Consider the following 114,245-nt stretch of genomic DNA (forward strand, 5'->3'; position numbering starts at 1 on the left):
CCTCGCGCCGAGATCCGCCGAACTCCGCACGATCCTCGATGTGTCGGCCCCGCCGCCTTTCACCGGGGCGGGCAGGATCACATGGAAGCCCCGGTTGCCGACGGCCGATCCGTCGGCGTGGACCGAGACCACCGCGTCGGCCTTCGCCTCGTTCCCGATCCGGGCCCGTTCGTCGATGCACGGGCCGAACGGCCGGTCCGCGTCGTGGGTCAGCCGGACGCGGGCTCCGTCGGCCTCCAGCAGCGTGCGCAGCCGGTGGGACACGTCGAGGGTGAACCGCGCCTCCGCGTATCCGTCGTCGGTGGCCGTGCCGGTCGTGTCGCACTCCTTGCGGCCGGTGCCGATGTCGACCTGCTCGCTGATCTCCCGGGCGTGATCCCGGTTGCGCGGGTTGTGCCCCGGGTCGATCACCACGGTCCGGCCGCTCAGCGGACCCCTCGGCGCCGGCTCGGCGGAGGCGGATCCGGACGGCTCCGGCCGCTGCTCTCCGGCCGGCGTGGGGGCCGTCGAGGAGGCGGTGTCCGCGCCGGGCCGGGGCGGGGCCGCACCGGCCCCGCCGGCTTCCGGGCCGCCACCGCATCCGGCGGCGGTCAGACATACGGCGGCCAGCGCGGCGGCCACGGTCAGCGGCCGGGCGCGGCGGACGGGGGGAGGGCTGTCGTCGTACGGCACGCGGCGATGCTACCCACCCGGCTGCCCGGACGGCTCAGATCCCGGCCCCCGTGCGCCGCAGCACGCGCAGCGAGTCCGTCACCGACACCTCGGCGAACGCCCCGGAGGCCAGGGCCCGCTGATGGACCCGGTACGGGGCCTGGCCGCCGTCGGCCGGGTCGGGGAACACGTCGTGGATCACCAGCAGCCCGCCCTCGACGACGTGCGGGGCCCAGCCCTCGTAGTCGGCGTTCGCGTGCTCGTCGGTGTGCCCGCCGTCGATGAAGACGAGCCCGAGCGGTCCGGCCCACACGGCGGCGACCTGCGGGGAGCGCCCGACGAGCGCCACCACGTGGTCCTCCAGACCGGCCCGGCGCAGGGTGCGGCGGAACGTCGGCAGGGTGTCCATCAGCCCGACCTCCGGGTCCACCACGCTCGGGTCGTGGTACTCCCAGCCGGGCTGCTGCTCCTCACTGCCCCGGTGGTGGTCGACGGTGAGCGCGCTCACCCCGGCGGTCCGCGCCGCGTCCGCGAGCAGGATGGCGGACCGCCCGCAGTACGTGCCCACCTCCAGCAGCGGCAGCCCGAGCGCACCGGCCTCGGTGGCGGCGGCGTGGAGGGTGAGGCCCTCGTGCACCGGCATGAACCCCTTGGCGGCCTCGAACGAGGCGAGGATCTCCGGCCCGGGTCCGGCGGCGGACGCGGAAGCGGAAGCGGCGGCGGACTCGGCGGTCACGGGGTTCCTCCAGGTGGGGCGGGTGCTCAGGGGCCTGTCGACGGCGACCCATCGTGCCGTACGTGCCGGCCGACGGCCTCGGCGGGGGCCGGGGCGGCGGCCGGGGCGGCGGCGGGCCCGGCGTCGGCGCTGCTCGCCAGGAGCACCGGGTGCGCGGAGGGCCGCCGCGCGGGCAGGAACGCCGCCAGCACCAGGCCGATGAGCACCGCGCCCGTGGCGATCAGGAACGAGATCCGGAACCCCTCCATGGACGGCACCTGGGCCGAGCCCATCGTCACGGAGGTGTTGGCCAGCACCATGCCGATGACGGCGCTCGACACCGAGGTGCCGATGGACCGCATCAGGGTGTTGAGGCCGTTGGCCGCGCCGGTCTCCGACGGGTCGACGGCTCCGATGATCAGGGCGGGCAGCGAGGAGTAGGCGAGGCCGATCCCGGCGCCCAGCACCACCGCGATCAGCACGGTCTGCCAGGCGGCACTGAGCAGCCCGAGTCCGGCCCCGTAACCGATCGCGATGACCAGCATGCCGAGCATCAGCGTGACCTTGGGGCCGCGGCGGGCCGAGATCCGGGCGTAGAGCGGGGCGACGAACATCATCGTCAGGCCCAGCGGGGCCACGCAGAGGCCGGCGACCACCATGGACTGCCCGAGGCCGTAGCCGGTGGACGTGGGCAGCTGGAGCAGTTGCGGCAGGACCAGGGAGACCGCGTAGAAGGCGACCCCGACCATGATCGAGGCGAGGTTGGTGAGCAGTACCTCGCGGCGGGCGGTGGTGCGCAGATCGACGAGCGGCGCCGGGGTGCGCAGTTCGAACAGGCCCCACAGCACCAGGGTGGCCACGGACGCGGCGAGCAGCCCGAGGGTCGGGGCCGAGGTCCAGCCCCAGTCGCCGCCCTTGGTGACCGGCAGCAGGAGGAGGACCAGTCCGAGCGAGAGCCCGAGGGCGCCGACGACGTCGAAGGTGCCGGGTGCGCGCAGCGGCGGCTCGGGGACGAGCCGGTAGGTGAGCGCCATCGCGAGCACGCCCAGCCCGGCCGACCCGAGGAACAGCGCGTGCCAGTCGGCGTACTGGGCGACCAGCGCGGCGGCCGGCAGCGCGAGACCGCCGCCCACCCCGATCGAGGAGCTCATCAGCGCCATCGCGGAGCCGAGCTTCTCGCGCGGCAGTTCGTCGCGCATGATGCCGATGCCGAGCGGGATGGCGCCCATGGCGAAGCCCTGGAGCGCGCGGCCGGTGATCATGACGATCAGGTCGTCGGTGGACGCGCAGACCAGCGAGCCGGCCACCATGACGGCGAGCGAGGCGAGCAGCATCCGCCGCTTGCCGTACAGGTCGCCGAGCCGCCCCATGATCGGGGTCGAGACGGCGCCCGCGAGCAGGGTGGCGGTCATGACCCAGGTGGCGTTGGCCGGGTCGGTGCTCAGCAGGACCGGCAGGTCCTTGATGACCGGGACGAGCAGGGTCTGCATGACCGCGACGGTGATACCCGCGAAGGCGAGGACCGGAACGATGGGACCGGAGCGCGCTTTCGGCGGCTCGGGGAGGTCCCCGGTGTGCGGTATCTGTTCCGTCCGTCGCATACGTGGGGCCTCCGGGCAGCCTCGATCACCCGGGCTCCCCCCAAGTGTGTGCATGGTGAACACTTCCGGGCGGTCCGCTATTCCGGTCCCGATCCGGTCGTCTCCGCCTCGCTGCCCGGCCCGTACCTCGCGACCACGCTCACCTCCGCCGTGCTGCACCGCGCGGTGGCCGCCGGGTCCGGGGCGCTGGGCGGCCCGCTCCGGGAACTCGCGGCGGGGGGCCGCACCGCCGCCCTCGCCCTCGCGCCCGGCACCCTCACCGCCACCCCGGACCGGGGCGGCCACCGGCTGGACGGCGCCGCCCCGCCGGTCCTCTCCGCCGACGCGGCCGAACTGCTCCTGCTGCCCGCCGCCACGCCCCACGGCGAGCGCTGGTTCCTCGTGGACGCCGGGGCGAAGGGGCTCCTCGTGCGTCCGCACCGCAGCGTCGACCCGACCCGCCCCACCGCCGGGGTGCGCGCCGATGCCGTCCACGTACCGGCCCGCCGGGCGGTGGCGGTGGACGACCCGGCGCTCGTCGGCGACCTGGCCGCCGTGCTCCTGGCCGCCGACGCCTGTGGAACCGCCGCCCGGAGCCTCGACACCGCCGTCGCGCACGCCGCCGTACGCGAGCAGTTCGGGCGGCCCGTCGGAGCGTTCCAGGCGGTCAAGCACCTCTGCGCCGACATGCTCGTCCGCCTCGAACAGGCCCGCGCCCTCACCTGGGACGCCGCCCGCGCCGCCGGCGCATGTGCCCCTGCCGCCGGCGAGCCCGACGCGGCGGGTTCCGGCGGCGGACCCGGCCGCTCCGGCGGCCGGGGTGCCCGGACGCGCGGGCTCGCCGCCGCGCTGGCCGCCGCCACCGCGCCCGAGGCCGCGTACACCTGCGCCAAGGACGCCATCCAGGTCCTCGGCGGCATCGGCTTCACCTGGGAACACGACGCCCACCTCCAGTTGCGCCGGGCCGTCCTCGCCCGCCAGCTCCTCGGCTCCGCCGACACGCACCGGCTGCGCGCCGCCCGCCTCGCCGAGGGCGGAGCCCGCCGCGAACTCGCCCTGGAACTCCCCGCCGACGCGGCCCGCCACCGCGCCGAGGCCCGCCCCCGCCTCGCCGCCGCCCGAGGGCTGGCGCCGGCCGAGGCCCGCCACGTCCTCGCCGCCACCGGCTACGCCGCCCCGCACCTCCCCGCCCCGTACGGGCTGGGCGCCGGCCCCGTACAACAGCTGGCGATCCAGCGGGAGTCGAGGGAACAGGGCATCCGGCTCAGCGACCTGTCCATCGCCACCTGGGTGGTGCCGTCCCTGCTCGCGTACGGCACCGAGGAGCAGCGCGAGCGCTATCTGCCGGCCACCCTGCGCGGCGACCTCCAGTGGTGCCAGCTGTTCTCCGAGCCCGAGGCCGGGTCCGACCTCGCCGCGCTGCGCACCCGCGCCGTCCGGACCGAGGAGGGGTGGCGGATCACCGGGCAGAAGGTCTGGACGAGTGCCGCCCGCACCGCCGACCACGGCATCCTGCTGGCGCGCACCGACCCGGACGCCCGCAGGCACCGCGGGCTCACCTACTTCCTGGTCGACATGAAGAACACCGAAGGCATCGACATCCGCCCGCTGAAGGAGATCACCGGCGAAGCCCTCTTCAGCGAGGCGTCCTTCGCCTCCGGCAGCTGCATCGACGCGGTGGGGGCTCCGATGTCCCGGTCCGCCGCCCGGCAGGTGTACGCGGCCTCCGGCCTCGGCCCGGACGATCTCGACGTCATCGAGCTGCACGACTGCTTCTCCGTCAACGAGCTCCTCACCTACGAGGCGCTGGGCCTGTGCGGTGAGGGGGAGTCCGGCGAGCTCGTCGAGTCCGGGGCGACCACCTACGGCGGGCGGTGGGTCGTGAACCCGTCCGGCGGGCTGATCTCCAAGGGCCATCCGCTGGGCGCCACCGGGCTCGCCCAGGCCGCCGAGCTGACCTGGCAACTGCGCGGTGAGGCCGGGGCCCGCCAGGTCCCCGGCGCACGAACGGCGCTCGCCCACAACATCGGCCTGGGCGGCGCGGCGGTGGTCACCCTGCTGCGTCGCGGCTGAGACGCCGGGAGGCGCGGGGCCGGGGGCGGGGGCGCGCGGGGCGTAAAGCTGGGGGCTCGGGGCCCGATGCCCCGACCCGGGACCCGACGCCCCGACCCGGGACCCGACGCCCCGACCCGGGGCCCCGTCCCGGGACCGAGATCCCGACCGATACCCGATGTACGGGCCGCTCGCCGCCTGGGACCATGACCTTCATGCCTGACGTCTCCGCGCCCGTCTCCGCCCCGTCGAACACCTCCCGAATACGGCCCAGCACCTGGGCCGTCGTGCTCGCCGCCTGTACCGGCCAGTTCCTCGTCGTCCTCGACGTCTCCGTCGTCAACGTGGCCCTGCCCTCCATGCGGGCCGACCTCGGGCTGAGCGCCGGGGGCCTCCAGTGGGTCGTCAACGCCTACTCGATCGCGTTCGCCGGGTTCATGCTCCTGGGCGGGCGGGCCGCCGACATCTACGGGCGCAAGCTGATGTTCCTCGTCGGGCTCGGCCTCTTCACCGCCGCCTCCCTCGCCGGCGGCCTCGCCCAGGAAGGCTGGCAGCTCCTCGCCGCCCGCGCCGCACAGGGCCTCGGGGCCGCCGTCCTCGCCCCGGCCACCCTCACCATTCTCACGGCGGCCGTGCCCGAGGGCCCGGCCCGGACGAAGGCGATCGGTACCTGGATGGCCGTCGGTGCGGGTGGCGGTGCGGCCGGCGGGCTCATCGGCGGGGTCCTCACCGACACCCTGTCCTGGCGCTGGGTCCTCCTGATCAACGTGCCCATCGGGGCCCTCGTCCTGGTCGCCGCCGCCCTGCGGATCACCGAGGGCCGCGCGGGCGACCGCCGCCGGATCGACTTCCTGGGCGCGGTCCTCGTCACCGGGGGCCTCGCCGCCGTCGCGTACGGCGTCGTCCAGACCGAGGCCGAGGGCTGGACGGCCGAGGCCACCCTCGTGCCGCTGCTCTCCGGCGTCGCGCTGCTGGCGGCCTTCGTACTGGTCGAGGCGCGGACCGCCGTCCCGCTCATCCCGCTGCGCGTGTTCTCCGTACGGGCTGTGTCCTCGGCCAACGTGTCGATGCTCCTCATGGGGTCGGCGACCTTCTCCATGTGGTACTTCATGACCGTGTACGCCCAGAACGTCCTGGGCTACACGCCGTTGTGGGCCGGTCTCGCGCTGATGCCGACCTCGGCCGCCGTCATCATCGGCTCCAAGCTCGCCCCCCGCCTCATGGTGCGCACCGGGGCGAAGACACTCGCCGTCGCCGGCGTCCTGATCACGGCCGCGGGCTTCGGCTGGCAGTCCACGATGGGCGTGGAGGGCTCCTACCTCACCGCGATCTGTCTGCCCGGCATCCTGATGATGGCCGGGGCCGGCCTCGCCTCCACCCCGCTCGCCACCCTCGCCACCTCCGGCGCGGACCCGGGCGACGCCGGACTCGTCTCGGGCCTGGTCAACACCTCCCGCACGATGGGCGGTGCGCTGGGCCTCGCGGTGCTCTCCACGGTCGCCGCGGCGCGCACCGCGGGATCCGGAGACGCCGCCGAGATCACCGCCGGATACGCGCTCGCCTTCCGCACGGCGAGCGGGGTGCTGCTGGCCGGAGTGATCGTGATGCTGCTCTGGCTGCCGAACCACCGCACGCCGAGGCCCGCCGCGTAGCCGGCGGGCCGGAGGAGCACGGACCGCACGGGCCCGGCCCCGCGCGGTCGGGCCGGTCCTCGGAAAGGCCGCCGCCGATCACCGATCTGACGTGATGTCAGTCTTCCCGACTTCCGTGGCCTGCGTTATACATGGGTCATCGGCTAGAACGCGTTCTAGAAGGGGCGCGCGCCCTGCCGGTCACCGCACGACCTCGGTGCGGCCTACGGTGCGGACGGCCGTGCCGGGGTCTTCCCGCCACCAAGGACCATCAAGGAGCGGCTCCGTCATGCCCATTGACGCCCGGGCGGCACTCGCCGCCGAACCCCGCCGAGCCGAGATCGGCTGGGACCGCAAGGACGTCCAGCTCTACCACCTGGGTCTCGGCGCGGGCAGCCCCGCCACCGACCCCGACGAACTGCGCTACACCCTGGAGTCCCGGCTCCAGGTCCTGCCGAGCTTCGCCACCGTGGCGGGTGCGGGCACGGCCGCGTTCGGCGGCATGGGCGCGCAGGGGGTCGGCGTGGACCTGGCCGCAGTCCTGCACGGCGGGCAGACCGTACGCGTCCACCGCCCGATCCCGGTCACCGGCCGCGCCGTGCAGACCTCGAAGGTCGCGGCGGTGTACGACAAGGGCAAGGCCGCCCTCATCGTGCTGCGTACCGAGGCGGCCGACGGCGACGGGCCGCTGTGGACCAGTGACGCCCAGATCTTCGTACGGGGGGAGGGCGGCTTCGGAGGCGAGCGCGGGCCTCCGACCGGCTCCCTCCGCCTGACCGGGCTCCCGATCACACGGTCGAGCGGCCCGTCCGAGAGGACCAGGCGCTGCTCTACCGGCTCTCGGGGGACTGGAACCCGCTCCACGCCGACCCCGCCTTCGCGAAGCTGGCCGGCTTCGACCGGCCGATCCTGCACGGGCTGTGCACGTACGGCATGACCCTGAAGGCCGTCACCGACACCCTGCTGGACGGCGACGTCTCCCGGATCACCGCCTACCGCACCCGTTTCGCCGGAGTGGTCTTCCCCGGCGAGACCCTCCGCATCCGGATGTGGGCCGGGGGCGGCCGCGTCCAGGTGACGGTCGCCGCCGCCGAGCGGGACGACGCGCCGGTCCTCGCCGACACGGTCGTCGAACACTCCTGAACACTCCTGAGCATTCCTGAACACAGCAGCATCCTGATGTAGACGACGATGTGAGGGGAGCCGTACCCATGCGCGCAGCCGTACTGCACGAGACAGGCCAGGAGAAGCTCGAAGTCCTCGACGACGTCGAGGCGGTGGGCTTCGGCCCCGGAAAGGTCAGGCTCCGCATCCGCGCCACCGGTCTCTGCCACTCCGACGTCTCCGCGATGAGCGGCGTCCTTCCGCAGCCCGCCCCCTTCATCCCCGGTCACGAGGGTGCGGGCGAGGTCGTCGACATCGGCGACGGGGTGACCGGGCTGAGCGCCGGCGACCGGGTCCTCGTCTGCTGGCTGCCCGCCTGCGGCGCCTGCCCCTCCTGCAAGCGCGGCCAGACCCAGCTGTGCCTCGCCGGCTTCATGAACGCGGGAACCCCGAACTTCAAGCGCCCCGGCGGCGACCTCTTCGGCTTCGCCGGCACCGGGACCTTCACCGAGGAGGTCGTCGTCGGCGCGGGCTGCGCGGTGCCGATCCCCGACGACGTGCCGTTCGAGATCGCCGCCCTGATCGGCTGCGGGGTCACCACCGGCCTGGGCGCGGCGATCAACACCGCGATGGTGGAGGCCGGTTCGTCGGTCGCGGTGATCGGCTGTGGCGGCGTCGGCATCTCCACGATCCAGGGCGCCCGGGTCCGGGGGGCGGCCCAGATCATCGCCGTCGACCCGGTCGCCTCCCGCCGCGAGGCGGCCCTCCGCTTCGGCGCGACGGAGGCCGTCGCCCCCGACGGACTGGCCGACGCCAAGCAGCGGATCACCGGAGGAGAGGGCTTCGACTACGTCTTCGAGGTCGTCGGCAAGTCCGCCACCGCCCGCACCGCCTACGAGAACACCCGCCGCGGCGGCACCCTGTGCGTCGTGGGGGCCGGGGCCGTGGACGACACCTTCCAGGTCAACATGTTCGAGCTGTTCTTCGACGAGAAGCGCATCCTGCCGTCCATGTACGGCGGCGGGGACGTCCTGCGGTCCTACGGACGGGCCATCGCGCTCTGGCGGGCGGGCCGCATCGACCTGGAGTCGATGATCACCCACCGGGTGCGGCTGGACGGGGTCAACGACGCCCTGGACCAGATGCGTACGGGAGAGTCGCTGCGCACCTGCATCGAGATCTGAACCCGGCCGCCCACCCACGATGTTGAGGAATCCGATGGCACTTCCCCTCCCGCTGGACGGGCTGTCCGCGATCGTCACCGGCGCGGGTCGCGGCCTCGGCCGGGCCGAAGCCCTCGAACTGGCCCGCCTCGGCGCGGCCGTCGTCGTCAACGACTACGGGCAGCCGGGCCGCGACGGCTCCGGCGAGGCGTCCGCCGCCCCCGCGGAGGAGGTCGCCGCCGAAGTCCTCGGTCTGCAACGCCGGTAGCGCGGGGAGCGCACCGCAAGCGACCGAGGGCGCCCGGACGGCCCGGACGGGCGGGAGGGCCCGGCCCGGCGTGTCCGCCGGTCCGGGCCCTCCCGTCGTGCTGTCGTGCGTCTGCCGCGCGGCTCAGGCCGCCCTGGACTCCGCTTCGGCCGGCCGGCGGTGGCGACCGTGCGGCTGCACCGACGTGTTCTCCGCCGACGCACCCCCTCGGTGCCTTCCGGAACCACCGGTGCCGGCTCCCTCGTCCGCCCCCGTCGGGCGCTGCTGGGTCGTGTGGGTTCGCGCTTCGGACATGTGGGAAGTCACCCCGTTGTGTTCGCTTACTTGTGTCGCACCTACGTGTTGCGCAAGCCCCGCCACCGCCATCCGACGCGGTCACCGTCGGTACCCGCCCGGCACGGCCGCGTAGCCCGGACCCCGAGTTTAGTCAGGTGGAGCGGCCCGGTGCAGAGGCGCCTGCCCCAACGGAACGGGCTTACACACAGCAGGAGCGGCGACGGCGGCGGACGGTTCCGTTCCGCCCTCCCCGCCCCGCGTGCGGCCGGTCACGGAAGAGGGTTCCACATCCGCCGGGGCGTCCAGCATCGCCACGCCGCAGGGCGTCGCCCCGTTCGCGTACGGCAGGCGCAGCACCCCGTCCCGGGTCCAGTACCCGGCCCCCGGCGCCCAGCCCAGCGGAGCCGCGAACTGGTGCAGCCGCCGGTTTGCCGGGCGCCAGACGCCCACCCAGCTGCCCGCCGCCCCGTCGATCCGCAGCGCCACCGCACAGCTCTCCGGCATCAGCATCTGGCCCGGCTGCACCGCGAACGGCGTGACCGCCGCGTCCGCGAGGCGCAGACACTCCGGAAACCTGACCGGCAGACAGCTCCCCAGCACTCCCCAGCCCAGCCGGTCGTGGCCCGGGGCGTCGGAGCGGAGCAGCAGCAGCCCGCTGTCGGCGTCCGCGAGCAGCAGCCGGTCATCGCTCTCCGGCGCGATCTGGAGCAGCGGCGTCACCTCGCCCCGCCGGCCCAGGTCGACGGAGACCGCCTTGACCGGCCCGCCCCCCGGCGCCTGCCGGTCCAGCGCCAGCATCCGGCCCGCCCGGTCCAGCCACACCCCGCCCGAGCAGCGACCGGCAATCCGCGCGACCTCCTCGGGGCCGCTCGCTCCCCCCGCCACCAGCCAGAGCGACGCGTGATCCGCGCCGGCCGCCAGGGCGTACACGGACCGGCCGTCCGGCGACGGCGGCAGCAGCGTCGCCTCCGGGCACGCGACCGTGCCCAGCAGGAGTTCGCCGGTGCCCGGCCCCGTCGGGTAGAGCAGCGAGAACATCTGCCGGTCCGCCACCCGCCGCCGGATCAGCACCCGCCCGTCGGCGAGCGGGGCCACCTGGGCATCCGGCTCCTCGGGCTGGTCGAGTGGGAGGGGCACCGCGTACGGCTCCGGCCCGTCCAGCGTCCACCGCTCCGGGTACCAGGCGCGCTCGTCCGGCGGCCCGGGAGTCGCGGTCAGCCGGGCGGCATAGGCCCCGTCCGCGGTGAGCGTGAGGCCGCCGGGAAGCGGCGCGTCGCTGCATGGTGTCCCCGGGCCGCTCGCGGCGGGCGACACCCGGGCGGCCCCGCCCGCGGTGAGTCCGGGCAGGACGGCGTCGCCGGACCCCGCCGGTTCGGGTTCCGCTCCGGGCCCTGTCGTTCCGGGTTCCGTTCCGGGTTCCGCCGTCGTGGCGGCCCCGGCGGATCCGCCCTCGATGGCACAGGCAGTCATGGACTCGTCACCTCCGGCTACGAAAGCTAGTTTTCGCACTTCCAGCCGAACAACACGAGCCACCTCTCTTCACACATAAGGGTGGCGATGCCCGGATTTTCCTGAAGTGGAGGGGGTGGGTGTGCTGGTGGAGGTGGGCCTGTCTATGGTTAGGCGGCCCTAACCAAGAATCCGTGCCTTCTGTGCACGTACGTGGACACCTGGAGCAAGCGATGTCGCTTCGACCCCGCGGTACCGCCGCAGTAGCTTTGGCCGTGGCGGCCGCCCTCGCCCTGTCTGCCTGCGGGGGCGGTGGCGGCGGGGACGAGGACGCGGCGAAGTCCGACGCGGGCGGCGACAAGAAGGCCGCCGTCGCCACGGGCGGCAAGGACTTCGCGGACGCGGCGAAGAAGACGGCGGCGTACGGTACGGACGCCGCGGCCGGTGAGTTCCCCCGTACGGTCACCCACGCCATGGGGAAGACCGAGATCGAGTCCGCGCCCGAGCGTGTGGTCGTGCTGGACGTCGGCGAGCTCGACAACGTCGTGTCGCTGGGTCTGAAGCCGGTCGGCTACGCCCCCAGCGAGGGCGACGCGGCCCTCCCCTCGTACCTGGAGAAGGACGCGGGCGAGCCGAAGAGCGTCGGCACGATCAACAGCCTCAACCTGGAAGCCATCGCGGGCCTGAAGCCGGACCTGATCCTCGGCAGCCAGCTCCGCGCCGCGGACAAGTACGAGGAGCTGTCCAAGATCGCCCCCACCGTCTTCTCCATCCGGCCGGGCTTCACCTGGAAGGAGAACTACCTCCTCAACGCTCAGGCGCTGGACCGCACCGCGCAGGCGGAGTCGGCGCTCGACGCGTACAAGGAGAAGGCGCGCACGCTGGGCGAGGACATCGGCCCCGACAAGCCGACCGTCTCGATGGTCCGCTACATGCCCGACCGCCTCCGGCTCTACGCCAAGGCGTCGTTCATCGGCACGATCCTCGAAGACGTCGGTCTGCCGCGTCCTGAGAACCAGCAGATCGACGACCTCGCCGCCGAGATCAGCCCGGAGCGGATCGACGAGGCGGACGCCGACTGGATCTTCACCGGCGTCTACGGCGACCCGAAGGCCACCCAGCGCGACACCACCCGGTCCAACCCGCTGTGGAAGAACCTGAAGGCCGTCAAGGAGGGCCGGGCCAAGGACGTATCCGACGAGACCTGGTACCTGGGTCTCGGCGTCACGTCGGCCGGCCTGGTCCTCGACGACCTCCGCGCCGACCTGGTGAAGTGACGACCCCCGCGCCGGCCCCCGTTCCGGCCCGGTGAAGTGACGACCCCCGTTCCGGCCTCCGTGCCGGGCCGGTGGGGCATCGACCCCGGGCCGGTGAGGCGGTGGCCTCCGCGCCGGTCCGGTGACGTGACGATCGGTGTCCGGCCGCCGGTCCTGGTGTACAGGTCCGGCGGCCAGGGGCGACGGGCCACGCCGGACAGGTAGCCTTTCCCCCGTGCCCCGTCTGTCTGAAGTCATCGCCGCCCTCGATACCCTCTGGCCCCCCGAGCGGGCCGAGGGATGGGACGCGGTCGGGACGGTCTGCGGCGATCCGGACGCAAAGGTCGACCGGGTGCTGTTCGCCGTCGACCCGGTCCGCGAGATCGCGGACGAGGCCCTGGAGCTCGGCGCCCAGCTGATCGTCACCCACCACCCGCTCTATCTGCGCGGGACGACGACGGTCGCCGCCGACACCTCCAAGGGCCGGATCGTCCACACCCTCATCAAGCACGACATCGCGCTCCACGTCGCGCACACCAACGCCGACACCGCGGACCCCGGCGTCTCCGACGCCCTGGCCGGCGCCCTCGACCTGCGGATCACCGGCCCTCTCGTGCCGGACCCCACCGACCCCGGCGGCCGGCGCGGACTCGGCCGGATCTGCGAGCTGGACCACCCCGAGACCCTGGCCGCCTTCGCCGCCCGGGCCGCGGCCCGGCTCCCCGCCACCGCACAGGGCATCCGGACGGCCGGCGACCCGGAGGCGCTCGTGCGCACCGTCGCCGTCAGCGGAGGCTCCGGCGACAGCCTCTTCGACGCCGTGCGCGCCGCGGGCGTCGACGCCTTCCTCACCGCCGACCTGCGCCACCACCCGGCGTCCGAGGCAGTGCGGCACTCGCCGCTCGGCCTCGTCGACGCCGCGCACTGGGCCACCGAATGGCCCTGGTGCGAGCAGGCGGCGGCCCAGCTCGACGCGCTTTCCGACCGCCACGGATGGGACCTGCGGGTCCATGTCTCGAAGCAGGTCACCGACCCCTGGACCACCCACCATTCCTCTGGAGCCCCCAACTGAACGCCGCGCCCGCCGACCAGATCCGACTTCTCGACGTCCAGGCCCTCGACCTCCGTCTCGCCCAGCTCTCCCACAAGCGCGACTCGCTGCCGGAGCACGCCGAGATCGAGCAGCTCAGCAGCGACCTCGCCCAGCTGCGCGACCTGCTGGTCGCCTCCACCACCGAGGAGAGCGACACCACCCGCGAGCAGACCAAGGCCGAGCAGGACGTCGACCAGGTGCGCCAGCGCGCCGTCCGCGACCAGCAGCGCCTGGACTCCGGCGCGGTCTCCTCGCCCAAGGACCTGGAGAGCCTCCAGCGCGAGCTGACCTCGCTCGCCAAGCGCCAGGGCGACCTGGAGGACGTCGTCCTGGAGATCATGGAGCGCCGCGAGGGCGCCCAGGAGCGGGTGGCCGAGCTGACCGAGCGGGTCGCCGCCGTCCAGGCCAAGGTCGACGACGCCATCGCCCGCCGCGACGCCGCGACCGCCGAACTGGACGCCGAGGCCGCCACGGTGACCAAGGACCGCCAGGTCGTCGCCGACGTCATCCCCGCCGACCTGATGAAGCTGTACGACAAGCTCCGCGCCCAGCAGGGCGGCGTCGGCGCCGCCCGCCTCTACCAGCGCCGCTGCGAGGGCTGCCGCCTGGAGCTGAACATCACCGAGGTCAATGACGTGAAGGCCGCGTCCCCCGACACGGTGCTGCGCTGCGAGAACTGCCACCGCATCCTGGTCCGCACCTCGGAGTCGGGCCTGTAATGAGCACCGCTCGCCACCTCGTGGTCGAGGCCGACGGCGGCTCCCGGGGCAACCCGGGGCCCGCCGGATACGGTGCCGTCGTCATCGATCCGGCCACCGGCGAGCCCCTCGCCGAGGCAGCCGAGTACATCGGCGTCGCGACGAACAACGTCGCCGAGTACCGGGGCCTGATCGCCGGACTGACGGCCGCGAAGGCGCTGTACCCGGACGCGGGCGACGCCTTGCGGGTCCACGTCCGGATGGACTCCAAGCTGGTGGTCGAGCAGATGTCGGGGCGCTGGAAGATCAAGCACCCCGACATGAAGCCGTTGGCGGCCCGTGCCGCCGCGGTGCTGCCGCCGTCCTGCGTGACGTACGAGTGGATTCCCCGCGCGGAGAACAAGCACGCGGACCGGCTCGCCAACGAGGCGATGGACGCGGGCCGCGACGGCCGGCAGTGGGAGGCGTCCGGCTCGACGGCCGCCCTGGACGCCCCGGCCCGCACCGTGAGCAGCCCGCCTCCCGGCCAGGGCCCCCCGGGCGACCAGGCGGCGGGAGCGGCCAGGGCCCGTGCCGCCCTCGCGGCCGCGCGCGGCGCGGCCACCCCGGTGGCCGACACGCTTTTTCCGGTCCCGGAGGCCGGGGTGCCGGACACCACGGTCCCGGCCCCGCCGACGCCCGTGGAGCCGCCCGGCACCCCGCAGGGGACGCCCGGAGGCCGTACGGAGACGGCCGGCGCAGGTCCGGAGTCGGCTGAGGCCCGCCCGGAGGCGGCCGGCGTCCCCCGGGCCGGCTGGGGCTCGGGCCCCGACCTGGGCCCGCCCGCCACGCTGATCCTGCTCCGGCACGGCGAGACCGCCCTCACACCCGAGAAGCGGTTCTCCGGCAGCGGCGGCACCGACCCCGAGCTGTCCGCCACCGGCCGCGGCCAGGCCGAACGGGCCGCCGAGTACTTCGCCGCCCTGGGCGCCGTCCAGGAGATCGTCAGTTCGCCCTTGCGCCGCTGCCGTGAGACCGCCGCAGCCGTCGCCGCCCGCCTCGGCCTGGACGTGCGGATCGACGAGGGCCTGCGCGAGACGGACTTCGGCGCCTGGGAGGGGCTGACCTTCGGGGAGGTACGGGAACGGTACGGCGACGATCTCACCGCCTGGCTGGCCTCCACGGACACCGCCCCGACCGGCGGCGGTGAGAGCTTCGCGGAGGTGGCCGAGCGGGTGGCGGCCGCCCGGGACTCGGTCATCACCCGGTACGCGGGCCGCACGGTCCTGCTCGTCACCCACGTGACCCCGATCAAGACGCTCGTCCGGCTCGCCCTGGGGGCCCCGCCCGAGGCGGTGTTCAGGATGGAGCTGTCGGCGGCCTCGATCTCCACGGTCGCCTACTACGGGGACGGCAACGCCTCCGTGCGCCTGCTCAACGACACCTCTCACCTGCGCTGAGGGCCGACCCGTAATCCCCGGCGGACGGGCCCGCGTCGACGACGCTTCCCGCTCCTGGTCGTCCGTCCCCGCGCGATCAGGAGGCGAGCGTCGCGGCCTCGGCCGCCAGGCGGGCCACCCGGTCCCAGTCCTTCGCCGCCACCGCGTCGCCCGGGACCATCCAGCTGCCGCCGACGCAGCCGACGTTGGGCAGCGCGAGATACGACGGTGCGGAGGCGAGCGAGATGCCGCCGGTCGGACAGAACCTGGCCTGGGGGAGCGGCGCGGACAGGGCCTTCAGATAGGCCGTGCCGCCCGCCGCCTCGGCCGGGAAGAACTTCATCTCGCGCACCCCGCGCTCCAGCAGAGCCACCACCTCGGAAGTGGTCGAGACACCCGGCAGGAACGGCACTCCGGACGCCTTCATCGCGTCGAGCAGCGCGTCCGTCCACCCCGGACTGACCAGGAACCGGGCCCCGGCGTCGACGGTGTCCCGTACGTGCCGCGGCGAGAGCACCGTGCCCGCGCCGACCACCGCGCCCGGGACCTCCGCGGCCATGGCCCGGATCGACTCCAGCGCGGCCGGCGTCCGCAGCGTCACCTCGATGGCGGGGAGCCCGCCCGCCACCAGCGCCCGCGCCAGCGGCACCGCGTCGGCGGCGTCGTGCAGGACGACGACGGGGACGACGGGTGCGAGATCCAGCACGGAGGCGTCGGACGGGAGGGAAGGAACGGCAGAGGAGGTCATGAGGCCATCCTGCCGGGAGCAAGGCGCGATCTGCAACGACCGTTGCATGAGGCGCAACGCGATGCTTCCGGGTCACCGTGTGTGGGGGCGCCGCTCCCGAGCCGCCGCGCCGCGCCGCTTCCGGGGCAGTGCGGGCTCCCGAGCCGCCTCGCTCCCGGGGCAGTGCGGGCCGCTGCTTCCGGAGCCCGTCAGTGGATCTCGGTCACCACCACGTCCAGCGACCACGGCCGCCCCGCCCGCGCGGGGGCCTCGGCCTCGACGACGTACCCGAGGTCCCGCAACGCCTCCACCAACTGCGCCGGGCCCTGGGGCCGCGCGTCCGCCAGCAGCAGGTCACGCACCAGCCGGCCCTTGGTCGCCTTGTTGAAGTGGCTCACCACGGACCGCTTCTCCACCCCGTCCACCAGCCGGGAGTGCAGCACCCGCACGCTCGCCGTGCGCGCGGCTACCTCGCCCCGCGGCTTCCACGCCGCCGTGTACGCGGCGGACCGCAGGTCCAGGACGAGCCCGTCCCCGGCGGCCTCGGGCAGCACGGTTTCCATCGGGGCCCGCCAGTATGCGCCGAGCGCTCCGAGACCGGGGAGCTTCACCCCCATCGAGCAGCGGTACGGCGGGATCCGGTCGCCGATCCGGACCGCGCCCCACAGTCCGGAGAAGACCAGCAGGGAGGTGGCCGCCCGCTGCCGCGCGGCCGCCTCCAACGAGGCCAGGCCGAGGGCGTCGTAGAGCACGCCGGTGTACAGCTCCCCGGCCGGACGGGTCCCCGCGGTGCACAGCTCGGCGTTCTTGCCGACCTCGCCCCGCAGCCCCACGCTCAGACCCAGGACCTCGCGGGCCTTCTCCTCGTCCGCCCGGCACAGCTCCACCAGCTCCTCCAGCACCGCCGCGCGGGCCGGGGCGAGCCCGGGAAGCGACAGCGACTCCGGCTTCAGCGAAGCCCCGCGCCCCGAGGCGGCCTTTCCTTCGGAGGGCGGCAACAGCACGAGCACGGCGGTTCTCCTTCGTACGTACGGCACAAGCACGGACCCGGACGGCGTGCGGGCCCCCCGGGTCCTCGGCAAGGGTACGGCGACGGGCCCGCGCCGCTCCCCGTACGGCACGGGCCCCGCGCCGCTCCCCTCGTACGGCGACGGCCCCGCGCTCCCCGCACGGCGACGGCCGGGCCCCGCACGCCGGGCCGCGGCGGGTCCGCCCGGGCGGATGCCGCCCCGGATGCCGCCCGCCCGCGTCCGGCCTACGCTCGGTCCATGCCCCGCCGCCACCTGCGTATGACCGGCGCAGCCGACTGCTCGCTCGGGGCCGCCCTGCGGGCGCTGCGCACCGAACTGGACCTGCCCGGCGCCTTCCCGCCCGAGGCGCTGGCGGAGGCGGCTGAGGGCGCGCGGGCCCCGGACCTGTCGGCCCACGAGGACGCCACGGACCTGCCGTTCCTCACCATCGATCCGCCCGCCTCCACGGACCTCGACCAGGCGATGCACCTGGAGCGCCGCCCCCACGGCTTCCGGGTGCACTACGCCATCGCGGACATCGCCGCGTATCTCCGGCCGGGCGGCGCGCTCGACGCCGAGGCCCACCGCCGCGCCACCACCCTCTACTTCCCCGACGACCGCATCCCCCTCCACCCCACCGTCCTGTCCGAAGGCGCCGCCAGCCTCCTCCCCGGCGCGACCCGCCCGGCCGCGCTGTGGCGGATCGACCTGGACGGCGACGGGCTTACCGTCGCCGCCGGCGTACGCCGGGCCCTGGTCCGCAGCCGCGCGAAACTCGACTACGCGGGCGTCCAGCGGCGGATCGACGCGGGCACCGCCGAGGAACCCCTCGCCCTGCTCCGGGACATCGGGCGGCTGCGCGAGGAACAGGAGCTGGCCCGGGGCGGCATCTCGCTCGACCTCCCCGAACAGGAGATCGTCCAACGGGACGGCTCCTACGGCCTCGCCTACCGCGCCCCGCTCCCCGCCGAGAGCTGGAACGCCCAGCTCTCCCTGCTCACCGGCATGGCCGCCGCCCGCCTCATGGCCGACACCGGGACCGGCATCCTGCGCACCCTGCCGATCGCTCCGGACGGAGCCGTCGCCCGGCTGCGGCGCTCCGCCCACGCCCTGCGCGTCGACTGGCCGCACCACGTGCCGTACGCCGAGGTCGTCCGCTCCCTCGACCCGGAGAAGGGCAACCACGCGGCGTTCCTCCTGGAGTGCACCACCCTGCTGCGCGGGGCGGGCTACACCGCCTTCGCCGACGGCGAACTCCCCGAGCCCGCCGTGCACGCGGCGGTCGCCGACCTCTACACGCACTGCACCGCACCGCTGCGCCGCCTGGTCGACCGGTACGCGTCCGAGCTCTGCCTCGCCGCGACCGCCGGCAAGGGACCCCCCGAGTGGGTACGGGAAGCGCTCCCCGCCCTCCCGAAGGAGATGGCGGAGGGCACGCGCCGCGCGGGCACCGTGGAGCGGGCCTCCGTCGACCTGGTCGAGGCGGCGTTGCTGGAGGGGCGCGTGGGCGAGCTCTTCGACGCGTACGTCGTCGACGTCGAGGACCGTGACCCCTCCGCCGGCACCGTCCACCTCCGAGAACCGGCGATCGTCGGCCGGATCGAGGGCGGCACGGCCCCGCTGCCGCTGGGGGAGCGGCTGCGGGTCCGGCTCACCCGGGCAGGCCCGGCATCGAAGGCGGTGCTGTTCGCTCCGGTCCGGGAGGAGACGGCGACGCCCGCCCGGGAGCCGTGAGCGCGGCGACCGCCGCCCGCGGGTCGTCGGCGTGGAAGCGAAGCGTCCTGGCGCTCCCGCGCCGGCCGAGCGGACGCACGAACTCGTGGGCGGAGCCTCCAGGAGCGCGGCCAGGACCTGCCGCCGCTCGTGGATCTCCCGCTCCTGGCGTGCCAGATCGGCGTCCAGCTCCCCGAGCACCTCCGCCAGCTCCCGCCCCGCGTCATCGGAGAGCACGTCCCGCACCTCGTCCAGGGAGAGCCCGATCTCCGTGAGCCGCCGGATGCGGGCCGGCAGTACGGCATCGCGGACGGTGTACGCCCGATAGCCGTTGGCCCGCCGGGCGGGCTCGGGCAGGAGGCCGATGTGGTGGTAGTGCCGGACGGTCCGGGAGGTGACTCCCACGAGCGCGGCGATCTCTCCGAGACGCGTGCGGCCAGTAGAAACGTTGACGCCGCGACAAGGTCAAGCTCCGGGCCCGCCGGGCGGCGACCGGGGCCGAGGGACCGGCAGGGCCGTCCGCCCGTACCCGGTAGGATGGTGATCACGGCAGACGAGCCGGGCGGACGGCCGCGTGAGGATCCTTCGGGACCCTCCCGAGGAACGTCCGGGCTCCACAGGGCAGGGTGGTGGCTAACGGCCACCCGGGGTGACCCGCGGGACAGTGCCACAGAAAACAGACCGCCCGGGACTTCGGTCGCGGGTAAGGGTGAAACGGTGGTGTAAGAGACCACCAGCGCCTGAGGTGACTCAGGCGGCTAGGTAAACCCCACCCGGAGCAAGGTCAAAAGGGGGAGCCCCGGCAACGGGACGCCCCTGCGTGAACGTTCGAGGGCTGCTCGCCCGAGTTCACGGGTAGACCGCACGAGGCCGGCAGCAATGCCGGCCCTAGATGGATGGCCGTCTCCCCGGCCGCCGCGAGGCGACCGGGAGACAGAACCCGGCGTACAGCCCGACTCGTCTGCCGGCACACGCCAAGGGCGTCCAGGCGTCTCACTCGTTCGGAGGCCCTTCCGCAGTCGGCGGCCCGGCCGGCCAGCGGTCGGTCAGTTCCTCCGCGTACACCTGGGAGAGCGGCTGCGGCCCCACGTACTGCTGGCAGTTGCACTGGCCGGCCTCGTAGCGCAGCGGCTTCTTGTTCTCGTCCCAGGCCGTCGGCACCTCGACCTGTTCGTGGCACCGGCCGCGCTTGTCGTGCTTGGCGAGATGGTGGGTGCACCCGCACACCGGCTCCGGCGGTTTGTGCGCGGTCTCGATCGCGAGCCGCTCCTGCTTCGCCGCCTCCAGCAGCTCCAGCTTCCGCTCGTGCCTGTTGCGCAGAGCGGTACGCGCGGTGTCGGCGGCCCAGGCGAAACCGCCGGTCCAGAAAATGATGAGCAGCCACCAGATCCAGTGCATCGAAGCGCTCCTCCCCCTGTGCCCCTGGCCGTTTCTCCGCCGGGCCGCACCGCAGTAGTAGATCAGCAATCGTGGACGGCCCTCAAGGCCGCCACGTCCTCCGCCACCCGGCGATCGACCGTATTTCGCCTGCGCACGGGACCCTCCGCGTGGTCTGCTGTCCGTGATCATCGTTCCGGGCCCGCACGGACTGGGCACCGGCCCTGAAGTGTGGAGTGATGCGGGTGGCGGAGAACGTGTACGCGGACGGGAGTACGGCACCGGGCGCGATACGGATACGCCGGGCGACGGCCGAGGACGCGGAGGCGGTGACGCGGGTCTTCCTGGACTCCCGGGCCGCCGCCATGCCGTATCTGCCCCGGGTTCACAGCGACGCGGACACTCTCGCGTGGATCACCCATGTCGTGCTGCCCACCAGCACCGCGGTGTGGGTGGCCGAAGAGGCGGGCGGCGCCCTGCTGGGGTTCGCCGTGCTCGCCGGGGACGACGAGCTGGACCACCTCTACCTGCGGCCCGGCTCGCTGCGGCAGGGGATCGGGAGCCGCCTGCTGGCGGAGGTGCGCGGAGCGGTCGACGGGCCGCTGAACCTGTACGTGTTCCAGCGCAACGCCGCCGCCCGCGCCTTCTACGAGCGGCACGGGTTCACCGCCGTCGCGTTCGACGACGGCGCCCGCAACGAGGAGATGGAGCCGGACGTGCTGTATCGCTGGGTGGCTGGGGAGGGCTCGCCGGTCGAGTCGGTCCGAGGAGGCTGACGCGGGGGCCCATGACGGTGCCCTTCTCGCCGTCGAGGGTGGCCGGGGGAGCCGCCGCATGACGCGTCGCGTCCGCGTCGAAGCGGTCGGGGGCGCATCTGACCCGCCGCCTCCCGGCGGCGGGTCAGATGACCGGCGGACGGCCCAGCCGCGTCATCTGCCACACCGTCGACCAGCGCATCGGGCGCCGCTCGCCGCACGGGGTCCGTACGCCCTCCGCGAAGCCGCCGGCCCAGGCGCGCAGCCCCTTCGCGTCGCGGGTGCGCGCGAGGGTGAGCAGGGTCCAGGTGCCGAGGTAGGCGGGGACCAGGGGGAGGGGCAGGTTGCGGCGGGCCAGCCAGACGCGGTTGCGGGCCGTCATCCGGTAGTAGACCGCGTGCCGGGCCGGGGACGTCTTGGGGTGCTGGAGCAGCAGCTCGGGCTCGTACAGCACCTTCCAGCCCGCGTCGAGGGCGCGCCAGGCGAGGTCGGTCTCCTCGTGGGTGAAGAAGAACTCGGCGGGCCACGGGCCCGTCTGCTCCAGCATCTTCATGGAGAACGCGTGGCCGCCGCCGAGGAAGGCCGTGACCGGGCCGCCGCGCATCGGGTCGCCCGCCCGCAGCCGGGGCACGTGCCGCCGCTGGGTCTCGCCGTGCTCGTCGGCGATCCGGAAGCCGACGATGCCGAGCCGGTCGTCGGCCGCGAAGTGGTCCCGTACCCGGCGGAAGACGTCCTTGTCGACCAGTAGCCCGTCGTCGTCGAGCTCGATCACCACGTCCACATCGCCGATCTCGGCGAGCCTGCGCAGACCGGCGTTCCGGCCGCCGGGGCAGCCGAGGTTCTCCGGCAGCTCGATGGTGGTCACCCCGCCGTCGAGGTCCTCCAGACCGGGGAACGCCGTGAAGTCCGGCAGTGTCGCGCCGTTGCCGATGATCACGAGCCGGGTGGGCCGGACGTCCTGCATGGCGACCGACGCCAGCAGCGCCTCGACCGCCTGCGGGCGGTCCCCCATGGTCACGATGGAAACGCCGATGCGTGGTGCGGACAAGATCGGTACTCCTGGGCTCGGCTGCCGTGCGGCTGCTGGTCGGCTGCGATGCCCGCGATCGTAACGCCTCGCTGTTCAGTTCGCCGTCGCCGCCCGGCCATCCGCACGCCGGCCGGCGTTCAGCGGGGCGCACGCGGCCCCGTCCGTCGCCGTTCCCGCGCCGCGTCCGTTCCCGTACCGCCTCCGGTCCCGCGCCCTGTCCGGTCCGGCACCGCTCTCGGTCCCGCACCGCTCGCGGCCTCGGAGTCCGCTTCCGGAGCCCGGCCCACTGGGGGCCCGGTCCCGGCCCCGGTCGCGCCCCGGCTCACGTGTCCGCCGCCGTCCGCTTCCCTTCCGCCAGGAAGTACCCGGCGAGCAGTGCGCCGGCCAGGACGAGGGCGGAGTTCACGAGGATGGCGGTGGAGACGCCGGACAGTACCGCGTCCGGTCCGCTCGCGGCTCCCGTCCGGGCGGTGACGATCGCGCTCATCACCGGAATGCCGAGGGCGATGCCGACCTGCTGGGTCATCGTCGCCAGCCCGGTGGCCCGTCCCTGCTCAGCGTCGGGCAGGCCCGAGGTGGCCGTGACCATGAAGCCGACGATCATCAGCATGTTGCCCACGCCGCCGACGAAGGTCGCCGCCAGCAGAAGCCAGATCCAGGTGCCGGACGTGCCGAGCGCAACGAGGGAGACGGTGGCGACGGCCTGGACGGCCCCGCCCAGCACGATGGCGCGCCGGTTGCCGAACCGGCCCACCGCGCGCCCGCCGAGCACCCCGCCGATGACGGTGCCGACGCCCAGCACGCCGAACGCCAGGCCGGTGGCCAGCGGGGAGTAGCCGAGGACTTCCTGGAGGTACAGGGTGAGCAGGAACACCAGCGAGGTTTCGGTGGCGAAGGCGATCAGCCCGGCGGTGTTGCCCCAGACGACACTCCGCCGCTTCAGGATGTGCGTCGGGACGAGCGGTGCGGCGGCCCGCTGCTCGATGCGGACGAAGGCGATCAGGAGGGTCGAGCCGGCGGCCAGGGCGGCCAGCGTGGTGGGGGCGGTCCAGCCGGTCTCGCCGGCCTGGGTGAGCCCGAGGACGAGCAGCAGCAGCCCGCCGGTGACGGTGACCGCGCCGGGCACGTCCAGCCGGGGCCGCCGTTCCGGCCGGGAATCGGTGATGACGGACGGGGCCAGAATCACGACCAGGGCGGCGACCGGTACGTTGATGAAGAAGGCCCAGCGCCAGGAGAGCAGGTCCGTCAGGAGGCCGCCGAGGATGGCTCCGGCGGTGAATCCGGCCGACATCAGGGCGCCGTTGAGCCCCAGCGCCCGTTCGCGCGACGGGCCCTCCGCGAAGGCGGTGGTCAGCAGCGCGAGTCCGGCGGGGGTGACGGCCGCGGTGGCCAGGCCCTGGAGCACCCGGGCGGTGAGCAGGACCTCGGGCGAGGTGGCGAGGCCGCCGAGCGCGGAGGAGAGTCCGAGGACGGCCATGCCGCCGATGAACAGGTTCTTGCGGCCGACGAGGTCGGCGACGCGGCCGAAGAGCAGCGTGAATCCGGCCGCGGCGAGTGCGAAGGACGTGGCGATCCACTGGAGGTGGGCGAGGGAGAAGCCGAGCCCCTCCCCGACGACGGGCAGGGCCACGTTCAGGATCGAGAAGTCCACCGCGATCATGAACTGGGAACCGAGCAACAAGGCCAGGACGAGCCTCTGGCGGCTCGTCATGCGCGGGCCGGGAGTGCCGTGGCCGGCGACGGCCGGGCCGGCCGGCCCGCCGGGTGTGGCGGCCGTGGACGAGGGGGCCGAGGGGGTGGTGGGCATGGCAGGGGTGCCTTCCTGAGTGCGGAATGACTTAACGGTCCTGTGGTCCCGTTAAGATGGCGTCACCGTAGCAGGGGAAGGATTGCTAATGGAACAGGAGTCCCGTTATGACGTCTGAAGGTGTCGACGCCGACGGTGTGGAGCCGGGCACCGTGCGCCCCGGCGGCCGTACCGCCCGGGTACGGGAGGCCGTGCTGCGTGCGGCCGGGGACGCACTGGTCGAGCACGGCTTCGACGGCCTCGACCTGGCCGACGTCGCCCGGCGGGCCGGGGTCGGCAAGACGACCGTCTACCGGCGCTGGTCCGCTCCGGCCGGGCTGGTGGCCGATCTGCTCTCGGACATGGCGGAGCGGTCGCTGCCGCGCGCGGACACCGGCTCGCTGGCCGGAGACCTCCGGGCCAACGCCCGCCTCGTGGTCCGTACGCTGACCGATCCCCGGCAGGGGCCCCTCTTCGCGGCCGTCATCGCCGCCGCCACCTGCGACCGCCGGACCGCCGATGCCCTGCACCGCTTCTACGCGGTGCGGATCGGGGAGTGGTCCGGCTGTGTCGGGGCGGCCGTCGATCGCGGCGAACTGCCCGCGGGCACGGACCCGGGCGAGGTGGTCGCCGCGGTGTCGGCGCCCCTGTACTACCGGCTGCTGGCCAGCGGCGCCCCGCTCGACGAGGAGGCGGCCGACCGGGCCGCCGCCGCCGCCGTCGCCGCCGCGCGCGAAGGGGCGTACGTGCGGTGAGGGGCGCGGAAATCCCTTGGCGGGTGACCGGCTTCGTGGTATCCGACGGGGCCTCGTTAAAGTGCTGGAATGATATTCGGTAAAGCCGGGTTCGGGGGCGCCGTCGCGGACTTCGAGGCCGCGGTGACGGCGCACGACGCCAAACGGTCCGGCAAGGCGTTCGTCCGGTTGCAGGAGACCTTCGGCGAGGCCAGGGAGCCGGAACTGCTGGACGGCGGGCCCAGGCTCGCCGCCGTGCTGGAGCAGGTGCCGCCCGGCCCGCGGGCCGTCGTCGCCGTCCTCGTCGGGGCCTGCGTCGAGCGCGGCGCGGACGCCGAGCGCTGCGCCCCGGGGGTGCTGGCCGGGCTGCGGACGGCCCTGGAGCAGGCGCAGGCGTTCTCCGAGGCGTGGGCCGCGACCGGCGGCGGCGCGTTTCCCGCCCCAAAGGGCCATGAGCCCGGCCCGGAGCTCGTCGCGCGGGCCGGTTTCGACGCCGCCGTCGGCTGGTCGACGCTTCCCCAGTGGGAGATGGCCGCCGTCGCGATGCTGAACCACCCCGGCGTCCGGCGGGCGGCCGGCTCCCGGGGCGAGGCGCTGCGACTGCTCGGTGCGGTGGAGCGGGCCTCCGGCATGGAGCTGAAGTCCCTCGACCACGCCCTCCTGGTGCTGGACGACGAACCGCTCGTCGCCCTCCACCGGGCGAGCGGCACCGGCTACCTCCTGCGGATCTCCGGCATCGGGGACAACTTCCAGCTGCACACCCTGCTCGCCGACGCGCTCATCGGCGGCGGCCATGTGGAGGGCCGTGCGCCGTCGCCGCAGGAGGCGGCCGTCTGCCGGGAGACTCCCGGGCAGGTGGACACCGTGGGCTCCTTCGACCTGGTGGCCCCGGACGGCGAGCAGATCGGGAACGAGGGCGCGCCCGCCGACATTCCCGTGGTCGACGGCGTCCGGCTGCTGGTCCTGGACGAGCCGTCCTGCCGGCGGTCCTGGCCCGCGGGCCGGTTCCTCCCCGGCATGCGCGGTGACGTCCTGCTGGAGCGCACCCTCGATCCGGAGGAGGCGGAACGCTGGTACGCCCACGTCTCCTCGGCGCGCGACGCCACCCGCTGAAAGGCCGTCCTCCCGCGTTTCGCGCCCCGCTCTCGTCCTCCGTGGCCTCTGCGGTCCTCCGGCGTCTGCGGCGCTCCGCCGTCTGCTGCTCCTCCGGCCCTCCGGCCTCTTCGCGCCCAGGGCCTTCCCGCGCTCTCTTCCGGGAGGCCGTGGGGGGCTCAGGTGCGCCTCAGCCGATCCGGGCGCCCGTCCCGCTGACCCGGATCCGGGCGTCGCCCGCGCGCAGCTCGACGGTGAGCGTGCCGGGGCGGCCCATGTCGGCCCCCTGGTGGAGGGTCAGCACGGCCGTCTCCGGTACGAGCCCCAGCTCACGCGCGTACGCGCCGAAGGCCGCCGCCGCCGCGCCCGTCGCCGGGTCCTCGACGACCCCGCCCACCGGGAACGGGTCGCGGACGTGGAACACCTCCGGTCCCTCCCGCCACACCAGTTGCAGGGTGGTCAGCCGCAGCCGGTGCATCAGCGCTTCGAGCCGCGCGAAGTCGTAGTCCAGGTCCGCCAGCCGCGCGCGGGAGGCGGCGGCCAGCACCAGGTGCCGGGCCCCGGCGTAGGCGGTCCGGGGCGGCAGGGCCGGGTCGAGATCGGCGGCCGGCCAGTCCAGGGCCGCCAGCGCCTCCGCCAGGTCCGAGGCGGCGACCTGCTCGACGTGCGGCGCCACGCTGGTCAGGGTGGCGCGGAGTTCGCCGCCCTCCCGTGAGACGGTGACCGGCACCCGGCCCGCGAGCGTGGCGAACTCCAGATCGCCGGGCCCGTCCCGTTCGGCCAGGGCGAGTGCCGTGGCGACGGTGGCGTGGCCGCAGAAGGGCACCTCGGCCTTGGGGCTGAAGTAGCGGATCGTGTACGCGCCTTCGTCGGTCCGCCCGGTCAGGAACGCCGACTCGCTGTAGCCCAGTTCCGCCGCGACGGCGAGCATCCCCGCCTCGTCAAGCCCGGAGGCGTCGAGGACGACGCCCGCGGGGTTTCCCCCCGCGGGGTCGGCGGAGAAGGCGGTGTAGCGCAGGACCTGGGTCCCGGGATCAGGTGTCATGCAGCATTCCAACTGTGCCGCCGCGCCCGTCATTCCCGATCGTCCCACGGCGAGTGCCGAGGACCGCGACGAGAACGCCCCGGGCGCCCCGGCAGCGGGCAGTGACCGCGATGAGTACCCCTTCCGTTCGACCGCCCAAGGCGCCGCCCGCCACCTCTACGAAGGCGACGAGTACGAGAACGACTCCTCCGTCCGCTACGTCGATCCGGCAGAGAACCAGGAGGCAGGCCACCGCCTGGGCGCCCGGTACCGGACCGACCGGATCCTCGACTGGGAAGCCTTCACCGTCACCATCGGCGACTGACATCCCGCCGACCTGACCGGCTTTCCGCGGCGTTCCGGTGAAGGCGTAATCGGATGTGATCATCCGATCGGCACGCGCTTGCCCGGTCCTCACGGAGGACACCCGCAAACCCCGCAGGAGGCGACGAGTTCGGCCACCCGTGGTCGTGTGCGGTCAGCCCCGTCCGACGTACGGCATGTTCGTCGCCAGGACCGTGGCGAACTGGACGTTCGCCTCCAACGGCAGTTCCGCCATGTGCAGCACCGTCCGCGCCACGTCGGACGCCGCCATCACCGGCTCCACCGCCAGTTCCCCGTTGGCCTGCGGGATTCCCGTCCGCATCCGCTCGGTCATCTCCGTCGCCGCGTTGCCGATGTCGATCTGTCCGCAGGCGATCCGGTAGGGGCGGCCGTCCAGCGACAGCGACTTCGTCAGCCCGGTCATCGCGTGCTTGGTCGCGGTGTACGCGATCGAGTGCGGGCGGGGCGCGTGGGCGGAGATCGAGCCGTTGTTGATGATCCGACCACCCTGCGGGTCCTGCTCCTTCATCAGCCGGTACGCCGCCTGCGCGCACAGGAACGCGCCCGTGAGGTTCACGTCCACCACCGCCCGCCAGTCCTCGACGGAGAGGTCCTCCACCGGCACGCCGCCGGGGCCGAACGTGCCCGCGTTGTTGAACAGCAGGTCCAGCCGTCCGAAGCGGGCCCGCACGGCGGCGAAGAGCGCGCCGACCTCCTCGGGGTCGCCGACGTCCGCGGTGACGCACAGCGCCTCCGGGGCCCCGGCGGCGGCCGCCGTCTCCGCCAGCGGCTCCGCCCGCCGGCCCGCGAGCGCGAGCGACCAGCCCGCGCTCGCGAGGGCGAGCGCGACGGCCCGCCCGATCCCTGATCCCGCACCCGTCACGACGGCGGCCTTCCGGCCTGTCTGCTCAGTGTTCATGGCCCGGCAGCGTACGGGAGGGGCCGGCGGGCCGGGCACGCGGTGCTCATCGACCCGCCATGCGGATGTTGTGCACGCGACAACGGTGCGTCGTCGCGCGCGACTGCCATGAAGACAGACAGCATCCGGGCAAAAGGAGGGGCATATGACATCCGCGCAGACCATCATGACGCCCGATCAGGACACCCGGGCGGCCGAGCTCCGCACCGCCGCCCGGTTACTGGAACCGGGTGTGGGCCGCAGGCGCTTCCTGACCACCACCGGAGCCGCCGCCGCGCTGGCGTTCGCGGTGAACCTGCCCGCCGCCGGCACGGCGAGCGCCGCCGAACTCGACGCCCGGCGGATCGCCGAGGACCCCTTCACCCTCGGCGTCGCCTCCGGCGACCCGCACCCCGAGTCCGTCCTGATCTGGACCCGGCTCGCCCCCCGCCCCTTCGAACCGGGCGGCGGACTGCCGCGCGGCCGGGTCGAGGTGCGCTGGGAGGTGGCCCGCGACGAGCGTTTCCGCCGCGTCGAACGGCGCGGAACGGTCACCGCCCACCCCGAGTTCGCCCACAGCGTCCGCGCCGAGGTCCAGGGCCTCGACTCCGGACGGGTGTACTACTACCGCTTCCGCACCGGCAGCTGGACCAGCCCGGCCGGCCGCACCCGCACCGCCCCCGCCGCCGGGGCCCGCGTCGCCTCCCTGACCCTGGCCGCCGTCTCCTGCCAGGCGTACCACGACGGGTACTTCACCGCCCACCGCCACCTCGCCGCCGAGGACGTCGACGTCGTGTTCCACCTCGGCGACTACCTCTACGAGTACGCCGTCTCCGCGACCGGCGGGGCCCGCGCCTACACCGACCGGGAGCTCCCCGCGCACTTCAACCGGGAGACGGTCACCCTGGAGGACTACCGGCTGCGCTACGCCCTCTACAAGTCCGACCCGGACCTGCGCGCCGCCCACGCCGCCCACCCCTTCGTCGTCACCTGGGACGACCACGAGACCGAGAACAACTACGCGGGCGGCACCCCCGAGAACGACGTGCCGCCCGAGGAGTTCCTGCTGCGCCGCGCCGCCGCCTACCGCGCGTACTGGGAGAACCAGCCGCTGCGCACCCCGCAGCGCCCCACCGGACCCGACATGCGGCTCTACCGCCGCCTGGCGTTCGGGCGCCTCGCCCAGTTCGACATCCTCGACACCCGCCAGTACCGCAGCGACCAGGCGTACGGCGACGGGTGGCGCACCCCGGGGCCCGAGTCCGAGGACCCCGCGCGCACCATGACCGGGGCCGCCCAGGAGCGCTGGCTGCTCGACGGCTGGCAGGCGTCGGACGCCACCTGGAACGTCGTCCCGCAGCAGGTGGCCTTCGCCCAGCGGCGCAATGTGCCCACCGACGCCTTCAAGCTGTCCATGGACTCATGGGACGGCTACCCGGCCTCCCGGCAGCGGGTGCTGGCCGGGGCCGAGGCCGCCGGCGTGGACAACCTGATGGTCCTCACCGGCGACGTCCACGTCTCCTACGCCTTCGACCTGAAGAAGGACTTCGACGACCCCTCCTCCCGCACCGTCGGCACGGAGATCGTCACCACCTCCGTCAGCAGCGGCAAGGACGGCGCGGACCGGCCCGCCAACTGGGACAACCAGACCCGCGCCAACCCGCACCTCAAGCACTACAACGGGCGGCGCGGCTACGCCCTCGTCACTCTCGGGGCGACGGAGGCCCGCGCCGACTTCCGTACGGTGGCGGCCGTCACGGTTCCGGACGCGCCGCTCGCCACGGCGGCCTCCTTCGTCACCGAGGCCGGAAACCCCGGACTCACGCCCGTCTAGCGCGGCGCAGGCGTCAGCGGTCCGCCGGGTAGCGGACGCCGATGCGGTCCCGTACCGCGTCGAGCGTCCGCATCACCGCGAGCGAACCCTCCAGCGGGACGAGCGGGGACTCGCTCTCGCCCGCCCGCACGGCGCGCATCACCTCGGCGGCCTCGTACTGCATGCCCGAGAGCCCCTGCGGCCCCGGGCCCGAGGTGATCGTCTCCGGTTCCCGGCCCGCCCGCCGCAGGACGGCGTGGTCCGGGTGGAAGAAGTCCCGGGGGATGTCGATCCGCCCGGCGGTACCGATCACGGTGGCCGCCGTCGGATGGTGGCCGACGATCGAGCACGAGAGCAGCGCCGTCGCGCCGGAGTCCCAGCCCAGCAGCATCCCCGTGTTCAGGTCGACGCCCTCCGGCGACAGCAGCGCGTCCGCCCGCACCCGGTCCGGTTCGCCCAGCAGCAGCTGAGCGAACGACACCGGATAGACCCCGAGGTCCAGCAGCGCCCCGCCGCCCAGGTCCGGATCGCGCAGCCGGTGACCGGGAGCGATGTCACCCGCGAAGCCGAAGTCCGCCTGAACGGTGCGGATCTCACCGATCGCCCCGTCCCGGACCAGCTCGGTGAGTCGGCGCACCACCGGGTTGAGATAGGTCCACATGGCCTCCATCAGGAAGAGGCCGCGGTCCCGGGCGAGCGCCACCAGCTCCTTCGCCTCCCGGCTGTTGAGTGTGAACGCCTTCTCGCACAGCACGTGCTTTCCGGCCCGCAGCGCCAGCCCGGCCGCCGCGTGGTGCGCCGAGTGCGGGGTGGCCACGTACACCACGTCCACCGTGTCGTCGGCGACCAGCTCCGCCCAGCTGCCGTAGGCCCGCCCGATCCCGTGCCGTTCGGCGAAGGCCCGCGCCGAGGACTCCGTCCGCGAGGCCACCGCCACCACCTCGGCGCCGGGAAGCCCCTGTACGTCCGCCGTGAACGTCGCGGCTATGCCGCCCGTCGCCAGAACACCCCAGCGCACCGTCTCACCCATTGCCCGCCACCCCAGTCCGCCCGAAAAAGGTATCGACCACTCCGGCCGAGCTGAGAGCATAGATGCGGATTCAACGATGTGGAGAAGAGAATGCCGGACAGCGGCGGCAGCCGGGCCCAGCGCGCACACATACCCACCACCGGAGCCGGGACGGGGACCGAGGCCGAGGACCGGCCGATCCCGCACGGGGACGCGGGCGCCCTCTCCGTCGACCCGGCCGCCGGGCAGGTCACCGCCCCCGCCGGCCTCCCCGGCCCGGCGGCGAAGGCCGCCCGGCGCACCGGGCTCCTGGTCACCCTGGTCCTCGGCGGACTCACCGCCCTGCCGCCGCTGTCCATGGACATGTACCTCCCGGCGCTCCCCGCCGTCACCGACTCCCTGAGCGCCCCCGCCGCCACCGTCCAGCTCACCCTGACCGCGTGCCTGGCCGGCATGGCACTCGGCCAGCTCGTCGTCGGACCGATGAGCGACCGCTGGGGCCGCCGGAAGCCGCTGCTCCTCGGCATGGTCGTCTACGTCCTCGCCACCGCGATCTGCGCCTTGGCCCCCACCGCCGAACTCCTCATCGGCTTCCGCCTCCTCCAGGGACTCGCGGGCGCGGCCGGCATCGTGATCGCGCGGGCCGTCGTGCGCGACCTCTACGACGGCGTGGAGATGGCCCGGTTCTTCTCCACCCTGATGCTGATCTCCGGCGTCGCCCCGGTCATCGCGCCGGTGATCGGCGGGCAGGTCCTGCGGATCACCGACTGGCGGGGCATCTTCGCCGTGCTGACCGTCGTCGGCATCGCGCTCACCCTGGTCGTGGCCAAGTGGCTGCACGAGACGCTGCCGCCCGCCGACCGCCACACCGGCGGCGTCGCCGACGCCCTGCGCACCATGCGCGGACTGCTCGCCGACCGGGTCTTCACCGGCTACATGGTCGCGGGCGGCCTCGCCTTCGCCGTCCTGTTCGCCTACATCTCCGCCTCCCCGTTCGTCGTGCAGGAGATCTACGGGGCCTCGCCGCAGACCTTCAGCCTGCTCTTCGGGCTCAACTCGATCGGCCTGATCACCGTCGGGCAGATCAACGGCAAGCTGCTCGTGGGCCGGGTCAGCCTCGACAAGGTGCTCGGCTTCGGCCTCGCGGTGATCGTGCTGGCCGCCGTCGCGCTGCTGCTCATGACGACCGGCGTCTTCGGCGAGGTCGGCCTCCTGCCGGTCGCCGCCGGGCTCTTCGTGCTGATGTCGGCGATGGGTCTGGCGATGCCGAACACCAACGCCCAGGCCCTGATGCGCACCAAGCACGCGGCGGGCTCCGCCTCCGCGCTGCTCGGCACGTCCTCGTTCCTCATCGGCGCCGTCGCCTCCCCGCTGGTCGGCATCGCGGGGGAGGACACGGCCGTCCCGATGGCTCTCGTCCAGGTGGTCTGCGCCCTGGCGGCGGTGGCCTGCTTCCTGCTCCTGTGCCGCCCCTGGCAGCGTGCGGGACGCGAGGCCGGCGGCCTCTGAGCCGGACCCGCCGCCCGCCGCCGGTTCAGCGGGCGCGCGGGTAGCCGATCAGACGCGTGCGGTCCTTCCGGTCGGTCCACCGGAACACCCCGACCCCTGTCGTCTCCGTCTCCGGGAGCCGCACGTCGCGCGCGAGCCGGTCGGTGGTCCAGCCGGCGAAGTCCATCGAGACCGGGAGCCCGCCGCCGGACAGCGCCTCCAGGGCGTCGCGAGCGTTCTCGGCCCCGTACGCGATGCCGTCGTCCGTCACCGTGGCCAGCGTCAGACGGGCGGCGCCGTCCTCGTCCTCGAAGCAGTGGCCCTTCTTCGCCGCCAGGTCGAAGGCCAGGTTCCCGGCGATCAGGTAGTCGCCCGAAGGGGAGAGGACCGCCTGCGGGTGGTGCCCGGGCTTTATGGCGGGCTTGTGGCACTCCACGGACGTGAGCACCTCGCCGGTCGCCGCGTCGTGCACCGCCCACAGCTCGTGGGTCGTCGCGCGCCCGGTCTTCCTGGCGGGCGTCCACTTCGCCAGCACCTGCGCCGGGGTCACCGACGTCACCACGCCGCTGCCCCGGTCGGCGCCCTTGGGCGCGACGTTCCGGCTGAACCAGCCGCCGCGCACCCAGAACTCCCGCGCTCCGCCCAGCAGCAGCCCCTCGGCGGCCTGGCCGTGCACCTCGGTGAGCTGTTCGCAGGCCCCACAGCCCTTGGGGTATTCCAGCTCGTCCGCGCTCAGTTCGGAGACCTCACCGGTGACCGGGTCGACCAGGGTGCTGTTCGCCTCCGCGTCGCTGATCACGATGTCCGGTCCGGTCGTATGGACGTCCGGGGCCCCCGACCACGGCACCTCGACGCGCCGCCGGTTGCCGTTCGTGACGTCGTACAGATCGAGCGACAGGAAGGTGCTCGCCGGTGACAGCCCGTCGCCGGCCTTCCCGTAGGACCAGGTCACGAAGAACTGCCGGTCGCCCTTGGTCACCGTGGCGAGCTTGGGGTAGTTCAGCGTGTCCGGCGGCCGCCAGGCCCGGCCCCGCCAGCCCAGCTCGCCGGTGGCGGTGTCGACCGTGCGCAGCCGGTAGCGGTTCGCGTCGGGCCGCTCCAGATAGGCCAGCAGGCCCGTCGCGTGGGAGACGGCGACGTCGGGGGAGGCGCCGATGATCTCCCAGCCCCGGTCCGTCGTGTACTGCGGCGGGACGGTCAGCCGGGTCACCGGACCCGCTCCCGGCAGCACCGGCCTCGCCGTCCCGGGGGCCGCGCCGTCCCGCGTGCCGCCGTCGCCGGGACCGCCGCCGCAGGTGGCCAGCAGCAGGAGCAGGGCGAGGAAGACCACCCCGCCGACCAGGGCCAGCCGCACGATCTTCTGTCTCATGGCTCCCCCGCTGGGCCTGCCCTGGTGATCCGGTGCCGTCCACGCGCGGGTCAGCGTAGCAACAGCCCCGAGACGCAGTGGAGTTCGTTCGATTCCCGTTCCGTACCGGTCACGGGAGCCCGCCGCGCGGTCCCGAGCGGCCTCCCCGTGCCCCGCCGTCCGGGCCGAGCGGAATGCGTCCTGCGGGGCGTCGCCGCCCTACAATTCGGCGGTGAACGTCACTCTCCCCACCGCACAGTCCCTGCGCGCGGCACTGGCCGGGCTGCTCGACGGCCTGCCGCCCAAGCAGGCCGCGCAGGCCGTCGACCGGCTGATCGCCAGCTACCGCGGGGAGACCCCCACCGACGCCCCGATCCTGCGGGACCGTTCCGACGTCGTCGCGTACGCCGCGTACCGGATGCCCGCCACGTTCGAAGCCGTACGGTCCGCCCTCGACGCCCTGGTGGAAGCCGCGCCCGACTGGACGCCCGCCACCCACACCGACGTCGGCGGCGGCACGGGCGCGGCGAGCTGGGCGGTGGCCGGAGCCTGGGAGGGCCCGCGGACCACCGTCCTCGACTGGGCCGAACCGGCCCTCGCGCTCGGCCGCGAACTGGCCGAGGCGTCCGGAGCGCCGGGTCTGCGTGACGCCCGCTGGGAGAAGGCGCGGATCGGGGCCGCGCTGGAACTGGCCCCGGTGGACCTGGTCACCGTCAGCTACGTCCTCAAGGAGCTGACCGCCGGGGCCAGGGCCGAGCTCGTCGACGCCGCGGCGTCGGCCGGGCAGGCGGTGGTGATCGTGGAGCCCGGCACTCCCGACGGATACGCCCGCATCATCGAGGCGCGCGACCGGCTGGTCGCCGCCGGGCTGCGCGTCGCGGCCCCCTGCCCGCACAGCGACGCCTGCCCGATCGCCCCCGGGACCGACTGGTGCCACTTCTCGGCCCGGGTCAGCCGCTCCTCGCTGCACCGGCAGGTCAAGGGTGGTTCGCTGAGCCACGAGGACGAGAAGTTCGCCTACGTCGTCGCCACCCGCTTCCCCACCGCTCCGGCTGCCGCCCGGGTCATCCGCAGGCCGCAGATCCGCAAGGGGCAGGTGCTGCTGGAGCTGTGCACCCGCGACGACGGCCTGGCCCGCTCCACGGTCACCAAGCGCCACGGCGGGCTGTACCGGGCGGCCAGGGACGTCGCCTGGGGCGATCCCTGGCCGCCGGAGAGCACGGACTGACGAAGCCGGACCCCGCGAGCCCGGCACGGGCCGGGCGACAGGCCCTAACCCCGCAGCTCCTGGGTGCAGCACTTCACACTGCCGCCGCCCTTGAGCAGCTCGCCCAGGTCCATCGGGACCGGCTCGAAGCCCCGGTCCCGCAGCGGGTCCAGGAGCCCCGTCGCCCCCTGCGGCAGCAGGACGTGGCGGCCGTCGCTGACCGAGTTGAGGCCGAACGCCGCGGCGTCCGCCTCGCGGGCGAGCAGCGCGTCCGGGAACAGCCGGCGCAGCACCGCCCGGCTGCCGGGGGAGAAGGCGTCCGGGTAGTACATGATCTCGTCGGCCGCCGCGTCCAGCACGCACAGCGCGGTGTCCAGGTGGTAGTAGCGCGGGTCCACCAGATCGAGCCCGACCACCGGCAGCCCGAAGAACTCCTGGGCCTCGGCGTGCGAGAGCGGGCTGGAGCGGAAGCCGCGCCCGGCCAGCAGATACGAGGCGGTGACGGCGAAGTCCCCCTCACCCTCGTTCACGTGCTCCGGCTCATGGACCTCGGTGAAGCCGTTCTCCCGGAACCAGTCCCGGTGGGCTCCGGCCTCCTCGAACCGCTCCCGGTAGGCGAACAGCGCGCCGAGCACCCGGCCGCCGATCACCGTGGCGCCGTTGGCGGCGAAGACCATGTCGGGCAGGTCGGGGCGGGGAGTGAGCAGCTCGACTGTGTGGCCGAGGGCGCGGTAGCGGTCGCGCAGGTCCTCCCACTGGGTCTGGGCCAGCGGCAGGTCGACGGGTTTTGACGGGTCCATCCACGGGTTGATGGAGTAGGTGACCCGGAAATGCGCCGGGGCGCACATCAGGTAGCGACGAGGGGTGGCGTCACGGTTCAACTCGGGCTCCTCGCGAACGGCGGTCTGGGGCCGCGGAACGGTGGGACGCGCACGGTCTGTGCGTGAGCCCATGGTGCGCCGTAAGCGCCGTATCCGCAGTGATCCGATCGGGTGGTTCACCGGACCGTCCGGCCGCGGACACCGGCGGGACGCCCGGTCGGCCGGGGCAGCCCGCCGCGAGGCGTCAGGGAAGACCACAAGACGATACGTTTCGGATCGCGGCGTTAGATTGGCCGCATGGCACCCACCAAGGCACCCGACTCCAGCCGACGCAACGACCGCTCCCGCCGCGCGATCCACGATGCCGCCCTCGCCCTCGTCGGAGAGGTCGGCTACCGGCGCACGACGATCGAGGGCATCGCCGCCCGCGCCGGGGTCGGCAAGCAGACCATCTACCGCTGGTGGCCCTCCAAGGCCGCCGTGCTGATGGAAGCCTTCCTGGACCTGGCGGCCCGGGCCGCCGAGGAGGCGGGCCCGCAGGCGGGCGGCGCCGAGTACGGCATCCCCGACACCGGGGACCTGGCCGCCGACCTCAAGCTCGTCCTGCGCGCCACGGTCGACGAGCTGAACGACCCGCTGATGGAGGCCCCCACCCGGGCCCTGACCGCCGAGGGCATCGTCGACGCCGAACTGGGCGCCGAATTCGTCGAGAAGCTGCTCGACCCGCAGCTCGCGTTGTACGTCACACGCCTGCGGGCCGCGCAGGAGTCCGGGCACCTGCGCGCGGACGCCGACCCGCGTATCGCGCTGGAGCTCCTGATCGCGCCACTCACCCACCGCTGGCTGCTCCGGACCCTCCCGCTCACCCACGCGTACGCCGACGCGATCGTCGACTACGCCCTCGGCGGCCTCGCCCCGCGGCCTTGACGGACCGGCGGCGAGGGGTGGAACGTATCCGGTATGGGGTGATATCGGGCGTGATGGTGCTCACTCGGCGCAGTGGTGGACGGCCTCGCTGGTGAACTCTGGCCACCCGAACCGCAGGATGGTGCGACGATGGAGAGGCAACACTGAGGTGAACTGCTGAGGTGAGGGGATAGATGGGCGCCGATTCCGGCCGTTTCCGCGGCACAGAGAGCAGGATCTCCCAGTGGCTGCGGCGACGTCCCAAATCACCGGGGGCCGAGGCGCAGGAGACGGCCAGAGCGGCCCTGCTCCTGGCGGTCGCCGACGCGGGGATGCCCATCGCCCCCGCTGCCCACCCCCTCGGTTACCGATGTTCGTGCGAGCGCATCGGCTGCCCCACCCCCGCCCGGCACCCCATCTCCTTCGCCTGGCAGACGCAGTCGACCACCGACCGCGCCCAGATCGAGCGCTGGGCCGCCGGCCAGCCGCTCGCCAACTTCATCACTGCGACCGGCATGGTCCACGATGTGCTGGACGTCCCGCTCACCGCCGGCCGAAATGCTCTGGAGCGTCTCCTCGACGCGGGCATCGACGTCGGCCCGGTCGCCCAGTCCGGCGAGGACCGGATGCTCTTCTTCACCGCCACCCGCGGCACCCCCGAGGACGAGGACGAGTGGTGGCCCTGCGAGCTGGACTGCCACCCGGAGACCATGGACGCCCACCCGGGCCTGCGCTGGCACTGCCGGGGCAGCTACGTCCTGCTGCCGCCCGCCCGGCTCCCCGGTGAGCTGGACGTCCGCTGGGTGCGCGGCCCCGAGCACGAGCTGCCGGACCCGCTGACCTTGCTGGAGACGCTCACGGACGCCTGTGCGCGGTACGCGGGCAGCGCCGAGCAGAGTGAGCTGGACCACGACTCGATCGCCTGGCCGCTGAGCCGCTGAGCCGCCGACCCGCGTTCGAGCGCTCGACCGTCGTTCCATCGCCCGGCTGCCCGACCGGCCGCCGGGCCGTGTGCCGCCGGGCCGGCTCGGCGGCGCACGCCGCTATTCGCCCTTCGCCGCGACCAGGCCCGGCAGCCGGTTCAGCATCCGCACCTTGCCGCCGGAGCCCGCGTCGGAGCCGGAGCCGGCCCCCGTGGCGCGCGGCGGGACGTACACCAGCTGGCTGGAGACCCGCTCCTTGGTGAGGCTGCTGTTCACCTCGCCGGTGAGCAGCGCCTTGACGTCCGCGTTGACCTCGGGCCGCAGCCCCTTCGCCGCGGTCTGCCGCTCGAAGTGCTTGCTGCTGAAGAAGACCAGTGCCCCGCCGTCCTCGGTGCGCAGCCCGAACGGTGCGAACGTCCTGCCCGTCAGCGGCTGGTCGACGTACTGGTACGAGAACCCCGCCCGCCGGGTGGCGCGGCGCGTCTCGCGCCAGCCCGAGGTCGCCGTGGAGGGCGTGAACACGTCCGGCGCACCGCTCTGCAGGTAGCCGGTGTACGAGGCGCTCAGGTCCGCGGGCGCCACGGCCAGCGTGTCGTCCCGCGGCTCCACCGGTGTGGCGAGACCGTCCCCGTCCAGGGCGAACTCCGGTACCCGGGACGGCGGGACCACCGCGAGATACGACGCCTTCCACAGCGCGTCGGGGCCCGACCGCACGAACACCACCAGCCAGCGGGTGTCCTGCTTCCCGCCGTCCTCGTCCCGGTTGGAGTCGGTGTCCGCCAGGAACCAGCGCGGCCAGCCCGCCTTCTTGGGAATGACGTACGTCGCGTCGTCCAGCACCAGCGGCTTGTGCGCTTTGTTGCCGTCGGGGTTGTACGTCCGCCGCGCCTTCAGCCCGGCCTGGTTGATCGCGCCGAGCGAACCCGTCACCCGGTCCGCGTCCAGCGCCGGATCGAACGCCTTGTCCGCCGCGTTGTAGGCGTCGGTGAAGTCCTTGAGCGCCCGCGCGGCCTCCGACTGCTTCGCCCCGGGCAGCACTTCGAGCTCCCCGTGCACCGTCACACAGCCGCTCGCCGTCACGCACAGCACGGTCGCCGTCGCGAGCCCCGCCATCAGCCGGCCCAGCCCAGGGTGTCTCGTCATCCGCTGCTTCCGCGCCTTCTGATCCGTCGCCCGCACTGACCGTCGAAACCCTACCGGGGCGGCGGGCCGCGTGCGGGCGGGGACCGGATACGGCGTCCACACCGCGACCCGGCGGGGGAGCGGGGAGGCCGCCTCACGGCCGGCGTACCGGCACGATCAGCGGCCTGCCCGTACGCGGATGGGGGAAGACCTCCACCGGCTGCCGGTAGACCTCGCCGAGCAGTTCGCCGCTGAACACCTCGTCCGGCGGACCCAGTTCCGCGATCCGCCCCTCGTGCAGGACGGCGGCCCGGTCCGCGTACGCCGCGGCGAGGCCGAGGTCGTGCAGCACGACCACCACCGCGTCCCCGGCGGCGGCCCGCTCCCGGCAGATCCGCAGCACCAGTTCCTGGTGGCGCAGGTCCAGTGCGGCGGTCGGCTCGTCCAGCAGCATCAGCGGGGCCCGCTGCGCCAGCACCCGGGCCAGCGCCACCCGGGCCCTCTCGCCGCCCGACAACGCGGAGAAGGGGCGGGCCGCGAACCGGCCCACCTCCGTGGCGGCCATCGCCGCGGCCACCGCCGCGTCGTCCTCGTCCTCCCGCTCCGTACCGGCCCAGGGCGCCCGCCCCATCCGTACGACGTCCTCCACCGGGAAGGGGAAGGACAGCGCGGCGGACTGCGGCAGCACCGAGCGGCGCAGCGCCAGATCCGGCGCGGACCACGCGGTGGCCGGACGCCCGTCGATCCGCACCTCGCCGCTTGCGGCGGGCAGATCGGCGGCCAGCGCGGCCAGCAGCGTCGACTTGCCCGCGCCGTTCGGCCCGACCAGGGCCACCACCTCGCCCGCGTGCGCCGTCAGGCCGGCGGAGTCCAGCACCTGCCGCTGCCCCAGCCGGACGGACAGCCCGACGGCCTCCACGGCGGGGGAGCCGACGGCGAGGGGGGCAGGCAGCTCCCGGGCGCGTCCCGTGAACAGGTCCCTCAGCGTTCTCATGCCCAACCACCTTGCTTGCGACGGGTCCTGCGCAGCAGCCAGAAGAAGAACGGGCTGCCGAACAGCGCGGTCAGCACCCCGAGCGGCAGTTCGGCGGGGGCCGCCACCGTACGGGCGGCGAGGTCGCCCGCCACCAGGACGAGGGCGCCGCCGAGCGCGCTGCCCGGGACGAGGAAACGATGGCCGGGGCCGTTCGCCATCCGCAGGAGATGCGGGACGAGCAGCCCGACGAAGGAGATGATCCCGGCCACGGCGACGGCGGCGGCCGTCAGCAGTGCCACCACCAGCACGAGCACGATCCGCAGCCGCTCCACGTCCACGCCCAGATGCCGGGCGGGCCGCTCGCCGAGGGCCAGCAGGTCCAGCCCGCGGGCGTGGAACGGGGCGATGAGCAGCCCGGCCAGCGCGCACGGCAGCACGGCGAGCACCTTGGGCCAGGTGGCCTGGGAGAGGGAACCGAGCTGCCAGAAGGTGATCTGGGTGATCTGCGCGTTGTCCGCGAAGAAGATGAACAGTCCGATCAGCGCGCCCGCGAAGGCGTTGACGGCGATGCCCGTCAGGATCAGCGTCACCACCTCGGTCCGGCCGCCGGACCGGGAGAGCGTGTAGACGAGCAGCACGGTGACCAGACCCGCGACGAACGCGCAGACCGTGACGGTCCAGTTGCCGAAGAAGCTCAGGCCGAGCGCGATCGACGCGACCGCGCCCACCGCCGCGCCCGCCGAGATGCCGATCACGCCGGGCTCGGCGAGCGGATTGCCGAACACGCCCTGCATCAGCGCGCCCGCACAGCCGAGGGACGCGCCGACGAGCAGTGCGAGGACGACCCGGGGGAGCCGTACGTTCCACAGGACGCTCTCACCGACCCGGTCCAACTCCTGGCCGCCGAGCCCGGCCCGGTGCTGCACGGAGGACAGGACGTCACCGAGGGGGATGGAGTAGGCGCCGATCGCGGCGGACAGCAGACAGCCGGCGAGCAGGGCGAGGGAGAGCGCCAGGGTGAGTACGAACGCCCTGCCCCGGGCGGACCCGGGGGAGACCGCCGCTGCCTTCCCGCCCGCGGAGCCGTTCCCGGGGCCGCTCGCGGGCGCGCCCGCGCTCGCCGCCGCAGGGCCCCCGGTGCGTTCCTCGTAGGAGGCGGTCACCGGTCCCGGCCGCCCTTCGCGTAGAGCTGCTCGACGATGTCGGCGAGCACCCGGTCGGTGCGCGGCCCGTAGTTCAGCAGCACCCCGTCGTCGATCGAGACGATCCGGCGGTCCATCCCGGCCGGGGTCTCCGCGATGCCGGGGATCTTCACCAGCCCTTCCACGCCGTCGACCGAGGCGAGCCCCTTGCTCATCACGAGGATCGCGTCCGGCGCGGCCTTCGCGAGCGCCTCGCTGGTGATGGGGGTGAAGTCCTTGTCCAGGCCCGACTCCTTCCCGGCGTCGACCGCGCCCGCGGCCTCCAGCAGCGAACCGGCCCCGGACTCCGCGCCGCCCAGCAGGTAGACGGAGGCCGAACCGCGCAGGTAGAGGAAGGCGACCCGGGGCTTCTCGCCGTCCGCGCGGCCCGGGAGGGACTTCTGTACGGCGGTGATCCGCGCCTCGGTGCGCGCTTTCAGCTCCGCGCCCGCGGCCGGTACGCCGAGGGCCTCGGCGACCGTGTCGATGCGGCGGCCGACGTCGGCGAGCTCCTTGGCGGGTTCGACGACGAGCAGCGGGATGCCCGCGTCGCGGATCTGGTCGACCGCCTCGGCCGGCCCGGTGCTGGTCTCGGCGAGGACGATCGTCGGCCTCAGCGAGAGCACGCTCTCCGCCGAGACGTCGTGGGCCCGGGTCACCACGGGGAGTTCTGCGGCCTGTTCGAAGGTGGCGGTGATGTCCCGGGCGACGACCCGCTCGCCGAAGCCGAGAGTGAAGACGATCTCGCTGAGGGACCCGGTCAGCGGCACGATCCGGTCGGTGGAGCCGATCGTGACCTCCGTGCCGTCCGCCGAGCCGACCGTGACCGGCAGCTTCGGCGCGGGCGGGGCGGCCAGCGGCTCGATCCGGTCGGCGTCGACGGTGCTCGCGGACGGTTTCGGCGCGGAGTCCCCGCCGCCGCAGCCGGTGAGGACCAGGGCGAAGGCCACGGCGGCGCCGAGGGCGGCGACGGCCCTGGCCGGGCGACGGCGGACCGCCCGTCCGGTGTCTAGGCCCTCGGGGCCCTCGGCCGCCCCGGGGGCGAAGTCCTGCGAGATGCGCACTGGGCACCGTCCTGTCGTTCTGCGGGGTGCGGCCGGCCGTTCGCGGGCAACGGCGTGACCGGAGGGGTTCCGACTCGGGCTGGATGTAGCTTAGGTTAGCCTCACCTAACTATCCAGTTCTCGGAGGGTTCCCTCATGCCGCCGTCCAGATCCGTCCGCGTGCTCGTCATCGCGCTCCTCGCGGGACTGCTGGGGGCCCTGCTCCCCGCCGTCACCGCGCACGCGGCGAGCCGCACGGTGCAGGGCGGCCGGCTGGACTGGAGTATCAAGTCCTCCTTCCAGAGTTACGTCACCGGGCCCATAGCCCAGGGCAGTTGGAGCCTGACCGGGGGCGCGGCCACGGTCGGCGGCAGCCAGTTCCGCTTCCACTCGGCGACCGGCTCCTACGATCCCGACACCGGGGCGCTCAACTCCGGATTCTCCGGCGGTGTGCACTTCAGCGGCCATCAGAAGGCCGACGGCGGCAGCGAACTTGACCTCACGATCAGCCGGCCCACCGTCAGGATCAGCGGCGGCAGGGGCACGCTCCACGCGGACATGGTCAGCAAGGAGCGGGAGACCGGCAGGGTGTCCCGCCGCTCCCAGGTGCCGCTGGCCTCGCTCGGCCTCGGCGGGATCGACATGAAGGGCGGTTCCACCCCCGTCGCCCTCACCGGCGTCCCCGCCACGCTGACCGAGCTGGGGGCCTCCGCCTTCGCCGGCTACTACACCGCGGGCACCCCGCTCGACCCGGTCAGCCTCTCCGTCGACACCACGGGCGCGGTCACCGAGCCGAAGCCGTCCGCCCCGGACGAGAGGAGGGGCGAGGGGAAGAAGGAGAGCGAGGAGGCGCGGGAGGCCGGGAAGAAGGCGGGCCGCTTCGAGGACGCCGCCGTCGACTGGGGCGTACGCCGCACGTTCCGCGAGTACGTCACCGGCTCCATCGGCCAGGGCGCGTGGACGCTCGCCGGCGGCGCCCAGGACGGCGGGGCCCTGTTCCGCTTCCCGCGGGGCAAGGGGACGTACGACGCGGAGAAGCGGACGCTGGACGCGGACTTCAGCGGCAGCGTCCGCTTCACCGGCGCCCAGGGCCTCGACCTGAAGTTCGCCGGGGTCACCGTCACCGTCGCCCGCGGCGAGGGCTCCCTGTCGGCGGACGTGACCCGCGAGGGCGCCACCCGCGAGGACGTCCCGCTCATCACCTTCCCCGCGAAGACCCTCGTGCCCAGGGGTGGCCTCGCCGTCCTCACCGAGGCCCCCGCCACCCTCACCGCGGAGGGAGCCGAGGCGTTCGGCTCCCTGTACAGGGCGGGCACCGCGATGGACCCCGTCTCTCTCGCGGTGGCCGTCGACGACAAGGCCCGGCTGCCCGCGCTGCCGGACCTCGGCAGCGAGCCGGCAGCGGCTGCCGAGCCCACGCCGGAGGCCGGGGAGCAGCCTTCCGCCGCACCGGCGGCCTCGTCCTCCGGTTCCGGTCCGAGCGCGGGCGGCTACCTCGCCGGCGGCGGCGTGCTGCTGCTTCTCGCGGTCACCGCGGGGTTCTTCGCCCTGCGCCGCCGCTCGGCGCGACCGGCCACCGGGGCCGCCGCCCCCGGCTCTCCCGAGGCTTCCTGACCCCGGGCGCCCCATGAGCGCCTGGTGAACCGTCACACCCTCCCCCTCCCCGCTTCTCTTCCACCCCCGTTCGCTAGGAGACCTACCGACATGGCAGCAACCCGCCGCCCCATAGCCCTTGCCGCGGCCGTCGCCACGGCCACCGCCCTCGGCGCGGCCCTCGCCCTTCCGGCCCTCGCGGCCGACGGCTCCTCCGCCCGGACGGCCCCCGTGGCCGGCGCGCCGAAGCTGGACCTGACCGACGGCACGCTCGACTGGGGCTTCAAGGAGTCCTTCCGCAAGTACCTCGCCTCCCCGTTCGCGCACGGCAGGATCACCGTCTCCGACGGCGCGAAGCAGGCGGAGAACAACGGCGCGTTCACGTTCGTCAACGGCAAGGGCGGCTACGACCCGAGCCCCGGCTCCCACGCCACCGCCACCGCGTTCGACGGCTCCGTCAACTTCTACGCCCACGAAGGCGTCCTGGACATCACGCTGTCCGATGTCAAGCTCTCCACCAAGGGCACGGGCGGCGCCATCACCGCGGACGTGAAGACGCCGGAGGGCACCACGGACGACGTGGACATCGCCGCGCTCGACCTGTCGGCCGTGAAGCCCGGGCAGGGCGACGGCGGCGCGATGGTCTTCGAGGACATCCCCGCCACGCTGACGAAGGCGGGCTCGGAGGCGTTCAACGGCCAGTACAAGGAGGGCGACGTCCTCGACCCGGCCACCCTCTCGGTGAAGGCGGCGGTGCCTCCCACGGGCGAGCCGACCGGAGAGCCCACGGGGGAGCCGACCGGTCGGCCCACGGGCGAGCCGACCGGGCCCACGGGCCGGCCCACCGGTCAGCCCCCGGGGGAGCCGACCGGTCAGCCCACGGGCCGGCCCACCGGGCCGACCGGCCGGCCCGGCACCGAGGCGTCGTCGTCCGCCTCCGAGACCGCCGCGCCCGTCAGCGGACCGGTCGTGGACGGCACCCTCGACTGGGGCGTCAAGGAGCGGTTCCGCTCCTATGTCGTCGGCCCCATCGCGCACGGCAAGGTCGAGACCGGTGAGGGCGCCGCCTCCGCCGCCGACGGCTACCGCTTCACCGAGGCCACCGGCCACCTCGACGCCGAGAAGAACACGCTGAACGCCGCCTTCACGGGCAAGGTGCGCTTCCTCGGCCACGAGACCAAGGGCGAGTACGCCCTCGACCTGGCCCTCAGCAACCTGAAGGTCGACATCGAGGGCACCTCGGGCACGCTTCTCGCCGACGTCTCCTCCAAGGACCGGAAGACCGGGAAGGTCAGCGAGTTCACCGGCCTGGCCATCGGCGACCTGAAGGTGCCTTCCGGCGCGCTGGCCGCCAAGGGCGGCATCGTCCACCTCAAGGGCGTCCCGGCGACGCTCACCGAGGGCGGCTCGAAGGCGTTCGCCGGCATGTACGAGAAGGGCGACGAACTCGACGCCCTGAGCATCGCGGTCTCGCTCGACGAGGACGCCCGGCTTCCGGGCGGCTCCACCACCGGCTCCGGCTCCTCCACCGGCTCCACCGGCGGTTCCGCGGCGGGTGGCTCCACCACCGGCGGCGGCACGGTCGGCGGCTCCACCGGCGGTTCGGTCGGCGGTTCGGTCGGCGGCGCCGGCGCCCTGGCCTCCACCGGCTCCGACATCCCGACCGGTGCCCTGATCGCCGCTTCCGGCGTCGTCGTGGCGGCCGGCGCCGGCGTCGTGATCGCGGCGCGCCGTCGCCGTGACGCCACCGCCTGACCCACCCGCCCCGCGCCCCGCGCTTCCCCCCGGGGCCGTACCGGCAGCACCGCCGGTACGGCCCCGGGGGCGTACCCGCTCGGTTCCCGCCGCGCCGCCGGGCAGTGCTTGAATGCCCCCGTGAGCGACTACGACGTACCCCCGGGCATCGACGTCCTGCGGGTGTTCTGCGGACCCGACGGCCGGCACGGCAACGCCCTCGGCGTCGTACGCGACGGACGCGGCCACCCCGACGACACCTCCCGCCAGCGGCTGACCCGCGAACTCGGCTTCAGCGAGACCGTGTTCGTCGACGACCCGGAGCGCGGTCGGGTGGACATCCACACCCCCGGGCTCCGGCTGCCCTTCGCCGGGCACCCGCTGGTGGGCACCGCCTGGCTGCTGGACCTGGAGGTCCTGGAGCTGGCTGTCGGGGACGTGTTCGCGCGCCAGGACGGGGAGTTCACCTGGATCACCGCCCGCCCCGAGTGGGTCCCGCCGCGCACGCTCCAGCGGTACGCGAGTGCCGCCGAGGTCGAGGCGCTGCCGGGACCGCCGCCCGGCGAGGGGTGGCTCTACGCGTGGGCCTGGGAGGACGAGGCGGCCGGGCGGGTGCGCGCGCGGGCCTTCCCGAGGCGCGGGGACGGGGTGGTCGAGGACGAGGCGACGGGCGCGGCGGCGCTGCTGCTCAGCGCGCGACTCGGCCGGGCCCTGAACATCACGCAGGGACGCGGCTCCCAGATTCTCACCGCGCCCGCGCCGGACGGCACGGTGGAGGTCGGGGGCCGCGTCCTGCTGGACGTACGGGGCCGACCCCGGACGGGGCCGACGCCGTTGGCTCGTGCGCGGGTGCTCAGGCGCTGAGCGGGAAGACCTCGCCCAGTTCGCGGAAGACCGCGGTGTTCAGCGCGAAGGCCCTCTTGCACTCCTCGACGACGCGCTGCTTCTCCAGGTCGTCCGCGTTCACCGCGTCCAGCAGCTCGCGGTAGCCCCGCTTGAAGGCGGCCGGGTTGGTGATCTCCTCGAAGACGTAGAACCGCACGCCGTCGCCCTTGCGCTCGAAGCCCCAGGTCTTCTCCGCCTTGTCGCGGATGATCTGACCGCCCGAGAGGTCGCCGAGGTAGCGCGTGTAGTGGTGGGCGACGTAACCGGCGGGCCAGCTGCGCGCGCACTCCGCGACCCGGGCCGCGTACGCCGCGGTGGCGGGCAGTGGCCGGAGGCCCTCGCGCCAGTCGCTCCCGCGCAGGTGCGCCAGGTCGCGCTCCAGCTCGGTGGAGCGCATCAGTTCGGGCTGTATGAACGGGCCCGCGACCGGGTCGCCGCGCAGGGCCTCCGCGCCGTCCTCCAGCGCCCGGTACACGAACCACAGCTGTTCGGTGTAGCGCGTGTACGCGTCCACCCCGAGCCGCCCGCCGAGCAGGTCGCTCATGAAGGACGAAGTCTCGGCCTCCGTGTGCTGCTCGTGCGACGCGGTGCGGATGAGCGTCGAGAAGGGAGTGGCGGTGGCGGTTGCGTCCAAGGCGGGCCTCCGGGGACCGAGGGGGACGGGACGTCCTGAAAGAGACGGACATGCCGGCGGGCGGCCGCGTAGTGGTACGGCGGTGCGCGCCGACACGCCCGATCCTCCTACTTAGGTTTACCTAAGTCAACCGGTTCCCGACTGTCTGTCGGTAAAAAGTCGTGCGCGACGTACCCGAAGGGTGCCGCTATGGCCGTTTCCGGGTGACTTACGGGAGGGTGAGGATCTCCGCCCCGGTCTCCGTGACCACCAGCGTGTGCTCGAACTGGGCCGTCCGCTTCCGGTCCTTCGTCACCACGGTCCAGCCGTCCTCCCACAGGTCGTACTCGTGGGTGCCCAGCGTCAGCATCGGCTCGATGGTGAACGTCATGCCCGGCTGCATCACCGTGGTGGCGTGCGGGCTGTCGTAGTGCGGGATGATCAGGCCGGAGTGGAACGAGGTGTTGATCCCGTGCCCGGTGAAGTCGCGCACGACCCCGTAGCCGAACCGCTTCGCGTACGACTCGATGACCCGGCCGATCACATTGATCTGGCGTCCGGGCCGGACCGCCTTGATGGCGCGGTTCAGTGACTCCCGGGTGCGCTCGACCAGCAGCCGGGACTCCTCGTCCACGTCGCCGCAGAGGTAGGTGGCGTTGTTGTCGCCGTGCACCCCGTTGATGTAGGCGGTGACGTCCAGGTTCACGATGTCGCCGTCGCGCAGCACGGTGGAGTCGGGGATGCCGTGGCAGATGACTTCGTTGAGCGAGCTGCACAGCGACTTCGGGAAGCCCCGGTAGCCGAGCGTCGAGGGGTACGCGCCGTGATCGACCATGAAGTCGTGCGCGACCCGGTCGAGCTGGTCCGTGGTGACCCCCGGGGCGATGTGCTTGGCGGCCTCCTCCATCGCCTGCGCGGCGATACGGCCCGCGACGCGCATCCGCTCCACGGTATCGGCGTCCTGCACCTCCGGGCCGGTGTACGGCGTCGGAGCCGGCTTCCCCACGTACTCGGGACGCCGGATGTTTCCGGGTACGGAACGGACGGGAGTGATCTCCCCTGGTACGAGAAGCGACTGGCCAGACATGCCAGCGAGTCTAACCAGCGCCCCCGGGGCACCATGGCAGGGAGGAAAGGAGCCGTCGATGGCCCTGTTCAAGAAGCGCACGGTCGGCAAACCGGGCGAATGGTACTACTGCCTGGAGCACAAGAAGGTCGAGGAAGGACCGGAGTGCCCGGCGCAGAACCGGTTCGGCCCCTACCCCTCCCGCGAGGCGGCGCAGCACGCGATGGACATCGCGCGCGAGCGGAATCTGGAGTGGGACACCGACCCCAGATGGCACGACGAGGACAAGGGGCCTTCAGGCCCTTCCCGGGACGACCCGGGCCCGTCCGGCGGCAACCCGCGCCCGTCCCGCGATTGAGGACGCCCTCTCCGCCCTATCCGGCCCCATCTGCGCTTACGGAACAGGTGCGGGCGCGGGGCGGGGGCCGGGGCTCCGGGAGCCCGGCCACCGGCCGGGCGCACGGCTCACGTCTGCTCCCGGGCCTCCCGCCTGCGCACCGCGTCCTCGTCCGTCTCGGAGTCGTACCGCACCAGCTTCGGCAGCGCGGCGGTCAGCAGCGCCACCGAGGCCACGCACGCCACCCCGCCCGTCCAGATCGCCGACCGGGTGCCCGTCCAGCCGGCCATCGCCCCGGCCCGCACCTGGCCCAGCTGCGGGCCGACGCTGTACGAGAGCACCTCGATGCCCGCTAGCCGGCCCCGCAGCTCCTCCGGGATCGTCTGGTTCCAGATCGTCGCCCGCCCCAGTCCGCTCAGCATGTCGCCCGCCCCCGCCACGGCCAGGCAGAGCAGCACCGCCCACACGCTGGAGAACCAGCCCGCCGCCGCGATGGCCAGCCCCCACGCCGTCGCACCGAACACCACGAACAGCCCGTGCCTGCGCACCCGTGACGTCCAGCCACTGGTCAGCCCCAGCGCCAGCGAGCCGACCGAGCCCGCCGCGTACATCAGGCCCAGGGACCACTCGGCGTCCAGGTCGTCCGCCAGGAACGGGAAGATCGTGTTCGGGAAGGCGAAGAACATCGCCGCCATGTCGATCGCGTACGTCCCCAGCAGCACCGGCCGGCTCCAGGCGTACCGCGCCCCCTCGACGATCCCGCGAAGCGACGGCTTCTGCGCGTCACCGGCGGGCGGCGCGGGCGACAGCCGCAGACAGAGCACCACGGAGACGGCGAACGTGCACACCGTCACCCCGTACGCCGTGCCGTGACCGGCGTACGCCACCACCAGACCGGCCAGCGCCGGGCCCGCGATGGCCCCGATCTGCCAGCGCAGCGAGTTCAGCGCGGCCGCCGCCGTCTGCTGCGCGTGCGGCACGATCCGGGCCATCAGCGAGTCCAGCGCGGGCCGCTGGAGCCCGGCGAGCGCGGACACCCCGCCGGCCACCACGTACAGCGGCCACAGCAACGGCTCCGGGAGCAGTGCGTTCACCAGCAGGATCGCGGCGAGCACGCCGAGCCCCGCCTCGGTGAGCAGGATGACCCGGCGGCGGTCCACCGAGTCCGCCAGCGCCCCGCCGTACAGCCCGAAGACCACCAGCGGCACCAGCTCCACCGCGCCCATCGCCCCGACCGCGAGCGGCGAACCCGTGAGGTCCTTGATCTGGAGCGGCAGCGCGATGAGCGCCATGAAGCTGCCGAAGTAGGTGATCAGCCCCTGGACCCACAGCAGCCGGAAGTCCGCCGAGGAACGCCACGGCGCGAGGTCCGGCAGCAGGGCGCGGATTCTGGAGGGCGGTGGCGCGGAGGGGGAGGGCGACGGAGGCGCTGAGGTCACGAAGAGCCATGATCGGCACTCCGGGGCGCCCCGGGCAACCCGATTTCCCCGCGCCGGGGGCCGATTCCCGGGAGCTACCTGGCAGTAGGGTCGGCTCATGACTACACAGGACAACGGCAGCGCGCCCAAGCCCCCCGCCAAGGACCCCTGGGACCTCCCCGACGTCTCCGGCAGAAGCGTCGGCGTGCTCGGCGGGACCGGCCCGCAGGGGCGCGGCCTCGCCTACCGGCTCGCCCGCGCCGGACAGCGCGTCACTCTCGGCTCCCGGGACGCGGCCCGCGCCGAGCAGGCCGCGGCCGAGCTGGGCTTCGGCGTCGAGGGCGCGGACAACGCGGAGTGCGCCCGGCGCAGCGACATCGTGATCGTCGCCGTGCCGTGGGACGGCCACGCCGAGACGCTGAGGTCCCTGCGCGAGGAACTCACGGGCAAGCTCGTGATCGACTGCGTCAACCCGCTCGGCTTCGACAAGAAGGGCGCCTACGCCCTCAAGCCCGAGGAGGGCAGCGCCGCCGAACAGGCCGCCGCCCTGCTGCCGGACTCCCGGGTCACGGCCGCCTTCCACCACCTCTCGGCCGTGCTGCTCCAGGACGAGTCCATCGAGGAGATCGACACCGACGTGCTGGTCCTGGGCGAGGCGCGGGCCGACACGGACGTGGTGCAGGCCCTGGCCGGCCGGATCCCCGGGATGCGCGGCATCTTCGCGGGCCGGCTGCGCAACGCCCACCAGGTCGAGTCGCTGGTCGCCAACCTGATCTCGGTCAACCGCCGCTACAAGGCCCACGCCGGGCTGCGCACCACCGACGTCTGAGCGCGCCCCGCCCCCGGGACACCTCCCCGGGACGGGGCACAACGGGGCATGGGGGACACTGGACGGGACCGCGACCCGTTTCCGACAGGAGTCGACCCCCATGCCCCGCATCGCTCTCTACGCCCTCGTCGTCTGCGTCCTCGCCGTCGTGGCGGCCGTGGTCTCCTTCGTCCAGGGCAGCCTGCTCGGGATCGTCTGGGTGCTCATCGCGGGGCTGTCGTCGAACATGACCTGGTTCTACGTCCGCCGGCACCGGCTGACCGCCGCAGGCACCGCCGGCACCGGCTGACCGCCGCAGGGGGCCGGCTCCTGCCCTCCCCTCACGCCTTCCGGCCGGACCTCCGGCCCCCGCTTCCCCCTCGCCGGTCCGCCGATCGTGTCGAGCGCCCCTCCGCGCGGCGCGTCCGCCGGGCCCCGGCGCCGCGGAGCGCCGACGATGGGACGGACCCGTCGGCCGTCCGGCGTCGGCGTGTGCGACGAGGGAGACCCGGTGTCAGAGGCGAGGAACAGGTCCGTGGCCACGGTCCGGACGGACGACCGGGGCATGCTGGGCGAAGTGCGCGACGCGGTGACCACCCGGTCGGCGCTCGTCATGCTGGGAGTCCTGCTGCTGCAACTGGGCTTCGCCCTGTCCTACATGGGAGCGTTCCACGCCCCCGAGCCCCGTGGGGTTCCGGTCACCGTGGTCGCACCGCCCGCCGTCGAACGCACCCTGATGGCGCGGCTCGACGCCCTGCCGGAGGACCCCCTCGACGTCACCGCCGCCGAGGACCGGGCCGAGGCCCGGGCGCGGCTGCTCGACCGGCGCACCGACGCCGCCCTCGTCGTGGACCCGGCCGGCCGCACCGACACCCTGCTCGTCGCCTCGGCGGGAGGGCCGTCCGCCTCCACGGCGGCCACCGAGATCCTGCGCGAGGTCTCCCGCGCGCAGAACCGCACGCTCGTGGTGCGGGACGTCCGGCCGCCGGACGCGGGGGACTCCCGGGGGCTCTCCTCCTTCTACCTCGTGCTCAGCTGGACGATCGGCGGCTACCTCGCCGCGTCCGCCCTCAACATGGCGGCCGGCTCTAAGCGCCCGACCCTGCTCCGCACCCTGATCAGGCTGACGGCGATGCTGCCGTACGCCTTCGTCTCGGGCATCGGCGGCGCGATCATCGTCGGCCCGGTGCTCGACTGCCTTCCGGGGGCGTTCTGGGAACTCGTCGGCATCGGCACCCTGGTGGTGTTCGCCTCCGGTGCCGTCGGCGTCGCCCTCCAGTCCCTGGCGGGCACGATCGGCCTCGGCCTGACCATTGCGATCTTCACGGTGCTGGGCAACCCCAGCTCCGGCGGGGTGTACCCGGCCTCGCTGCTGCCGCCGTTCTGGAGCGCGATCGGACAGGCCCTGCCCCCGGGCGCCGGAACGACGGTGGTGCGCAACACCGTCTACTTCGACGGCAACGCCACCGCCGGTGCGCTGTGGGTGCTCGGGGCCTGGGCCTTCGGCGGTATCGCCGTCGCGGTGCTGTCCGCCGCCCTGCGGCACCGGGGGCGCACGCCCCGCACGGCGGCGGCGCCCGTCACGTGAGCGCGCAGCCCGGGTCCTGTTCGTCGAAGAGGCCCCGCCAGAAGCGGTAGGCGTCGTAGCCGCAGTACCGCTGGAACTCCTCGACGCCGAGTCCGCCCAGCAGGGTGTGGACCCCGTCGAAGAAGACGATGTTCACACCGGGGATCCACAGGACGGCGAACACCGCGAGCAGCCCGAACGGCGCGATCGGCTCCACCTGGCGCCTGACCCGGTACGAGAGCCAGGGCTCGATCACCCCGTAACCGTCCAGCCCCGGGATCGGCAGGAAGTTCAAGATCGCCGCCGTCACCTGGAGCATCGCCAGGAACGCCAGGGCGTACTGGAAGGCGCGGGGCACCCCGTCGAGCGCGTCCAGCCAGAACGGGGCCGTGCACACGACCGCGAACGCCACGTTCGTCAGCGGGCCCGCCGCCGAGATCAGGCTGTGCCTCCACCGGCCGCGGATCCGGCCGCGCTCGATGTACACAGCGCCGCCGGGCAGCCCGATCCCGCCCATGATCACGAAGAGCACCGGCAGCACGATGCTGAGCAGCGCGTGCGTGTACTTCAGCGGATTGAGCGTCAGATATCCCTTGGACCCGACCGAGAGGTCACCGCTGTGCAGCGCCGTACGGGCGTGCGCGTACTCGTGCAGGCAGAGCGAGACGACCCAGGCCCCGGTGACGAACACGAAGACCGCGAAGCCGGTGGCGTCCGCGAAACCGGTCCACACCGCCCAGCCCGCGACCGCGGTGACAGCGGCGATGCCGAGGAAGACCGGGCTGATCCTCCGGTCGCCGCGGGTTGCTGCGGTGGTCATCGGCACTCGACTCCTGGACTGGGGCTGGAGGGCTGGGGCGGGGCGAAGAAGTCCGGGTCGACGGACCGGAGGCATCCGGGTCGACAGGGCGGGAACGTCCGGGACCGGCGACGGAGTTCCGCCCTGTCGACACCGCGCCCCGCTCCGTCGCGGACAATGGGCTCGTGCGCTACTGCATCCTCGGTACCACCCGGGCACTTCGCGACGACGGCACGGCCGTCGCCCTCGGCGGGGCGCGGCTGCGCGCCCTGCTCACCGTTCTCGCGCTGGACCCCGGCCGGACCGTCCCGGCCGGGGTCCTCGTGGACGAGGTGTGGGCCGGCGACCCGCCCACCGACGCGACCGGTGCCCTCCAGGCCCTGGTCGGGCGGCTGCGGCGGGCCCTGGGCCGTAGTGCCGTCGAGTCCGTGGCGGGCGGCTACCGCCTCGCCGCCCCGCCGGACGCCGTGGACCTGCACCGCTTCGAGCGCCTGACGGGAGAGGGCGGCCGGGCCCTGGAGGACGGCGACGCCTCGCGCGCCCTCGCCGCCCTGGACGAGGCCCTCGCGCTGTGGAACGGGCCCGCGCTCGCCGATCTGCCCGACCGTACGGCCACGGCGTCCCGCTGGGAGGCCCGCAGACTCGACGCGCGGCGGTCCGGGCTCGCCGCCCTCCTCGTCCTCGGGAGAGCGGGGGAGGCCCTGCCGGAGCTGGCCGCGCTCTGCGACGCCCACCCGCTCGACGAACCACTCCAGGTCCTGCGCATCACGGCCCTGCGGGACGCCGGGCGCCCCGCCGAGGCGCTGGCCGCCTACGAGAGGGTCCGCCGGATGCTCGACGACCGGCTCGGCACCGCCCCCGGCCCGGCGCTGCGCACCCTGCACGCCGAACTCCTCCGCCGGGTACCGGCCGCGCCGCCTGCCGCGGAGCCCGCGGCGGGCGCAGCTCCCGGCGAGCCGTCCGCCGCCGCCACTCCGTCCGCCGCCGGCACGGGCCCCCTCCCGGCGGCACCGTTCCCGTCCGCGCCCGGGAACCTCCGCGCCCGGCTCACCAGCTTCGTGGGACGCGGGAGCGACATCGCCGCGCTGCGCGAGGACCTGACGCGGAGCCGGCTCGTCACCCTGCTCGGCCCCGGCGGCGCCGGAAAGACCCGGCTGTCCCAGGAGACCGCGGAAGCAGCCGCCGAGAGCTGGCCCGACGGCGTCTGGCTCGCCGAGCTGGCCCCCGTCGACGACCCGGACGCCGTGCCCGCAGCCGTCCTGACCGCACTCGGCGCCCGGGAGACCGTGCTGCGCGGAGCCGGGGCCGAGGAGCTGCGGGCCGCCGACCGCGGGGCCCACGACCCCCTCCTCCGGCTCACCGAGCACTGCGCCCCGCGCCGGATGCTCCTCCTGCTGGACAACTGCGAGCACGTCATCGGGGCAGCGGCCGCCCTCACCGACCGTCTGCTGTCCCACTGCCCGCAGCTCACCGTCCTCGCCACCAGCCGCGAACCCCTCGGCGTACCGGGCGAGTTCGTCCGCCCGGTGGATCCGCTGCCCGGCCCGATGGCGCTGCGCCTGCTCGCCGAACGCGGGGCCGCCGCCCGGCCCGGCTTCCGCACCGACGCGGACGAGGGCACGGCGGCCGCCTGCGCCGAGATCTGCCGCCGTCTGGACGGGCTGCCCCTCGCCATCGAACTGGCCGCCGCCCGGCTGCGGATGCTCACCCCGCGGCAGATCGCCGACCGGCTGGACGACCGCTTCCGCCTCCTCACCAACGGCAGCCGGACCGTGCTGCCCCGGCAGCAGACCCTGCGCGCCGTCGTCGACTGGTCCTGGGACCTCCTCGACGCCGCCGAACGCGCCGTACTGCGCCGGCTCTCCGTCTTCGCCGGAGGCTGCCCCCTCGCCGCCGCCGAGGAGGTCTGCGCGCTCCCCGCCCCCGACGACGGCGTCGCCGTCGGCTCCCGGGACGTCGCCGCCCTGCTCGGCTCCCTGGTCGACAAGTCCCTCGTCGTCGCCGCGCCCGGCGACGACGAGGAGATGCGCTACCGGCTGCTGGAAACCGTCGGCGAGTACGCGGCCGAACGCCTGGAGGAGGCGGGCGAGCGGGACGCCGTCGAGCGGCGCCACCTGGTCCACTACCGCGAACTGGCCCGCATCACCGGACCGCGGGTGCGCGGCGCCGGACAACGGGACGCCATCGCGGTCCTCCAGCGCGAGTACGAGAACCTGCGCACCGCGCTCCGCCACGCCGTCGCCGCCCGGGACGAGCAGGAGGCGCTGTGCATGGTGCTGTCGTTGTCCTGGTACTGGATGCTGCGCGACCTGCGCGCGGACGCCCGCCAGTGGGCCGGGGCCGCCGCCTCGCTCGGCCCCGACCCGTTCGCCCCGCCCGGCGTCCGGGCCCCCTCCCTGCCGGAGAGGACCACGGACCGGCCGCCGCCGTGGGTGAGCGACCAGGTGGCGGAGGCGCGGCGCGGGGTGGGACTGATCGAACTGGCCAGCGCGGACCACACGATGGAGGAGTGGAGCGTCGAGGAAGGCCAGGCGCGGCTGCGGATCATCGCCCGCTCCTACCGTGCGGGCCAGCCGCAGACCTGCCGCGCGCCCGGTTCGCTCTGGATGTTCGCGGTCCTGCTCTCCGGTGAGACCGACGGCCTGCGCGAGCTGATGGACGAGACGGTCCGGGCCTCCCGGAAGTACAGCTACGAGTGGGAGCTCGGCGCCACGCTCCAGATGCGGTCGAAAATCCTGGCCAACCGCCCCGAACGGGCGGACGAAGCCCTGGCCGACGCCGACGAGAGTCTGGAGATCTTCGTCCGGCTCGGAGACGACTGGGGCGCCGCGGAATCGCTCGCGTCCCGGGGCGAGGTGAACGAGCAGAGGGGCCGGTTCGCCGAGGCCGCCGAGGACTACCTGGCAGCGGTGGGTTACGCCCGGGCGCTCGGCGCCGAGGTGCAGGCGGCGGTCCTGCGCGCCCGGTACGCCGGAGTCCTCGCCGATCTGGACCGCTTCGACGAGGCGGAGGCCATTCTCCGGGAGATCATCGGCAACGGGCGGTTCGCCGGCCACGAGGCGGTGCCGGTCGCCCGGCTGCACCTGGGGTTCCTGCTCGGGCGCCAGGGCCGGGTCGACGAGGCGCGGGAGCAGATGACGCTGCTGCGCGCCGAGTTCAGCTCCCACATGGTCGCGGGCTTCGACGGCTTCGTGCTCGGAGTGCTGGCCTGGCTGGACAACCTCGACGGAGCGTACGCCTCCGCCCTGGGGAGGGGACTGGCCGCGCTGAGCCGCTCCCAGGACCGGCTGTCGACGATGATCGCCCCGCACATGGCGTCCATGCAGCTGATGGTCATCGCCCGCGCCCTCGCCGGACTCGACGGCGCCGGGGCTCCGGAGGCCGCCGCCCGGCTGCTCGGCCTCCAGAAGGCGCTGCTGCCCCCGAAGCACGTGCCGACCGTGATGGAGAACCACTACCGGGAGACCGCCGAACAGGCGGTCCGGGCCCGGATCGGTACGGACGCGTACACGGCGGCGTACGAGGAGGGCGGCGGCCTCACGATGGAGGAGGCCGCCGCCCTGGCACAGACGTTCCGGCGGGCGGACCCGTCGGCGTAACGCCCGGTGCTCAGGCTTTCCTGCGGAACTTGGACACCGCCAGCGGGGCCATCACCAGCGTGATGCCCGCAGCCCAGGCGAGCGTCACCCAGACCGCGTCGGCGACCGGGCCGCCCATCATCAGGCCCCGCACCGCGTCCGCGAGATTGGACAGCGGGTTGTAGTCCGTGAAGGTCTGGAGCCACCCCGGCATGGTCTGGGGCGGGGCGAAGATGGAGGAACCGAACTGCAGCGGCATCAGCACCAGCATTCCCATTCCCTGGACCGCCTGGGCCGTCTTCATGCTCAGCCCCAGCACGATGAAGATCCACATGATGGCGGCGCTGAACAGCGCCGACAGCGCGACCGCCGTGAGGAGGCCGGCCACGGACGTGCCCAGCTCCATGCCGAGGGCGAAGCCCATGACGAGCAGGATGACCGTGGCGACCATCATCCGGCCCAGCTCGACCACGATCTTGGCGATGAGCACCGAGGACCGGGCGATCGGCATCGTACGGAACCGGTCCATGACGCCCTTGCGGAAGTCGTCGTTGACCCCGGTGCCGACGGCCATGGCGATGTTCATGCCCATCATCGCCATCAGCCCGGGTATCAGGTAGTTCAGGTAGTCCTGCCGGTCCCCGCCGAGGCTCCCGCCGACCGAGCCGCCGAAGACGTAGACGAACAGCAGCGTGAAGATGACCGGCATCAGGAGGACGTCGAACATCGACTCGGGGTCCTTCTTGATCTGGAGCAGATTGCGCCGCACCAGAGCCCCGATGTGCCGCAGGTTCGCCCGCAGCCCGATCCGGCCCTCCTCGTCCCGCGCCGTGACGGGAGCGGTCCCGACGGGGGCGGGGGTCAGTGTCGTCGTGCTCATGCGGCGACCTCCTGGGCAGCCTGGTCGGAGAGGGGGGCGGCCTTGTCGCCGGTGATCGCGAGGAACACCTCGTCGAGGCTGGGCAGCGCGGTGGAGACATGGGCGAGGGAGAACCCCCGGACGCCCAGCAGCCCGATGACCGCGGTCAGCTGCTCGTCGCTGAGGATCGGCACGTACAGCAGCCCCTCGTCCGGCACGGCCTGCGCCCCGGCCACGCCGTCCAGCCCGGCCTCCCGGATCGCCTGCGCCATCGCGGCCAGCTCCGCCGGGTCCGAGGGCCGGATCTGGAGGGTGCGTCCGCCGACCTTCGCCTTCAGCTCGTCCACCCCGCCCCGGGCGATGATCTTCCCGCGGTCGATCACGGTCAGCTCCTTGGCGAGCTGCTCCGCCTCCTCCATGTACTGGGTGGTCAGCAGGACGGTCGCGCCCTCGGCGACCATCCGCTGCACCTCGTCCCAGACCTCGTTGCGGGTCCGGGGGTCGAGCCCGGTCGTCGGCTCGTCCAGGAAGAGCACCGAGGGGTTGCCGATCATCGAGGCGGCGAGGTCGAGCCGGCGGCGCATCCCGCCGGAGTACTCCATGCAGGCCCGCTTGGCGGCCTCGGTGAGCGAGAACCGCTCCAGCAGTTCGTCGGCGCGGGCCCGCGCCCGCTTGCGGGGCAGGTCGAGCAGCCGCCCGATCATGTAGAGGTTCTCCCAGCCGGAGAGCTTCTCGTCGACCGAGGCGTACTGCCCGGTGAGGCCGATGACGCGGCGCAGCTGACGGGGCTGCCTCACCACGTCGTGGCCCGCGACGACCGCGCGGCCGGCGTCCGGGGTGATCAGAGTGGACAGGCAGCGTACGAGAGTGGTCTTGCCGGCGCCGTTGGGGCCGAGCACACCGAGGACGGTGCCCTCGCGGACGTCGAGGTCCACGCCGTCCAGCGCCTTGGTCTCGCCGTAGTGCTTGACCAGCCCCCGCACCTCGACGGCGTTCGGGCCGCTGCCGGGGTTCTTGTCGATTCGTTCCATGCCCACCATCAGACCAGCACCCACCGACAACTCGCCGACAGGCGGCCGACAGCCCGCCGACGGTGGATGTCGGCAGGCTGCCGGTGGTGCGGGAAGGGGCCGGAGCGTGCGGTGCGGACCGGCCAGCGCGTCAACGTCGGGCGCGCCGCGGCGGTGACCGGCGGAGGCGCTGCCACGCCGGCCGGGGGAGCCGTGCTCCCCCGGCCGGCGGCAGCGAGTGCCCGGGGGTCAGTGGAACGTGTGCTCCGGCGCCGGGAACGTCCCGCCGACGACCTCGTCCGCGAACTCCTTCGCCGCGTCGCCGAGGACCTGGCGCAGGTTCGCGTACTGCTTGGTGAAGCGCGGCACCTTGCCGCCGGTCAGCCCGACCATGTCCGTGTAGACGAGCACCTGAGCGTCGGTCGCGGAACCGGCGCCGATGCCGACGGTCGGGATGTGCAGTGTGCGGGTGACCTCGGCGGCCAGCTCGGCGGGCACCAGCTCCAGCACGACCGCGAACGCGCCCGCGTCCTGGACGGCCTTGGCGTCGCGCAGCAACTGCTGGGCGGCCTCCTCGCCGCGCCCCTGGACCCGGTAGCCCATCGCGTTGACCGACTGCGGGGTCAGCCCGATGTGGCCCATGACCGGGATGCCGGCCTCGACCAGCAGCCGTATCTGCTCGTGGGACCGCTCGCCGCCCTCCAGCTTGACCGCTCCGACGCCCGACTCCTTGATCAGCCGGGTCGCGTTGCGCAGCGCCTGGACGGGCCCCTCCTGGTAGGACCCGAAAGGCAGGTCGCCGACGATGAGGGCGCGCTTGGTGCCCCGGACGACGGCCGCGGACAGCATGGCGATCTCGTCCATCGTGACGGGCACGGTGGTCTCGTAGCCGAGGTGGCAGTTGCCCATCGAGTCCCCGACGAGCATGACCGGAATCCCGGCCTCGTCGAAGACGGACGCGGTCATCGCGTCGTAGGCGGTGAGCATCGGCCACTTCTCGCCGCGCTCCGTGGCCGCGGCGATGTCGTGGACGGTGATGCGGCGGGTGGACTTCCCTCCGTACAGCGCTTTGCTGCTGTCGGCGGACGCGCCCGCGGGGGAGGACGGATTCTGTGCAGCCTGAAGCGACATGGCCGGTGGCTCCTTCGTCATCTCGAGGCGCCCTGACGGCGTCCCCGGATTCCTCCCATGGTGGCATCCCGCCCCGGCGCCGGGGAAGTGGGCCTCGCGGACCTCGTCACCGACGTTCTGCCGGGGGACCCGCCCCGTTACGGGTGTGACCGTTCTGTCACAAGGCGCCACGGCCGGCCCCGGGCCGGAACCCGTCGTCGCCCCTCCGTCGTCCTGCTCTCCGTACGGGCGTTCCGTACGGTCGGGTGTCCGTCGGGCCGGTGGGCCGACGGACGGAAGGACGCCGCTCATCGCCTAGGGTCGGGAGCGCGGCGATGTGCAGGGCAAGGCAGTGAGGACAGCGCGATGGTGCAGGCGTACGGAGCGGACACGGGCAACGGCAGCGCGGAGCAGCCCGAGGCCGGCGATTCCCGCTTCCGGGGCCTGTGGGACCGGCTGAGGTCCGACCGGGGCATCTGGCGGCGCGGGGTCGTGCTGGCCCTCTTCTCGGTGCTGCTGACCCTGCTGATGGTCGTCCACGCCCAGATCCCCAACCGGTTCGGCAACCTCGGCAGCCTCATCGAGACGTTCCTGCCGTGGGTCGCGGTCTTCATCCCGGTGCTGCTGATCCTGGGCCTGCTGCGGCGGTCCGCGACGGCCCTGATCGCCCTCCTGCTGCCCGCCGTGGTCTGGCTCAACGTGTTCGGCGGCCTGCTCACCGACAAGTCCGGCGGCGGCGGCGACCTCACCGTCGCCACCCACAACGTCAACGCGGGCAACCCCGACCCCGCCGGCACCGCCCAGCAGGTAGCCGGTTCCGGGGCGGACGTCGTGGCCCTCCAGGAACTTCCGGTCCGGCAGGTCTCCACGTACGAGAAGTCGCTGGCCGACCGCTATCCGTACCACTCCGTCCAGGGCACCGTGGGCCTGTGGAGCAAGTACCCGCTGGCCGACACCGAGCCGGTCGACATCAAGATGGGCTGGACCCGGGCGATGCGCTCGACGGTCAGGACCCCGCAGGGCGAGGTCGCGGTGTACGTCGCCCACCTGCCGTCCGTCCGCGTGAAGCTGCACGCCGGGTTCACCGCCAACCAGCGCGACAACAGCGCCGACGCCCTCGGCGAGGCCATCGCCGACGAGCGGGTGGAGCGCGTCGTCCTGCTCGGCGACCTGAACGGCACGATGAACGACCGGTCGCTGAACGGGGTCACCTCCCAGATGCGTTCCACCCAGGGCGCGGCGGGCGACGGCTTCGGATTCAGCTGGCCCGCCTCGTTCCCGATGGCCCGCATCGACCAGATCATGGTCAAGGGGATCGAGCCTTTGTCCTCCTGGACGCTCGCGGCGACCGACAGCGACCACCTCCCGATCGCGGCCCGCGTCGAGCTGTGACGCCGGTCCAGCGGCGCCGCCTGTGACGCCGGTCGAGCGGTGACGCCGGTCCAGCGGTGACATTCACGGCGTTGTGACGTGACCGGCGTGACGGGGCGACCGGCGGCAGCCGGTGCGAACGAGGGGGAACGACCGGCGGGGCCGGCCCGGGCGCGGGAGCGCGCAACGAGCCGTTCACCTGGCCGTAGGCGCCCGGGCACAAACGTCTGCGACAATTTGTTCCGGTAACTTACATATGGCGTGAGCCGTTGTCCGGCACCCCGTGTGCCCCGGCGGCGGCTCCCTGCCGTGCGCGAGCTTCCGCTCCCCCTCTTCCACCCCCGCACCACCGCGAAAGGTTCCCCCATGCCCCTGGCTCTCCTCGCCCTGGCCGTGAGCGCCTTCGGCATAGGCACGACGGAGTTCGTCATGATGGGCCTGCTGCCCAACGTGGCGGACGACCTCGGGACGTCCGTGCCCACCGCCGGCCACCTCGTCTCGGCGTACGCGATCGGCGTCGTCCTCGGGGCGCCCCTGCTCACCGGCCTCGGCTCGCGGGTCCCGCGCAAGCGGATGCTCCTGCTCCTGATGGCGCTGTTCACCGTCGGCAACCTGGCCTCCGCGCTCGCCCCGGACTTCGGCTGGCTGATCGCGGGCCGCTTCCTCGCCGGTCTCCCGCACGGCGCGTTCTTCGGCGTCGGCGCGGTCGTCGCCGCCCGGCTGGTCTCCGAGGGCCGCCAGGCTCGGGCCGTCGCGACGATGTTCCTCGGCCTGACCGTCGCCAACATCGTCGGCGTCCCCGCGGCGACCCTGCTCGGCCAGCACCTCGGCTGGCGGGCCACCTTCCTCGTGGTCGCGGTGATCGGCCTCGCCGCGATGGCGGCCCTGGCCCGCCTGGTCCCCGCCCTCCCGGTCGAGGCCCACCAGGACGTACGCCGGGAACTGCGCGCGCTCGGCAACCGTCAGGTGCTCCTGGGGCTGCTCACCGCCGTCTTCGGCTTCGCCGGGGTCTTCGCGGTGTACTCGTACCTCTCGGCCATGACCACGGAGGCGATGGGCTTCGGCGAGTCGTCCGTCACCCTGGTCCTGGCCCTCTTCGGCATCGGGATGACCCTGGGAGCACTGGCCGCGGGCCCCCTCACGGACCGGGCGCTGCGCCCGACCCTGTACGGATCGCTCGGCGCACTCGCCGTGGTCCTGGTGGTCTTCCCGTTCACGGTGCACGTGCAGTGGGCGGCGCTCGTGATGGTGGTCCTGCTGGGCGGCGTGGGGTTCATGACGACGACCCCGCTCCAGATGCTGGTGATGAACAAGGCGAAGGACGCCCCGACCCTCGCGTCCGCCTCCAACCACTCCGCGTTCAACCTGGCCAACGCGGGCGGCGCCTGGCTGGGCGGCGTGTCCATAGCGGCTGGCTGGGGCTGGACGTCCCCGGCCCTCGTCGGCGCGGTCCTCGCCGTGATCGGCCTGGCGGTGGCGGCGACGGCGGGCTACCTGGACCGGGGGCCGTCACCGAAATCCCGCGTGGTGGCGGGAGGCTCCGGCACTCCGGCCCGCGCGCCTGCGGCGCCGAGCCCGTCCGGCACCCTCTCCAACCCGTCCGGCACCCTCTCCAACCCGTCCGGCGCCCTCTCCGGCCCCTCCGGCGACCGAGGGCGGTGACCGGAGCGCCGGACGGGCCCGGCCGCCGCGCTCGGACACCGCGCGTCGCGGCCCGCCCGGCGCTCGGGGACGAAGGCGGTCACCGGCCGCCCGGCGACCGCCCGTCCCCTGCTGCTACGACGACTCGCGCCAGCGATTCGTGATCGGCAGCCGCCGGTCCTTCCCGAATCCCTTGGGCGAGATCTTCGTCCCCGGCGGATACTGCCGCCGCTTGTACTCGGCCGTGTCCACCATGCGCAGCGTCTTCGCCACCAGCTCCGCGTCGTACCCGGCGGCCACGATCGCGTCGAGGCCCTGGTCCCGGTCGACGTACATCTCCAGGATCGCGTCCAGGACGTCGTAGTCGGGCAGCGAGTCCGTGTCGACCTGCCCCGGCCGCAGTTCCGCGCTCGGCGGCTTGGTGATCGAGGACTCCGGGATCGGCGGGGTCTGCCCCCGCTCCTCGGCGGCCCGGTTGCGCCACTTCGCCAGCCGGAAGACCGACGACTTGTAGACGTCCTTGATCGGCCCGTACGCGCCGACCGCGTCCCCGTACAACGTGGAGTAGCCGACCGCCAGCTCGGACTTGTTGCCCGGCGCCAGCACGATCTGCCCCTCCTGGTTGGACAGGGCCATCAGCATCGTGCCGCGAAGCCGCGCCTGGAGGTTCTCCTCGGCGAGTCCGGTGAGCTGGAGCGACCCCATGTACGCGTCGAACATCGGCTCGATCGATACGGTGCGGAAGTTCAGCCCGGTCCGCCGGGCCAGCTCGGCCGCGTCGCCCCTGGAGTGGTCCGAGGAGTACTTCGACGGCATCGAGACGCCGTAGACGTGCTGAGCGCCGAGCGCGTCGCAGGCGATGGCCGCGCAGATGGCCGAGTCGATCCCGCCGGAGAGCCCGATCAGCACGCTGCTGAAGCCGTTCTTCGCGGCGTACGCGCGCAGCCCGACGACCAGCGCGGAGTAGATCTCCTCCTCGTCCTCCAGCCGCTCCGCGTACCCGCCCGCGAGCTCCGGCTCGTACGCGTCCAGGGGCCGGTCGGACAGCACCACGTGGTCGATGCGCAGCCCGTCGTCCACCACGCCCGAGGGCGGCACGGACTCGGCGGCGGGCAGGTCCAGGTCGAGGATCACGCTGCCCTCGGAGAACTGCGGGGCGCGGGCGATGACCTCGCCCTCCTTGTCGACGACGATCGAGTCGCCGTCGAAGACCAGTTCGTCCTGCCCGCCGATCATCGCCAGATAGGCCGTCGTGCAACCGGCCTCCCGGGCCCGCTTGCGGACCAGCTCCAGCCGGGTGTCGTCCTTGTCCCGCTCGTACGGCGAGGCGTTGACCGACAGCAGCAGCCCGGCCCCGGCGGACCGGGCGGCCGGGACGCGCCCGCCGTCCTGCCACAGGTCCTCGCAGATCGCGAGGGCCACGTCGATGCCGTGGATCCGGACGACGGGCATCGAGTCGCCCGGCACGAAGTACCGGAACTCGTCGAACACCCCGTAGTTCGGCAGGTGGTGCTTGGCGAAGTTGAGCGCGATCCGGCCGCGGTGCAGTACGGCGGCGGCGTTGCGCGGAGAGCCGGCCGGCTGTCCGTAGCGCGCCGCGGCGTGCTCGGAGCGGTCCAGGTAGCCGACGACGACCGGCAGTTCGCCGAAGCCCTCCGCGTCCAGCCGGGCGGCCAGCGCGCGCAGCGCCTGACGCGAGGCTTCGACGAAGGACGACCGCAGGGCCAGGTCCTCGACGGGGTATCCGGTCAGCACCATCTCGGGGAACGCCACCAGGTGGGCGCCCTGCTCGGCGGCGTGCCGGGTCCAGTGGACGATCGCCTCGGAGTTGCCGGCGAGGTCGCCGACGGTCGAGTCGATCTGATTCAGTGCGAGGCGTAGTTGAGGCACGCCGCCCAGTGTAATCGTCTTTCTGACGCGATGTCCCGGCGGGCCGGGCGGAAACTGCCGCGGCCCGTCGGAACCGCAGGTCGGAGGTGCCGAGCCGGCCGACCCGCTGAGGGGTTGCCAGGTCAGCTCCGGTAGCCGAGGACCGTCATCATTCCCGCCTCCGCGTGGTAGACGTTATGGCAGTGGACCATCCACAGCCCCGGGTTGCCGGCGTCGAACTCCACGGTCAGCGACCGGTGCGGCAGCACGATCGCGGTGTCCTTGCGGGCCCCGGCGGCGTTCCCGCCGAGCGCGAAGGTGTGCCCGTGCAGATGCAGCGGGTGCCACATGGCCGTCCCGTTGTCGAAGACCAGCCGCACCCGCTCACCCGCCTCCACCGGACGCCGCTGCCCGGCCTCGTACGGCTTCCCGTCGAAGGCCCAGTCGTACTTCGCCATCCCGCCCGTGAGCCGCATCCGGATCGTCCGGTCCGGCGCCCGGGCGGGCAGCGCCACCGACGGGTCCGGCTCCAGCCGCCCCGCCTCCACCAGCTTCCCGTCCAGCTCCTCGGGCCGTACGGAGGCGGGGGGCACGGCCCCGCTCCCGGTCCGCAGCACGGCCAGCGCCGACGCCTTCTTCCCCTCGGCCAGCGCGGTCAGCGGGAAGACCCCGTCGCCGGCGGTGACGAGCACGTCGTACCGCTCGCCCATCCCCAGCAGCAGCGCGTCCCCCGTGGTGTGCCGCACCGGGAAACCGTCGGTGTGCGTCACGGTCATCCGGTGCCCGCCGAGCGCGACCCGGAAGGCGGTGTCGCCGCCGGCGTTGATGATCCGCAGCCGGATACGGTCACCGGGGCGCGCGGAGAAGGACGACGGGTCTTCCGGGACCCGCCCGTTGACCAGGTAGTGGGGGTAGGCCACATCGCCGGCGTCCCCGCCGAGCAGCTCGCTGGTGGCCCCCATCATCGTCCGCGAGGGCCCCTCGCCCTCCGCTTCCCCGTCGCCCGACATGGTGTGCGCGCCGTGGTCCAAGCCGCCGCCCATGCCCCCGGACAGCTCCTTGAGGACGGCGTCCGGAGTGGACCCGCCCACCCCGTCGACCCAGTCGTCGAGGACGACGACCCACTCCTTGTCGTACGCCAACGGCTCCTTCGGGTCCTCGACGATCAGCGGTGCGTACAGCCCCCGGTCCTGCTGCACGCCGGAGTGCGGGTGGAACCAGTACGTCCCCGGGTGCGGGACGGCGAACCGGTAGTCGAAGTCGGCCCCCGGCGCGATGTCCCGCTGGGTCAGCCCGGGGACCCCGTCCATGTCGTTGCGCAGGGCGAGACCGTGCCAGTGCAGGGAAGTGGGCTCCGGCAGGTGGTTGGCGAGGGTGAGCGCGAGCGTGTCGCCCGCGCTCACCCGCACCTCGCGCCCGGGCAGCCGGTCCCCGTACGCCCAGGAGGCGACGGTCCGCCCGCCGCCGAGGTCCAGCCGGGCGCGGGTGGCGGTGAGGGAGACCTCGCGCACGGGTCCGGAGCCGCGCGCGGCCTCGGCCGCCTCGACCTCCTCGCCGCCGGGCGAGACGTACGTTCCGGAGTCCTGCGCTCCGCCGGGGGAGTGGTCGCCGCCGTGGCCGCCGCCGTCGGAACAGGCGGCGAGGGCTCCCGTGCCGGCGACGACGAGAGCGGCGCCGAGCACGGCGCGTCGAGTGGGTTGCGTGGGCATGCCGAATACACCTCTGAAGAACTGAAGGGCTGTGGTTGCTGGACAGGGAGGGCGGAGGTGAGACGCCCACTCCTAGATACGCAGCACCGACACGCTGGCGAGCACCGATATCCGGGGCGGTGGAATCGGCCGCAGGACCCGCAGCGGCCCCGCGCCCACCGGCGTACCGAGGGGCCGCCCGTCGGGGCGCAGCCCGAGCAGCCAGGCAGCGAGGAGGGCGAGGCCCCAGACGCCGAGGACGGCGAGGCAGACGGAGAGCGGGTCCATGCCGCTCAGGGGGGCGCCGGAGCCGGGGGAGTCGTGCGGCGGCGAGTGCGGTTGTACGTCGGCGACGTCCCGCGCCGGAGCCGGGGCGAGAACGGGGACGTGAACCGGGCCCGGGTCCTGGGCCACGTGCCCGGTCATGGCGGGGGGCGACGACGAGCCGCCGTGCTCCGCCGGATGCCCGACCGTATGCATGGTGACGATGCCGAACAGCAGAGCGGCGAACAGCATCAGCCGCCCGTACATTCCGCTGCCGCTCCGCGCCGTGCCCGCCATGCGGGCCACCCTACCCCTGGCGGGTATACGGGCGAACGGAAGCCCGGCACCTCGTCCGCCGGAGCGGGCCGTGGGTCAGAGCCTCCGCTCGCCCGTTCACCGAGCCTCTCAGCTGCCGAGTCTCCTGGCTGTCGAGCTTTTCGGCTGCCGAGCTTCTCAGCTGCGGGAGTAGACCTTCTCGGCCCAGCCCGCGATCTGCTCCTCGGTGAGGTGCTGCGCGAGGTCGGCCTCGCTGATCATGCCGACGAGCTTCTTGTTCTCGACGACGGGCAGCCGGCGGATGCGGTGGGTCTGCATCTCCTCCAGGACCGCGTTCACATCTGCCTCCGCCTCGATCCAGCGGGGCGTGCCCTGCGCGAGATCGCCTGCCGTGATCTTCGCCGGATCGTGGCCCTTGGCCACACAGCCGACGACGATGTCGCGGTCGGTGATGATGCCGACCATCCGGTCCGAGTCGCCGTTGGCGGAGACGGGCAGCGCGCCCACGTTGTGCTCGCGCATCAGCTGCGCCGCACGGTCGAGCGTCTCGTGGGCAGGGATCCAGCGGGCCCCGCTGTGCATGATGTCCTTGGCGGTTGTCATGGGGGATTTCCTCCTGCGTGCCGATGGCACTGCTGTACGGCCCCGAGCGCAACCCATCGTCATCGGCCCGCCGGGGCCGCGCGACCGCAACCACCCGTTCGGGTGCGCCGGCGGAAGGACGAAAGCTGACGCATCCGTTCTGTCCTGGCCGCGCCCGGCCAGGGCCGAGGCGCGGCCAGGATTCAGAGCCGAGGCATGGCCCAGGACCGGGGTGTGGCTCAGGGCCGCGCCTCGGCTCAGGGCCGCGGCGCGCCTCAGGATCGGGGGCCGCGCCTCGGCTCAGGGCTGCGGCGCGGCTCCCCGTTCGGCCAGCATGTCCCGCATCAGCCCCAGCTCGGACTGCTGCCCCTCGACCATGCCCCGGGCGAGCCGCTGCTCGACCGGTACCGAGCACAGCGACGCGCAGGCATCGGCCATGGCGACGCCGCCCTTGTGGTGGTCCGTCATCAACTGGAGGAAGAACACCTCGGCCTGCTCGCCGTCGAGCCGCCCGAGCCGCTTCAGCTCGGAGCGGCTCGCCATGCCCGCCATGAGCACCCCGTCCGTACCGGAAGCCGCCTCGGCGCCACCCGAGCCGTGCCCACCGTGCTCGTGCCCATCCGTGTCGGCCATCCACGCCATGGGGTCCTCCCCGCCCGGGGCGACCTTCGGCAGCTCCCACAGGTCGAGCCAGCCGAGCAGCATGCCGCGCTGGTTGGCCTGGGTGTTGGCGATGTCGTAGGCGAGACGGCGTACGTCCTCGTCGTTCGTGCGGTCGCGGACGATGAACGACATCTCGACGGCCTGCTGATGGTGGACGGCCATGTCCCGGGCGAACCCGGCGTCGGCGGACGAGGCCGCCGGAACACGCCCGTTCCCCCGCACCTCCGCGCCCCCGCCGCTGTCCCCGTCGCCGTGCGCGGAGGCGATCGTGGCCGCCCCCGCGAAGAGCAGCGCCAGGGCGACGGCGGACGCGCCGGCCCGTCGCACACGCCGGGTCTTCCGTCGCTCCACGAGGATGCGGGCGTCCTCGCCCTCCGGTGCCCGCTGCCCGGCCGTCACCGCGGCACCGACGCCAGCCCGCCGGTGCAGGGTGCACCGGGTTCGGGGGTCTGCGCGCCCTGGACGTACTGGGCGAAGAACTGGTCCACCCGCTTGTCGTCGGCGGAGTCGACGGTGACCTGCTTGCCCCAGGCACTGAGCATGATCGCGCCCTCCTGGCCGGCGTACGGGCTCATCAGCGTGAACGGGGTCTTCTTGACGCGCCCGGCCAGCTCGGCGACATCGGCGTCGGCGGCCTTGCCGTTGTACGTGACCCAGACCGCGCCGTGCTCCAGGGAGTGCACGGCGTTGACATCCGGGAGGGCCTTTTCGTATACGTCGCCGTCGCAGTTCATCCAGGACTGGTTGTGGTCGCCGCCGACCGGAGGCTTCATCGGATAGTCCACCGAGCCCGCCACATGGTTGCGGCCGAGCTTCGCCGCGTCCCAGGACTTCAGCCCCTCGATGGCCCCGCCCTTGTCGTCGCCGTGCCCGCCCGGATGCCTGTCGTCCTGGGCCGCCGAGGCGTCGCCGGACTTCTCGGTCGCCTCGGAGTTCTCCAGCAGCAGGTACGTGCCGAACGTGACGAGACCGGCCACGACGGCGGCGCTCAACCCTATGGCGATGGCCCGGTTGCGGGTGCCGCTCGCGCGGGTGTCAGGAGCCTGCGGCTGGGGGTACCGGGGATCGAAGCTCATGTCGTCGAGTCCTTCTGCGAAGGGGCCGGGAGGAGGGAGGACGGTGCGTGGACCGATGCGCGCGGACGGGCGGGAAGGGCCGGTCAACGCCCGGTCACCGCCCCGTGCGCCACGGTCGCCGATCGTAGTGGGTGGCCGAGTGCTCCCTCTCACACCGAGTGCGTAATGTGGGTGAAATCCCGGGTCGTGATACTGGCAGTGTCCCCCTACCCCGGGCGGTGGTGCACGGACCGTCTGAACTGCAAGGATGTGGCAATGGACAAGCAGCAGGAATTCGTCCTCAGGACCCTTGAGGAGCGCGACATCCGCTTCGTGCGGCTGTGGTTCACCGACGTCCTCGGGTTCCTCAAGTCCGTCGCCGTCGCTCCCGCCGAGCTGGAGCAGGCATTCGACGAGGGCATCGGCTTCGACGGCTCGGCGATCGAGGGCTTCGCGCGGGTCTACGAGTCGGACATGATCGCCAAGCCTGACCCGGGCACCTTCCAGATCCTGCCCTGGCGCGCGGAGGCCCCCGGCACCGCGCGGATGTTCTGCGACATCCTGATGCCGGACGGCTCCCCGTCCTTCGCCGACCCGCGCTATGTCCTCAAGCGGATCCTCGCGAAGACGTCCGACCTCGGCTTCACCTTCTACACCCACCCCGAGATCGAGTTCTTCCTGCTGAAGAACAAGCCGGTCGACGGCACCCGGCCGACCCCGGCGGACAGTTCGGGCTACTTCGACCACACACCGCAGAACGTCGGCATGGACTTCCGCCGCCAGGCGATCACCATGCTCGAATCGATGGGCATCTCGGTCGAGTTCAGCCACCACGAGGGCGCCCCCGGCCAGCAGGAGATCGACCTGCGGTACGCGGACGCGCTCTCCACGGCCGACAACATCATGACGTTCCGTCTGGTGATGAAGCAGGTGGCGCTGGAGCAGGGCGTGCAGGCCACGTTCATGCCGAAGCCCTTCTCGGAGTACCCGGGTTCGGGCATGCACACCCACCTCTCCCTCTTCGAGGGCGACCGCAACGCCTTCTACGAGTCGGGCGCGGAGTACCAGCTCTCCAAGGTCGGCCGCTCCTTCATCGCGGGCCTGCTGAGGCACGCCGCGGAGATCTCGGCGGTCACCAACCAGTGGGTCAACTCCTACAAGCGCATCTGGGGCGGCTCCTCCCGCGCGGCCGGCGCGGGCGGCGAGGCCCCCTCGTACATCTGCTGGGGCCACAACAACCGCTCCGCCCTCATCCGCGTCCCGATGTACAAGCCCGGCAAGACCGGCTCCGCCCGCGTCGAGGTCCGCTCCATCGACTCCGGCGCCAACCCGTACCTCACCTACGCGGTCCTGCTCGCCGCGGGCCTCAAGGGCATCGAGGAGGGCTACGAACTCCCGGCCGGCGCCGACGACGACGTCTGGGCCCTCTCCGACGCGGAGCGCCGCGCGATGGGCATCGAGCCCCTTCCGCAGAACCTGGGCGAGGCGATCTCCCTGATGGAGAAGAGCGAACTGGTCGCCGAGACGCTGGGCGAGCACGTCTTCGACTTCTTCCTCCGCAACAAGAAGCAGGAGTGGGAGGAGTACCGCAGCGAGGTCACGGCCTTCGAGCTGAAGAACCTGCTGCCGGTGCTGTAGCCACCGACCGGCGGGCGCGGAGCCCGCGTGCGCGACGTCGGGCCGGCGGTGTCACACCGCCGGCCCGAAGCGTTGAGCGCCGAAACGACTACGGGTGGGGCTACACCGGCGGAGTCCCCGGCGGTGACGGGGCCGGGGGCGGGTTGGGCAGCGGCTGTCGGTCCCGTTGTCAGTGGGCGTTCGTATGCTCCTGCTATGACGGAGGCGGAGTTTGCGAAACCACGCACAGAGGGCAGGGCCTGGTCGTTCCTCGTGACCGGGGATGATCGCCAGTTCCAGGGAAACGCCGGTTACGAGGACATCGTCGAGGAGTCCTACAGCTACGACTCGACCGTGGGTAATCACCAGCATGTGTCGGTCGGTGACCTGGTGGTGGTGCGGAACGGCCAAGAGGCTCTCGGGGCGGGATACGTGGAAGCGCTCCAGGTGCTGGCCGACCAGGAGAAGGTGCGCAGCCGGTGCCGGTTCTGCCGCAGTACGGGCTTCAAGGAGAGACGCACCATGCTGCCCCGGTTCTGGTGCAGCCGCTGCAAGAGGGCCTTCGATGACCCGGTGGTCGAGACGCTTTCGGTTACCGCGTTCCGTGCGCACTACGGCGGCACCTGGCAACCGCTGGACGGCTGTCTGGACAAGACGCAGTTGAAGGAGCTCAGCCCCAGCCGCTCCGACCAGCAGTCGATCAAGAAGCTGGACCGGCACAGGACCTTGAAGGCCATCGAAGCCCGGGGCGTCCGCCTTCCGAGCCGAGGTGGAGGGGACCGCGGGGGACAGCACCGCCCTCAGGAGCTACCAGGCGGAACACGACGGACGACGGCAGCCGCGCGCCGGGGCCAGGATGCCTTCCGGAGGGCGCTGGTACGCCAGTACGGCCTGGTCTGCGCGGTTACGGGTGCAGCACCGGCGGAGGTGTTGGAAGCGGCCCACGTGCGGCCGTTTTCCGACACACGGCATCACCGCGTGGAAGAGGGGCTGATGCTGCGGTCGGACGTGCACCGGTTGTTCGACAGTGGTCTGCTGGCCATCGACTCCGACCTGGTGGTGCACGTGGCGCCTAGCCTGGCGGGGCATGCGTCGTACAGCGCACTGACGGGCGCGGTCCTGCACCTTCCCCCTGACGCGCCGATAGATCGTGCGGTCATCGCAGATCACCACGCGGCCACCGTCGCCACCTGGTGATGGCGGCCCGGCCGTGACCGGCGTTTCCGCGGTCCACGAGCCCGTGCCCACCCCGAGACAGGCACGGGCCCGCGAATGGCCGTGGGGCTACACCGGCGGAGTCCCCGGCGGTGACGGGGCCGGGGGCGGGTCGGGCAGCGGAGGGCCCGGGTCGGGTGGCGGTTTCGGGGGGCCGCTGCCGTGTTTGCCGTCGTTCAGGGTCTTGCGTGCCGTCAGGCCGTAGATGCCGAACGGCGGGAAGAGGTCGACGCGTCGCGGGTAGTCGCCCTCCGAGCACTCCTCGCAGAGCAGGTCGCGGCCGGCGGGGGTGTGGCGGGCGGCGGTGACCGAGTCGGTCCAGCATGCCTCGCAGGTACGGACGTCCGTTGCGGAGAGCGGGATCATCCGGGCCTCCCCGGTGGTGCCGGTAATGCCTGGCGGGTGATGCGCATCAGGTGCCTCCGTCACTGGTGGATGGGTGGCGACCCGGCCCGGCCGTCGTCCGCCGAGGGGCGGGAGGCCGGGCGGAGGGTCCAGGGGGTTCGTCCCGCGCGCGTACCGCGCCTCATCTGCGGGTCTCCCGCCAGATGCGTACGAGCTTCGTCGCGTCGGGGCAGACCGCGCCGGTTCGGCAGTCGGTGCATGTCATCGTGTGGCCGAGCAGGGCGCGGTACGCCGTGTCGGGGGAGTCGGTCGTGGTCACGTTCGCCTCTCTGCTGATCTCGGCCCAGACGTATTCCGATGTGCGGGTGAGCCTGTGTCCGTAGCGGTCCGCCGTGGCCAGGGCCGCGAGGACGGCCGAGTGTGCGGTTGCGCTCAGCTCGGCGGGGAGACCGGCCTCGATATGGAAGAGGTCCAGATCGGTGGTCACGCGCGGCTCGGTGCCTGTGGCGGCGGCGAGCATGCCGGTCAGCGCCGCAACCCGCGCTTGTGCAGAGCGCACACTTCTCCCCTGGTGGAACCGAATGTCACTCCACGTAATGCTGAATATTCAGCTTCAACCTGATGGGTTAGCTTTGTCAACAGCGACGCCCCTATCGACGCCGAACACACGGAGCTGCTCAGATGCCACGTGATACGCCGTACTTGCAGGTGGCGGATGCTCTGCGGGCTCGCGTGCGGGCCGGCGAATGGGCGGTCGGGGACAAGCTGCCGTCCCGGGCGCGGTTCGCCGAGGAGTACGGCGTCGGCCAGTCCGTTGCGCAGCGGGCCATGGAGCGCCTGATCATCGAGGGCATCCTCGAAGGCCGCGCGGGCTCCGGCACGTATGTCCGCCGGGCCCGCGAGCGCCGGCGCATGGTCCGCTCCCGCCACCGCGAGCAGCGCAACAACAGCCCCTTCGCCTCGGACATGAGCGAGCTCGACCACGAGGGCGACTGGGAGTGCAGCAGCACCGCCCGGGTTCCCGCACCGGAGGACATCGCTGAGCGGCTGGCGATCGAGCCCGGCGACCACTGCGTCGTGACGGAGTACGAGTTCCTCGCCGACGGCCTGCCCGTACAGCTCGCCAAGAGCTGGGAGCCGATGGCCATCACCGACGGGACGCCGATCCTGCTCCCGGAGATGGGACCGCACGGCAAACTCGGCGTCGTCGAGCGCATGCGGTCCATCGGCGTGTACATCACCACCGGCCTCGAACTGCCGCGCCCGGCCCGGGCGACGCGGGAGCAGGCGAACCTGCTCGGCATCTCCGTCGGTGACCTGGTCATCGAGGTGGAGCGGACGTACTTCGACCGGGAGGGCCGGCCCGTGGAGACGGCCGACATCGTCGTGCCGGACATCCGCTGGGAGATCGCCTACGAGATCCGCGTCGACCAGCCGGATCTCTGAGAAGGCCGCAGCCGGGGTCGGGGCCGGCGGCGGGGCCGCGGCCGCAGCCGGGGCCAGGGGTGGAACCAGGGTCGGGGGCCGGTGCCGGGCGTGGGCCGGTCCCCCCGTTCCCGGCCTCCACCGAGCTGCGGGAGGACAGCGTCGGTCCGCGGGCGGACGAAGGCCGAACCCCGAACCGGCACAGCAGCCCGTCCCCGCACCCCGTCCGGGTGCGGGAGCGGGCTGTTGTACTGTTACGACCCCCGTGCGTCACGGGGATCGACGGCACCGACCGAGGAGGTGAGACCCATTACCGCTGGATCAGGCTGGGTGCTCATCCCGCGCGATCACGTCGAACGACCGGCAGCGACAGCAGCAGCCGACCGGACGGCATAGCCGATCGCGGAGCGCCCATCGGTTTTCCCGAAAGGCTTCGCTCGTATGCCGGTTCACCTCTCTGTCTCCCTCTCCTCCACCGTCGTGGCCCTCCGCCGCGCCGGCTGTGTCTTCGCCGAGGACGAGGCCCGCCTCCTCCACGAGGCCGCCTCCTCGCCGGACGAACTGTCCGCCCTCGTCGGCCGCCGCGCCGGCGGGCTGCCGCTCGAACACGTCCTGGGCTGGGCGGAGTTCCACGGTCGCCGCTTCGCCGTGGACACCGGCGTCTTCGTGCCCCGGCGCCGTACGGAGTTCCTGGTGGCGCAGGCCGCCGCCCTCGCACCCCGCCGGGCTGTCGTCGTCGACCTCTGCTGCGGCTCCGGCGCCCTCGGCGTCGCCCTCGCCGCCGCGGCGGACGCGGCCGAACTGCACGCCGGCGACGTCGAACCCGCCGCCGTGCGCTGCGCCCGGCGCAACGTCGGCGACCTCGGGCAGGTCTACGAGGGCGACCTGTTCGCCCCGCTGCCCGCCGCCCTGCGCGGCCGGGTCGACGTGCTGCTGGCCAATGTCCCCTATGTCCCCACCGACGACGTCGAGCTGCTGCCCGCCGAGGCCCGCGTCCACGAACCGCGCGTCGCCCTGGACGGGGGCGGCGACGGGCTCGACGTCATGCGCCGGGTCGCCGCCGAAGCGCCCGAGTGGCTCGCGCCCGGCGGCAGCCTGCTCCTGGAGGCGAGCGAGCGGCAGCGGGACACGGCGGTCGGGGTCCTGCGCGCCGCCGGGCTGAGCACCCGGGTCGTGGTCTCCGAGGAGCTGTACGCCACCGTCCTCGTCGGGACGGCAGGGCCGATCACATGAAGCGGTAGCGCGTCTGGCTGAACGGCTCCCCCTTGCCGAAGCCGAACGCCGTACGGGGGCGGACCGCGAACACGTGGGCGTGGCCCGCCCCCGCCTGGACGAAGCTGCCGTCCTCGACGTCGAAGTGCCAGTCGCCGCCGTACTTCGCCTCCCACTCCCGGGCCAGAGCGGTCAGCCGGCCGTGGTCCGTCACCCGGTCCGCCCGGCCCTCCACCACCATGTCGAAACCGGAGTCCAGGGTGTTCGCGCCCGTCGTCAGGACCACCTCGGGGTTGGCCGCCAGGTTGCGTGCCTTGCGCTCTTCCGGGCCCGTACAGAAGTGGAGGGCGCCGTCGGACCAGACGCCGATCAGCGGGGTGGCGTGGGGGCGGCCGTCCGGGCGGACCGTGGACAGCCAGTACAGCGGCGCGTCGGCGAGGACGGCGGCCGCCTCCGGCCAGGGGCGGGCGCTCGCGCCCTCGCTGCTGTAGCGGGCGTCCAGCTCGGTCGCCGGGGGAGCGGCGGGTGCATGGCCCCGGGAACGGCCGGGCAGCGGGTGATGGGTCGTGGACATGGTTCCTCCGCGGGGCGTCGAGAGGGCTGTCAGGTGCTTTCCCCGTGGTTGGACTCCGCCGCCGCCCCGAATTCATCGGCACAGGACTAGGCTCGGAGAGCTGTGACGCGGCGAGGGAGCGGCCGAGCAGCCACGCAGATCGGTTCGGGCGGCAGGAGAGCACGGGATGACGACGGCGCCGGGGCGCAGAAGCAGTACGTTCACCAGGCTGCTGCGGCACGGTTTCACCGACCCGTCCGCCGCGGAACGGCTCCTGGACCTGGACGTGCTGGCCTCCGTACGGTCCGACCCGGTCCTCCTGGAGGCGCTCGGGGCCACCGCCGACCCGGATCTGGCCCTGCGCGGACTGGTCCGGATCGTGGAGTCCGAGGCCGAGAGCGAGCGGCAGGTGCTGCTCGGCACCCTCGTCACCGCCAAGCCCCTGCGCGACCGGCTCCTGGGGGTCCTCGGCTCCTCGGAGGCGCTCGGGGACCACCTGGCCCGGCACCCGCGCGACTGGCAGGTGCTCGTCACGTACGAGGCGATCGACCTCAACCCCGGCGTCGCCGAGTTCGAGAGCGGGCTCGCCGAAGCCGTCGACCCCGACTCGCTGCGGGTCGCCTACCGACGGTGTCTGCTCACTCTCGCCGCCCGGGACGTGTGCGGGACCACCGACCTCGCCCAGACCGCCGCCGAACTGGCCGACCTCGCCACCGCCACCCTGCGCGCCGCTCTCGCCATCGCCCGGACGGCCGCACCCGAGGACGCCGCGCGGTGCCGGCTCGCCGTCGTCGCGATGGGCAAGTGCGGCGGGCGGGAGCTGAACTACGTCTCCGACGTCGACGTGATCTTCGTCGGGGAGGCGCGCGACGGGGTCGACGAGACCAGGGCCATGCAGTCCGCCACCCGGCTGGCCGCCCACATGATGCGGATCTGCTCCGAGACCACCGTCGAGGGCGCCATCTGGGAGGTCGACGCCAACCTCCGCCCCGAGGGCCGCAACGGGCCGCTGGTGCGGACCCTCAGCTCCCACCTCGCCTACTACCAGCGCTGGGCCAAGACCTGGGAGTTCCAGGCCCTGTTGAAGGCCCGCGCGGTGGCCGGCGACCCCGAGCTGGGCGCGGAGTACGTCCAGGCCGTGTCGCCGCTGGTCTGGGGGGCCGCCGACCGGGAGAACTTCGTCCCCGACGTGCAGAAGATGCGCCGCCGCGTCGTCGACAACATCCCCGCCCACCGGATCGAACGCGAGCTGAAGCTGGGGCCCGGCGGGCTCAGGGACGTCGAGTTCGCCGTCCAGCTTCTCCAGCTGGTGCACGGGCGCAACGACGCCACCCTGCACAGCGGCTCCACCCTGGAGGCGCTGCGCGCGCTCGCCGCGGGCGGGTACGTGGGCCGCGCGGACGCCGCCCAGCTCGACGAGGCGTACCGCTTCCTGCGCTCCATGGAGCACCGCATCCAGCTGTACCGGCTGCGCCGCACCCACCTGGTCCCCGAGGACGAGGCGGACCTGCGGCGGCTCGGCCGGTCGCTCGGCATGCGCACCGACCCGGTGGCCGAGCTGAACAAGGCGTGGAAGCGGCACGCCTCCGTCGTCCGGCGGCTGCACGAGAAGATCTTCTACCAGCCGCTGCTCGACGCCGTCGCCCAGTTGGCCCCGGCCGAGTCCCGGCTCAGCGCGAAGGCCGCCGCCCACCGGCTGGAGGCCCTCGGGTACGCCGACCCCGCCGCCGCCCTGCGGCACCTGGAGGCGCTCTCCTCCGGGGTCTCCCGCAAGGCCGCCATCCAGCGCACCCTGCTGCCGGTGCTGCTCGGCTGGTTCGCGGACTCCGCCGACCCCGACGCCGGGCTCCTCGGCTTCCGCAAGGTGTCCGACGCGCTCGGCAAGACCCCGTGGTATCTGCGGCTCCTGCGCGACGAGGGCGCCGCCGCGGAGAACCTCGCCCGGGTCCTCTCGGCGGGCCGCCTCGCCCCGGACCTGCTCATGCGGGCCCCGGAGGCGGTGGCGATCCTCGGCGACCCCGGGGGGCTCGCGCCCCGTACCCGGGCCCACCTGGAGCAGGAGGTGCTGGCCGCGGTCGGGCGGGCCGGGGACGCGGAGTCGGCCGTCGCGGTGGTGCGCGGGGTGCGCCGCCGGGAGCTGTTCCGTACGACGGCCGCCGACCTCATCGGCTCGTACGGCACGGAGGACAACCCCGCCGAGCAGGACCACGGGGCCCTCGTCGACCGCGTCGGCTCGGCCGTCACCGACCTCAACGCCGCCACCATCGCGGGCGCGCTGCGGGCCGCCGTCCGCGAGCGGTGGGGCGACACCCTGCCGACCCGGTTCGCCGTCATCGGCATGGGCCGCTTCGGCGGGCACGAGCTGAGCTACGGCTCCGACGCGGACGTCCTCTTCGTCCACCGGCCGCGCGAGGGCGTCGGCGACGAGGAGGCGGCCCGGGCCGCCAACACGCTCATCTCCGAGATGCGCAGGCTCCTCCAGCTCCCCACGGCCGATCCGCCGCTGCTGATCGACGCCGACCTGCGCCCGGAGGGCAAGAGCGGTCCGCTGGTCCGCACGCTGAAGTCGTACGAGGTCTACTACCGGCGCTGGTCGCTCGCCTGGGAGAGCCAGGCGCTGCTGCGGGCGGAGCCGGTCGCGGGCGACGAGGCGCTGGGCCGGGACTTCATCGAGCTCATCGACCCGCTGCGGTATCCGGCGGAAGGGCTCGGCGAGGACGCCGTACGGGAGATCCGCCGGCTCAAGGCGCGGATGGAGTCCGAGCGGATGCCGCGCGGCGCGGACCCCACGCTCCACGCGAAGCTGGGGCGGGGCGGGCTGAGCGATGTCGAGTGGACCGTGCAGCTGATGCAGCTGCGGCACGGGTGGGCGGAGCCGGGGCTGCGCACGACGCGTACGCGCGAGGCGCTGACCGCCGCCGTAGCCGCGGGGCTGATCCCGGCGGAGGACGCGCAGACGCTGGACGAGGCGTGGGTCCTGGCGACGCGCGTGCGGAACGCGGTGATGCTGGTACGGGGCCGGCCGGGGGACACGTTCCCGACCGACCCGCGCGAGATGACGGCGGTGGGACGGTACCTGGGGTACGAGCCGGGGCACGTCGGGGACATGCTGGACGACTACCGGCGGATCACGCGGCGGGCCCGGGCCGTGGTGGAGGAGCGGTTCTACGGGGCGGCGGCCTGAGGGCTGTCCCGAGTACCCGGCGGGCGCACGACGACGGCTACGGCACCGCACCTCGCCGCGTTGTCGGAACGTGCCCATGCGTCCGGTATGCGGACGTTCCTTGGGGCGTGTTCCGCCGGGAATTGCGGGACCTCCCTTGGGGTCCTCCGGGGGCCGGCCCCGGGCCCTCGGGGCTCTGCCCCGGGCCCCGCTCCTCGACCGCCGGAGTGGCCGGATGTCCGGGCCTCCGCGGCGCCTGGCGGACCGGGTGAAGACGGCCTCAAACGCCGGACGGGCTGGATTCGGGCCGCCGCTCCGGCTTCGGCTCCGGTTCCGAGGCCGGGCGCGGCAACCGGGCGGCGCGGAGCCCCGTCAGCCGCCGCCCCCGCCGGTCCGGCACCCACTTCGGCAGCCGGTGCGGCAGCGAGCCGTACCAGACGCGGGACACCCCGTAACCGAACGCGAGGCAGACCATGCCGCCCACCGCGTCCAGCCAGAAGTGGTTGGCGGTGGCCACGATGACGACCAGGGTGAGCGTCGGGTAGAGCAGGCCGAGGATGCGGGCCCAGGGCGCCGAGGCCAGGGCGAAGATCGTCAGGCCGCACCAGAGCGACCAGCCGATGTGCATCGACGGCATCGCCGCGTACTGGTTCGACATGTTCTTGAAGTTGCCCGAGGCCATCGAGCCCCAGGTCTCGTGCAGGAGCACGGTGTCGATGAAGTTCGCGCCGTTCATCAGACGGGGAGGCGCCAGGGGATAGAGGTAGTAACCGAGCAGGGCCACGGCCGTCGTCGCGAAGAGCACCAGCCGGGTCGCCGCGTAACGGCCCGGATGGCGCCGGAACAGCCAGACGAGGACGCCGATGGTCACGACGAAGTGCAGCGTCGCGTAGTAGTAGTTCATCGACACGATCAGCCACGTCACGGAATTGACCGCGTGGTTGACCGTTTCCTCGAAAGCGAGACCGAGGGACTTCTCCGCCGACCAGATCCAGTCCGCGTTCTTGAGCGCCGCCGCCTTCTGCTCCGGTACGGCGTTGCGCACGAGCGAGTACAGCCAGTAACTGACCGCGATGAGCAGGATCTCGAACCAGAGCCGGGGACTGCGGGGCGTCCGCAGTGCGAGGAGCCGGGCCGGCCAACCGGTCTTCACGGTGACGCCGGACGTCTTCCCCGACGTCTCCCCGGAGGTCCTGCGTGGTGGCGTCGCGCCGGACGTCCCACCGGTCGTGCCGGAAGCCGGGGGCGCGGTGGCAGTGGCCGACGCGGCGGCGGCCTCGGGGGCCGCCTCGCTCGCGATGGGTGAAGGACCGGCCGTCGACCGGCCTTCTTGTGCTGACACCTGTGTTTCACCCATAGGCAGAGAGTCTTCCATAGAGATTCCCCTGCCCTCGATCATCCTCCGGTCGGGTTCCGGTCGCACGTTCTGCACCTCAAGGACGAGGGTGGGACCCTGAGCCGCCCGCGGGTCCGGAGGCCGTCGAGCCGCGCACCACCAGCTCGGGCATGAACACGAACTCGCTGTGCGGGGCCGGGGTTCCGCCGATCTCCTCCAGGAGCGTGCGGACCGCGGCCTGGCCCATCGCCGTGACCGGCTGCCGGATCGTCGTCAGCGGCGGATCCGTGAACGCTATGAGCGGCGAGTCGTCGTAACCCACGACCGAGAGATCACGCGGTACGTCCTTCGACAGCCGGCGGGCCGCCCGGATCGCTCCGAGGGCCATCATGTCGCTCGCGCACACGACGGCCGTGCAGCCGCGTTCGATCAGGGCGGCGGCGGCGGCCTGACCGCCCTCCAAGGTGTACAGGGAGTGCTGGACCAACTCCTCCACCCCGTCCGGGGTGAGGCCCAGCTGCTCCCGCATCGTCGTGTGGAAGCCCTCGATCTTGCGGAGCACCGGCACGAAGCGCTTGGGGCCGACCGCGAGGCCGATACGGGTGTGCCCCAGTGCCACCAGGTGTGTCACCGCGAGGCGCATCGCCGCCCGGTCGTCCGGGGAGATGAACGGAGCCCGCACCTTGGCGGAGAAGCCGTTCACCAGGACGAAGGGAACCCCCTGGCCGCGCAGTTGCTCGTAGCGCTGCATGTCGGCCGAGGTGTCCGCGTGCAGCCCGGAGACGAAGATGATGCCGGAGACGCCCCGGTCCACCAGCATTTCGGTGAGTTCGTCCTCGGTGGATCCGCCGGGGGTCTGGGTCGCCAGCACCGGGGTGTAGCCCTGCCGGGTCAGCGCCTGGCCGATGACCTGTGCCAGCGCCGGGAAGATCGGGTTCTCCAGCTCGGGGGTGATCAGGCCGACCAGCCCCGCGCTGCGCCTGCGCAGCCGCACCGGGCGTTCGTACCCCAGGACGTCGAGCGCCGCGAGGACGGATTCACGGGTGGTCGCCGCGACTCCGGGCTTGCCGTTCAGGACTCGGCTGACCGTCGCTTCGCTGACCCCCGCCTGAGTTGCGATATCGGCAAGCCGTGCGGTCATGGGATGGGACTGTACCGGGCCCCCGTCGGATTGCCCACCGTGTACGGGGGAGTGCGGAGGGGGCTTTCGACGGGCTTTCCGGCAACGTCTTGCAAGGACTTGCGGCCGCGGCGTACGGGCTCCGGTCGGATCGTCACACCGCGGGCATGCCGGGCCCCACCTGCCCCTGCCAGGGACGGACGCCGGTCGTCAAGGGGCTTGACGGCAACCTTGAGGACACGCGAATGTAACGATCACCAAGGCTTGCAGAAATCTTCCGCAAGGTCTTTCGGTCGTCTTTCATCCTTGTTACGTTCACGTCGACCCGGCGCCGCGACGGAGCGGTACGGCAGTTGAAGGAGTTCAGATGCGACGTGGCATAACGGCCACCGCCCTGGTCGCGGCCCTGGCGCTCGCGGCGACCGCCTGCGGCAGCGACGACGAGTCCGGCGGCGGCAAGAGCTCGGGCGAGCTCTCCGGCACGGTGACCTGGTGGGACACCTCCAGCGTCGGCAGTGAGGACAAGGTCTTCAAGAAGCTGGCGGAGGGCTTCGAGAAGCAGCACCCGAAGGTCGACGTCAAGTACGTCAACGTGCCCTTCGGTGACGCGCAGAACAAGTTCAAGAACGCCGCGCAGGCCGGCGACGGCGCGCCCGACGTGATCCGCTCCGAGGTCGCCTGGACGCCGGACTTCGCGAACCTCGGCTACCTGGCCCCGCTGGACGGCACCCCGGCCCTGAAGAACCAGGACGACTTCCTCAAGCAGGCCGTCGCGTCCACCGAGTACGAGGACAAGACCTACGCCGTACCGCAGGTCATCGACTCCATGGGCATCTTCTACAACAAGAAGCTGCTCAAGGAGGCCGGCGTCGAGGCCCCCGCCAACCTGGACGACCTCAAGACCGCCGCCAAGAAGATCAAGGACAAGACCGGCAAGACCGGCCTCTACCTGCGCGGCGACGACCCGTACTACTTCCTCTCCTTCCTGTACGGCGAGGGCGGCGACCTGGTCGACGCCGACTCCAAGACCGTCACCGTGGACCGGCCCGAGGGCGTCAAGGCGTTCAAGGCGGTCAAGGACCTGGTCGACGACGGCACCGCGAAGACGGACGCGTCGGACGGCTGGGAGAACATGATGCAGTCGTTCAAGAACGGCGACGTCGCGATGATGATCAACGGCCCCTGGGCCGTCGCCGACACCCTGACCGGCAAGGAGTTCACGGGCAAGGACAACCTGGGCATCGCCCCGGTCCCGGCTGGCTCCGCCGCCCAGGGCGCCCCGCAGGGCGGCCACAACCTCGCCGTCTACGCGGGCTCCAAGAACCTCGACGCCTCCTACGCGTTCGTCGAGTACATGACCTCCGTGGACAGCCAGGCCACCGCCGCCGGCGAGCTGAACCTGCTGCCCACCCGCACCTCCGCGTACGCCAAGAAGGAGGCCGTGGACAGCGAGATCGTCGGCTTCTTCAAGCCGGTCGTCGAGACCGCCGTCGAGCGCCCCTGGATCCCCGAGGGCGGCAGCCTCTTCGCCCCGCTCGGCGTCGAGTACACCAAGGTCCTCACCGGCCAGACCACGCCGGAGAAGGCCGCCAAGTCGACCGGCGACTCCTACCGCAAGCTCCTCGAGGGCTGGAAGTAACAGGAAGGTTGGCCCGACTGATGGCTGTCCACACCAGCCAGTCGGTGGTGAAGGCCGCGGGCGACGACGTCGCCCGCGGCCGGAGCCGCGGTACTGGCACCCCACCACCGAGGCCCGGCCGGATCCGGCGGGCCCTGTCGGTCCACTGGTACGCCTGGGCCATGGTCGCCCCGGTCGTCATCGTGATCGGCGTGATCATCGGCTACCCGCTGGTCCGCGGCATCTTCCTCTCGATGACCGACGCCGACGAGCGCAACGTCGCGCGCTCCATCGGGGTCAACGAGATCCCCGCCACCTACGAGTTCGTCGGCGCGGACAACTACATCGACGCGCTGACCGGCTCGCAGTTCCTCGACACGCTCGGCTGGACGCTGGTGTGGACCGTCTCCTGCGTGAGCGTCACGTTCGTCCTCGGCATGGCCCTGGCGAACATCCTCAACCGCCGCATCGCCGGGCGCTCCGCCTACCGCATGGCCCTCATCCTGCCCTGGGCCATCCCCGGCTTCGTCTCCGTCTTCGCCTGGCGCTTCCTCTACAACGAGGAGCGCGGCCTGCTCAACAAGGTCCTCGGCGGCGCCGGCATCGACGCCGTCCCGTGGCTGAACGACCCGACCTGGGCCAAGTTCGCGGTCATCGCCGTCAACGTCTGGCTCGGCGTCCCCTTCATGATGGTGGCCCTCCTCGGCGGACTCCAGTCCATCCCCTCCGAGCAGTACGAGGCGGCCGAGATGGACGGCGCGACCGCCTGGCAGCGCTTCCGCCACATCACGCTGCCCGGCCTGCGCCCGGTCTCCACCACGGTGGTCCTGCTCTCCACCATCTGGACCTTCAACATGTTCCCGGTGATCTTCCTGCTGACCCGCGGCGGACCCGGTGAGGCGACCCAGATCCTGGTGACCCAGGCGTACAAGTTCTCCTTCGAGATCAGCCCGCGCGACTACGCGCAGTCCTCGACCTGGGGCGTGCTGATCCTCGTACTCCTGATGCTCTTCGCCGTGGTCTACCGGCGAGTCCTGCGCTCCCAGGGAGACAACTGGTGACCACCGCGACCGACACCCCCGCCCGCCACGCCGTGCGCAAGGTCCGCCTCCGCGGCGAACGCTCCCCGCTCGCCTCGGTCGGCCTGCACCTCACCCTGATCGTCGCCTCGGTGATCGCGGTCTTCCCGGTGCTGTGGGTCCTGCTGACCTCGCTCAAGCCCGCGAAGTACGCGACCACCACGGACTTCTTCCGCGAGACGACGTTCGTCAACTACACGAACCTCATCCGCGACACCGAGTTCCTCAACTGGTTCGCCAACTCCGTGATCATCGCCGGACTCTCCACCCTGATCGGCGTCTTCGTCTCCGCCACCACCGGCTACGCGGTGAGCCGCTTCCGCTTCCCCGGCAAGCGCGGCCTGATGTGGACGCTGCTGATCACCCAGATGTTCCCGGTCGCCGTCCTGATCGTGCCGATCTACAACATCATGTCGAGTCTCGGGCTGCTCAACCAGCCCGCCGGCCTCGTCATCACCTACCTCACCATCGCGGTGCCGTTCTGCGCCTGGATGATGAAGGGGTTCTTCGACACCATCCCGCGCGAGATCGACGAGTCCGGAGAGGTCGACGGCCTCACTCCGTTCGGCACCTTCTTCCGGCTCATCCTGCCGCTGGCCAAGCCCGGCCTCGCGGTCACCGCGTTCTACTTCTTCATCACCGCCTGGGGCGAAGTGGCGTACGCCTCCGCCTTCCTGGTCGGCGACGAGAACCTCACGCTGGCCGGCGGCCTCCAGAAGTTCGTCAACCAGTACGGAGCCCAGTGGGGCCCCATGACCGCGGCCTCCGTGCTCATCGCCATCCCGGCCGCCCTGGTGTTCCTGTTCGCCCAGAAGCACCTGGTCACCGGCATGTCCGCCGGGGCCGTCAAGGGCTGAGCCCGCGGCCTTCCCGGCTGACGGCAGCACCCGCCCGCACCACCGCACCCGTCACGGCGGCGCCGGAACCCCCGACCCGGTCACCGGCGCCGCTCCCCACCCAGACACCCCAGGGACGACATGACCCAGCACCTCGCTGCCCCCTCCACCGGCACGTCCGACGACGCCCCGGGCCACCGCACCGGCTGGTGGCAGGACGCGGTGATCTACCAGGTCTATCCACGGAGCTTCGCCGACGGCAACGGCGACGGCATGGGCGACCTCGCCGGCGTCACCGCCCGCCTGCCCCACCTGCGGGACCTGGGCGTCGACGCGGTGTGGCTCAGCCCCTTCTACGCCTCCCCGCAGGCCGACGCCGGCTACGACGTCTCCGACTACCGGGCCATCGACCCGATGTTCGGCAACCTGCTGGACGCCGACGCGCTGATCCGCGAGGCCCACGGCCTGGGCCTGCGCATCATCGTCGACCTGGTCCCCAACCACTCCTCCGACCAGCACGAGTGGTTCAAGCGCGCCCTGGCCGAGGGCCCCGGCTCCGCCCTGCGCGAGCGCTACCACTTCCGCCCCGGAAAGGGCGCCACCGGCGAACTCCCGCCCAACGACTGGGAGTCCATCTTCGGCGGACCCGCCTGGACCCGTACGGTCGACCCCGACGGCACCCCCGGCGACTGGTACCTCCACCTCTTCGCCCCCGAGCAGCCCGACTTCAACTGGGAGCACCCGGCCGTCGCCGACGAGTTCCGCTCCATCCTGCGCTTCTGGCTCGACATGGGGGTCGACGGCTTCCGGGTCGACGTCGCCCACGGCCTCGTCAAGGCGGAGGGCCTGCCGGACCTCGGCTCCCACGAGCAGCTCAAACTGCTCGGCAACGAGGTCATGCCGTTCTTCGACCAGGACGGTGTGCACGCGATCTACCGCAGCTGGCGCGCCATCCTCGACGAGTACTCCGGGGCCGAGGAGCCCGGCGGGGCCCCGTCGGAAGGGCGGTGGTGGGCGAAGGGCGGACGCATCCTCGTCGCCGAGGCGTGGACCCCGACCGTCGAGCGCACCGCCAACTACGTGCGCCCCGACGAGATGCACCAGGCGTTCAACTTCCAGTACCTGGCCACCGACTGGGACGCCGCCGAGCTGCGCAAGGTCATCGACTCCTCGCTCGACGCGATGCGCCCGGTCGGCGCGCCCACCACCTGGGTGCTCTCCAACCACGACGTCACCCGGCACGCCACCCGGTTCGCCAACCCCGCGGGCCTGGGCACCCAGATCCGTACCCCCGGCGACCGCGAACTCGGCCTGCGCCGGGCCCGCGCCGCCTCCCTGCTGATGCTCGCCCTGCCCGGCTCCGCCTACGTCTACCAGGGCGAGGAGCTCGGCCTGCCCGACGTCACCGACCTGCCCGACGAGGCCCGCCAGGACCCCTCGTTCTTCCGCGCCGAGGGCCAGGACGGCTTCCGCGACGGCTGCCGCGTCCCGATCCCGTGGACCCGTGACGGCAGCAGCCACGGCTTCGGCGACGGCGGCAGCTGGCTCCCGCAGCCCGCCGGCTGGGGAGAGCTGTCCGTCGAGGCGCAGACCGGCGTGGAGGGCTCCACCCTGGAGCTGTACCGGGCCGCCATCGCCGCCCGCCGCGACCACCCGGGCCTCGGCGCGGGCACCGGTGTCGAGTGGCTGGAGAGCCCCGAGGGCGTCCTCGCCTTCGCCCGCCCCGGCTTCGTCTGCACCGTCAACACCACCGGCTCCCCGGTCCGGACCGCCGCCCGCGGCCGGGTGCTGCTCGCCAGCTCCCCGGTCGCCGTGGACGGCGCCGAGGCCGAGCTGCCCGCCGACACCACGGTGTGGTGGACGGTGTGACACTGCCCGCGCCCAGGACCCCCGCGCCCCGCCTCTCCGACATCGCCGGACAGGCGGCGGTCAGCGAGGCGACGGTCAGCCGGGTCCTGAACGGGAAGCAGGGCGTCGCGGACACCACGCGTCAGCGGGTGCTCGCGGCGCTCGACATCCTGGGCTACGAGCGGCCCGTACGGCTGCGGCAGCGCAGCGCCGGACTGATCGGCCTGGTGACGCCCGAACTCACCAACCCGATCTTCCCGGCGTTCGCGCAGTCCGTCGAACAGGTGCTGGCCGGCCACGGCTACACCCCCGTCCTCTGCACCCAGCTGCCGGGCGGGGCCACCGAGGACGAACTCGTCGAGCAGCTCGTGGAGCGGGGCGTCGGCGGCATCGTCTTCCTGTCCGGGCTGCACGCGGACACCTCCGCCGACCCGGGCCGCTACGCCGCGCTCACCGAGCGCGGCGTGCCGTTCGTCCTGATCAACGGCTACAACGAGCGCATCAGCGCCCCGTTCGTCTCGCCCGATGACAACGCTGCCGTACGGATGGCGCTCGGCCATCTCGCCGACCTCGGCCACCGCCGGATCGGCCTGGCCGTCGGCCCGCAGCGCTACGTCCCCTCCCGCCGCAAGCGCGACGGGTTCGTGGAGGCGGCCGTCTCGGTGCTCGGCATGGACCGGTCCGAGGCCGAACTTCTCGTCTGCTCCACGCTGTTCAGCGTCGAGGGCGGCCAGGTGGCGGCGGGCGCCCTGCTGGACGCGGGCTGTACGGGCATCGTCTGCGGCAGCGACCTGATGGCGCTGGGTGTGGTCCGCGCGGCCCGGGGGAGGGGGCTGGACGTGCCCCGTGACGTCTCGGTCGTCGGCTTCGACGACTCACAGCTCATCGCGTTCACCGACCCGCCGCTGACCACCGTGCGCCAGCCCGTGCAGGCGATGGCGGCGGCCGCGGTGGGCGCGCTGCTGGAGGAGATCGGGGGGAGTCCGGTGCAGCGCACCGAGTACGTCTTCCAGCCCGAGCTGGTCGTACGGGGCTCGACGGCGGCGGTGCGCAACGGCTGACCGCGATGCGGCGGACACGTACAGGAGAGGCACCAGGAGTCGGCCCAGGACGGGCCGGCGGGGAGTTGTAGCGACTCCGGGTGCCTCTCTTGTCGTGACCGGTCCGGCCGGCCGGGCGCGTGGGGTCAAACGACGCGAAGTCGCCGGAACCCTCGGCCGGCCGGACCGGAGTCGGATGAAACGTAACAGGCCCGCAATATCTTGCGAAAGACCTTGCAGCGAGAAATCGGGAAGGGATCGGGAGGGAAACCCCGCTGTTTCGCGGATGTGAGCGGGAGATGTCCAAAGGGTTGACCGGTGGAGGGAGGGCTCGTACGGTCTGCTCCGCGGCAAGGTTTGCATTCTTGCAGCAAGAACCTTCAGGAGCCTTGAGGGCATGGCGCGTTGCCGGCTGAGGCTGCACCGTCACCCGCGTTTCCCCCCACCCGCAGGAGGAAAGACATGGCACGCAGATCCCTGTCTGCCGCGCTCGCCCTCGTGGCAGGCGTCGCCGCCGCACTCGTGGTCCCCACCGGATTCGGCACCGCGTCCACCGCCCGGGCCGCCGCCCCGGGCGACAAGGACGTCACCGCCGTGATGTTCGAGTGGAAGTTCGCCTCCATAGCCAAGGCGTGCACGGACACCCTCGGTCCGGCGGGCTACGGCTACGTCCAGGTCTCGCCGCCCCAGGAACACATCCAGGGCGGCCAGTGGTGGACGTCCTACCAGCCCGTCAGCTACCGGATCGCCGGCCGACTCGGCGACCGGGCCGCCTTCGCCGCCATGGTGAACACGTGTCACTCGGCCGGGGTCAAGGTCGTCGCCGACGCCGTCATCAACCACATGTCGGCCGGCGACGGCACCGGCACCGGAGGCTCCGCGTACACCAAGTACGGCTACCCGGGCCTCTACTCCGGCAATGACATGGACGACTGCCGGTCCCGGATCAACGACTACAACGACCGCGGCAACGTCCAGAAATGCGAACTGCTCGGCCTCGCCGACCTGGACACCGGCGAGGACCACGTACGAGGGAAGATCGCCGGCTACCTCGACGACCTGCTCTCGCTCGGCGTCGACGGCTTCCGGATCGACGCGGCCAAGCACATGCCCGCCGCCGACCTCGCCGACATCAAGTCCCGGCTGAGCGCCCCGAACGTCTACTGGAAGCACGAGGCGATCCACGGCGCCGGTGAGGCCGTCTCGCCTTCCGAGTACCTCGGCAGCGGGGACGTCCAGGAGTTCCGGTACGGGCGGAGCCTCAAGCAGGTCTTCCTCAACGAGAACCTCGCCCACCTGAAGAACTTCGGCGAGGGCTGGGGCTTCATGGAGTCCGGGAAGTCCGCCGTCTTCGTCGACAACCACGACACCGAGCGCGGCGGCGACACCCTCAGCTACAAGAACGGCTCCGCCTACACCCTCGCGGGCGTCTTCATGCTGGCCTGGCCCTACGGCTCCCCGGACGTCCACTCCGGCTACGAGTTCACGGACCACGACGCCGGACCGCCGAACGGCGGCCAGGTGAACGCCTGCTACAGCGACGGCTGGAAGTGCCAGCACGCCTGGCGCGAGATCGCCTCCATGGTCGGTTTCCACAACACCGCACGCGGCCAGGCCGTCACGAACTGGTGGGACAACGGCGGCGACCGAATCGCCTTCGGCCGGGGGAACAAGGCGTACGTCGCCATCAACCACGAGGGCTCCCCGCTCACCCGCACCTTCCAGACCTCCCTGCCCGCCGGAGACTACTGCGACGTGCAGTCCGGTAACGGGATCAGCGTCAACGGCTCCGGCCAGTTCACCGCCACCGTCCCGGCCGGCACCGCCGTCGCCCTGCACACCGGCGCCCGGACGTGCGGGGGCGGCGGCACGAACCCCGGCCCGGACCCCGGCAACGGCGCCTCCGGCGCCTCCTTCGGCGTCGACGCCACCACCCAGCCCGGGCAGAACATCCACGTCACCGGCGACCAGGCCGCCCTCGGCGACTGGAACCCGGCGACCGCGCCGAAGCTCGACCCGGCGACGTACCCCGTGTGGAAGCTGGACGTGAGCCTCCCCGCCGGGACCACGTTCGCGTACAAGTACGTCCGCAAGGACGCCGGCGGCAACGTCACCTGGGAGAGCGGCGCCAACCGCACCGCCACCGTCCCGGCCTCCGGCAAGGTCACGCTGACCGCCGACGTGTGGCGGAGCTGATCCCTCCCCCTCAGCGGGCCGGTGGCGTTCGCCACCGGCCCGCTTTCCCACCGATCGACCCCGACCGATCAAGCCGAGGAGCACCCTCCGTGTCCCGAACCACCCTGAGACGATGGGCGGTGACCGCCCTGTGCGCGGCGCTGCTGCCCGTCGTCCCGGCGGCCACCGCCGCCGCGTCCCCCCGGCCGCCCGCGCCGCCCTCGGACGCCAGGCTCGCCCGTGAGGCGGACCGGCACGACCTCACGCGCGAACAGTTCTACTTCGTGCTGCCCGACCGCTTCGCCAACGGCGACACCTCCAACGACCGTGGCGGACTGACCGGTTCGCGCCTGGAGCACGGCTACGACCCCACCGACAAGGGGTTCTACCAGGGCGGCGACCTCAAGGGCCTCACCCGGAAGCTCGACTACATCAAGGGCCTCGGCACCACCGCCATCTGGATGGCGCCGATCTTCAAGAACCGGCCCGTGCAGGGCGTCGGAAAGGACGCCTCGGCGGGCTATCACGGGTACTGGATCACCGACTTCACCCAGGTCGACCCGCACTTCGGCACCAACGCCGACCTGGAGCGGCTGATCGACAAGGCCCACGCCAAAGGCATGAAGGTCTTCTTCGACGTCATCACCAACCACACCGCCGACACCGTGGACTACGCGGAGAAGACCTACGGCTACCGGTCCAAGGGCGCCTTCCCCCACCTCGACGAGGACGGCCGCCCCTTCGACGACCGGGACGGCGTCGAAAAGGTCGACGAGGACTCCTTCCCGTACACCCCGGTGCAGGCCCCGGGCACGGGCGAGAAGGTTCCGTCCTGGCTCAACGACCCCACCATGTACCACAACCGGGGCGACTCGACGTGGGCCGGCGAGTCCAACGAGTACGGCGACTTCTCCGGGCTCGACGACCTGTGGACCGAGCGTCCCGAGGTCGTGAAGGGCATGGAGAAGATCTACCAGAAGTGGGTCCGCGACTTCGACATCGACGGGTTCCGCATCGACACGGTCAAACACGTCGACCTGGACTTCTGGACCCAGTGGGCCACCGCACTCGACGCGTACGCCGCCAAGCGAGGCCGGGACGACTTCTTCATGTTCGGCGAGGTCTACTCCGCCGACACCGAGGTCACCTCGCCCTACGTCACCCGGGGGCGCCTGGATTCCACGCTGGACTTCCCCTTCCAGGACGCCGCCCGGCAGTTCGCCTCCCAGGGCGCGTCCGCCGACCGGCTCGCCTCGGTGTACGGGAACGACTACCGCTACACCACCGACAAGGCCAACGCCTACGAGCAGGTCACCTTCCTCGGCAACCACGACATGGGCCGCATCGGGACCTTCCTCAAGCAGGACAACCCGCAGGCCGACGACGCCGAGCTGCTGAAGCGGGCCCGCCTCGCCAACGAGCTGATGTTCCTCGGCCGGGGCAACCCGGTGATCTACTACGGCGACGAGCAGGGCTTCACCGGAGCCGGCGGCGACAAGGACTCCCGCCAGACCCTCTTCGCCTCGAAGACCGCCGACTACCTCGACGACGACCAGCTCGGCACCGACCGCACCCACGCCTCGGACGCGTACGACACCCGGCACCCGGTCTACCGCTCCATCGCGGCCCTCTCCAGGCTCACCCGGCAGCACCCGGCGCTCCGCGACGGCACCCAGACCGAGCGGTACGCGGAGGGACCGGTCTACGCCACGTCCCGCATCGCGACCCGGCGGCCGTACGAATACCTCGTCGCCTCCAACAACGGCACCAGCCCGAAGGAGGTCCAGCTCGCCACCGAGTCGGCCGGCATGGACTTCCGTACCCTGTACGGCGGCTCCGGCACCGTCCGCAGCGGCAAGGACACGAAGGTCACCGTCACCGTGCCCGCCCTCTCCAGCGTCGTGCTGAAGGCGGACCGGCCCGTGGGTGCTCCGGCGGCCGGGCCCGCGGTCTCGCTCAAGGCCCCGGCCGCCGGCGCCACCGGCACCGTCGAGGTCACCGCCGACGTGGACGGCGGACAGCTCAACCGGGTCGTCTTCGCCGCCCAGGTGGGCAACGGGAAGTGGCAGACCCTCGGCAGCGCCGACCACGCCCCGTACACGGTCACCCAGTACCTCGACGAGACGGTGCGGGCGGGCACCCCGCTGCGCTACAAGGCCGTCGTCGTCGACCGGACGGGCCGCACCTCCAGCGCCCTCGCCTCGACCACCGCCGGTCAGGCCCCGCCGCCCGACAAGCCCGTCGCCGTCGAACGCGACCGGGCCGTCGTCCACTACAGGAGGGCCGACGGCGACTACGACGGCTGGCAGCTGAAGTCCGGCGGGAAGACGGCCGACTTCATCGGGCGGGACGCGTACGGCGCGTTCGCCTGGATCGACCTGGAGAAGGGCACCGCCTCCGTCCCGTACACCGTCGAGAGGAACGGCACGGCCGACGGCCCGCAGCGAACACTCGACCTCGGCGTGACCGGGCAGGTCTGGATCGAGCAGGGCGAGGACGGCCAGACGGCCGAGGCCCCCGAGGCGCCGCCGCAGGACACCGCCAAGGCGGTCCTCAACTACCACCGCCCGGACGGGAACTACGACGGCTGGGGGCTGCACGCCTGGGCCGGGGCCAAGGAGCCCACCGACTGGTCCGAGCCGCTGATGCCCGTGAGGAAGGACGCCTACGGGGTCACCTTCGAGGTACCGCTTCTCGACGGCGCCGCCTCCCTCAGCTACATCCTGCACAAGGGCGACGAGAAGGACCTGCCCGGCGACCAGTCCCTCGACCTCGCCACATACGGCCACGAGGTCTGGATGCTCGGCGGCAAGCCCGGCTACCTGCTCCCGCAGACGGGCGGCGGCGCGGCGCCCGACCTCGGGAAGGCCGAGGCGCAGTGGATCGACGCGAACACCGTCGTCTGGAAGGTGAAGGCCACCGACGCCACCAGCCAGCAACTCGTGTACGCGGAGAAGGGCGGCATCTCCGTCGTCGACGGGGCGCTCTCCGACGAGGGCACGTGGCTGCGGCTCAGCCCGTCCGCGCTCAGCGACGCGCACAAGGCGAAGTTCCCGCACCTCAAGGACTACCCGGCGTTCACCGTGGACGCCCGCGACCGGGACCGCGTCCGCGCGTCCCTGCGCGGCCAGCTCGTCGCCACCCAGCGCGCCGCCAACGGGGCGCTTCTCGCCGCCACCGGCGTACAGACCGCGGGCGTGCTCGACGACCTGTACGGGAAGAGGGCGGCCACCGCCGACCTCGGCCCCGTCTTCCGCGAGTCGAGGCCCACACTCTCCGTGTGGGCCCCCACCGCCCGGACCGTGTCGCTCGAACTCGACGGCCGCACGCACCCGATGAAGCGCGACGACCGCACCGGAGTCTGGTCGGTCACCGGGAAGAAGAACTGGCGGGGCAAGCCCTACCGGTACGCGGTGACCGTCTGGGCCCCCAGCGTCCAGAGGCTGGTCACCAACAAGGTCACCGACCCCTACTCCACCGCCCTCACCGCCGACTCCGCCCGCAGCCTCGTCGTCGACCTCACCGACCCGAAGCTGGCGCCGCGCGGCTGGTCCGGCCTGAAGAAGCCCGCCGCGACCCCGCTGCGGGACGCCCAGATCCAGGAACTGCACGTCCGCGACTTCTCCGTCACGGACCGCACGGCGAAGCACCCCGGCGAGTACCGCGCCTTCACCGACACCCGCTCGAAGGGCATGCGGCACCTCCAGAAGCTCGCCGAATCCGGCACCGGCTACGTGCACCTGCTGCCCGTCTTCGACATCGGGACGATCCCGGAGAAGAAGAAGGACCGGACAAGGCCCGCCTGCGACCTGTCCGTCCTCGCCCCCGACTCCCCGGAGCAGCAGAGCTGCGTGAGCGAGGCCGCCGCCGACGACGCGTTCAACTGGGGCTACGACCCGCTGCACTACACCGTCCCCGAGGGCTCCTACGCCTCCGACCCGGACGGCACGCGGCGCACGGTCGAGTTCCGGCAGATGGTGCAGGGGCTCAACAAGGCCGGGCTGCGCACGGTCATGGACGTGGTCTACAACCACACCGTCGCCTCCGGGCAGGACGACAAGTCGGTCCTCGACAAGATCGTGCCCGGCTACTACCAGCGGCTCCTGGAGGACGGCGCCGTCGCCACCTCCACCTGCTGCGCCAACACCGCGCCCGAGAACACCATGATGGGCAAGCTCGTCGTCGACTCCGTCGTCACCTGGGCGAAGGAGTACAAGGTCGACGGCTTCCGCTTCGACCTGATGGGACACCACCCCAAGGCCAACATCCTCGCCGTGCGCGAGGCCCTGGACGGGCTCACGCCCGCCGAGGACGGCGTCGACGGCAAGAAGATCGTCCTGTACGGGGAGGGCTGGAACTTCGGCGAGATCGCGGACGACGCCCGCTTCGTCCAGGCCACGCAGAAGAACATGGCCGGCACCGGCATCGCCACCTTCTCCGACCGGGCCCGCGACGCCGTGCGCGGCGGCGGCCCCTTCGACGAGGACCCCGGTGTCCAGGGCTTCGCCACCGGCCTCTACACCGACCCCAACTCCTCCCCGGCCAACGGCACCCGCGCCGAGCAGAAGGCCCGGCTGCTGCACTACCAGGACCTGATCAAGGTCGGCCTCACCGGCAACCTCGCCGACTACACCTTCACCGACACCAGCGGGCGCACCGTGAAGGGCTCCGAGGTCGACTACAACGGGGCCCCCGCCGGATACGCGGCCGCACCCGGTGACGCCCTCGCCTACTCCGACGCCCACGACAACGAGACACTCTTCGACGCCCTCGCCTTCAAACTCCCGGCGTCCACCACGGCCGCCGAACGGGCCAGGGCCCAGGTCGTGGCGATGGCCGTCTCCGTCCTCTCCCAGGGCCCCTCGCTCTCCCAGGCGGGTACCGACCGGCTGCGCTCCAAGTCGCTGGACCGCAACTCCTACGACAGCGGCGACTGGTTCAACGCCCTGCACTGGGACTGCCGCGACGGCAACGGCTTCGGCCGGGGCCTCCCGCCCGCCGCCGACAACCGGGACAAGTGGGCGTACGCGAAGCCGCTCCTGGCCGCCACCGGCACCATCGCACCCGCGTGCGCGCAGATCGAAGGCGCCTCCGCCGCCTACCGCGACCTGCTCACCATCCGTACGACCGAGAAGGAGTTCTCCCTGAGCACCGCGGAGCAGGTGCGGTCCGCCCTGTCCTTCCCGCTCTCCGGGACCGACGAGACCCCCGGTGTGATCACCATGCGCCTCGGCGAGCTGGTCGTCGTCCTCAACGCGGCGCCGGCCACCGCGGCCCAGCGGCTCGCGGCCCCGGCGGGGAAGACGTACACCCTGCACCCCGTCCAGGCCGAGGGCGCGGACCTTACCGTCAAACAAGCCAGATACGACACGGAATCGGCCACTTTCACCGTCCCGGGACGCACGGCGGCCGTCTTCACTCTGCGCTGACCTCCGACGGCACTACGGTGACGGCAGACGTCGGCAACGGAGCCGCGACAGCCGTCCTGGTCCACCGGGCCGGTCCCGCTCCCCCCTTCGAGGGGGACGGGGCCGGCCCGGTGTGCGCGGCAGGAGCCCCGCCCGGGGCGGTCGGCTCACCGGCGCGCCCAGCCCCAGCGTGCGGACGGTGATGATGACCAAGGTGGGATACCTTCCCGACGAGACGAGCAGCTTCGTCGGGAGGCGGGCCGAACTGGCCCGGCTGCACACCGCGTTGACCACCCGGCGGATGACCACCCTGATCGGGCCCGGCGGCGTCGGGAAGACCCGGCTCGCGGTCCGGGCCGCCCGCGCCGCCGCCGACCGCTACGAGGACGGCGCCTGGTGGGCCGACCTCTCCCCGCTCTGCGGCGACGGGCTGCTGCTCCCCACCGTCTCCGACGCGGTCGGGCTCGCCGACCACACCCTGCGGATGCCCGTCGAGGCCCTCTGCGAGTGGCTCGGCGACAAACAACTCCTGCTGGTGCTCGACTCCGCCGAACATCTCCGCGGCCCCTGCTCCCATCTGCTGGCCGAGATCCTGACCACCTCATCGGGCCTGACCGTCCTGGTCACCAGCAGGCAACCGCTCGGCACCCGGGGCGAGTACGTCATCGAGGTGCCGCCGTTCCCGGTCGACGGCGCGCCCGACGCCCTCCAGCTCTTCACCGACCGGCTGCGCGCGGCCGACCCCCGGGCCGGCCTGGACGATCCCGGCGACCATGCGGCCGCCACCGAGATCTGCCGTCGCCTCGAAGGCATCCCCCTCGCCATCGAACTGGCCGCCGCGGGCATCGGACGGCACAGCGTGGCCGAACTCGCCGCCCGGATCGGCACCCGTTTGGACGCCCGGAGCGCCGGCTTCGGCACACCCGGCCGGAGCGGCGCCCTCGCCCTCGCCCCCGGGCAGCCCGGAGCGGGCGGAGCCGCCGAGGACCCGGGCACGGCCCGCCTCGATCTCCTCGCCGACGCGTCGGTGTGGCCCCGCCGCCACCGCACCCTGCGCACCGCCATCGGCTGGTCGCACGAGCTGTGCACCCCTCTGGAGCGCCTGCTGTGGGCCCGCCTCACCCCGCTGCGCGGCGATTTCGACGAGGAGGTCGCCCGCGAGGTCTGCGGCGGAGGTCCGCTCACCGCCGACGAGGTGGACCGGGCGCTCCAGGGCCTCGTCGCCCAGTCCGTCGTCCAGCGCGACGGCGACCGCTACCGGATGCTCGACACCCTGCGCGAGTACGGCCGGATGTGGCTCACCGAACTGGGCGAGGCCCGCGCCGCCGCCGACCGGCACGCCGCCGGCTTCCTCGGCCTCGCCCGCCGTGCCCATGCCGGCTGGACGGGACCGGACCAGGTGTCCTGGTACCACCGGGTGTCCGACGCGCATCTCGACCTGTGCGCCGCCCTGGAGCACCTGCTCGTCCACGACATCGCCGGGGCCCAGGAGATGGCGGGCCGGGTCGGCTTCTTCTGGGCCTGCTGCGGGCACCTCTCCGAGGCCCGGAGCTATGCCCAGCGGGCCATGGACGCGGGCCCGGTCGACGGGCCCCACCGGACCAGGCTGCAATGGGTCCTCGGCGTCGCGGCCCTGCTCCAGGGCGACTTCGCCACCGCCGAGAAGTACGGCGCGCTCTGCACGTCCGTCGCCCTGTACGACCGGGACGACGAGGGCATGCTCGGCGCGGCCTACCTCTCCGGCCTCACCCGGCTGATGACGGGGGAGCCCGCCGCCGCCCTGGAGTCGGCCGGGCGGGTGCTGCGGATGACCGAGAGCGTCCCGGCGGACTCGGCCCACCGGCTGCGCTGCCACCTCATCACCGTCTTCGCGCTCACCGCGCTCGGCCGCCTCACCGAGGCCGAGGCGGCGGCCACCGACCTGCGCCGGGCCTGCGAACGCGGCGGCGAACACTGGACCCGCTCCTACGCGGACTACCAGCTCGCCCTGATCGCCCTGCTCCAGGGCCGCCCGGCGGCCTCCGCCGCGCACGCCCGGTCGATGCTCGCGGGCAAGCACCGGCTCCGCGACAGCTTCGGCATCGCGCTCGGCCTGGACGTCCTGGCCGCCGCCATCGCCGCCCAGGGCGCGGGCGCGCAGGCGGCCCGGGTCTACGGCACCGGGCACGCGTACTGGCGCATGGTCGGCCACCCCCAGCGCGGCACGCCCGAGCTGGGGCCGATCCGCGAGCGGTGCGAGCTCCAGGCACGGGCGGCGGCCGGCGACGAGGCGTACCGGCGCGCCTTCGAGCGAGGCCGGTCGGACAACGCGGAGGTCGGCCTGGCCGCGGCACTGCGCACCGAGCTCCAGCTCTGAGGGCGGGCATCCCCAGGCCGTCAGCGAGATCCGGTAGGCCGGTAGGTCCGGTAGATCCGCGCTGAGGGTTTCGCGATGTCCGCGTCTACGGCGGCGACGCCGGTGAGGCACCGCTCGACCGCCGCGGTGTACGACGCGGGCGGGGCGGACCGTCCTCCGTCACGGGCAGGCACTCGGCGAGCAGGTCGACGACGTCGCGCCAGGCTCGCCGAGCGTGCCGGGGGTGGTAGCCGACGCCGGGGACCACGGGGTGGTCGACCGGCGGGTGGTGGAAGGCGTGCAAGGCGCCGCCGTAGACGGTGAGGCGCCAGTCGACGCCCGCGGCCTGCATCTCGGCGGTGAACGCGTCCCGTCGCGCGGGCGGCATGATCGGGTCTCTCGACCCGACCCCGGCCCACACCGGGCAGCGAATGCGCGCCGCCTCGCCCGGTCGGCCCGTGGTGGTCGCGTTGACGGTCGCGATCGCGCGCAGATCGACGCCGCCGCGCCCGAGTTCCAGCGCGACGGCGCCCCCGGTGCCGTAGCCGACGGCGGCGATCCGGTCGGGGTCGGCCCGCGGTTCGGTGCGCAACACGTCGAGCGCCGCTTGGCCGATGTCCCGCATCCGGTCGGGATCAGCGAGCAGCGGCAGGCAGCGGGCCAGCATCTCCTCGGGGTCGCCCAGATAGCGCCCGCCGTGAAGGTCGAAGGCCAGCGCCGTATATCCCAGTTCTGCCAGAGCATCGGCCCGGCGGCGCTCGACGTCGCTGAGGCCCATGCCCTCCGGTCCGAGCAGCACCGCGGGCCGGCGGCCGGCACCGGCCGGGAGCGCGAGGTGTCCGACCATCGTCAAACCGTCGGCCGGATACTCGACCGTCCGCGTCGTCGTCATGAACCGGACTGTAGTGATCGTCGAGCCCGGCCCGGCCGGTGTTCTGCCGTCGGCAGATCAGCGCGGGCGTCCCGCTGGAATACGGCGAGGGCTCACGAGACCCGCCGCTGTCGCGTATCCCGGCCGCACCTCCGACCCGTGCGCCGCGTCCCCGGACTTCCCGCACCGGAACATGGTGAGTAAGGTTAGGCATACCTAAGTAGCCGCTTGGGTTCCGTCGACCCTTTCTGGAGAACCCGGATGCGTCTCTCCCGCCTCCGCGCCACGCGGCCGACCCGCGCCGAGCGCGTCCGGTCGATCCTGACCGTCGCCCACTCCATGACGGTGGTCAGCGACGGCCGGCACGCCGAAGTCCGCCGCCTCGACGGCACGGGCGCGATGGGCCGCATCCACCTGCACGCCCCGGACGGCGGCGGCCACGCACCGAGCGCCCAACGCGTGCCGGCCCGCCTGGAATTCACGGACATCGCCCCCACGTCCGTACGCGACCGGCTGCGCGCCCGCGTCACGGTCACCGGACTGCTGGCCGCCCCGTACGACGACACCGAGCAGAGCACCTGCATGGAGTTCGGACAGGCCGTCCTGGAGGACGCCGAGGGGCGCACCTTCGTCGACCTGGAGGAGCTGGAGGAGGCGGAGCCCGATCCGATCGCCGCGTGCGAGGCGGGCATGCTCACCCATCTCGTGGACGATCACGCCGAACTCGTCCCCCTGCTCCTGCGCCTCGTCCTCCCCCGCCCCGAGCGCGGCATGACGCGGGCCGTGCCGCTGGCGATGGACCGCTACGGGGTGACCCTGCGGCTCGAATACGCCCGCGCCCACCGGGACGTCCGGCTGCCGTTCCCCCGCCCGGTCACCGAGATCGACCAGGCGGGCCCGCAGATCCACGCCCTGCTGGCCGCCGCCCGCCGCGTCTCCCACCGCAACGGCCTGCCGGCCTGATCTCGACCGCGTGCCCCGAGACACCGCCCGCGCTCAGCGCGGCAGACGCTGCGCGGGCACGGCGGGCGCGTCCGGGGCGAACGCGGATAGCCGGGCCAGCAGTTCACCGAAGGGGCCGTCCGCCGGTTCCTCCGACAGCACCCGCAGCACGATGCCGGCCATCTCCTGGTCATGGGCGGCGCTGACCGCGGCGAGCGCCGCGAAGTCGTGCACCAGCTGCACCTCCAGCTCGGCACGCGGAATGCGCCGGCCGTCCAGCCAGATGAGCGCCGTCGACTCGGCGAGCGAGACCCAGGAGCGGACCACCAGCTCCAGCCGCGCGGGCGGTTCGGCCACCCCGAGGTGCGTGATGATCTGCTCGTACGCGGCCTGCCGCACCCCGTCGATCATCGCGTTCGCCGTCGAGGAACCGACCGCGGGCCCGCCGCGCATCAGCGCCGAGAAGCCCGGGCCGTGCTCGTCGACGAAGTCGAAGAACCGCTCCATCGCCCGCAGCAGCCGTGCCCCCAGGGGCCCTTCGAGGGGCTCCAGGAAGCGGGCCGCCAGCTCGTCCGCGGCCCGCCGCAGCGCCGCCTCGTACAGACTCTGCTTCCCGGGGAAGTAGTGGTAGACCAGCGGACGGGAGATCCCCGCGGCCGCGGCGATCTCGTCGATCGACACCTCTTCGGGCGAGCGGCGGCTGAACAAGTCCAGCGCGACGCCGATCAGTTGCCGTCTGCGCTCATCGACGCCCATCCTGCGCCGCACCCCGGTCGTCATGCCGACAGCCTATCCGGGGCGCGCACGGGAAGCCTCCAGGCCCTTTCGCCGGAATCCGGCCCTACAGGTCCAGGACGAGACGCCCGCCCCGGCAGCGCGAGACGCAGATCAGCATCGAGTCGACCCGTTCGTCGTCGGTCAGCAGCTCGTCCCGGTGGTCGATCTCGCCCTCCAGCACCCGCTGTTGGCAGGTCCCGCAGAACCCTTGCTCGCAGGAGTACGCGACGTGGGGCACCGTCGCGCGGACGGCGGCCAGCACCGACTGCCCGGCCCGGACCGGCACCGTGCGCCCGCTGCGCCGCAGCTCCACCTCGAACGCCCCGGAACCCGGCCCCGACACCTCTCCCGTCGTGGCCGAGAACCGCTCCAGGTGCAGAGGGTGCCCCTCGGGGAGTGCGGCGGCGACGGCGGCCATCAGGGGCGCGGGGCCGCAGCAGTAGACCGCCGTGCCCGGGGCGAGACCGGTGAGCGCCCCGGCGACGTCCGGGTGGCCCGCCTCGTCCTGGGCGACGACCGTGACCCGGTCCCCGTCCGCGCCGAGCTTCCCGATCTCCGCCAGGAACGGCATCGAGGCCCTGGACCGGCCCCCGTACAGCAGCCGCCACTCGGCCCCCGACGCGGCCAGCGACCGCAGCATCGGCAGCACCGGGGTGATCCCGATGCCGCCGACGACGAAGACGTGGCCCGGGGCGTCGTCGGCCAGCGGGAAGCGGTTGCGCGGCCCCCGCACCTCGACCTCCAGGCCCACCCGGAGCTGTTCGTGCACCTCCCGAGAACCGCCCCGGCCGTCCGCCACCAGCCGGGCCGCCACCGTGTACGCACCGGTGTCCGCCGGGTCGCCGCACAGCGAGTACTGCCGCACCAGACCGGACGGAAGCACCAGATCCAGATGGGCTCCCGGCTCCCAGGGCGGCAGTCCGGCGCCCTCCAGCCGGAGTTGGACGACACCCTCGGCGACCGCGGTCCGCCCGGTGATCAGCAGCCGGCGGGCCGCCGTCGCCCGCCGCCCGGAGTGGCCCGACACCGGCTCGGGCAGTGCGGGCAGCGGCCACAGCGGTGACCGGGCGATCCGGCGCCTCAGGGCCCGCCGGGCGAGCAGGGCGGCGCCGGAGACCAGCACGACGGTACGCAGACGGGGCAGCGCCATGGTTCAGGACCCTCCGGTCGTGGCGGCCTCGGCGGCGAGGGCGGCGGGGGAGCGGGTCAGATAGTCGACGGCCTGGGCCGTACTGCCCTCCTGCGAGGGGTGGTAGGACCGGCTGAGATAGCTGGGGACGGACCGCAGGATCGCGCCCGTGCTGGGCAGTGTGCCCTGCCTCCCGCTCGCGTGGAACGCCTTGAGGGAGGCCCTCCCGCCCAGCAGCGTGGGGTCCCTCTCCATGAAGAACCGGATGCCGCGCTGCCAGAGGAACACCAGCGCGGAGAACGCCGCCGCCCAGGTGCGCACCCGCCGCCGGTAGCCGCCGTCCACGTGCATGAAGACGTCGAAGGCCACCGACCGGTGCTCGACCTCCTCCGCCCCGTGCCAGCGCAGCAGGTCCAGCATGGTCGGGTCCGCGCCCCGGCGGTCCAGCGCCTCGGCGTTGAGTATCCAGTCGCCGAGGAACGCCGTGTAGTGCTCGATCGCCGCGATCGTCGCCACCCGCTCCATCAGCCACCACTTCGACGCCCGCCCCGGCGGCAGCGTCCGGTCCCCGAGCAGCTTCTCGAAGAACCAGTCGACCTGCGCGGTGTACGGGGTCGGGTCGAGGCCCAACTCCCGCAGACGCGGCAGCACATCGTCGTGCGCCTGCGAGTGAACGGCCTCCTGCCCGATGAACCCGATGACGTCCTCGCGCAGCCGGTCGTCGTGTATGTACGGGAGTATCTGCCGGTACACGTGGATGAACCAGCGTTCCCCGGCCGGGAGCAGCAGGTGGAGCACGTTGATCGTGTGCGTCGTGAACGGGTCGCCGGGCACCCAGTGCAGGGGAGTGTTCTCCCAGGCGAAGGAAACCTTGCGGGCCTTGAGGGGCGTCCGCTCCGACGCGACCGCCGCTGGCTGCGTGTTAGACATGGCGTCAATGTACTGACGGGTACGCGGGGGGACCAGAGGCGTGCGGGGATTTCCCGCCGAGGCGGTCCTGATCGGCGGTCCGGCGGCCCGACGCGCCCCGCCGGGTCTCAGGCGAAGGCGGCCAAGGGGGCGCGGCGACCGGTGCTCCGGTGAGCCGGCCGGCCGGGATCGGCAGGGCGTCAGCCGTGGTCCAGATACGCCAGCACCGCCAGCACCCGGCGGTTGTCGTCGTCCGACGGGGGCAGGTCGAGCTTGCCGAAGATGTTCGACGTGTGCTTGGCCACCGCCCGTTCCGTGATCACCAGTTGCGAGGCGATGGCGGCGTTCGAGCGGCCCTGGGCCACCAGCTCCATCACCTCCCGCTCGCGCGGGGTGAGCCCGCCCATCGGCGCGTCCTGCGAACGGCGCGACAGGAGCTGGGAGATGACCTGCGGGTCCATCGCCGTACCGCCGGCCGCCACCCGTCGTACCGCGTCGATGAACTGGTCCGCGTCGAAGACCCGGTCCTTCAGCAGGTAGCCGATGCCGCCGTTGCCGTCCGCCAGCAACTCCCGTGCGTACAACTGCTCCACGTGCTGCGAGAGCACCAGCACCGGGAGTCCGGGCCGGGCCCGGCGGGCGGCCAGGGCGCACTGGAGGCCCTCGTCCGTCTGGGATGGCGGGAGCCGGACGTCGACGACGGCGACGTCCGGCTCCAACTCGGCCAGAGCCTTCGTCAGTTCGGGCCCGGTCTCCACAGCCGCGGCGATCTCGAAGTCGTACGCCTCCAGCATGCGCACCAGTCCGTCGCGCAGCAGGAAGAGATCTTCGGCTAGGACAACTCGCAAGGAATCTCCATGGTCACCATGGTGGGACCGCCCGCGGGACTGCTGACGGCCAGTACGCCGTCGAATGTACCCAGTCGCCGTTCGATCCCGCTCAGGCCCGAGCCCGATCCGATCACCGCACCGCCCTTGCCGTCGTCCGTCACGGAGATCCGGAGCATTCCCTCCGCGTGGTACAGGTCCACCTGGATCCGATCGGCCTCCGCGTGCTTCACCGTGTTCGTCAGGGCCTCGCTGACCGCGAAGTACGCCGCCGACTCCACCGGGGCCTCCGCCCGCCCCTCCAGCTCCACCGTCACCTCGGAGGCGACCGGCAGCCGCAGGGCCAGCGCCCGGACCGCGTCGCCGAGGCCCCGCTCCGCGAGGACCGGCGGGTGGATGCCCCGGACCAGATCGCGGAGCTCGGTCAGCGCCTCCGCCGACGACTCCCGGGCCATCGCCAGCATCTTCTTCGCCTGCGCCGGGTCCTTCTCGATCAGCGCCTCGATCGTGCCGAGGTTCATGCCCATCGCCACCAGCCGGGCCTGCGCCCCGTCGTGCAGGTCGCGCTCGATGCGGCGCAGCTCGGAGGCGGCGGTGTCCACGGCCTCGTGCCGGGTCTCGGTGAGCCGCTCGACGCGCTGCGCCAGCTCCTGGTCCTGGATGGGGGCGAGCAGCGTACGGGCGAGCAGGAAGTGCGCACGCAGGATCGGCCCGGAGGCCCGCATTCCGAGGTGGAAGAGCACGATGCCCAGCGCCAGGGCCGCGAATCCCGTCGCCTGGCTGTCCACCGGCACGAACCCGTACCAGTACGGATCGTCCCGGAACACCCGCCACAGGCCGGCCGCCAGGACGAGTCCCTCTACCGGATAGATCATCAGGGCCGCCGCGAGGACCGCCAGGACCGTTCCGACCGTCATGTCCATCAGCAGCCACAGCAGGTCCCGCCAGGTCGCCGGGTCCTTCAGCAGCACCGTCGTGCGCTCCACCTGACCGGTGACGCCCGGCCGCAGATCCTTCGGGAACGGCCGGTACGGGACCGGAATCCGTACGTCCGACCAGGTCACCGCCCACAGCCGCCGCTGGTTCGCGTGCTTGCGGACCGCGTCCAGCACCACCGGAGTGGTGAACACGCCGATGCCCAACAGGATGAAGGCGATCGAGAGCACCGCCAGCACGAACAGAGTGATGGACGCCGCCAGACCGGCCACCGACAGGAACAGCCCCCGCCCCGCCGCCAGCATCGACGACCGTAGTCGCCCCGAGAACACCTTCATCGCGGGTCTCTCCCCCCTCATCGGAGCCGGGCGGGCCCCGGTCCGCAGCCAGTCTCACCCGGGCCCACCCCGCCGCGTCAGCCGGTCCGCCACCCGGAGGGGGTGTACCTGGCACCACCCCCGCACCCCCGCCCCGGACCTCCACGACCGGGGGCTTCGACGGCTGGGGTGGACCGTGTGCCACTCCTAGATTCGAAGCGTCCCGAAGTACTTACCCGACGCTTACCTCTGGGGGAGAGACCGCATGAGGCGCAACCTCGCCGCACGCATCGGTGTGTGGAGCACACATCATCGCAAGACGGCCGTTCTCGGCTGGCTGCTCTTCGTCGTGCTCGCCGCCGGCGTCGGCGGCGCCACCGGCATGGTCGAGATGACCAACGCGGAGAACGGCGCCGGCGAGTCCGCCCGCGCCGAGCAGATCCTCCTCGACGCCGGACTCGACAAGCCCGCGGGCGAACTGGTCATGGTCTCCGCCACCGCCGCGGGCGACTGGAAGCCGGCAGCCGAAGCCCTCGCCGACGCCGTACGGGAGACCGGCGCGACGCGGAACCTCGCCCCGCCCGTCGTCTCCGAGGACGGCAGGAACGCCCTGATCGCCTTCGAGATGAAGGGCGATGCCGCCACCTCGCCCGACCGGGTCCAGCCCGTCCTGGACGCGGTCGCCGCCGTGGGAGAGGACCACCCGGACACCGAGATCCACCAGTTCGGCGAGGCGAGTGCGGGCAAGTGGCTCGGCGACCTGCTGGCCGAGGACTTCAAGAAGGCCGAGTTCACCGCCGTACCGCTGGCCCTCGGTATCCTCCTCGTCGCCTTCGGTGCGGTGGTCGCCGCCCTGCTCCCGGTCGGGCTGGCCCTCACCGCCTGCCTGGCCGCCTTCGGTCTCCTCTCGGTCGCCAGCCACCAGCTGCACCTGTTCCAGACCACGTACTCCGTGATGTTCCTGATGGGCTTCGCCGTCGGCGTCGACTACTGCCTCTTCTACCTTCGCCGCGAACGCGACGAACGCGCCGCCGGCCGGGACGCGGAGACCGCCCTGCGTATCGCGGCGGCCACCAGCGGCCGGGCGGTGCTCGTCTCCGGCGTCACCGTGATGGTCGCGATGGGCGGCATGTTCCTCTCCGGGCTCCTGCTGTTCAAGGGCTTCGCGCTCGCCACGATCATCGTCGTGTTCATCGCCATGCTCGGCTCCGTCACCGTCCTGCCCGCCCTGCTCTCCTGGCTCGGCGACCGGATCGACGCGGGCCGCATCCCGCTGCTGAACCGCCGCGCCAAGCACGGCCAGGCCGGCAGCGGCCGCATCGTCGGCCGGGTCCTGGGCCCCGTCCTCGCCCGGCCCCGCACCTTCGCCGTCGCCGCCGTCGTGCTGCTGCTCGCCCTCGCCGCGCCCGCGGTCGGCATGAAGACCGAATCCCTCGGTCTGGAGAAGCAGTTCGGCTCCGACTCGCAGCTCTCCATCTCCTACAGCCGCATCACCGAGAGTTTCCCCGGCGGCCCCGCCCCCGCCCTCGTCGTCGTCACCGCGCCCGACATCGCCGCCCCGGAGGTCACCGAGGCCCTCGACGGCTTCGAGGGCGTCACCGTCCACCGCGCGGAGAACGTCGCCGAGATCGAGATACCCCTCCCCGACGGCACCGCCGACCTCACCGAACTGCGCGAGAGGACCCTGCCCGCCGCGTTCGACGGCTCCGGGGCGAAGGCCCACGTCACCGGGGAGACCGCCGGGTCGGTCGACTTCAACGACCAGCTGCGGCGCGGCATCGCCCCCGTCTTCCTCTTCATCACGGCGGTCACCTTCCTGCTGATGCTGTTCTGCTTCCGCAGCTACGTCATCGCCGTGACGTCCATCGCCCTCAACCTCCTCTCGGTGGCCGCCTCCTACGGGGTGATGACCGCCGTCTTCCAGCACGGCTGGGGCGCCTCGCTCATCGGCTCGGAGGGGGTCGGCGCGATCGAGGCGTGGATGCCGCTGTTCGTCCTCGTCGTCCTGTTCGGCCTGTCCATGGACTACCACGTGTTCGTCGTCTCCCGGATCCGCGAGGCGCGCGGCGGCGGCCTGGACAACCGGGCCGCGATCGAGACCGGCATCCGCCGCACGGCCGGGGCGGTCACCGGAGCGGCGGCCATCATGGTCGCGGTGTTCGCGGTGTTCGGGACCCTGTCCATGCAGGACATGCAGCAGATGGGCGTCGGCCTCGCCGTCGCGGTGCTGCTGGACGCCACCGTCGTACGGATGGTGCTGCTGCCCTCCGTGATGCTGCTCCTGGGTGAGCGCAACTGGCGCGTCCCGCGCGTGCTTTCACGTCTGCCGAGCCTGGAGGGCGAGGACCTGGACGGGTACGGCGAGCCGGTCGGCCCGGTGAGCACGCGGGCCCCGGCCCCCGCGGGGCGGCAGGTTTGAGCCACCCGGCGGCCCCGGACCGCGGTGAGGGGAAACCGTGGTCCGGGGCCGCCGGACGTTCGCCGTCAACCGGACGGTCGCGGCACGTACGTGTACCCCACCCGGCGCACCGTCCGGATCGAACCGCGGTACTCCGCACCGAGCTTGCGGCGCAGCCGGGCGATATGGACGTCGACGGTGCGCCCGTCGCCCACGTGCCCGTAACCCCACACCGTGCTCACCAACCGGTCGCGGGTGTGCACCTGGTGCGGGTGCGCCACCAGGTGGGCCAGCAGCTCGAACTCCAGGTACGTGAGGTCGAGGGCGACGCCGTCGACCGATGCCGTACGCCGGCCGGCGTCGATGCGGACCGGGCCGCCGGAAGCCTCCTCGGCCTCCTCCTCGCCGACGGCCGCACGCGGGTCGAACGGGGGGCCGACGGGCCGCTGCTCGGCGGCGGCGTCCCCCGCGAGCGCCGGCTGCCCGCCGGCCGGCACGAGCACCAGGTAGCCGACCATCGGCGGCATGCCGGGCAGGTCGGGCAGGGTGTGCGGTGGGGCCGGCAGCCAGGTGGCCCCGGGCGGGAGGAAGCCGGCCACGCCGGCCGGCCCGGCGGCCTCGTCGCGGTCGCCCGCGCGCAGCCGGTGCCGGCTCGGGTGGGCGGCGGGGGAGAGGCCGGTGGGCTGCGCGGCCGGGGCGGCCGGAAAGGCACGGGTGTTCGCCATGGGGGTCAGCTCTTTCGCGCGAGGAGTCGTCAGGGACGGACTTGCTTCGTACGCGCGGACCGAACGCCGGGGTGAGCGGCTTCAGTGGGCCCGCGCGTTCCACGCGCGGCGACACACCCGGTCGAAATCATGGTGCTGACGGGAAGGCCAGAACGGTTCGAGGTCGCTGCGACCCGACGCGGTGTGCTGGTAGCCGACCATGGGCCCATTGAAGCAGACGATCGCGGTGGTGCGTCAGACGCCTCTCACCCGTCGGAACGGACCCTTCGTACTGCGTTCCTCGCCTCCAGCCGACACCGCACACGCGGGAGGGGCCCGCCGGCGAACCGGCGGGCCCCTCTGTGCGTGACCGGCGTCGGGGTCAGACCTGGCCGGCCTTCTCCAGCGCGGTGCAGCACGTGTCCACGATCAGCCGCGTGACGACGTACGGGTCGACGTTGGCGTTCGGGCGGCGGTCCTCGATGTAGCCCTTCCGGTCCTGCTCGACCTGCCACGGGATACGGACCGAGGCACCGCGGTCCGAGACGCCGTAGTGGTACTCGTTCCACGGGGCGGTCTCGTGCAGGCCGGTGAGCCGGTCGTCGATGCCCGCGCCGTAGTTCTTCACGTGGTCCATCGGCTTGGAGCCCTCACCCAGCGACTCGCACGCGGTGATGATCGCGTCGTAGCCCTCGCGCATCGCCCCGGTGGAGAAGTTGGTGTGCGCCCCCGCGCCGTTCCAGTCGCCCTTGACCGGCTTCGGGTCCAGCGTCGCGGAGACGTCGAAGTCCTCGGCGGTGCGGTAGAGCAGCCAGCGGGCCACCCACAGCTGGTCGGAGACCTCCAGCGGCGACAGCGGGCCCACCTGGAACTCCCACTGGCCGGGCATGACCTCGGCGTTGATGCCGGAGATGCCGAGACCTGCCGCCAGGCAGTTGTCGAGGTGCTTCTCCACGATGTCGCGGCCGAAGATCTCGTCCGCCCCGACACCGCAGTAGTAGCCGCCCTGCGCGGCCGGGAAGCCGCCCTCGGGGAAGCCGAGCGGCCGGTGGCCGTCGAAGAAGGTGTACTCCTGCTCGATGCCGAAGACCGGGGCCTGGCCCGCGAACCGCTCGGCGACCGGACGCAGCGCGGCACGGGTGTTGGACTCGTGCGGCGTCATGTCGATGTCGAAGACCTCGCACAGCACGAGGATGTCCGTGCCGCCGCGGATCGGGTCCGGACAGGTGAAGACGGGCTTCAGCACCCGGTCGGACGCGTGGCCCTCGGCCTGGTTGGTGCTGGAGCCGTCGAATCCCCAGACGGGCAGTTCCGCCACGTCCCCCGACGGCGTACCGTCCATGATCTTCGTCTTGGAGCGCAGCTTGGCGGTCGGCTCGGTGCCGTCGATCCAGATGTACTCAGCCTTGAACGTCACGGACGCCATCCTTTGCGGGTGCAGCGGTCTATGCGGCGCAGCTTGGCAAGACCCGATTTCCCGTCCGTTGCCCGGATGTGAACCCCGTGTTACCGGGGTTTCCCGTGTGGGCCGAGTGTCTCGACCGGTCGGACACCGCCCTTGAGCAGGGCCGAGAACCCGGCCGCGCGCAGCCGCCGCACCAGCTCCTCCCGGCTCGACCCCAGCGCGGCGGCCGCCCGGTCCAGCCGCCAGTCGGCCCCGGCCAGGGTCCGCAGCAGATGGCCCCGGCGGACCTGGGCGTCGGAGAGCCGGAACGTCTTGAGGTAGGCGACCCGCCCCTTGTGGTCGGTGATCGCCTCCCCGATGTGCTGCCCGCCGGTGTCCCGGACGAACGGCGGCAGGAAACGCCACAGGGTGAACGACTCCATCCGGTACGCCCGGTCGAACGCGTACGAGCTGTCCAGCAGCTCCCGTGCGAACAGGGTGTCGTGCGCCTCCTCCCACGCCCGCTCCCGAGCCCGCGCGGCCGCCCTCAGCCCACCGAGGTCACGGATACGCTCCTCGCCCCCGATCCGCACCGGGGTCTCCGCCACCGGAGCCCCGTACAGCGCGTACTGGTGCACCAGCTCCCCGTAGAGGTCCTCCACCAGCGAGGCGTGCAGGAGCCGGTAGTCGTCCGGGTGCGGGACGACGAAGGCCGCGGCGAGCGCGTCGGAGGCGTACACGATCACGCCGCACTGGCCCGGGTGGATCTCGAAGATCCGCAGCGCGTCCCCGAGCCCGCGCACCGAACGCCCGAGGTAGGCGTCCTCGGCGCGCGGCGAGAGCCCGTCGCGCAGGGCCGTGCGCGACCACTCCTCCCAGGCGGTCGACGGCCCGCCGAAGTGCAGGGCGAGACAGCCCTCCAGCGCCAGGTGCAGCGGCAGGAACCGCAGCCGGTCACCGGGCCTCCGCCCGGCCGTCCGGCGGTGCGGCACCGGCGGCAGCGCGACGGCCCTGAGCGCGTCGCTCCCGCCGAACTGGGTGCCGTACGCGGCCGACCGCCGTCCCGCCCCCGGGGCCGTGCCCTCCCCGCCCGACCAGTCGGCGACCAGACCGTGCGGAATGTACGAGACGTGACGGGCCAAGGGCCCGAGCTCGACGACCCCCGCACCGAGGCCCTCGTACACCTCGCGGTGCAGCCGCAGCCCCTCCACCGGCGCCTCGCGGACCAGGGGGACGAGCCGGACCCCGCCCCACAGCTGCGCGGGCCGGGCGGTCAGCCCGGTCAGGTCCAGCCGGTTCACGACGCCGCCCCTTCCTCTTCGCCCTCTCCGGTGAACCGGGCCACCCGCCGGTCCAGATACGCGTACAGCTCCGCCGGCCCGGTGCGCCCCTCCGCGAACCGGGCGATCTCCACCAGGGCGGGCAGGTCCTCCGCGTCCCGGATCCCGGCCGTCGCCACCCCCGCCGCCAGCCGCCGCACGTCGAAACCCTCCGCGTCGTATACGGGGTTGACGTGCACCACCGCCGTCCGCCGCGCCGGATCCAGCCGCCGCCGCCACACCCGCAACACCTCGGCCGCCAGGCCCGCCGGAGCGTTGTCCCAGCCGTCCGAGACGACCAGCAGCCGGTCCGGGGCCGCGCCACCCGGCCCCGGCTCCAGCGCGTCCAGGATCCGCATCCCCAGCGGGGTCGGCCCCCACGGGCGTACGAGCAGCGCGTCGCCCGCGCCCGAGGTCCACAGCCCCCGGTACGCACCGGGCGCGGCGAGCGCCTCCAGCAGGTGGTGGCAGGCCAGCGCCACGGCGAGCGGCCGCCGCCGCTTCTGCCCCGAGCCGGACGAGGAGAAGCTGTCGTCCAGCACCGCGTGCACCCGCCCCCAGCCCCCCGCGTGCCCGCCCGCCGCCCGGCGGGCCGCCGCGCGCAGGGCGCCGGTCAGCTCGGGGCGGCGCGCGGCCCGCCGCTCGAAATCCAGCGACAGTACGTAGAGGGCGAGCCGGGTCAGCGGCATCCCGGTCAGGTCCACCTCGGCCGCCGGGGCGTCCCGACGCCCGACCGCCGCCCGCTGCTCCTGGGTACGCAGCCGCTCCAGCCGGGTCATCCGGGGCGCGGCCCGCTCCAGGAGCACCTCGCGCTTCATCCCGTGCCGGGCGGCGAACCCCTCCGCCACCGTGAACGGCAGCTCGGCGACGGCTCCCCGCTCGTAGTGCGCGCGCCGCCAGGCGTCCAGCAGCCGGTGCTCGTAGCGCGGCGACCGCCCGGGCCGGAACAGGAACGCTCCGACCTCGGCGAGCGGCTCGGCCCCGTCCGGGCAGGGCAGGTGGATGTGCCGGACGGCCCTCTTCAGCCCGGCCCGGTACTTCACCGCGTCATGGCCCAGGTCCGGCCGGGCCGCGAGCCAGTCCCGCATGATCGCCCGGGTGCGCCGGTTGTTGACCTTGCTCCGGCGCAGCTCGCCGAAGAGACGGTAGACGCGCGGCGGCGGCAGCAGCGCCAGCCGGGCCGCGATGAGCCGCCCCTCGGTGCGCCGCTCCTGGGGGCCGGCCTCGCCCGCCGTCTCCAGCAGCCGGCGCACGATGAGGGCCGCGTTGTGGTGGTTGATGTCCAGAGCGAGCGAAGCCGCGTACACCCGGCGGTAGTTGACCCGTACATAGGTGTGCAGGAAGTCCAGGGACAGCTGCTGGTCGGCGGCGCCCGAGCGGAACTCGCGCTGTCCGGTCGCGGTGATCGCCGCGTTCACGAAGAGCAGGACGTCCTCGGCGGCGACGAGGTCGGCGACGGTCTCGGACGCTCGTACGGACTCGGGCGCGTTCATGGGATTCCCCCGGGAGAAGCAGAGAGGCCGGCCGGGGAATGGAGGCGCGAACAACGAAATCATCGCTTCACAGGCACGTCTCGGAAGTCGCGCCGGAGTCCCGCGGCCGGCCCCGGCAACCTAACGGGACAGGGCCGCGCCGCGCCACCGCATTCGGCGCCCGGCGGCTTCGCGCGCGAGCGGGCCGCCCCTCACTGTTCGGACGGCGGACTCCTCCGGCCCCCTGCACAGCCGGTCGGAGCACCCGGCACACTGGCCCCATGACGACAGCCGACCGAACCACCGCCCCCCTGCGCATCGGCCTCCTCGGCACCGGCCCCTGGGCGCGGAACACCCACGCCCCCGCGCTCGCCGCCCACCCGGGAGTGGAGCTGAGCGGGGTGTGGGGCCGCCGTGCCGAGGCGGCGGACGCCCTCGCCGCCGTGCACGGCGCCCCCGCGCACACCGGTGAGGAGGGCGTCGACGCGCTCCTGGAGGCGAGCGACGCGGTGGCCTTCGCGCTGCCGCCGGACGTCCAGGCCCCCCTCGCGGTCCGGGCGGCGGAGGCGGGCTGCCATCTCCTGATGGACAAGCCGGTCGCCACGACGGTCGAGGCGGCCCGCGCGGTCACCGGGGCCGCGGAGAAGGCAGGGGTGGCGTCCGTCGTCTTCTGCACCCTTCGCTTCGCCCCCCGGACGTCGGCGTGGATCGCCGAACAGGCCGCGATCGGCGGCTGGTTCACCGCCCGCGCCCAGTGGCTCGGCTCGCTCTACGCCACCGGTTCCAGCAGCGAGTACGCCGACTCGCCCTGGCGCCGCGAGAAGGGCGGCCTGTGGGACGTCGGCCCGCACGCGCTCTCCGTGCTGATCCCGGTCCTGGGCGACGTCGAGCACCTGACCGCCGTCCGGGGACCGGCCGACACCACGCACCTGGTCCTGCGCCACGCCTCCGGCGCGTCCAGCACCGTGACCCTCGGGCTGAGCGCCCCGCCCGGCGCGGCGGGCGTCGAGATCGAGTTCCGGGGCGAGCGGGGCACGGCGTCCATCCCCGGCTGGGACGGCGCGGAGAGCGCCTTCCAGGGTGCGGTGGACGCCCTGGCCGAAGCGGTACGCACGGGAGTGCCGCACGCCTGCGACGCGCGCTTCGGCCTCCACCTCACGGAGCTTCTGGTGGAGGCGGAGACACAGGCCGGATGAGCCTGCCCGGAGCGGGGGGCGCCGGACCCCGGCCCTACCCCGGGGGCAGCGCGCGGCACAGGGCTTCCAGCGCCTGGGGGTAGGCCCGTTCGGTGGGCGTCGCGTAGCCCACCACGAGCCCGTCCCGGGCGACGGCGCCCCCCTCCCGTGCCGCCGCCGGATGCAGGTAGTCGGACAGGCCCTCCACCGCCAGTCCCTGCCAGGCCGCCGCCCGGACCACCGAACGCTCCGTGCCGGGCGGCAGTTCCAGGACCGCGTGCAGCCCGGCCGCGATCCCGGTGACCCGGACGTGCGGGGCCCGCCGCTCCAGAGCCGCCACCAGCTGGTCCCGGCGGCGGCGGTGACGCTGCCGCATCCGTCGGACCCGCCGGTCGTACGCCCCCGACTCGACGAAGTCCGCGAGTGTCAGCTGCTCGGTGGCGCTGGAGAACTGCTCGCGCTCGCCCTTCGCCGCGACGACGGGGCCCACCAGCCGCTGGGGCAGCACCATCCAGCCGATCCGCAGGGCGGGGGAGAGGCTCTTGCTCACCGAGCCCAGCAGCACCACATGCTCCGGATCAAGTCCCTGGACGGCCCCCACGGGCTGCCGGTCGTAGCGGAACTCCCCGTCGTAGTCGTCCTCGACGACGAGCCCGCCGGTGGCCCGGGCCCAGTCGACGACGGCCGCCCGCCGCCCGGGGTGCAGCGGCCCGCCGGTGGGGAACTGGTGGGCGGGCGTGAGCAGGACGGCACGGTCGCGGCGGGTCAGCCCGTCGACCCGGGCGCCGTCCGGGTCCACGCCCAGCGGCCGGGTGCCGACCCCGTGGGAGGCGAGCAGCTCGCGGTGGAACGGCAGGCCGTACTCCTCCGCCGCCCAGGGGCCCCCGACCACCTCCGCGAGCAGCCGCAGCCCGTGCGCGGCCCCCGAACACACGACGATGCGCTCCGGCGCCGCCCGTACTCCGCGCACCCGGGCCAGATAGCCGGCCAGCGCCCGCCGCAGTTCGGGCCGCCCGTGCGGATCACCCGGCCCGAACGCGTCGTCGGGGGCGGCGGCGAGCGCGCGGCGCGCCGAGGCCAGCCAGGCGGTGCGCGGGAAGACCGAGGGGTCCGGCTGCCCCTGCACCAGGTCGTGGACCGGGCGGACGGCGCGCTCGGGGGTGCGCGGCCGGTGGGCGGGGGTGACGGGGGCGGCCCGCTCGGCCACCCGGGTCCCCGAGCCCTGGCGGGCGGCGAGCCAGCCTTCCGCGACCAGCTCCGCGTAGGCGTCGGCGACGGTGTTGCGGGCGAGGCCGAGGTCGGCGGCGAGGGAGCGGTAGGGCGGCAGCCGCGTGCCCGGGGCGAGCCGCCCGCTGCGCACGGCCTCGCGCAGCGCGGCCATCAGCAGCGCCCGGCGGTTGCCCGTGCCGGAGAGTTCCAGAGGCAGGTCGCTGCCCAGGATCTCCGCGGAATTGACCCACGAATCCGTCATGGAAATGCACCCCGTACCCAGTCGCCTGTCGTTCTAGATTCGTACCCATGACGACGACCGAGATCAAGACGAACGACCGCGCCGCCTCCCCCGCCACCACCGTCCGGCGCAACGGGGGCGGCCGCCGGATCGACTTCGCGAAGAGTGCCCCGAAGGTCTTCCGGGCCGTGATCGGCCTGGACGCCGCCGCCCGCGCGGGGCTGGACCCGACGCTGGTCGAACTGGTCCAGATCCGCGCCTCCCACCTGAACCGGTGCGCGTACTGCCTGCACATGCACACCACGGACGCGCGCAAGGCGGGCGAGAGCGAGGAGCGCATGCACATGGTCGCGGTGTGGCAGGAAGCGGAGCACTTCTTCACGGACGGGGAACGGGCCGCACTGGCCCTGACGGACGCGGTCACGCGGATCGGGGACGCCGGGGTGCCGGACGAGGTCTACGACCGGGCCGCGGCCCACTTCGAGGAGGAGGAGCTGGCCCACCTGCTGGCCCTGATCCTCACGATCAACACCTGGAACCGCATCGCCCTGTCCACCGCCAAGCGCGCGGGCACGGACGAACGCTGAATCCCGTCCGGAGCCGGTTCGGCGCCGGGGGCGACTGCCGGCCGGCGCCGGGCGGGGCGGGCGCCGGGACCGCGCCGCAAGAGGCATCGTCCAGGCGGGGCGGCCGGGCAGGGCGGATGACGGCCCCGGCTACCGTCCCAACGCGTTCCGTACCGCTTCCTCACTCCGCGCCACCACGGCCGTGCCGTCCTCGGCGGTGATGATCGGCCGCTGGATCAGCTGTGGGTGCTCGGACAGCGCGGCGATCCACCTCCCGCGCGAACCGGCCTCCCGCGG

92 protein-coding genes, 1 other RNA gene and 3 pseudogenes (2 of these 96 running past the window's edge) are annotated in these 114,245 nt (G+C 73.1%); 47 read left to right on the forward strand and 49 right to left on the reverse strand.

Going from position 1 to position 114,245, the window contains the following annotated elements:
- The 3 genes from ACIQMU_RS16525 to ACIQMU_RS16535 form a co-directional block, all read right to left on the reverse strand.
- On the reverse strand, positions 1-672 hold the 5' portion of the coding sequence (locus tag ACIQMU_RS16525) for an N-acetylmuramoyl-L-alanine amidase (protein WP_352242346.1). 240 nt of this gene lie to the left of the window's left edge; only the first 672 of its 912 coding nucleotides appear in the window; the start codon lies at positions 670-672; the stop codon falls past the left edge of the window.
- A 34-nt stretch (positions 673-706) separates the two neighbouring features.
- Positions 707-1,294 carry a class I SAM-dependent methyltransferase gene (locus ACIQMU_RS16530; protein WP_352242459.1) on the reverse strand — a complete coding sequence of 196 codons (588 nt, stop codon included), beginning with the start codon at positions 1,292-1,294 and terminating at the stop codon, positions 707-709.
- Positions 1,295-1,413: 119 nt separating this feature from the next.
- Positions 1,414-2,967 carry an MFS transporter gene (locus ACIQMU_RS16535; protein WP_402689075.1) on the reverse strand — a complete coding sequence of 518 codons (1,554 nt, stop codon included), beginning with the start codon at positions 2,965-2,967 and terminating at the stop codon, positions 1,414-1,416.
- Positions 2,968-3,015: 48 nt separating this feature from the next.
- Between ACIQMU_RS16535 and ACIQMU_RS16540 the strand changes: the two genes are divergently transcribed.
- The 5 genes and pseudogenes from ACIQMU_RS16540 to ACIQMU_RS16560 all read left to right on the forward strand — a co-directional run.
- Positions 3,016-5,019 (forward strand): thiolase C-terminal domain-containing protein, encoded by a 2,004-nt coding sequence (locus ACIQMU_RS16540; protein ID WP_402689076.1) that lies wholly within the window; start codon positions 3,016-3,018, stop codon positions 5,017-5,019.
- 185 nt (positions 5,020-5,204) lie between these two features.
- On the forward strand, positions 5,205-6,650 hold the full coding sequence (locus ACIQMU_RS16545) for an MFS transporter (protein ID WP_352242348.1): 1,446 nt from the start codon (positions 5,205-5,207) through the stop codon (positions 6,648-6,650).
- Between the two features lie 268 nt (positions 6,651-6,918).
- Positions 6,919-7,772, forward strand: a pseudogene (locus ACIQMU_RS16550) (MaoC/PaaZ C-terminal domain-containing protein).
- A 68-nt stretch (positions 7,773-7,840) separates the two neighbouring features.
- Positions 7,841-8,917: a Zn-dependent alcohol dehydrogenase gene (locus ACIQMU_RS16555; RefSeq protein ID WP_402689077.1), complete on the forward strand. Its 1,077-nt coding sequence runs from the start codon at positions 7,841-7,843 to the stop codon at positions 8,915-8,917.
- Between the two features lie 34 nt (positions 8,918-8,951).
- Positions 8,952-9,143: pseudogene (locus ACIQMU_RS16560) on the forward strand (short chain dehydrogenase); the annotation flags it as partial.
- Positions 9,144-9,587: 444 nt separating this feature from the next.
- Here the strand turns inward: ACIQMU_RS16560 and ACIQMU_RS16565 are convergent.
- Positions 9,588-10,910, reverse strand: a complete 1,323-nt coding sequence (locus ACIQMU_RS16565) for a hypothetical protein (protein WP_402689078.1) — start codon at positions 10,908-10,910, stop codon at positions 9,588-9,590.
- A 212-nt stretch (positions 10,911-11,122) separates the two neighbouring features.
- Here ACIQMU_RS16565 and ACIQMU_RS16570 point away from each other — a divergent pair, with 212 nt between their 5' ends.
- From ACIQMU_RS16570 to ACIQMU_RS16585, 4 genes are all read left to right on the forward strand, one after another.
- Complete coding sequence (locus tag ACIQMU_RS16570; RefSeq protein WP_352242352.1) at positions 11,123-12,166, forward strand: iron-siderophore ABC transporter substrate-binding protein; 1,044 nt, start codon at positions 11,123-11,125, stop codon at positions 12,164-12,166.
- A 214-nt stretch (positions 12,167-12,380) separates the two neighbouring features.
- A complete protein-coding gene (locus ACIQMU_RS16575; RefSeq protein ID WP_352242353.1) occupies positions 12,381-13,217 on the forward strand; it encodes a Nif3-like dinuclear metal center hexameric protein in 837 nt (278 codons plus the stop codon).
- Positions 13,214-13,957: a C4-type zinc ribbon domain-containing protein gene (locus tag ACIQMU_RS16580; protein WP_352242461.1), complete on the forward strand. Its 744-nt coding sequence runs from the start codon at positions 13,214-13,216 to the stop codon at positions 13,955-13,957. Before ACIQMU_RS16575 ends, ACIQMU_RS16580 begins: the two co-directional genes overlap by 4 nt.
- The gene (locus ACIQMU_RS16585) at positions 13,957-15,375 is read left to right on the forward strand and encodes a bifunctional RNase H/acid phosphatase (protein ID WP_352242354.1); all 1,419 of its coding nucleotides are present in this window, start codon (positions 13,957-13,959) and stop codon (positions 15,373-15,375) included. The genes ACIQMU_RS16580 and ACIQMU_RS16585 overlap by 1 nt, the downstream gene beginning before the upstream one ends.
- A gap of 76 nt (positions 15,376-15,451) precedes the next feature.
- Here the strand turns inward: ACIQMU_RS16585 and eda are convergent, their stop codons facing one another.
- Positions 15,452-16,102, reverse strand: a complete 651-nt coding sequence (eda, locus tag ACIQMU_RS16590; RefSeq protein WP_352242355.1) for a bifunctional 4-hydroxy-2-oxoglutarate aldolase/2-dehydro-3-deoxy-phosphogluconate aldolase — start codon at positions 16,100-16,102, stop codon at positions 15,452-15,454.
- Positions 16,103-16,290: 188 nt separating this feature from the next.
- Complete coding sequence (gene yaaA, locus ACIQMU_RS16595; RefSeq protein ID WP_352242356.1) at positions 16,291-17,091, reverse strand: peroxide stress protein YaaA; 801 nt, start codon at positions 17,089-17,091, stop codon at positions 16,291-16,293.
- A gap of 258 nt (positions 17,092-17,349) precedes the next feature.
- Between yaaA and ACIQMU_RS16600 the strand changes: the two genes are divergently transcribed.
- Positions 17,350-18,825: an RNB domain-containing ribonuclease gene (locus tag ACIQMU_RS16600; RefSeq protein WP_402689079.1), complete on the forward strand. Its 1,476-nt coding sequence runs from the start codon at positions 17,350-17,352 to the stop codon at positions 18,823-18,825.
- Positions 18,826-19,044: 219 nt separating this feature from the next.
- Here the strand turns inward: ACIQMU_RS16600 and ACIQMU_RS16605 are convergent.
- Positions 19,045-19,221, reverse strand: a pseudogene (locus ACIQMU_RS16605) (MerR family transcriptional regulator); the annotation flags it as partial.
- A gap of 137 nt (positions 19,222-19,358) precedes the next feature.
- Between ACIQMU_RS16605 and rnpB the strand changes: the two are divergent.
- An RNA gene (gene rnpB / locus ACIQMU_RS16610) (RNase P RNA component class A) lies at positions 19,359-19,768 on the forward strand.
- A gap of 29 nt (positions 19,769-19,797) precedes the next feature.
- Here the strand turns inward: rnpB and ACIQMU_RS16615 are convergent.
- Positions 19,798-20,202 (reverse strand): hypothetical protein, encoded by a 405-nt coding sequence (locus tag ACIQMU_RS16615; RefSeq protein ID WP_402689080.1) that lies wholly within the window; start codon positions 20,200-20,202, stop codon positions 19,798-19,800.
- A 218-nt stretch (positions 20,203-20,420) separates the two neighbouring features.
- On the opposite strand from ACIQMU_RS16615, the gene ACIQMU_RS16620 reads away from it, so the two are divergent.
- The gene (locus tag ACIQMU_RS16620; protein ID WP_402689081.1) at positions 20,421-20,957 is read left to right on the forward strand and encodes a GNAT family N-acetyltransferase; all 537 of its coding nucleotides are present in this window, start codon (positions 20,421-20,423) and stop codon (positions 20,955-20,957) included.
- 124 nt (positions 20,958-21,081) lie between these two features.
- Here the strand turns inward: ACIQMU_RS16620 and ACIQMU_RS16625 are convergent, their stop codons facing one another.
- Together ACIQMU_RS16625 and ACIQMU_RS16630 are read right to left on the reverse strand one after the other, a co-directional pair.
- Positions 21,082-21,984 carry a glycosyltransferase gene (locus ACIQMU_RS16625; RefSeq protein ID WP_352242360.1) on the reverse strand — a complete coding sequence of 301 codons (903 nt, stop codon included), beginning with the start codon at positions 21,982-21,984 and terminating at the stop codon, positions 21,082-21,084.
- Between the two features lie 304 nt (positions 21,985-22,288).
- Positions 22,289-23,773: an MFS transporter gene (locus ACIQMU_RS16630; protein ID WP_402689082.1), complete on the reverse strand. Its 1,485-nt coding sequence runs from the start codon at positions 23,771-23,773 to the stop codon at positions 22,289-22,291.
- A 107-nt stretch (positions 23,774-23,880) separates the two neighbouring features.
- Between ACIQMU_RS16630 and ACIQMU_RS16635 the strand changes: the two genes are divergently transcribed.
- Both ACIQMU_RS16635 and ACIQMU_RS16640 read left to right on the forward strand, forming a co-directional pair.
- The gene (locus tag ACIQMU_RS16635; protein ID WP_352242361.1) at positions 23,881-24,507 is read left to right on the forward strand and encodes a TetR/AcrR family transcriptional regulator; all 627 of its coding nucleotides are present in this window, start codon (positions 23,881-23,883) and stop codon (positions 24,505-24,507) included.
- Positions 24,508-24,576: 69 nt separating this feature from the next.
- Complete coding sequence (locus ACIQMU_RS16640) at positions 24,577-25,599, forward strand: hypothetical protein (RefSeq protein ID WP_352242362.1); 1,023 nt, start codon at positions 24,577-24,579, stop codon at positions 25,597-25,599.
- Positions 25,600-25,768: 169 nt separating this feature from the next.
- Here the strand turns inward: ACIQMU_RS16640 and ACIQMU_RS16645 are convergent, their stop codons facing one another.
- Positions 25,769-26,623, reverse strand: a complete 855-nt coding sequence (locus ACIQMU_RS16645; RefSeq protein ID WP_402689083.1) for a PhzF family phenazine biosynthesis protein — start codon at positions 26,621-26,623, stop codon at positions 25,769-25,771.
- On the opposite strand from ACIQMU_RS16645, the gene ACIQMU_RS16650 reads away from it, so the two are divergent.
- The gene (locus tag ACIQMU_RS16650; RefSeq protein ID WP_402689084.1) at positions 26,622-26,927 is read left to right on the forward strand and encodes a hypothetical protein; all 306 of its coding nucleotides are present in this window, start codon (positions 26,622-26,624) and stop codon (positions 26,925-26,927) included. The two genes, ACIQMU_RS16645 and ACIQMU_RS16650, sit on opposite strands and share 2 nt — an antisense overlap.
- Before the next feature lie 153 nt (positions 26,928-27,080).
- On the opposite strand, the gene ACIQMU_RS16655 is transcribed toward ACIQMU_RS16650, so the two are convergent.
- A complete protein-coding gene (locus ACIQMU_RS16655; RefSeq protein ID WP_352242365.1) occupies positions 27,081-27,845 on the reverse strand; it encodes an SDR family oxidoreductase in 765 nt (254 codons plus the stop codon).
- Between the two features lie 145 nt (positions 27,846-27,990).
- Between ACIQMU_RS16655 and ACIQMU_RS16660 the strand changes: the two genes are divergently transcribed.
- Positions 27,991-29,658 carry an alkaline phosphatase D family protein gene (locus ACIQMU_RS16660; protein ID WP_352242366.1) on the forward strand — a complete coding sequence of 556 codons (1,668 nt, stop codon included), beginning with the start codon at positions 27,991-27,993 and terminating at the stop codon, positions 29,656-29,658.
- Positions 29,659-29,671: 13 nt separating this feature from the next.
- Here ACIQMU_RS16660 and ACIQMU_RS16665 read toward each other — a convergent pair whose 3' ends face one another.
- A complete protein-coding gene (locus ACIQMU_RS16665) occupies positions 29,672-30,667 on the reverse strand; it encodes a Gfo/Idh/MocA family oxidoreductase (RefSeq protein WP_352242367.1) in 996 nt (331 codons plus the stop codon).
- Between the two features lie 90 nt (positions 30,668-30,757).
- On the opposite strand from ACIQMU_RS16665, the gene ACIQMU_RS16670 reads away from it, so the two are divergent.
- Positions 30,758-32,155, forward strand: a complete 1,398-nt coding sequence (locus ACIQMU_RS16670; protein WP_352242368.1) for a multidrug effflux MFS transporter — start codon at positions 30,758-30,760, stop codon at positions 32,153-32,155.
- A gap of 25 nt (positions 32,156-32,180) precedes the next feature.
- Here the strand turns inward: ACIQMU_RS16670 and ACIQMU_RS16675 are convergent, their stop codons facing one another.
- On the reverse strand, positions 32,181-33,503 hold the full coding sequence (locus ACIQMU_RS16675; RefSeq protein ID WP_402689085.1) for a hypothetical protein: 1,323 nt from the start codon (positions 33,501-33,503) through the stop codon (positions 32,181-32,183).
- Positions 33,504-33,714: 211 nt separating this feature from the next.
- Here ACIQMU_RS16675 and ACIQMU_RS16680 point away from each other — a divergent pair, with 211 nt between their 5' ends.
- Positions 33,715-34,710: a small ribosomal subunit Rsm22 family protein gene (locus ACIQMU_RS16680; RefSeq protein ID WP_402689086.1), complete on the forward strand. Its 996-nt coding sequence runs from the start codon at positions 33,715-33,717 to the stop codon at positions 34,708-34,710.
- A gap of 44 nt (positions 34,711-34,754) precedes the next feature.
- Here ACIQMU_RS16680 and ddaH read toward each other — a convergent pair whose 3' ends face one another.
- A complete protein-coding gene (gene ddaH / locus ACIQMU_RS16685) occupies positions 34,755-35,642 on the reverse strand; it encodes a dimethylargininase (protein ID WP_356723598.1) in 888 nt (295 codons plus the stop codon).
- Positions 35,643-35,807: 165 nt separating this feature from the next.
- Here ddaH and ACIQMU_RS16690 point away from each other — a divergent pair, with 165 nt between their 5' ends.
- Together ACIQMU_RS16690 and ACIQMU_RS16695 are read left to right on the forward strand one after the other, a co-directional pair.
- Positions 35,808-36,437: a TetR/AcrR family transcriptional regulator gene (locus ACIQMU_RS16690; protein WP_352242372.1), complete on the forward strand. Its 630-nt coding sequence runs from the start codon at positions 35,808-35,810 to the stop codon at positions 36,435-36,437.
- A gap of 173 nt (positions 36,438-36,610) precedes the next feature.
- Positions 36,611-37,357 (forward strand): bifunctional DNA primase/polymerase, encoded by a 747-nt coding sequence (locus ACIQMU_RS16695; RefSeq protein WP_352242373.1) that lies wholly within the window; start codon positions 36,611-36,613, stop codon positions 37,355-37,357.
- 102 nt (positions 37,358-37,459) lie between these two features.
- Here ACIQMU_RS16695 and ACIQMU_RS16700 read toward each other — a convergent pair whose 3' ends face one another.
- From ACIQMU_RS16700 to ACIQMU_RS16715, 4 genes are all read right to left on the reverse strand, one after another.
- A complete protein-coding gene (locus ACIQMU_RS16700; RefSeq protein WP_402689087.1) occupies positions 37,460-38,482 on the reverse strand; it encodes a hypothetical protein in 1,023 nt (340 codons plus the stop codon).
- A gap of 133 nt (positions 38,483-38,615) precedes the next feature.
- A complete protein-coding gene (locus ACIQMU_RS16705) occupies positions 38,616-39,455 on the reverse strand; it encodes a heme ABC transporter ATP-binding protein (RefSeq protein WP_352242375.1) in 840 nt (279 codons plus the stop codon).
- Positions 39,452-40,600, reverse strand: coding sequence for a FecCD family ABC transporter permease (locus ACIQMU_RS16710; protein ID WP_402689088.1), 1,149 nt, complete (start codon positions 40,598-40,600; stop codon positions 39,452-39,454). The genes ACIQMU_RS16705 and ACIQMU_RS16710 overlap by 4 nt, the downstream gene beginning before the upstream one ends.
- Positions 40,597-41,682 (reverse strand): ABC transporter substrate-binding protein, encoded by a 1,086-nt coding sequence (locus ACIQMU_RS16715; protein WP_352242377.1) that lies wholly within the window; start codon positions 41,680-41,682, stop codon positions 40,597-40,599. The genes ACIQMU_RS16710 and ACIQMU_RS16715 overlap by 4 nt, the downstream gene beginning before the upstream one ends.
- A gap of 135 nt (positions 41,683-41,817) precedes the next feature.
- Here ACIQMU_RS16715 and ACIQMU_RS16720 point away from each other — a divergent pair, with 135 nt between their 5' ends.
- From ACIQMU_RS16720 to ACIQMU_RS16730, 3 genes are all read left to right on the forward strand, one after another.
- On the forward strand, positions 41,818-43,275 hold the full coding sequence (locus ACIQMU_RS16720; protein WP_402689089.1) for an HtaA domain-containing protein: 1,458 nt from the start codon (positions 41,818-41,820) through the stop codon (positions 43,273-43,275).
- A 90-nt stretch (positions 43,276-43,365) separates the two neighbouring features.
- A complete protein-coding gene (locus ACIQMU_RS16725) occupies positions 43,366-45,009 on the forward strand; it encodes an HtaA domain-containing protein (protein WP_402689090.1) in 1,644 nt (547 codons plus the stop codon).
- A gap of 120 nt (positions 45,010-45,129) precedes the next feature.
- Positions 45,130-45,852, forward strand: a complete 723-nt coding sequence (locus ACIQMU_RS16730; RefSeq protein WP_352242380.1) for a PhzF family phenazine biosynthesis protein — start codon at positions 45,130-45,132, stop codon at positions 45,850-45,852.
- On the opposite strand, the gene ACIQMU_RS16735 is transcribed toward ACIQMU_RS16730, so the two are convergent.
- Both ACIQMU_RS16735 and map read right to left on the reverse strand, forming a co-directional pair.
- The gene (locus tag ACIQMU_RS16735) at positions 45,842-46,507 is read right to left on the reverse strand and encodes a biliverdin-producing heme oxygenase (protein WP_352242381.1); all 666 of its coding nucleotides are present in this window, start codon (positions 46,505-46,507) and stop codon (positions 45,842-45,844) included. The two genes, ACIQMU_RS16730 and ACIQMU_RS16735, sit on opposite strands and share 11 nt — an antisense overlap.
- Before the next feature lie 208 nt (positions 46,508-46,715).
- Complete coding sequence (gene map / locus ACIQMU_RS16740) at positions 46,716-47,573, reverse strand: type I methionyl aminopeptidase (RefSeq protein ID WP_352242382.1); 858 nt, start codon at positions 47,571-47,573, stop codon at positions 46,716-46,718.
- A 58-nt stretch (positions 47,574-47,631) separates the two neighbouring features.
- Between map and ACIQMU_RS16745 the strand changes: the two genes are divergently transcribed.
- A complete protein-coding gene (locus ACIQMU_RS16745) occupies positions 47,632-47,910 on the forward strand; it encodes a hypothetical protein (protein WP_352242383.1) in 279 nt (92 codons plus the stop codon).
- Between the two features lie 107 nt (positions 47,911-48,017).
- Here ACIQMU_RS16745 and ACIQMU_RS16750 read toward each other — a convergent pair whose 3' ends face one another.
- Entirely contained in the window at positions 48,018-49,328 is a 1,311-nt protein-coding gene (locus tag ACIQMU_RS16750) for an MFS transporter (protein ID WP_352242384.1), read from the reverse strand.
- Between the two features lie 97 nt (positions 49,329-49,425).
- Here ACIQMU_RS16750 and npdG point away from each other — a divergent pair, with 97 nt between their 5' ends.
- The 3 genes from npdG (at position 49,426) to ACIQMU_RS16765 (ending at position 51,703) form a co-directional block, all read left to right on the forward strand.
- The gene (gene npdG, locus ACIQMU_RS16755) at positions 49,426-50,136 is read left to right on the forward strand and encodes an NADPH-dependent F420 reductase (protein ID WP_402689091.1); all 711 of its coding nucleotides are present in this window, start codon (positions 49,426-49,428) and stop codon (positions 50,134-50,136) included.
- Positions 50,137-50,236: 100 nt separating this feature from the next.
- Complete coding sequence (locus ACIQMU_RS16760) at positions 50,237-50,425, forward strand: hypothetical protein (protein WP_352242386.1); 189 nt, start codon at positions 50,237-50,239, stop codon at positions 50,423-50,425.
- Positions 50,426-50,680: 255 nt separating this feature from the next.
- The gene (locus ACIQMU_RS16765; protein ID WP_352242463.1) at positions 50,681-51,703 is read left to right on the forward strand and encodes a DUF3533 domain-containing protein; all 1,023 of its coding nucleotides are present in this window, start codon (positions 50,681-50,683) and stop codon (positions 51,701-51,703) included.
- On the opposite strand, the gene ACIQMU_RS16770 is transcribed toward ACIQMU_RS16765, so the two are convergent.
- Positions 51,696-52,502 carry a site-2 protease family protein gene (locus ACIQMU_RS16770; protein ID WP_352242387.1) on the reverse strand — a complete coding sequence of 269 codons (807 nt, stop codon included), beginning with the start codon at positions 52,500-52,502 and terminating at the stop codon, positions 51,696-51,698. The two genes, ACIQMU_RS16765 and ACIQMU_RS16770, sit on opposite strands and share 8 nt — an antisense overlap.
- 164 nt (positions 52,503-52,666) lie before the next feature.
- On the opposite strand from ACIQMU_RS16770, the gene ACIQMU_RS16775 reads away from it, so the two are divergent.
- Entirely contained in the window at positions 52,667-56,080 is a 3,414-nt protein-coding gene (locus ACIQMU_RS16775; RefSeq protein WP_402689092.1) for an AfsR/SARP family transcriptional regulator, read from the forward strand.
- A 10-nt stretch (positions 56,081-56,090) separates the two neighbouring features.
- Here ACIQMU_RS16775 and ACIQMU_RS16780 read toward each other — a convergent pair whose 3' ends face one another.
- The 3 genes from ACIQMU_RS16780 to panB form a co-directional block, all read right to left on the reverse strand.
- A complete protein-coding gene (locus tag ACIQMU_RS16780; protein WP_352242389.1) occupies positions 56,091-56,939 on the reverse strand; it encodes an ABC transporter permease in 849 nt (282 codons plus the stop codon).
- The gene (locus ACIQMU_RS16785; RefSeq protein WP_352242390.1) at positions 56,936-57,958 is read right to left on the reverse strand and encodes an ATP-binding cassette domain-containing protein; all 1,023 of its coding nucleotides are present in this window, start codon (positions 57,956-57,958) and stop codon (positions 56,936-56,938) included. Before ACIQMU_RS16785 ends, ACIQMU_RS16780 begins: the two co-directional genes overlap by 4 nt.
- Before the next feature lie 219 nt (positions 57,959-58,177).
- Positions 58,178-59,059 (reverse strand): 3-methyl-2-oxobutanoate hydroxymethyltransferase, encoded by an 882-nt coding sequence (gene panB, locus ACIQMU_RS16790; RefSeq protein ID WP_352242391.1) that lies wholly within the window; start codon positions 59,057-59,059, stop codon positions 58,178-58,180.
- A gap of 345 nt (positions 59,060-59,404) precedes the next feature.
- Here panB and ACIQMU_RS16795 point away from each other — a divergent pair, with 345 nt between their 5' ends.
- Positions 59,405-60,430 (forward strand): endonuclease/exonuclease/phosphatase family protein, encoded by a 1,026-nt coding sequence (locus tag ACIQMU_RS16795; protein ID WP_352242392.1) that lies wholly within the window; start codon positions 59,405-59,407, stop codon positions 60,428-60,430.
- A 345-nt stretch (positions 60,431-60,775) separates the two neighbouring features.
- Complete coding sequence (locus ACIQMU_RS16800) at positions 60,776-62,071, forward strand: MFS transporter (protein WP_402689093.1); 1,296 nt, start codon at positions 60,776-60,778, stop codon at positions 62,069-62,071.
- Positions 62,072-62,185: 114 nt separating this feature from the next.
- On the opposite strand, the gene ACIQMU_RS16805 is transcribed toward ACIQMU_RS16800, so the two are convergent.
- From ACIQMU_RS16805 to ACIQMU_RS16830, 6 genes are all read right to left on the reverse strand, one after another.
- Positions 62,186-63,940 (reverse strand): NAD+ synthase, encoded by a 1,755-nt coding sequence (locus ACIQMU_RS16805; protein WP_352242394.1) that lies wholly within the window; start codon positions 63,938-63,940, stop codon positions 62,186-62,188.
- Positions 63,941-64,062: 122 nt separating this feature from the next.
- Positions 64,063-65,628 (reverse strand): multicopper oxidase family protein, encoded by a 1,566-nt coding sequence (locus ACIQMU_RS16810; protein ID WP_402689094.1) that lies wholly within the window; start codon positions 65,626-65,628, stop codon positions 64,063-64,065.
- Between the two features lie 72 nt (positions 65,629-65,700).
- The gene (locus ACIQMU_RS16815) at positions 65,701-66,168 is read right to left on the reverse strand and encodes a hypothetical protein (RefSeq protein ID WP_352242396.1); all 468 of its coding nucleotides are present in this window, start codon (positions 66,166-66,168) and stop codon (positions 65,701-65,703) included.
- A gap of 156 nt (positions 66,169-66,324) precedes the next feature.
- Positions 66,325-66,750, reverse strand: coding sequence for a CBS domain-containing protein (locus tag ACIQMU_RS16820; RefSeq protein ID WP_103509048.1), 426 nt, complete (start codon positions 66,748-66,750; stop codon positions 66,325-66,327).
- Between the two features lie 279 nt (positions 66,751-67,029).
- The gene (locus ACIQMU_RS16825; RefSeq protein WP_402689123.1) at positions 67,030-67,743 is read right to left on the reverse strand and encodes a DUF305 domain-containing protein; all 714 of its coding nucleotides are present in this window, start codon (positions 67,741-67,743) and stop codon (positions 67,030-67,032) included.
- Between the two features lie 44 nt (positions 67,744-67,787).
- Positions 67,788-68,468, reverse strand: coding sequence for a DUF3105 domain-containing protein (locus ACIQMU_RS16830; RefSeq protein ID WP_352242397.1), 681 nt, complete (start codon positions 68,466-68,468; stop codon positions 67,788-67,790).
- Positions 68,469-68,723: 255 nt separating this feature from the next.
- On the opposite strand from ACIQMU_RS16830, the gene glnA reads away from it, so the two are divergent.
- Together glnA and ACIQMU_RS16840 are read left to right on the forward strand one after the other, a co-directional pair.
- Complete coding sequence (gene glnA, locus ACIQMU_RS16835) at positions 68,724-70,085, forward strand: type I glutamate--ammonia ligase (protein WP_030191465.1); 1,362 nt, start codon at positions 68,724-68,726, stop codon at positions 70,083-70,085.
- A gap of 195 nt (positions 70,086-70,280) precedes the next feature.
- A complete protein-coding gene (locus tag ACIQMU_RS16840) occupies positions 70,281-71,261 on the forward strand; it encodes an HNH endonuclease (protein WP_402689095.1) in 981 nt (326 codons plus the stop codon).
- Positions 71,262-71,348: 87 nt separating this feature from the next.
- On the opposite strand, the gene ACIQMU_RS16845 is transcribed toward ACIQMU_RS16840, so the two are convergent.
- Both ACIQMU_RS16845 and ACIQMU_RS16850 read right to left on the reverse strand, forming a co-directional pair.
- Complete coding sequence (locus ACIQMU_RS16845; protein ID WP_402689096.1) at positions 71,349-71,645, reverse strand: hypothetical protein; 297 nt, start codon at positions 71,643-71,645, stop codon at positions 71,349-71,351.
- 160 nt (positions 71,646-71,805) lie between these two features.
- Complete coding sequence (locus ACIQMU_RS16850) at positions 71,806-72,144, reverse strand: hypothetical protein (RefSeq protein ID WP_352242465.1); 339 nt, start codon at positions 72,142-72,144, stop codon at positions 71,806-71,808.
- Between the two features lie 161 nt (positions 72,145-72,305).
- Between ACIQMU_RS16850 and ACIQMU_RS16855 the strand changes: the two genes are divergently transcribed.
- The gene (locus tag ACIQMU_RS16855) at positions 72,306-73,070 is read left to right on the forward strand and encodes a GntR family transcriptional regulator (protein WP_352242399.1); all 765 of its coding nucleotides are present in this window, start codon (positions 72,306-72,308) and stop codon (positions 73,068-73,070) included.
- A 420-nt stretch (positions 73,071-73,490) separates the two neighbouring features.
- On the forward strand, positions 73,491-74,282 hold the full coding sequence (locus ACIQMU_RS16860) for a putative protein N(5)-glutamine methyltransferase (RefSeq protein ID WP_352242400.1): 792 nt from the start codon (positions 73,491-73,493) through the stop codon (positions 74,280-74,282).
- Here ACIQMU_RS16860 and ACIQMU_RS16865 read toward each other — a convergent pair.
- Positions 74,275-74,835 (reverse strand): pyridoxamine 5'-phosphate oxidase family protein, encoded by a 561-nt coding sequence (locus ACIQMU_RS16865; protein ID WP_352242401.1) that lies wholly within the window; start codon positions 74,833-74,835, stop codon positions 74,275-74,277. The two genes, ACIQMU_RS16860 and ACIQMU_RS16865, sit on opposite strands and share 8 nt — an antisense overlap.
- Before the next feature lie 166 nt (positions 74,836-75,001).
- Between ACIQMU_RS16865 and ACIQMU_RS16870 the strand changes: the two genes are divergently transcribed.
- Positions 75,002-77,998, forward strand: coding sequence for a bifunctional [glutamine synthetase] adenylyltransferase/[glutamine synthetase]-adenylyl-L-tyrosine phosphorylase (locus ACIQMU_RS16870; protein WP_352242402.1), 2,997 nt, complete (start codon positions 75,002-75,004; stop codon positions 77,996-77,998).
- A 259-nt stretch (positions 77,999-78,257) separates the two neighbouring features.
- Here the strand turns inward: ACIQMU_RS16870 and ACIQMU_RS16875 are convergent, their stop codons facing one another.
- Complete coding sequence (locus ACIQMU_RS16875; protein WP_402689097.1) at positions 78,258-79,334, reverse strand: phosphatase PAP2 family protein; 1,077 nt, start codon at positions 79,332-79,334, stop codon at positions 78,258-78,260.
- Positions 79,335-79,410: 76 nt separating this feature from the next.
- Positions 79,411-80,454, reverse strand: coding sequence for a LacI family DNA-binding transcriptional regulator (locus ACIQMU_RS16880; protein WP_352242404.1), 1,044 nt, complete (start codon positions 80,452-80,454; stop codon positions 79,411-79,413).
- A gap of 346 nt (positions 80,455-80,800) precedes the next feature.
- Between ACIQMU_RS16880 and ACIQMU_RS16885 the strand changes: the two genes are divergently transcribed.
- From ACIQMU_RS16885 to ACIQMU_RS16920, 8 genes are all read left to right on the forward strand, one after another.
- Entirely contained in the window at positions 80,801-82,072 is a 1,272-nt protein-coding gene (locus tag ACIQMU_RS16885) for an extracellular solute-binding protein (protein WP_352242405.1), read from the forward strand.
- 20 nt (positions 82,073-82,092) lie between these two features.
- A complete protein-coding gene (locus ACIQMU_RS16890; protein ID WP_352242406.1) occupies positions 82,093-83,112 on the forward strand; it encodes a sugar ABC transporter permease in 1,020 nt (339 codons plus the stop codon).
- Entirely contained in the window at positions 83,109-83,987 is an 879-nt protein-coding gene (locus tag ACIQMU_RS16895) for a carbohydrate ABC transporter permease (RefSeq protein ID WP_352242407.1), read from the forward strand. The genes ACIQMU_RS16890 and ACIQMU_RS16895 overlap by 4 nt, the downstream gene beginning before the upstream one ends.
- 120 nt (positions 83,988-84,107) lie before the next feature.
- Positions 84,108-85,835 carry an alpha-amylase family glycosyl hydrolase gene (locus tag ACIQMU_RS16900; protein WP_402689098.1) on the forward strand — a complete coding sequence of 576 codons (1,728 nt, stop codon included), beginning with the start codon at positions 84,108-84,110 and terminating at the stop codon, positions 85,833-85,835.
- Positions 85,820-86,875, forward strand: a complete 1,056-nt coding sequence (locus ACIQMU_RS16905; RefSeq protein WP_352242409.1) for a LacI family DNA-binding transcriptional regulator — start codon at positions 85,820-85,822, stop codon at positions 86,873-86,875. The genes ACIQMU_RS16900 and ACIQMU_RS16905 overlap by 16 nt, the downstream gene beginning before the upstream one ends.
- Before the next feature lie 441 nt (positions 86,876-87,316).
- Entirely contained in the window at positions 87,317-89,050 is a 1,734-nt protein-coding gene (locus tag ACIQMU_RS16910) for a carbohydrate-binding module family 20 domain-containing protein (RefSeq protein ID WP_402689099.1), read from the forward strand.
- A gap of 89 nt (positions 89,051-89,139) precedes the next feature.
- Positions 89,140-94,458 carry a pullulanase-type alpha-1,6-glucosidase gene (pulA, locus tag ACIQMU_RS16915; RefSeq protein ID WP_402689100.1) on the forward strand — a complete coding sequence of 1,773 codons (5,319 nt, stop codon included), beginning with the start codon at positions 89,140-89,142 and terminating at the stop codon, positions 94,456-94,458.
- A gap of 181 nt (positions 94,459-94,639) precedes the next feature.
- A complete protein-coding gene (locus tag ACIQMU_RS16920; RefSeq protein ID WP_402689124.1) occupies positions 94,640-96,793 on the forward strand; it encodes an ATP-binding protein in 2,154 nt (717 codons plus the stop codon).
- Positions 96,794-96,878: 85 nt separating this feature from the next.
- Here the strand turns inward: ACIQMU_RS16920 and ACIQMU_RS16925 are convergent, their stop codons facing one another.
- Positions 96,879-97,664 (reverse strand): dienelactone hydrolase family protein, encoded by a 786-nt coding sequence (locus ACIQMU_RS16925; RefSeq protein WP_402689101.1) that lies wholly within the window; start codon positions 97,662-97,664, stop codon positions 96,879-96,881.
- A 240-nt stretch (positions 97,665-97,904) separates the two neighbouring features.
- Here ACIQMU_RS16925 and ACIQMU_RS16930 point away from each other — a divergent pair, with 240 nt between their 5' ends.
- The gene (locus tag ACIQMU_RS16930; RefSeq protein WP_402689102.1) at positions 97,905-98,606 is read left to right on the forward strand and encodes a DUF2470 domain-containing protein; all 702 of its coding nucleotides are present in this window, start codon (positions 97,905-97,907) and stop codon (positions 98,604-98,606) included.
- 33 nt (positions 98,607-98,639) lie between these two features.
- On the opposite strand, the gene ACIQMU_RS16935 is transcribed toward ACIQMU_RS16930, so the two are convergent.
- The 5 genes from ACIQMU_RS16935 to ACIQMU_RS16955 form a co-directional block, all read right to left on the reverse strand.
- Positions 98,640-99,365 (reverse strand): TetR/AcrR family transcriptional regulator, encoded by a 726-nt coding sequence (locus tag ACIQMU_RS16935; RefSeq protein ID WP_352242413.1) that lies wholly within the window; start codon positions 99,363-99,365, stop codon positions 98,640-98,642.
- Positions 99,366-99,426: 61 nt separating this feature from the next.
- Positions 99,427-100,512, reverse strand: coding sequence for a PDR/VanB family oxidoreductase (locus ACIQMU_RS16940; RefSeq protein WP_352242414.1), 1,086 nt, complete (start codon positions 100,510-100,512; stop codon positions 99,427-99,429).
- Between the two features lie 3 nt (positions 100,513-100,515).
- Positions 100,516-101,421 carry a metal-dependent hydrolase gene (locus tag ACIQMU_RS16945; protein ID WP_402689103.1) on the reverse strand — a complete coding sequence of 302 codons (906 nt, stop codon included), beginning with the start codon at positions 101,419-101,421 and terminating at the stop codon, positions 100,516-100,518.
- A 179-nt stretch (positions 101,422-101,600) separates the two neighbouring features.
- Positions 101,601-102,248 carry a response regulator transcription factor gene (locus ACIQMU_RS16950; RefSeq protein WP_352242416.1) on the reverse strand — a complete coding sequence of 216 codons (648 nt, stop codon included), beginning with the start codon at positions 102,246-102,248 and terminating at the stop codon, positions 101,601-101,603.
- The gene (locus ACIQMU_RS16955; protein WP_402689104.1) at positions 102,233-103,501 is read right to left on the reverse strand and encodes a sensor histidine kinase; all 1,269 of its coding nucleotides are present in this window, start codon (positions 103,499-103,501) and stop codon (positions 102,233-102,235) included. Before ACIQMU_RS16955 ends, ACIQMU_RS16950 begins: the two co-directional genes overlap by 16 nt.
- Positions 103,502-103,745: 244 nt before the next feature.
- Here ACIQMU_RS16955 and ACIQMU_RS16960 point away from each other — a divergent pair, with 244 nt between their 5' ends.
- The gene (locus ACIQMU_RS16960; protein WP_352242418.1) at positions 103,746-105,899 is read left to right on the forward strand and encodes an MMPL family transporter; all 2,154 of its coding nucleotides are present in this window, start codon (positions 103,746-103,748) and stop codon (positions 105,897-105,899) included.
- A gap of 65 nt (positions 105,900-105,964) precedes the next feature.
- On the opposite strand, the gene ACIQMU_RS16965 is transcribed toward ACIQMU_RS16960, so the two are convergent.
- From ACIQMU_RS16965 to ACIQMU_RS16980, 4 genes are all read right to left on the reverse strand, one after another.
- Positions 105,965-106,603 carry a winged helix-turn-helix domain-containing protein gene (locus tag ACIQMU_RS16965; protein ID WP_402689105.1) on the reverse strand — a complete coding sequence of 213 codons (639 nt, stop codon included), beginning with the start codon at positions 106,601-106,603 and terminating at the stop codon, positions 105,965-105,967.
- Positions 106,604-106,964: 361 nt separating this feature from the next.
- Positions 106,965-107,999 carry a glutamine synthetase gene (gene glnII / locus ACIQMU_RS16970; RefSeq protein ID WP_352242420.1) on the reverse strand — a complete coding sequence of 345 codons (1,035 nt, stop codon included), beginning with the start codon at positions 107,997-107,999 and terminating at the stop codon, positions 106,965-106,967.
- An 89-nt stretch (positions 108,000-108,088) separates the two neighbouring features.
- Positions 108,089-109,267, reverse strand: coding sequence for an ARPP-2 domain-containing protein (locus ACIQMU_RS16975; RefSeq protein ID WP_402689106.1), 1,179 nt, complete (start codon positions 109,265-109,267; stop codon positions 108,089-108,091).
- The gene (locus ACIQMU_RS16980; protein ID WP_402689107.1) at positions 109,264-110,778 is read right to left on the reverse strand and encodes a hypothetical protein; all 1,515 of its coding nucleotides are present in this window, start codon (positions 110,776-110,778) and stop codon (positions 109,264-109,266) included. The genes ACIQMU_RS16975 and ACIQMU_RS16980 overlap by 4 nt, the downstream gene beginning before the upstream one ends.
- Before the next feature lie 260 nt (positions 110,779-111,038).
- Between ACIQMU_RS16980 and ACIQMU_RS16985 the strand changes: the two genes are divergently transcribed.
- Positions 111,039-111,953 (forward strand): Gfo/Idh/MocA family oxidoreductase, encoded by a 915-nt coding sequence (locus ACIQMU_RS16985; protein WP_352242423.1) that lies wholly within the window; start codon positions 111,039-111,041, stop codon positions 111,951-111,953.
- A 34-nt stretch (positions 111,954-111,987) separates the two neighbouring features.
- Here the strand turns inward: ACIQMU_RS16985 and ACIQMU_RS16990 are convergent, their stop codons facing one another.
- A complete protein-coding gene (locus tag ACIQMU_RS16990; RefSeq protein ID WP_402689108.1) occupies positions 111,988-113,403 on the reverse strand; it encodes a PLP-dependent aminotransferase family protein in 1,416 nt (471 codons plus the stop codon).
- Between the two features lie 47 nt (positions 113,404-113,450).
- Between ACIQMU_RS16990 and ACIQMU_RS16995 the strand changes: the two genes are divergently transcribed.
- Positions 113,451-113,969 carry a carboxymuconolactone decarboxylase family protein gene (locus ACIQMU_RS16995; RefSeq protein WP_402689109.1) on the forward strand — a complete coding sequence of 173 codons (519 nt, stop codon included), beginning with the start codon at positions 113,451-113,453 and terminating at the stop codon, positions 113,967-113,969.
- Between the two features lie 129 nt (positions 113,970-114,098).
- Here ACIQMU_RS16995 and ACIQMU_RS17000 read toward each other — a convergent pair whose 3' ends face one another.
- On the reverse strand, positions 114,099-114,245 hold the final stretch of the coding sequence (locus ACIQMU_RS17000; protein WP_402689110.1) for an ArsC/Spx/MgsR family protein. It continues 213 nt past the right edge of the window; only the last 147 of its 360 coding nucleotides appear in the window; the start codon falls outside the window, past its right edge — the gene reads right to left on this strand; its stop codon occupies positions 114,099-114,101.

Source organism: Streptomyces sp. NPDC091649 (assembly GCF_044756785.1).
Lineage (GTDB): Bacteria > Actinomycetota > Actinomycetes > Streptomycetales > Streptomycetaceae > Streptomyces.

Coding starts and splice junctions, on each gene's coding strand:
- ACIQMU_RS16880 (WP_352242404.1), bottom strand. CDS start 80,454: ATGACCGCACGGCTTGCCGATATCGCAACTCAGGCGGGGGTCAGCGAA.
- ACIQMU_RS16620 (WP_402689081.1), top strand. CDS start 20,421: ATGCGGGTGGCGGAGAACGTGTACGCGGACGGGAGTACGGCACCGGGC.
- ACIQMU_RS16865 (WP_352242401.1), bottom strand. CDS start 74,835: ATGTCCACGACCCATCACCCGCTGCCCGGCCGTTCCCGGGGCCATGCA.
- ACIQMU_RS16810 (WP_402689094.1), bottom strand. CDS start 65,628: ATGCCCACGCAACCCACTCGACGCGCCGTGCTCGGCGCCGCTCTCGTC.
- map (WP_352242382.1), bottom strand. CDS start 47,573: ATGTCTGGCCAGTCGCTTCTCGTACCAGGGGAGATCACTCCCGTCCGT.
- glnA (WP_030191465.1), top strand. CDS start 68,724: ATGGACAAGCAGCAGGAATTCGTCCTCAGGACCCTTGAGGAGCGCGAC.
- npdG (WP_402689091.1), top strand. CDS start 49,426: ATGACTACACAGGACAACGGCAGCGCGCCCAAGCCCCCCGCCAAGGAC.
- ACIQMU_RS16665 (WP_352242367.1), bottom strand. CDS start 30,667: ATGGGTGAGACGGTGCGCTGGGGTGTTCTGGCGACGGGCGGCATAGCC.
- ACIQMU_RS16690 (WP_352242372.1), top strand. CDS start 35,808: ATGGCACCCACCAAGGCACCCGACTCCAGCCGACGCAACGACCGCTCC.
- ACIQMU_RS16645 (WP_402689083.1), bottom strand. CDS start 26,623: ATGACACCTGATCCCGGGACCCAGGTCCTGCGCTACACCGCCTTCTCC.
- ACIQMU_RS16780 (WP_352242389.1), bottom strand. CDS start 56,939: ATGAGCACGACGACACTGACCCCCGCCCCCGTCGGGACCGCTCCCGTC.
- ACIQMU_RS16840 (WP_402689095.1), top strand. CDS start 70,281: ATGACGGAGGCGGAGTTTGCGAAACCACGCACAGAGGGCAGGGCCTGG.
- ACIQMU_RS16930 (WP_402689102.1), top strand. CDS start 97,905: ATGCGTCTCTCCCGCCTCCGCGCCACGCGGCCGACCCGCGCCGAGCGC.
- ACIQMU_RS16570 (WP_352242352.1), top strand. CDS start 11,123: ATGTCGCTTCGACCCCGCGGTACCGCCGCAGTAGCTTTGGCCGTGGCG.
- ACIQMU_RS16995 (WP_402689109.1), top strand. CDS start 113,451: ATGACGACGACCGAGATCAAGACGAACGACCGCGCCGCCTCCCCCGCC.
- ACIQMU_RS16935 (WP_352242413.1), bottom strand. CDS start 99,365: ATGACGACCGGGGTGCGGCGCAGGATGGGCGTCGATGAGCGCAGACGG.
- ACIQMU_RS16675 (WP_402689085.1), bottom strand. CDS start 33,503: ATGAGACAGAAGATCGTGCGGCTGGCCCTGGTCGGCGGGGTGGTCTTC.
- ACIQMU_RS16700 (WP_402689087.1), bottom strand. CDS start 38,482: ATGACGAGACACCCTGGGCTGGGCCGGCTGATGGCGGGGCTCGCGACG.
- ACIQMU_RS16900 (WP_402689098.1), top strand. CDS start 84,108: ATGACCCAGCACCTCGCTGCCCCCTCCACCGGCACGTCCGACGACGCC.
- ACIQMU_RS16545 (WP_352242348.1), top strand. CDS start 5,205: ATGACCTTCATGCCTGACGTCTCCGCGCCCGTCTCCGCCCCGTCGAAC.
- ACIQMU_RS16955 (WP_402689104.1), bottom strand. CDS start 103,501: ATGAAGGTGTTCTCGGGGCGACTACGGTCGTCGATGCTGGCGGCGGGG.
- ACIQMU_RS16640 (WP_352242362.1), top strand. CDS start 24,577: ATGATATTCGGTAAAGCCGGGTTCGGGGGCGCCGTCGCGGACTTCGAG.
- ACIQMU_RS16985 (WP_352242423.1), top strand. CDS start 111,039: ATGACGACAGCCGACCGAACCACCGCCCCCCTGCGCATCGGCCTCCTC.
- ACIQMU_RS16990 (WP_402689108.1), bottom strand. CDS start 113,403: ATGACGGATTCGTGGGTCAATTCCGCGGAGATCCTGGGCAGCGACCTG.
- ACIQMU_RS16630 (WP_402689082.1), bottom strand. CDS start 23,773: ATGCCCACCACCCCCTCGGCCCCCTCGTCCACGGCCGCCACACCCGGC.
- ACIQMU_RS16940 (WP_352242414.1), bottom strand. CDS start 100,512: ATGGCGCTGCCCCGTCTGCGTACCGTCGTGCTGGTCTCCGGCGCCGCC.
- ACIQMU_RS16585 (WP_352242354.1), top strand. CDS start 13,957: ATGAGCACCGCTCGCCACCTCGTGGTCGAGGCCGACGGCGGCTCCCGG.
- ACIQMU_RS16765 (WP_352242463.1), top strand. CDS start 50,681: ATGCTGGGCGAAGTGCGCGACGCGGTGACCACCCGGTCGGCGCTCGTC.
- ACIQMU_RS16705 (WP_352242375.1), bottom strand. CDS start 39,455: ATGAGAACGCTGAGGGACCTGTTCACGGGACGCGCCCGGGAGCTGCCT.
- ACIQMU_RS16960 (WP_352242418.1), top strand. CDS start 103,746: ATGAGGCGCAACCTCGCCGCACGCATCGGTGTGTGGAGCACACATCAT.
- ACIQMU_RS16925 (WP_402689101.1), bottom strand. CDS start 97,664: ATGACGACGACGCGGACGGTCGAGTATCCGGCCGACGGTTTGACGATG.
- ACIQMU_RS16890 (WP_352242406.1), top strand. CDS start 82,093: ATGGCTGTCCACACCAGCCAGTCGGTGGTGAAGGCCGCGGGCGACGAC.
- ACIQMU_RS16535 (WP_402689075.1), bottom strand. CDS start 2,967: ATGCGACGGACGGAACAGATACCGCACACCGGGGACCTCCCCGAGCCG.
- ACIQMU_RS16795 (WP_352242392.1), top strand. CDS start 59,405: ATGGTGCAGGCGTACGGAGCGGACACGGGCAACGGCAGCGCGGAGCAG.
- ACIQMU_RS16555 (WP_402689077.1), top strand. CDS start 7,841: ATGCGCGCAGCCGTACTGCACGAGACAGGCCAGGAGAAGCTCGAAGTC.
- ACIQMU_RS16965 (WP_402689105.1), bottom strand. CDS start 106,603: ATGGCGAACACCCGTGCCTTTCCGGCCGCCCCGGCCGCGCAGCCCACC.
- ACIQMU_RS16695 (WP_352242373.1), top strand. CDS start 36,611: ATGGGCGCCGATTCCGGCCGTTTCCGCGGCACAGAGAGCAGGATCTCC.
- ACIQMU_RS16785 (WP_352242390.1), bottom strand. CDS start 57,958: ATGGTGGGCATGGAACGAATCGACAAGAACCCCGGCAGCGGCCCGAAC.
- ACIQMU_RS16815 (WP_352242396.1), bottom strand. CDS start 66,168: ATGGCGGGCACGGCGCGGAGCGGCAGCGGAATGTACGGGCGGCTGATG.
- ACIQMU_RS16770 (WP_352242387.1), bottom strand. CDS start 52,502: ATGACCACCGCAGCAACCCGCGGCGACCGGAGGATCAGCCCGGTCTTC.
- ACIQMU_RS16600 (WP_402689079.1), top strand. CDS start 17,350: ATGCCCCGCCGCCACCTGCGTATGACCGGCGCAGCCGACTGCTCGCTC.
- ACIQMU_RS16980 (WP_402689107.1), bottom strand. CDS start 110,778: ATGAACGCGCCCGAGTCCGTACGAGCGTCCGAGACCGTCGCCGACCTC.
- ACIQMU_RS16870 (WP_352242402.1), top strand. CDS start 75,002: ATGACGACGGCGCCGGGGCGCAGAAGCAGTACGTTCACCAGGCTGCTG.
- ACIQMU_RS16670 (WP_352242368.1), top strand. CDS start 30,758: ATGCCGGACAGCGGCGGCAGCCGGGCCCAGCGCGCACACATACCCACC.
- ACIQMU_RS16635 (WP_352242361.1), top strand. CDS start 23,881: ATGACGTCTGAAGGTGTCGACGCCGACGGTGTGGAGCCGGGCACCGTG.
- ACIQMU_RS16655 (WP_352242365.1), bottom strand. CDS start 27,845: ATGAACACTGAGCAGACAGGCCGGAAGGCCGCCGTCGTGACGGGTGCG.
- ACIQMU_RS16565 (WP_402689078.1), bottom strand. CDS start 10,910: ATGACTGCCTGTGCCATCGAGGGCGGATCCGCCGGGGCCGCCACGACG.
- ACIQMU_RS16845 (WP_402689096.1), bottom strand. CDS start 71,645: ATGATCCCGCTCTCCGCAACGGACGTCCGTACCTGCGAGGCATGCTGG.
- ACIQMU_RS16945 (WP_402689103.1), bottom strand. CDS start 101,421: ATGTCTAACACGCAGCCAGCGGCGGTCGCGTCGGAGCGGACGCCCCTC.
- ACIQMU_RS16720 (WP_402689089.1), top strand. CDS start 41,818: ATGCCGCCGTCCAGATCCGTCCGCGTGCTCGTCATCGCGCTCCTCGCG.
- ACIQMU_RS16725 (WP_402689090.1), top strand. CDS start 43,366: ATGGCAGCAACCCGCCGCCCCATAGCCCTTGCCGCGGCCGTCGCCACG.
- ACIQMU_RS16745 (WP_352242383.1), top strand. CDS start 47,632: ATGGCCCTGTTCAAGAAGCGCACGGTCGGCAAACCGGGCGAATGGTAC.
- eda (WP_352242355.1), bottom strand. CDS start 16,102: ATGACCTCCTCTGCCGTTCCTTCCCTCCCGTCCGACGCCTCCGTGCTG.
- ACIQMU_RS16800 (WP_402689093.1), top strand. CDS start 60,776: ATGCCCCTGGCTCTCCTCGCCCTGGCCGTGAGCGCCTTCGGCATAGGC.
- ACIQMU_RS16885 (WP_352242405.1), top strand. CDS start 80,801: ATGCGACGTGGCATAACGGCCACCGCCCTGGTCGCGGCCCTGGCGCTC.
- ACIQMU_RS16830 (WP_352242397.1), bottom strand. CDS start 68,468: ATGAGCTTCGATCCCCGGTACCCCCAGCCGCAGGCTCCTGACACCCGC.
- ACIQMU_RS16875 (WP_402689097.1), bottom strand. CDS start 79,334: ATGGGTGAAACACAGGTGTCAGCACAAGAAGGCCGGTCGACGGCCGGT.
- panB (WP_352242391.1), bottom strand. CDS start 59,059: ATGTCGCTTCAGGCTGCACAGAATCCGTCCTCCCCCGCGGGCGCGTCC.
- ACIQMU_RS16920 (WP_402689124.1), top strand. CDS start 94,640: ATGATGACCAAGGTGGGATACCTTCCCGACGAGACGAGCAGCTTCGTC.
- ACIQMU_RS16530 (WP_352242459.1), bottom strand. CDS start 1,294: ATGCCGGTGCACGAGGGCCTCACCCTCCACGCCGCCGCCACCGAGGCC.
- ACIQMU_RS16850 (WP_352242465.1), bottom strand. CDS start 72,144: ATGCTCGCCGCCGCCACAGGCACCGAGCCGCGCGTGACCACCGATCTG.
- ACIQMU_RS16860 (WP_352242400.1), top strand. CDS start 73,491: ATGCCGGTTCACCTCTCTGTCTCCCTCTCCTCCACCGTCGTGGCCCTC.
- ACIQMU_RS16660 (WP_352242366.1), top strand. CDS start 27,991: ATGACATCCGCGCAGACCATCATGACGCCCGATCAGGACACCCGGGCG.
- ACIQMU_RS16855 (WP_352242399.1), top strand. CDS start 72,306: ATGCCACGTGATACGCCGTACTTGCAGGTGGCGGATGCTCTGCGGGCT.
- ACIQMU_RS16760 (WP_352242386.1), top strand. CDS start 50,237: ATGCCCCGCATCGCTCTCTACGCCCTCGTCGTCTGCGTCCTCGCCGTC.
- ACIQMU_RS16650 (WP_402689084.1), top strand. CDS start 26,622: ATGCAGCATTCCAACTGTGCCGCCGCGCCCGTCATTCCCGATCGTCCC.
- ACIQMU_RS16910 (WP_402689099.1), top strand. CDS start 87,317: ATGGCACGCAGATCCCTGTCTGCCGCGCTCGCCCTCGTGGCAGGCGTC.
- ACIQMU_RS16615 (WP_402689080.1), bottom strand. CDS start 20,202: ATGCACTGGATCTGGTGGCTGCTCATCATTTTCTGGACCGGCGGTTTC.
- ACIQMU_RS16820 (WP_103509048.1), bottom strand. CDS start 66,750: ATGACAACCGCCAAGGACATCATGCACAGCGGGGCCCGCTGGATCCCT.
- ddaH (WP_356723598.1), bottom strand. CDS start 35,642: ATGGGCTCACGCACAGACCGTGCGCGTCCCACCGTTCCGCGGCCCCAG.